The 107,270-nt window shown below is 68.1% G+C and carries 96 protein-coding genes, 1 tRNA gene, 1 pseudogene and 1 riboswitch (1 of these 99 cut by a window edge); of the genes and pseudogenes, 53 read left to right on the top strand and 45 right to left on the bottom strand.

Translation table 11 applies throughout. The features are described 5' to 3' along the window. On the top strand, positions 1 to 301 hold a 301-nt coding region (locus BMW75_RS13760), incomplete at its 5' end, for an integrase core domain-containing protein (protein WP_139208531.1). Positions 302 to 370: 69 nt separating this feature from the next. Here BMW75_RS13760 and BMW75_RS13755 read toward each other — a convergent pair. Next, positions 371 to 1,285 (bottom strand): c-type cytochrome, encoded by a 915-nt coding sequence (locus BMW75_RS13755; RefSeq protein WP_092580006.1) that lies wholly within the window; start codon positions 1,283 to 1,285, stop codon positions 371 to 373. A 227-nt stretch (positions 1,286 to 1,512) separates the two neighbouring features. On the opposite strand from BMW75_RS13755, the gene BMW75_RS13750 reads away from it, so the two are divergent. After that, positions 1,513 to 1,587, top strand: a tRNA-Arg gene (locus tag BMW75_RS13750). Between the two features lie 152 nt (positions 1,588 to 1,739). On the opposite strand, the gene BMW75_RS13745 is transcribed toward BMW75_RS13750, so the two are convergent. Beyond that, entirely contained in the window at positions 1,740 to 3,029 is a 1,290-nt protein-coding gene (locus BMW75_RS13745) for a DUF2254 domain-containing protein (protein WP_092580004.1), read from the bottom strand. Positions 3,030 to 3,144: 115 nt separating this feature from the next. Further along, positions 3,145 to 3,390, bottom strand: coding sequence for a hypothetical protein (locus BMW75_RS13740; RefSeq protein WP_056327580.1), 246 nt, complete (start codon positions 3,388 to 3,390; stop codon positions 3,145 to 3,147). A gap of 213 nt (positions 3,391 to 3,603) precedes the next feature. Between BMW75_RS13740 and BMW75_RS13735 the strand changes: the two genes are divergently transcribed. The 6 genes from BMW75_RS13735 (at position 3,604) to BMW75_RS13710 (ending at position 9,569) form a co-directional block, all read left to right on the top strand. After that, positions 3,604 to 4,728, top strand: a complete 1,125-nt coding sequence (locus BMW75_RS13735) for a cupin domain-containing protein (protein ID WP_092580002.1) — start codon at positions 3,604 to 3,606, stop codon at positions 4,726 to 4,728. 73 nt (positions 4,729 to 4,801) lie between these two features. Further along, a complete protein-coding gene (locus tag BMW75_RS13730; RefSeq protein ID WP_092580000.1) occupies positions 4,802 to 5,713 on the top strand; it encodes a fumarylacetoacetate hydrolase family protein in 912 nt (303 codons plus the stop codon). A 9-nt stretch (positions 5,714 to 5,722) separates the two neighbouring features. Further along, a complete protein-coding gene (locus BMW75_RS13725) occupies positions 5,723 to 6,484 on the top strand; it encodes a GntR family transcriptional regulator (protein ID WP_092579998.1) in 762 nt (253 codons plus the stop codon). Between the two features lie 38 nt (positions 6,485 to 6,522). After that, positions 6,523 to 7,437, top strand: a complete 915-nt coding sequence (locus tag BMW75_RS13720; RefSeq protein WP_092579996.1) for a LysR family transcriptional regulator — start codon at positions 6,523 to 6,525, stop codon at positions 7,435 to 7,437. Positions 7,438 to 7,577: 140 nt separating this feature from the next. Beyond that, positions 7,578 to 8,570 (top strand): Bug family tripartite tricarboxylate transporter substrate binding protein, encoded by a 993-nt coding sequence (locus BMW75_RS13715; RefSeq protein ID WP_092579994.1) that lies wholly within the window; start codon positions 7,578 to 7,580, stop codon positions 8,568 to 8,570. A gap of 54 nt (positions 8,571 to 8,624) precedes the next feature. Further along, positions 8,625 to 9,569 carry a M14 family metallopeptidase gene (locus tag BMW75_RS13710; protein ID WP_092579992.1) on the top strand — a complete coding sequence of 315 codons (945 nt, stop codon included), beginning with the start codon at positions 8,625 to 8,627 and terminating at the stop codon, positions 9,567 to 9,569. A gap of 9 nt (positions 9,570 to 9,578) precedes the next feature. On the opposite strand, the gene BMW75_RS13705 is transcribed toward BMW75_RS13710, so the two are convergent. From BMW75_RS13705 to BMW75_RS13695, 3 genes are all read right to left on the bottom strand, one after another. Beyond that, positions 9,579 to 10,100 (bottom strand): lipocalin family protein, encoded by a 522-nt coding sequence (locus BMW75_RS13705; protein WP_076518617.1) that lies wholly within the window; start codon positions 10,098 to 10,100, stop codon positions 9,579 to 9,581. 96 nt (positions 10,101 to 10,196) lie between these two features. Continuing rightward, positions 10,197 to 11,768 carry a glutamate--cysteine ligase gene (gshA, locus tag BMW75_RS13700; RefSeq protein WP_076518618.1) on the bottom strand — a complete coding sequence of 524 codons (1,572 nt, stop codon included), beginning with the start codon at positions 11,766 to 11,768 and terminating at the stop codon, positions 10,197 to 10,199. 32 nt (positions 11,769 to 11,800) lie between these two features. Beyond that, on the bottom strand, positions 11,801 to 12,799 hold the full coding sequence (locus BMW75_RS13695; protein WP_092579990.1) for an alpha/beta hydrolase: 999 nt from the start codon (positions 12,797 to 12,799) through the stop codon (positions 11,801 to 11,803). 45 nt (positions 12,800 to 12,844) lie between these two features. On the opposite strand from BMW75_RS13695, the gene BMW75_RS13690 reads away from it, so the two are divergent. Next, positions 12,845 to 13,384, top strand: a complete 540-nt coding sequence (locus BMW75_RS13690) for a hypothetical protein (protein WP_076518620.1) — start codon at positions 12,845 to 12,847, stop codon at positions 13,382 to 13,384. Here BMW75_RS13690 and BMW75_RS13685 read toward each other — a convergent pair. Continuing rightward, positions 13,374 to 13,640 (bottom strand): helix-turn-helix domain-containing protein, encoded by a 267-nt coding sequence (locus tag BMW75_RS13685; protein ID WP_371467083.1) that lies wholly within the window; start codon positions 13,638 to 13,640, stop codon positions 13,374 to 13,376. The two genes, BMW75_RS13690 and BMW75_RS13685, sit on opposite strands and share 11 nt — an antisense overlap. A gap of 134 nt (positions 13,641 to 13,774) precedes the next feature. On the opposite strand from BMW75_RS13685, the gene BMW75_RS13680 reads away from it, so the two are divergent. Beyond that, the gene (locus BMW75_RS13680; RefSeq protein ID WP_092579988.1) at positions 13,775 to 14,671 is read left to right on the top strand and encodes an AEC family transporter; all 897 of its coding nucleotides are present in this window, start codon (positions 13,775 to 13,777) and stop codon (positions 14,669 to 14,671) included. A gap of 16 nt (positions 14,672 to 14,687) precedes the next feature. Here BMW75_RS13680 and BMW75_RS13675 read toward each other — a convergent pair whose 3' ends face one another. The 5 genes from BMW75_RS13675 to BMW75_RS13655 form a co-directional block, all read right to left on the bottom strand. Further along, positions 14,688 to 15,695, bottom strand: coding sequence for an Ldh family oxidoreductase (locus BMW75_RS13675; RefSeq protein ID WP_092579986.1), 1,008 nt, complete (start codon positions 15,693 to 15,695; stop codon positions 14,688 to 14,690). A gap of 34 nt (positions 15,696 to 15,729) precedes the next feature. Beyond that, the gene (locus tag BMW75_RS13670) at positions 15,730 to 16,665 is read right to left on the bottom strand and encodes a hydroxyacid dehydrogenase (RefSeq protein WP_092579984.1); all 936 of its coding nucleotides are present in this window, start codon (positions 16,663 to 16,665) and stop codon (positions 15,730 to 15,732) included. A gap of 37 nt (positions 16,666 to 16,702) precedes the next feature. Continuing rightward, entirely contained in the window at positions 16,703 to 17,716 is a 1,014-nt protein-coding gene (locus BMW75_RS13665; protein WP_076518625.1) for a Bug family tripartite tricarboxylate transporter substrate binding protein, read from the bottom strand. Between the two features lie 156 nt (positions 17,717 to 17,872). Next, complete coding sequence (locus BMW75_RS13660) at positions 17,873 to 19,048, bottom strand: UxaA family hydrolase (RefSeq protein WP_092579982.1); 1,176 nt, start codon at positions 19,046 to 19,048, stop codon at positions 17,873 to 17,875. A gap of 28 nt (positions 19,049 to 19,076) precedes the next feature. After that, positions 19,077 to 19,358, bottom strand: a complete 282-nt coding sequence (locus BMW75_RS13655; RefSeq protein ID WP_076518627.1) for a UxaA family hydrolase — start codon at positions 19,356 to 19,358, stop codon at positions 19,077 to 19,079. Positions 19,359 to 19,541: 183 nt separating this feature from the next. Here BMW75_RS13655 and BMW75_RS13650 point away from each other — a divergent pair, with 183 nt between their 5' ends. The 4 genes from BMW75_RS13650 to BMW75_RS13635 all read left to right on the top strand — a co-directional run bounded on the left by BMW75_RS13650 (position 19,542) and on the right by BMW75_RS13635 (position 23,703). Next, entirely contained in the window at positions 19,542 to 20,303 is a 762-nt protein-coding gene (locus tag BMW75_RS13650) for a GntR family transcriptional regulator (protein ID WP_092579980.1), read from the top strand. Positions 20,304 to 20,407: 104 nt separating this feature from the next. After that, positions 20,408 to 20,489, top strand: a riboswitch (SAM riboswitch). Continuing rightward, entirely contained in the window at positions 20,479 to 21,738 is a 1,260-nt protein-coding gene (locus BMW75_RS13645) for a homoserine O-succinyltransferase MetX (RefSeq protein WP_172805872.1), read from the top strand. (Overlaps the previous riboswitch by 11 nt.) Beyond that, positions 21,735 to 22,349, top strand: coding sequence for a methionine biosynthesis protein MetW (gene metW / locus BMW75_RS13640; protein WP_092579978.1), 615 nt, complete (start codon positions 21,735 to 21,737; stop codon positions 22,347 to 22,349). Before BMW75_RS13645 ends, metW begins: the two co-directional genes overlap by 4 nt. A 106-nt stretch (positions 22,350 to 22,455) precedes the next feature. Next, positions 22,456 to 23,703 carry a muropeptide transporter gene (locus tag BMW75_RS13635; RefSeq protein WP_092579976.1) on the top strand — a complete coding sequence of 416 codons (1,248 nt, stop codon included), beginning with the start codon at positions 22,456 to 22,458 and terminating at the stop codon, positions 23,701 to 23,703. Positions 23,704 to 23,777: 74 nt separating this feature from the next. On the opposite strand, the gene BMW75_RS13630 is transcribed toward BMW75_RS13635, so the two are convergent. Next, positions 23,778 to 24,647: a universal stress protein gene (locus tag BMW75_RS13630; RefSeq protein WP_092579974.1), complete on the bottom strand. Its 870-nt coding sequence runs from the start codon at positions 24,645 to 24,647 to the stop codon at positions 23,778 to 23,780. A 222-nt stretch (positions 24,648 to 24,869) separates the two neighbouring features. Here BMW75_RS13630 and BMW75_RS13625 point away from each other — a divergent pair, with 222 nt between their 5' ends. Then, on the top strand, positions 24,870 to 25,508 hold the full coding sequence (locus BMW75_RS13625; protein ID WP_056564767.1) for a trimeric intracellular cation channel family protein: 639 nt from the start codon (positions 24,870 to 24,872) through the stop codon (positions 25,506 to 25,508). Positions 25,509 to 25,817: 309 nt separating this feature from the next. Further along, a complete protein-coding gene (locus BMW75_RS13620) occupies positions 25,818 to 26,489 on the top strand; it encodes a GntR family transcriptional regulator (protein ID WP_092579972.1) in 672 nt (223 codons plus the stop codon). Between the two features lie 6 nt (positions 26,490 to 26,495). Here the strand turns inward: BMW75_RS13620 and BMW75_RS13615 are convergent, their stop codons facing one another. Genes BMW75_RS13615 through BMW75_RS13600 form a run of 4 tightly spaced genes read right to left on the bottom strand, consistent with a single transcriptional unit; the run spans position 26,496 to position 29,456 of the window. Then, on the bottom strand, positions 26,496 to 27,263 hold the full coding sequence (locus BMW75_RS13615; RefSeq protein ID WP_092579970.1) for a LamB/YcsF family protein: 768 nt from the start codon (positions 27,261 to 27,263) through the stop codon (positions 26,496 to 26,498). A gap of 13 nt (positions 27,264 to 27,276) precedes the next feature. Then, positions 27,277 to 28,269, bottom strand: coding sequence for a 5-oxoprolinase subunit C family protein (locus tag BMW75_RS13610; RefSeq protein WP_076518634.1), 993 nt, complete (start codon positions 28,267 to 28,269; stop codon positions 27,277 to 27,279). Further along, a complete protein-coding gene (gene pxpB, locus BMW75_RS13605) occupies positions 28,266 to 29,006 on the bottom strand; it encodes a 5-oxoprolinase subunit PxpB (RefSeq protein ID WP_092579968.1) in 741 nt (246 codons plus the stop codon). The genes BMW75_RS13610 and pxpB overlap by 4 nt, the downstream gene beginning before the upstream one ends. 18 nt (positions 29,007 to 29,024) lie before the next feature. Then, entirely contained in the window at positions 29,025 to 29,456 is a 432-nt protein-coding gene (locus BMW75_RS13600) for a VOC family protein (RefSeq protein ID WP_076518636.1), read from the bottom strand. A 150-nt stretch (positions 29,457 to 29,606) separates the two neighbouring features. Between BMW75_RS13600 and BMW75_RS13595 the strand changes: the two genes are divergently transcribed. Continuing rightward, positions 29,607 to 30,473: a LysR family transcriptional regulator gene (locus tag BMW75_RS13595; RefSeq protein ID WP_092580038.1), complete on the top strand. Its 867-nt coding sequence runs from the start codon at positions 29,607 to 29,609 to the stop codon at positions 30,471 to 30,473. 81 nt (positions 30,474 to 30,554) lie between these two features. Here BMW75_RS13595 and serA read toward each other — a convergent pair whose 3' ends face one another. From serA to phoB, 9 genes are all read right to left on the bottom strand, one after another. After that, entirely contained in the window at positions 30,555 to 31,754 is a 1,200-nt protein-coding gene (serA, locus tag BMW75_RS13590; protein WP_092579966.1) for a phosphoglycerate dehydrogenase, read from the bottom strand. Positions 31,755 to 31,886: 132 nt separating this feature from the next. After that, complete coding sequence (locus tag BMW75_RS13585) at positions 31,887 to 32,345, bottom strand: DUF411 domain-containing protein (RefSeq protein ID WP_092579964.1); 459 nt, start codon at positions 32,343 to 32,345, stop codon at positions 31,887 to 31,889. A gap of 44 nt (positions 32,346 to 32,389) precedes the next feature. Next, positions 32,390 to 33,319 carry a copper resistance protein B gene (locus BMW75_RS13580; protein ID WP_092579962.1) on the bottom strand — a complete coding sequence of 310 codons (930 nt, stop codon included), beginning with the start codon at positions 33,317 to 33,319 and terminating at the stop codon, positions 32,390 to 32,392. A 3-nt stretch (positions 33,320 to 33,322) separates the two neighbouring features. After that, on the bottom strand, positions 33,323 to 35,101 hold the full coding sequence (locus tag BMW75_RS13575; protein ID WP_092579960.1) for a copper resistance system multicopper oxidase: 1,779 nt from the start codon (positions 35,099 to 35,101) through the stop codon (positions 33,323 to 33,325). A gap of 1 nt (position 35,102) precedes the next feature. Continuing rightward, positions 35,103 to 35,594, bottom strand: coding sequence for a cupredoxin domain-containing protein (locus BMW75_RS13570; protein ID WP_092579958.1), 492 nt, complete (start codon positions 35,592 to 35,594; stop codon positions 35,103 to 35,105). A 69-nt stretch (positions 35,595 to 35,663) separates the two neighbouring features. Then, entirely contained in the window at positions 35,664 to 37,040 is a 1,377-nt protein-coding gene (locus BMW75_RS13565) for a heavy metal sensor histidine kinase (protein WP_371467081.1), read from the bottom strand. A 20-nt stretch (positions 37,041 to 37,060) separates the two neighbouring features. Next, complete coding sequence (locus tag BMW75_RS13560) at positions 37,061 to 37,765, bottom strand: heavy metal response regulator transcription factor (protein WP_092579955.1); 705 nt, start codon at positions 37,763 to 37,765, stop codon at positions 37,061 to 37,063. A 36-nt stretch (positions 37,766 to 37,801) separates the two neighbouring features. Beyond that, a complete protein-coding gene (gene phoR, locus BMW75_RS13555; protein WP_076518644.1) occupies positions 37,802 to 39,109 on the bottom strand; it encodes a phosphate regulon sensor histidine kinase PhoR in 1,308 nt (435 codons plus the stop codon). Positions 39,110 to 39,121: 12 nt separating this feature from the next. Beyond that, entirely contained in the window at positions 39,122 to 39,820 is a 699-nt protein-coding gene (phoB, locus tag BMW75_RS13550; protein WP_076518645.1) for a phosphate regulon transcriptional regulator PhoB, read from the bottom strand. Between the two features lie 161 nt (positions 39,821 to 39,981). On the opposite strand from phoB, the gene ubiE reads away from it, so the two are divergent. From ubiE to BMW75_RS13520, 6 genes are all read left to right on the top strand, one after another. Continuing rightward, positions 39,982 to 40,758 (top strand): bifunctional demethylmenaquinone methyltransferase/2-methoxy-6-polyprenyl-1,4-benzoquinol methylase UbiE, encoded by a 777-nt coding sequence (gene ubiE / locus BMW75_RS13545; RefSeq protein ID WP_092579953.1) that lies wholly within the window; start codon positions 39,982 to 39,984, stop codon positions 40,756 to 40,758. Between the two features lie 175 nt (positions 40,759 to 40,933). Then, positions 40,934 to 41,941 (top strand): Tim44 domain-containing protein, encoded by a 1,008-nt coding sequence (locus tag BMW75_RS13540; protein WP_092579951.1) that lies wholly within the window; start codon positions 40,934 to 40,936, stop codon positions 41,939 to 41,941. A gap of 179 nt (positions 41,942 to 42,120) precedes the next feature. Next, positions 42,121 to 42,759, top strand: coding sequence for a ubiquinone biosynthesis accessory factor UbiJ (locus BMW75_RS13535; RefSeq protein ID WP_092579949.1), 639 nt, complete (start codon positions 42,121 to 42,123; stop codon positions 42,757 to 42,759). Between the two features lie 3 nt (positions 42,760 to 42,762). Beyond that, positions 42,763 to 44,316, top strand: a complete 1,554-nt coding sequence (gene ubiB / locus BMW75_RS13530; RefSeq protein WP_092579947.1) for a ubiquinone biosynthesis regulatory protein kinase UbiB — start codon at positions 42,763 to 42,765, stop codon at positions 44,314 to 44,316. A gap of 181 nt (positions 44,317 to 44,497) precedes the next feature. Beyond that, positions 44,498 to 45,376, top strand: coding sequence for a ferritin-like domain-containing protein (locus BMW75_RS13525; RefSeq protein ID WP_092579945.1), 879 nt, complete (start codon positions 44,498 to 44,500; stop codon positions 45,374 to 45,376). A gap of 19 nt (positions 45,377 to 45,395) precedes the next feature. Further along, the gene (locus BMW75_RS13520; RefSeq protein WP_092579943.1) at positions 45,396 to 45,884 is read left to right on the top strand and encodes an adenylyltransferase/cytidyltransferase family protein; all 489 of its coding nucleotides are present in this window, start codon (positions 45,396 to 45,398) and stop codon (positions 45,882 to 45,884) included. 18 nt (positions 45,885 to 45,902) lie between these two features. Here the strand turns inward: BMW75_RS13520 and BMW75_RS13515 are convergent, their stop codons facing one another. The 6 genes from BMW75_RS13515 to BMW75_RS13490 all read right to left on the bottom strand — a co-directional run bounded on the left by BMW75_RS13515 (position 45,903) and on the right by BMW75_RS13490 (position 52,912). Beyond that, positions 45,903 to 47,234 carry a TolC family outer membrane protein gene (locus tag BMW75_RS13515; RefSeq protein ID WP_092580036.1) on the bottom strand — a complete coding sequence of 444 codons (1,332 nt, stop codon included), beginning with the start codon at positions 47,232 to 47,234 and terminating at the stop codon, positions 45,903 to 45,905. A gap of 80 nt (positions 47,235 to 47,314) precedes the next feature. Further along, the gene (locus BMW75_RS13510) at positions 47,315 to 47,995 is read right to left on the bottom strand and encodes a protein-L-isoaspartate O-methyltransferase family protein (protein WP_076521917.1); all 681 of its coding nucleotides are present in this window, start codon (positions 47,993 to 47,995) and stop codon (positions 47,315 to 47,317) included. Between the two features lie 158 nt (positions 47,996 to 48,153). Beyond that, complete coding sequence (thiD, locus tag BMW75_RS13505) at positions 48,154 to 48,996, bottom strand: bifunctional hydroxymethylpyrimidine kinase/phosphomethylpyrimidine kinase (RefSeq protein ID WP_092579941.1); 843 nt, start codon at positions 48,994 to 48,996, stop codon at positions 48,154 to 48,156. Then, on the bottom strand, positions 48,993 to 49,796 hold the full coding sequence (locus tag BMW75_RS13500; RefSeq protein WP_076518653.1) for a thiazole synthase: 804 nt from the start codon (positions 49,794 to 49,796) through the stop codon (positions 48,993 to 48,995). The genes thiD and BMW75_RS13500 overlap by 4 nt, the downstream gene beginning before the upstream one ends. Before the next feature lie 139 nt (positions 49,797 to 49,935). Then, on the bottom strand, positions 49,936 to 50,826 hold the full coding sequence (locus tag BMW75_RS13495; protein WP_092579939.1) for a cobalamin-binding protein: 891 nt from the start codon (positions 50,824 to 50,826) through the stop codon (positions 49,936 to 49,938). Positions 50,827 to 50,866: 40 nt separating this feature from the next. Continuing rightward, positions 50,867 to 52,912, bottom strand: a complete 2,046-nt coding sequence (locus BMW75_RS13490; RefSeq protein ID WP_092579937.1) for a TonB-dependent receptor — start codon at positions 52,910 to 52,912, stop codon at positions 50,867 to 50,869. Between the two features lie 451 nt (positions 52,913 to 53,363). On the opposite strand from BMW75_RS13490, the gene metH reads away from it, so the two are divergent. Continuing rightward, a complete protein-coding gene (metH, locus tag BMW75_RS13485) occupies positions 53,364 to 57,137 on the top strand; it encodes a methionine synthase (RefSeq protein ID WP_092580034.1) in 3,774 nt (1,257 codons plus the stop codon). On the opposite strand, the gene iaaH is transcribed toward metH, so the two are convergent. Further along, positions 57,138 to 58,595, bottom strand: a complete 1,458-nt coding sequence (gene iaaH / locus BMW75_RS13480) for an indoleacetamide hydrolase (protein WP_092579935.1) — start codon at positions 58,593 to 58,595, stop codon at positions 57,138 to 57,140. A 147-nt stretch (positions 58,596 to 58,742) separates the two neighbouring features. Here iaaH and BMW75_RS13475 point away from each other — a divergent pair, with 147 nt between their 5' ends. From BMW75_RS13475 to BMW75_RS13460, 4 genes are read left to right on the top strand one after another with little or no spacing between them, the layout of a single operon-like run. Further along, a complete protein-coding gene (locus tag BMW75_RS13475) occupies positions 58,743 to 59,465 on the top strand; it encodes a FadR/GntR family transcriptional regulator (RefSeq protein ID WP_092579933.1) in 723 nt (240 codons plus the stop codon). Beyond that, positions 59,465 to 60,502, top strand: a complete 1,038-nt coding sequence (locus tag BMW75_RS13470; RefSeq protein ID WP_092580032.1) for an L-idonate 5-dehydrogenase — start codon at positions 59,465 to 59,467, stop codon at positions 60,500 to 60,502. Before BMW75_RS13475 ends, BMW75_RS13470 begins: the two co-directional genes overlap by 1 nt. Positions 60,503 to 60,553: 51 nt before the next feature. Then, a complete protein-coding gene (gene manD / locus BMW75_RS13465) occupies positions 60,554 to 61,765 on the top strand; it encodes a D-mannonate dehydratase ManD (RefSeq protein ID WP_092579931.1) in 1,212 nt (403 codons plus the stop codon). Further along, positions 61,753 to 63,303, top strand: coding sequence for a mannitol dehydrogenase family protein (locus BMW75_RS13460; RefSeq protein ID WP_092579929.1), 1,551 nt, complete (start codon positions 61,753 to 61,755; stop codon positions 63,301 to 63,303). Before manD ends, BMW75_RS13460 begins: the two co-directional genes overlap by 13 nt. A 1-nt stretch (position 63,304) precedes the next feature. On the opposite strand, the gene BMW75_RS13455 is transcribed toward BMW75_RS13460, so the two are convergent. Beyond that, entirely contained in the window at positions 63,305 to 64,075 is a 771-nt protein-coding gene (locus BMW75_RS13455; protein ID WP_092579927.1) for a class I SAM-dependent methyltransferase, read from the bottom strand. A 90-nt stretch (positions 64,076 to 64,165) separates the two neighbouring features. Between BMW75_RS13455 and BMW75_RS13450 the strand changes: the two genes are divergently transcribed. Beyond that, positions 64,166 to 64,990 (top strand): helix-turn-helix transcriptional regulator, encoded by an 825-nt coding sequence (locus BMW75_RS13450; RefSeq protein WP_092579925.1) that lies wholly within the window; start codon positions 64,166 to 64,168, stop codon positions 64,988 to 64,990. A 21-nt stretch (positions 64,991 to 65,011) separates the two neighbouring features. Here the strand turns inward: BMW75_RS13450 and mutY are convergent, their stop codons facing one another. Then, on the bottom strand, positions 65,012 to 66,094 hold the full coding sequence (gene mutY, locus BMW75_RS13445; protein ID WP_175493163.1) for an A/G-specific adenine glycosylase: 1,083 nt from the start codon (positions 66,092 to 66,094) through the stop codon (positions 65,012 to 65,014). A 227-nt stretch (positions 66,095 to 66,321) separates the two neighbouring features. Here mutY and BMW75_RS13440 point away from each other — a divergent pair, with 227 nt between their 5' ends. Then, complete coding sequence (locus BMW75_RS13440; protein WP_092579921.1) at positions 66,322 to 69,936, top strand: indolepyruvate ferredoxin oxidoreductase family protein; 3,615 nt, start codon at positions 66,322 to 66,324, stop codon at positions 69,934 to 69,936. 31 nt (positions 69,937 to 69,967) lie between these two features. Here the strand turns inward: BMW75_RS13440 and glpK are convergent, their stop codons facing one another. Both glpK and BMW75_RS13430 read right to left on the bottom strand, forming a co-directional pair. Next, a complete protein-coding gene (glpK, locus tag BMW75_RS13435; protein ID WP_092579919.1) occupies positions 69,968 to 71,494 on the bottom strand; it encodes a glycerol kinase GlpK in 1,527 nt (508 codons plus the stop codon). Then, the gene (locus tag BMW75_RS13430) at positions 71,481 to 72,935 is read right to left on the bottom strand and encodes a DHA2 family efflux MFS transporter permease subunit (RefSeq protein WP_092579917.1); all 1,455 of its coding nucleotides are present in this window, start codon (positions 72,933 to 72,935) and stop codon (positions 71,481 to 71,483) included. The genes glpK and BMW75_RS13430 overlap by 14 nt, the downstream gene beginning before the upstream one ends. 98 nt (positions 72,936 to 73,033) lie before the next feature. On the opposite strand from BMW75_RS13430, the gene BMW75_RS13425 reads away from it, so the two are divergent. From BMW75_RS13425 to BMW75_RS29865, 4 genes are all read left to right on the top strand, one after another. Next, the gene (locus BMW75_RS13425) at positions 73,034 to 73,222 is read left to right on the top strand and encodes a DUF3460 family protein (RefSeq protein ID WP_092579915.1); all 189 of its coding nucleotides are present in this window, start codon (positions 73,034 to 73,036) and stop codon (positions 73,220 to 73,222) included. Positions 73,223 to 73,238: 16 nt separating this feature from the next. Then, entirely contained in the window at positions 73,239 to 74,129 is an 891-nt protein-coding gene (locus tag BMW75_RS13420) for a segregation and condensation protein A (RefSeq protein ID WP_076518667.1), read from the top strand. Positions 74,130 to 74,163: 34 nt separating this feature from the next. Further along, positions 74,164 to 75,018 carry a pantoate--beta-alanine ligase gene (panC, locus tag BMW75_RS13415; RefSeq protein ID WP_092579913.1) on the top strand — a complete coding sequence of 285 codons (855 nt, stop codon included), beginning with the start codon at positions 74,164 to 74,166 and terminating at the stop codon, positions 75,016 to 75,018. 117 nt (positions 75,019 to 75,135) lie between these two features. Then, the gene (locus BMW75_RS29865; RefSeq protein WP_092579911.1) at positions 75,136 to 75,594 is read left to right on the top strand and encodes a response regulator transcription factor; all 459 of its coding nucleotides are present in this window, start codon (positions 75,136 to 75,138) and stop codon (positions 75,592 to 75,594) included. An 83-nt stretch (positions 75,595 to 75,677) separates the two neighbouring features. Here BMW75_RS29865 and BMW75_RS13405 read toward each other — a convergent pair whose 3' ends face one another. Further along, positions 75,678 to 76,460 carry a copper resistance protein NlpE N-terminal domain-containing protein gene (locus BMW75_RS13405; protein ID WP_092579909.1) on the bottom strand — a complete coding sequence of 261 codons (783 nt, stop codon included), beginning with the start codon at positions 76,458 to 76,460 and terminating at the stop codon, positions 75,678 to 75,680. A 202-nt stretch (positions 76,461 to 76,662) separates the two neighbouring features. Between BMW75_RS13405 and BMW75_RS13400 the strand changes: the two genes are divergently transcribed. The 7 genes and pseudogenes from BMW75_RS13400 (at position 76,663) to BMW75_RS13370 (ending at position 88,269) form a co-directional block, all read left to right on the top strand. Beyond that, positions 76,663 to 77,562 carry a prepilin peptidase gene (locus BMW75_RS13400; RefSeq protein WP_092579907.1) on the top strand — a complete coding sequence of 300 codons (900 nt, stop codon included), beginning with the start codon at positions 76,663 to 76,665 and terminating at the stop codon, positions 77,560 to 77,562. Between the two features lie 82 nt (positions 77,563 to 77,644). Beyond that, positions 77,645 to 78,338, top strand: a pseudogene (gene coaE / locus BMW75_RS13395) (dephospho-CoA kinase). Beyond that, positions 78,335 to 79,087, top strand: coding sequence for a cell division protein ZapD (zapD, locus tag BMW75_RS13390; protein ID WP_092579905.1), 753 nt, complete (start codon positions 78,335 to 78,337; stop codon positions 79,085 to 79,087). The pseudogene coaE and the gene zapD overlap by 4 nt, the downstream one beginning before the upstream one ends. A 133-nt stretch (positions 79,088 to 79,220) precedes the next feature. Next, a complete protein-coding gene (locus BMW75_RS13385; protein ID WP_092579903.1) occupies positions 79,221 to 80,486 on the top strand; it encodes an MdtA/MuxA family multidrug efflux RND transporter periplasmic adaptor subunit in 1,266 nt (421 codons plus the stop codon). Between the two features lie 12 nt (positions 80,487 to 80,498). Next, entirely contained in the window at positions 80,499 to 83,597 is a 3,099-nt protein-coding gene (locus tag BMW75_RS13380; protein ID WP_076518674.1) for an MdtB/MuxB family multidrug efflux RND transporter permease subunit, read from the top strand. Beyond that, on the top strand, positions 83,594 to 86,707 hold the full coding sequence (locus BMW75_RS13375) for a multidrug efflux RND transporter permease subunit (RefSeq protein WP_076518675.1): 3,114 nt from the start codon (positions 83,594 to 83,596) through the stop codon (positions 86,705 to 86,707). Before BMW75_RS13380 ends, BMW75_RS13375 begins: the two co-directional genes overlap by 4 nt. After that, on the top strand, positions 86,704 to 88,269 hold the full coding sequence (locus BMW75_RS13370; RefSeq protein ID WP_092579901.1) for an efflux transporter outer membrane subunit: 1,566 nt from the start codon (positions 86,704 to 86,706) through the stop codon (positions 88,267 to 88,269). The genes BMW75_RS13375 and BMW75_RS13370 overlap by 4 nt, the downstream gene beginning before the upstream one ends. A 75-nt stretch (positions 88,270 to 88,344) precedes the next feature. On the opposite strand, the gene BMW75_RS13365 is transcribed toward BMW75_RS13370, so the two are convergent. The 5 genes from BMW75_RS13365 to BMW75_RS13345 form a co-directional block, all read right to left on the bottom strand. Then, complete coding sequence (locus BMW75_RS13365) at positions 88,345 to 89,763, bottom strand: amidase (RefSeq protein WP_092579899.1); 1,419 nt, start codon at positions 89,761 to 89,763, stop codon at positions 88,345 to 88,347. 201 nt (positions 89,764 to 89,964) lie between these two features. Next, positions 89,965 to 90,927, bottom strand: coding sequence for a Nudix family hydrolase (locus tag BMW75_RS13360; protein WP_092579897.1), 963 nt, complete (start codon positions 90,925 to 90,927; stop codon positions 89,965 to 89,967). Further along, positions 90,920 to 91,786: an ATP-binding protein gene (locus tag BMW75_RS13355; protein ID WP_076518679.1), complete on the bottom strand. Its 867-nt coding sequence runs from the start codon at positions 91,784 to 91,786 to the stop codon at positions 90,920 to 90,922. Before BMW75_RS13355 ends, BMW75_RS13360 begins: the two co-directional genes overlap by 8 nt. A gap of 5 nt (positions 91,787 to 91,791) precedes the next feature. After that, entirely contained in the window at positions 91,792 to 93,018 is a 1,227-nt protein-coding gene (gene argJ / locus BMW75_RS13350; protein ID WP_092579895.1) for a bifunctional glutamate N-acetyltransferase/amino-acid acetyltransferase ArgJ, read from the bottom strand. A gap of 157 nt (positions 93,019 to 93,175) precedes the next feature. Beyond that, entirely contained in the window at positions 93,176 to 94,216 is a 1,041-nt protein-coding gene (locus BMW75_RS13345) for a hypothetical protein (protein ID WP_092579893.1), read from the bottom strand. Positions 94,217 to 94,294: 78 nt separating this feature from the next. Here BMW75_RS13345 and BMW75_RS29110 point away from each other — a divergent pair, with 78 nt between their 5' ends. Then, positions 94,295 to 94,528: a hypothetical protein gene (locus BMW75_RS29110; protein ID WP_139208529.1), complete on the top strand. Its 234-nt coding sequence runs from the start codon at positions 94,295 to 94,297 to the stop codon at positions 94,526 to 94,528. Continuing rightward, positions 94,500 to 96,047, top strand: a complete 1,548-nt coding sequence (locus BMW75_RS13340; RefSeq protein WP_092579891.1) for a cytochrome P450 family protein — start codon at positions 94,500 to 94,502, stop codon at positions 96,045 to 96,047. Before BMW75_RS29110 ends, BMW75_RS13340 begins: the two co-directional genes overlap by 29 nt. 89 nt (positions 96,048 to 96,136) lie before the next feature. Here BMW75_RS13340 and BMW75_RS13335 read toward each other — a convergent pair whose 3' ends face one another. Both BMW75_RS13335 and BMW75_RS13330 read right to left on the bottom strand, forming a co-directional pair. Continuing rightward, entirely contained in the window at positions 96,137 to 96,631 is a 495-nt protein-coding gene (locus BMW75_RS13335; RefSeq protein ID WP_092579889.1) for a MarR family winged helix-turn-helix transcriptional regulator, read from the bottom strand. Next, the gene (locus BMW75_RS13330) at positions 96,624 to 97,544 is read right to left on the bottom strand and encodes an alpha/beta hydrolase (protein WP_092579887.1); all 921 of its coding nucleotides are present in this window, start codon (positions 97,542 to 97,544) and stop codon (positions 96,624 to 96,626) included. Before BMW75_RS13330 ends, BMW75_RS13335 begins: the two co-directional genes overlap by 8 nt. A gap of 338 nt (positions 97,545 to 97,882) precedes the next feature. Here BMW75_RS13330 and BMW75_RS13325 point away from each other — a divergent pair, with 338 nt between their 5' ends. The 10 genes from BMW75_RS13325 to BMW75_RS13280 all read left to right on the top strand — a co-directional run. Next, positions 97,883 to 99,046, top strand: a complete 1,164-nt coding sequence (locus BMW75_RS13325; RefSeq protein ID WP_092579885.1) for an ABC transporter substrate-binding protein — start codon at positions 97,883 to 97,885, stop codon at positions 99,044 to 99,046. A 184-nt stretch (positions 99,047 to 99,230) separates the two neighbouring features. Continuing rightward, complete coding sequence (locus BMW75_RS13320) at positions 99,231 to 100,151, top strand: branched-chain amino acid ABC transporter permease (RefSeq protein ID WP_076518685.1); 921 nt, start codon at positions 99,231 to 99,233, stop codon at positions 100,149 to 100,151. Between the two features lie 2 nt (positions 100,152 to 100,153). Further along, positions 100,154 to 101,116 carry a branched-chain amino acid ABC transporter permease gene (locus BMW75_RS13315; protein WP_092579883.1) on the top strand — a complete coding sequence of 321 codons (963 nt, stop codon included), beginning with the start codon at positions 100,154 to 100,156 and terminating at the stop codon, positions 101,114 to 101,116. Next, the gene (locus BMW75_RS13310; protein ID WP_254792006.1) at positions 101,113 to 101,910 is read left to right on the top strand and encodes an ABC transporter ATP-binding protein; all 798 of its coding nucleotides are present in this window, start codon (positions 101,113 to 101,115) and stop codon (positions 101,908 to 101,910) included. The genes BMW75_RS13315 and BMW75_RS13310 overlap by 4 nt, the downstream gene beginning before the upstream one ends. Next, the gene (locus BMW75_RS13305) at positions 101,910 to 102,614 is read left to right on the top strand and encodes an ABC transporter ATP-binding protein (protein WP_092579881.1); all 705 of its coding nucleotides are present in this window, start codon (positions 101,910 to 101,912) and stop codon (positions 102,612 to 102,614) included. The genes BMW75_RS13310 and BMW75_RS13305 overlap by 1 nt, the downstream gene beginning before the upstream one ends. Before the next feature lie 327 nt (positions 102,615 to 102,941). Beyond that, complete coding sequence (gene siaA, locus BMW75_RS13300) at positions 102,942 to 104,927, top strand: biofilm regulation protein phosphatase SiaA (RefSeq protein ID WP_217646946.1); 1,986 nt, start codon at positions 102,942 to 102,944, stop codon at positions 104,925 to 104,927. A 23-nt stretch (positions 104,928 to 104,950) separates the two neighbouring features. Then, complete coding sequence (gene siaB / locus BMW75_RS13295) at positions 104,951 to 105,490, top strand: biofilm regulation protein kinase SiaB (protein ID WP_076518690.1); 540 nt, start codon at positions 104,951 to 104,953, stop codon at positions 105,488 to 105,490. A gap of 36 nt (positions 105,491 to 105,526) precedes the next feature. After that, the gene (gene siaC / locus BMW75_RS13290) at positions 105,527 to 105,901 is read left to right on the top strand and encodes a biofilm regulation phosphoprotein SiaC (RefSeq protein ID WP_092579876.1); all 375 of its coding nucleotides are present in this window, start codon (positions 105,527 to 105,529) and stop codon (positions 105,899 to 105,901) included. Next, positions 105,901 to 106,698: a biofilm regulation diguanylate cyclase SiaD gene (siaD, locus tag BMW75_RS13285; protein ID WP_092579874.1), complete on the top strand. Its 798-nt coding sequence runs from the start codon at positions 105,901 to 105,903 to the stop codon at positions 106,696 to 106,698. The genes siaC and siaD overlap by 1 nt, the downstream gene beginning before the upstream one ends. A gap of 38 nt (positions 106,699 to 106,736) precedes the next feature. Further along, positions 106,737 to 107,270, top strand: partial view of a sensor domain-containing protein gene (locus tag BMW75_RS13280; protein ID WP_254792005.1) — the 5' end (the start) only. Its footprint extends 2,043 nt past the window's final position; only the first 534 of its 2,577 coding nucleotides appear in the window; it begins with the start codon at positions 106,737 to 106,739; the stop codon falls past the right edge of the window.

The raw sequence follows: 107,270 nt of genomic DNA, 5'->3' as shown, positions 1-107,270 counted from the left end.
CCAATCGCTGGTGCACCACTCGGATCGAGGAATCCAGTATTGCTCAACGTACTACCAGCGCCTGCACGCGCGGCACGGCATCCGTTGCTCAATGACTGACGGCTACGACTGCTACCAGAATGCCTTGGCAGAACGGGTCAACGGCATCCTGAAGGGAGAGTTGTTGCTCCACAGGCCCGCTGATCTGGCCCAAGCCCGGCTCATGGTCAAGCAGTCCGTCGATATCTACAACACCGAGCGACCGCACCTGTCCCTACAATGCAAAACACCCGATGAAGTTCATCGGGTGTTCAGTCCGTAGCCTGCTACGGATACCGTGCCGTAGGTGTCAACCTATGGCAGGACGGGTCACTGTCTTGCCGGCGGGGTATTACTGCGCGGCATTCACCATGAACTGCACGGCCGCACGGATGTCGTCTTCCGAGGCGTTGGCCGCGCCGCCCTTGGGAGGCATCGCGCCCTTGCCCGTCATGGCGACTTTCACCATGGCGTCCATGCCGGTGCTGATGTAGGGGGCCCAGGCGGCCTTGTCGCCGAACTTGGGCGCATTGGCCACGCCCGTCGCGTGGCACGCGAAACAGACCGTCTTGTAGAGCTGTTCGCCGGCCGGGTTGACGGCGGCGGTTTTCTGCTCGGGGGCGGGGGCCTGCGCGGCGGCAGCGGGTGCGGGTGCTGCGGCAGCCGGTGCTGCGGCGGCTGGTGCCGCAGCCGGTGCGGCAGCCTGTGCGGCGGGGGCGGCGCCGGCGTCGGCTTCCTTCTTGGCGCCGTCTTCAGCAGGCGCAGCGGGTTCGGGCAGCGAGGCGCCGGACTTGTTGGCCATGTACACCACGGCGCGCGCGACTTCGTAGTCGGACAGGGCCGGGTTGCCGCCCTTGGCGGGCATGCCGCCCTTGCCGTGCAGGGCGACCTTCAACATTTCGTCGTAGCCGGCCTTGATGAAAGGCGCCCAAGCGGCGTTGTCGCCCAGCTTGGGTGCGCCCGCCACGCCGGCGGTATGACAGGCCGTACAGACGGTGGCGAAAACCTGTTCGCCGGTCTTGAAAACTTTGGGGGCGTTGGCGTCAACGAGCTCGAATCCGGCAACCGGCGCGATCCGCCGGGCAATGGCTTCACCGGACAGGGCATCCGAACCGGCGTTGGTCTTGGTGCCGGTGACGACCATGTTCACCAGTAGGATGATGATGGCGATGGGCACCACGAAAGCGAGGACGATCGTGACGATCAGTTGCTTCGGGGTCTTGATGGGGGAGGAGTGCTCTTCTATGTGTTCCTGCTCGTTGCTCATGACCAAATCCTGCTAACGGGTGGGGCGCCTGGCGGCGGCAACAGAAAATCAGTACTGCACAAGTCGGCGGCAAACCATGCCCGCCTGCAAGCAAACGCTGGATTATATAACGGTGTCAGGGACGCCGGTCCAATGACACTGAGCGGGTTTTCGCGGAGATTGACGGAAGATTTGATCCACTTCATGCAGATCCCGCAAAAGTGGGTACAATACCGCCTCCTTGCGCTGCGCCCGTAGTTCAATGGATAGAATGAGAGTTTCCGAAGCTCTTGATACAGGTTCGATTCCTGTCGGGCGCGCCACCAGATCAATGGGTTGCGTGGATCTTCGGTCCACCTTGCATCCATCTCTTGCCCCCACGTCGCCAGATCCTTGCTCCCTCCGAGCGCAGCCTGGCGGCGCATAGCGAGCCGCAGGCTTCGCGTTCCATCCTTCCCCCCGGTTTGCCGTGCCTTCAATGCGCTTCGCGTCGCAGCAGCGGTTGCGCCAGCTCGCGGATCCGGCGCTTGTCTTCGTCCAGCACCAGCGCGTGCTCGGCGTGTTGGAGCAAGCGTGCGGCATGGCGCGACGCGGCCGCTTTGAACAGGGGCGGATTGATCTGCGCAAGGCTCAGGAGCGCCTTCGTCATGCGCGTGTCGACTTCCAGCAGACCCGCGCCGTCACGCGCGATGGGGCCGAAAAAATCGTCGAACAGATCGTCCACATCCAGCGGGTGCACGTAGATGCGCTGGCAGTCGGGGTCGGCCTCCGGTGGCGAGTCGGGCGGCTGCCCCCAGCAGGTCAGGCTTCTTACGCCCCGGCCAATGACGTCTATCGCCGTGCCGGGGTCATTCACGGCCGGCGACAAGGCGCGGGACGCGATTTCGGACAGCACCGACAAGCCGAAGCGCGGGTCGTGCTCGAACGTGCGATGCGTTCCCAGGGTGATGGCGCCGAGAATGGCTTCGTGCAGGGCCTCGCGCGCGGCGGGCTCCTCGCCGGGTTGGGGAACGATCCACGCCAGCGCCATGCCGGCATGGGCGAATCCGCCCGGCAGGACGTCAAGGTAGATCGAGGCCTGATGTTCACGCGCGATCCGGCCCAGCGCCTGCACGTCGACGTGCTGCACATAGCCCGTCCGGTCGCATGACACGGCCTGCGCCGACGCGGGGGGCAAGCCTGACGCCGGATAGGGGGTGCCGCCCAGGTAAGGCCATTGAACGCGGTGGCGGAGGGCGTCGATGGTTGCGCTTTCGACGCGGTCGATGGTTTCGCCGACCCGTCCCAGCTTGGACAGATGGTCGATCCAGCGCAGTAGCGTGTAGACGATCAGGATCACCACCGCAATCGTCACCGTGAACAGCAAGACCCGCCCTTGCGCGCCATAGGCCCCCGTGCTCAGCGCAATGAGGCCCACCAGGCTGAACAGGAACGAACCGATGAACGTCGCCAGCGCGTTCTGCGTGGTGGTGTCCTGCATGACAAGGGTGGTTGCGCGAGGCGTCACGCCGGTGCTTGCCGCGCCGTAGGCCGCCACCATGGTGCTGAGCGAAAAGGTGGTCACCGCCAGCATGCTGGACGCAATGATGCCCAGGATCTTGTCGACCGCGTCGGCACCGATGCGGGCGGGCAAGGTTTCAGGAATGGCGCCCTTGAAAATGATGGCAAGCAGCGCGGTGGCGACGCCCAGCAATGAGAAAAGACTGGCCCTGAACCAAAGGCGCCTGGTCAATTGCCTGAGCGCCCAGCGCCAACGAGCAATCATCTTTTCTCCTTTGCGTGACAGGTCGCGGGGCCGTGCGCCGCGCCCGGTGGAACGATTCCGTGCTGCGAGCGTACCACCCGCTGCGCGCTCGTCCCTCGGGGCGGCGGCCCGGGGACTAATCGTCCAGCGACGGCACCGTGCCGATCTGCATCAGGATGCGCGGCGATTCCATGTCGCCGGTTTCCTTGTCGATCATGACTTCATAGGCGGCGACGCCCGCGAACTTGGAGGCCATGGAGTTTGCGATCCGGATGGCTCCGAATTCGCTGCTGGCCGGACGGATTTCCCCGGGGGCGACGCCATTGGCGGCGGCGCGGTAGGGAACGACAATGTACTGAACGAGATGAGCAGCTTCTGACACAGGAATTCTCCCCTGGACGACAGTTGGTCGGGCGAGCGAAATGTATCACGTCGCACTGTGTTTTTGTACAGTATTCTCAGTGTTGCGGCCAACTATTTTTCCCGCGCAGGCCTGCTACAGGAAAACCCCTAGCAACTTGGGATTGCCCGCCGACCAGACCGCCTCTTAATATTTTCGAAAATCCTCAGTGTTTTATAAAACCAGGGGCAAGCGATGGAAGCGAACCGCTACGACGCCTACCGCGAGCACACGGCGGGCCGAGCCAATGTGGCCGACTCGCCGGAGCGGGTGGCTTACTACCAGGACCTTGCGCGGCTGGAAACGGGCGCGCTCTGGACGGTGGCGAACAAGATCGAGCCCTGGGCGCCGCGGTCGGCATCCGTGCCCGTGGTCTGGCGTTACCAGGACCTGCGCGGCCATGTGCTGCGCTCGGCCGAGCTGGTGTCTCCCGAAGAGGCGGGCCGGCGCGTCATCTACCTGAACAATCCGGGCCGGCGGGACGTGGCGGCGGCGGTGGGCTGGCTGTATTCCGGCCTGCAGGTCATGCAGCCGGGCGAGCTGGCGTCCGCGCACGCGCATTCGCATTCCGCGCTGCGGTTCATCATGGAAGGCCAGGGCGCGTACACCGTGGTGGACGGCCACAAGATGACGCTGGGCGCGAACGACTTCGTGCTGACGCCGAACGGCACCTGGCACGAGCACGGCGTGGCCGAGGACGGCACAACCTGCATTTGGCAGGACGGGCTGGACATTCCGCTGGTCAATGCGCTGGAAGCGGGCTTTTATGCCGTGCATCCCGACCTGAACCAGACCGTGACGCACCCGGTCGACGACACCAGCGGCGCGTGGGGCGGGGTGGCGCTGCGGCCGCAGGTGTCCGGCTGGACGAAGCCCTATTCCCCGCTCTTCAAATACGAATGGGAGCCCACCTACGAGGCCCTGCGCCGCTACGCGCGCACGACCGCGGGCAGTCCCTACGACGGCATCCTGCTCGAATACGTCAACCCGGCCACGGGCGGCGCCGTCATGCCGACCATCGGCGCCAGCATGCAGTTGCTGCGTCCCGGCGAACACACCCAGGCGCACCGGCACACCGGCAGCTTCATCTACCAGGTGGCCAAGGGCAGCGGCTTTTCCGTGATCGACGGCAAGCGCTACGACTGGACCGAGCGCGACATCTTCTGCGTGCCGTCCTGGGCCATCCACGAGCACGCCAACCTGTCGTCCAACGATGATGCCTGCCTGTTCTGTTTCAACGACCTGCCCGTCATGCGCTCGCTCGCCCTGTACCGCGAGGAAGCGGTACAGGACAACGGCGGCCATCAACGACTGATTTAGATGCTTCCGATGCCTGCGCGCCGCCGCGACGCGGCGGACGTTCCCCCCACACTTTGACTTTCTGGAGTTCTCGATGCGCCTGGTGACCTTTCGCGCTCATCCCACCGCCGCCGCCCGCCTGGGCGCGCTGGTCGACGGCTATGTGGTCGACCTTTTCCTGCTGGGGCAGGAGGGCGGGGTGGACCTGCCCGACGACATGCTGGACTTCATCGACCTGGGTCCGGTCGCGGTGGCGCAGGCGACGCGGCTGCTCGATACGTTCCGCGGCAACTGGCCGGTGGGCACGGCCTTGCCGCAGGACAACGTGAAGCTGCTGGCGCCCATCCCGCGCCCGCGCAAGAACATCTTCGGCATCGGCCTGAACTATGTCGAGCACGTCGCCGAATCCAGCCGCACGCTGGACACGTCGGCCGACCTGCCCAAGCAGCCGGTGATCTTTTCCAAGCCGCCCACCACGGTGATCGGGCCGGGCGACGCCATCGAGCACAACGCCAGGATCACGCAGCAGCTGGACTGGGAAGTGGAACTGGCGGTGATCATCGGGCGTCGCGCCTCGCGCGTGGCCGAGGCCGATGCGCTGTCCCATGTGTTCGGCTATAGCGTGATGCTGGACATGAGCGCGCGCGACTGCCGGCGCGCCGGCCAGTGGATCTATTCCAAGGGCCAGGACACCTACGCGCCGTTCGGCCCCTGCATCGTGACGGCCGACGAAATCCCGGACCCGCAGGTGCTGGACTTGTGGCTCACGGTCAACGGCGAGAAGAAGCAGGGCTCCAATACCCGCCACATGCTGTTCAAGGTGCCGTTCCTGATCTCCGACATCAGCGCGGGCATCACGCTGGAGCCGGGCGACATCATCGCCACCGGCACGCCGGAGGGCGTGGGCGCGGGGCGCAAGCCGCAGGAATTCCTGTGGCCGGGCGACGTGGTCGTCGCCTGCGTGGAAGGGATCGGCACGCTGCGCCATCCGGTGGTGGCCGTCTAGGAGCGCAGCGTGAAGCCCCGAATCAAGGCGCCGCGCGCGGACGCGGTCGCGGCCGCGCATGGCGACGCGCAGGTCGAAGACATCACACTGTCCGAACAGATCTACCGGCAGCTGCGCCGCGACATCATGCGCGGCGCGTTCGCGCCGGGCCAGTCGCTGCGGCTGGAGCTGCTGCGCCAGCGCTATGGCGGCAGCTTTTCGCCCATCCGCGAGGCGCTGAACCGGCTGCGCAGCGAACGCATGGTGCTGACCACCACGTCGCGCGGCTTCCGGATCGCGCCGCTGTCCGTGGAGGAAATGCGCGATGCCTGCGAAACCCGCATCCTGATCGACTGCGACGCGTTGCGGCGTTCGCTCGCCAACGCGGACGACGCCTGGGAGGCGTGGCTGGTGGGCGCGTTCCACGCGCTGGCGCTGGCCGCGCGGCGCGCGGACGACGCGCCCGTCCTGGACCAGGAGCGCGAGGACGCGCTGGAGGCCCGCCACCAGGATTTCCACCAGGCGCTGATCGGCGCCTGCCGGTCGCCCTGGCTGCTGGACCTGTCCGCCCAGCTTTACGCGCAGACCGAACGCTACCGCCGGCCCGCGCGCGCCCAGGCCATGGCCTATGGGTCCGAACGCGACGTCGATGACGAACACCGCGCGCTGCTGGATGCCGCGGTCTCGCGCGATGCCGACCGCGCGGTGGCGCTGTTGGCCGCGCACTACCGCAAGACGGCGCAGGTCATCGAGCGCATCCTGACCCTGCCCGCGGGTCAGCAAGCGGCCTAGTTCCGCACCGATCGCGCGATGCCGTAAGCTTTCGGTCCATGGCAGACCTCAAACTCCTGGAAGACCTGATCGCGCTGGCGCAGACCGGCAGCTTCGTGCGCGCGGCCGAATTGCGCCACGTGACGCATCCCGCCTTCGGCCGCCGCATCCGCGCGCTGGAAGCGTGGGCCGGCACGGCGCTGGTGGAGCGCCAGCGCCTGCCGGTGACGCTGACGCCGGAAGGCGAGACGCTGCTCAAGACCGCGACGCAGGTGATCGAGCAGATGGGACTGGTCCGCCATCGCATCCGCAGCTCGGGCGCGGGCGGCGAGGCCGTGCTGCGCATCGCCACGGGGCGCAGCCTGGCGCGCACGCTGGTGGCCGACTGGATCGCGCGGCTGCGGCACCGCGCGCCCAAGGTGCTGACCGACGGCACGCAGGTGGAACTGTCCACCGGCAAGGCGCAGGACCTTGTGATCCGTCTGGAACAGGGCAAGGTAGACCTGCTGTGCTGCTACGAGCATCCGGCGTTGTCCGTGCCCCTCAGCCCGTCGCGCTATCGCTACATGACGCTGGCGACCGACAAGCTGGTGCCGGTCAGCCAGATGGACACGCGCGGACGGCCGCGTTATCTGCTGCATGAGGGCGGCGCGCCCGTGCCGCTCATTACGTACACGGGCGGCCTGGCGATGGAGCGCATCGTGGGCGACAGGCTGGAGGCCACGCCTTACGCCCTGACGCCCTTCGTGCGCAGCGATTCGCTGGACGCCGCGCATGGCGCGGTCGCCAAGGGCGTGGGCGTGGCCTGGCTGCCCTGGTCCATGGTCGCGGCCGATTGCCGGCGCGGCGCGCTGGCCGCGCTGGGCGGGCGCAGCGATGAGATCGCCTTCGAGGTCCGCCTGTATCGCCCGCGCGCCCGGCTGACGGACCTGGCCGAAGCCGCCTGGGAAGCGACCGCCAACCGCAAGGCCTGACTTGCCCGACCCAAAACCGGATTAGCACAAAGATGTGCCGTCTTGGCACGGACGGGGCCGGGGGCGCGCTCGAAAATACCCTCCGAAACTCAAACGAGACGGCTACGCCGTCCACCCACAGCACCCCAAGGAAGAAAACCATGAAGTCCATCCTGCACCCGATGCGCGCAGCGCTCGTTTCGCTCTGTGCCGCCTCGGCCCTTGCCGCCGTGCCCGCCGCCAGCGCGGCCGACTATCCCTCCCGCAGCATTTCGCTGGTCGTCGGCTACCCCGCAGGCGGCAGCCTGGACCTGACCGCGCGCCTCTTGGGCGAAGAACTGGGCAAGCGCCTGGGCCAGACGGTCGTGGTCGAAAACGTCGGCGGCGCAGGCGGCACGATCGGCGCGCAGCGCGTGGCGCGCGCCGCGCCGGACGGCTACACCATCTTCCTGGGCTCCACCAACGAGATGGTGATCGCCCGCATGATCAACACCGCCGTGAAGTACGACAGCGCCAAGGATTTCACGGCGCTGGGCATCGTGGCGTCGCAGCCGATGCTGCTGGCGGCCAGCAAGAATTCGGGCGTGAAGACCGCTGCCGAGTATCTCGAAAAGCTCAAGGGCGCGGCGCCGGGCACGTTCAACTACGGTTCGTCGGGCGTGGGCACGACCTTGCACCTGGCCGGCGAAATGATCAATGAGGCGACGGGCACGCGCGCCGAGCACGTGCCTTACCGCGGCGTGTCGCCGCTGGTGACCGACCTGATGAGCGGCCAGCTCGATTTCGGCATGCTGGTGCTGTCCTCGGGCCTGCCGCAGGTGCGCAGCGGCAACATCGTTGCGCTGGGCCTGACCGAGAACAAGCGTTCGCCCGCCGCACCCGAGATCGCGCCGCTGGCCGCAACCAAGGGCTTCGAGTCGGTCGACATCAACCTGTGGTTCGCGCTGTATGGCCCCGCGGGCCTGCCCGAGCCGGTCGTGGCCAAGCTGCGCGCCGCGCTGGATGAATCCCTGAAGTCCGACCAGTTCCGCTCCAAGCTGCAGGACGCCGGCGGCGAAGTGGCCAAGCCCGGCATCGATCCGGTGGCCTTCCAGGCTGAAGAAACCAAGAAGTACGGCGCGCTGGTCAAGGCCGCCAAGATCGAGGCGCAGTAAGGCCGCGCCGCAAAATCACGACATCGCAACACCAGGCATCAAGCGGATATCACCATGGAATTCAAGCTTCCCGTTCCCGACCTCGCCGCCGAGCGCGCCGGCAATACCGACACGCCCGGCGTGTGGCATTTCGATTCGGGCGTGCCGGGACGGGCGCTCATGGTGACCGCGCTGGTGCACGGCAACGAGCTGTGCGGCGCGTGGGCGCTGAAGGACCTGCTGGCCTCGGGCCTGCGCCCGCGGCGCGGCAGCCTGACGCTGGCGTTCTGCAACCTGGATGCGTTCGACCGTTTCGACCACGCGAACCACGATGCGTCGCGCTTCGTGCAGGAAGACATGAACCGTGTCTGGAGCGCCGAGCGCCTGGACAACCCCACCACGCCGGACCGCCAGCGCGGCGCCGCGCTGCGCCCCTGGGTGCGGCGCGCCGACTGGCTGCTGGACCTGCATTCCATGCACGAACCCGGCGCGCCGCTGCTGCTGACGGGCGTGCTGCCGCGCAATATCGCCCTGGCCCGCCGCCTGAAGGCGCCGCAGCACGTGATCGTCGACGCCGGCCACAAGGACGGCGTGCGCATGCGCGACTTCGAGCACTTCGGCGATCCGGCGCGGGAAGACGCCTGCGCGCTGCTGATCGAATGCGGGTTCCATGGCGACCTGTCGTCGCGGGACGTCGCGCGCGACATGGTGGCGCGGATGCTGGTGGAGTCGGGCGTGGCCGATGCGTCGGACCTGCCCGAAGGCTGGCTGCTGGCCGACCCGGCGAGCCAGCGTGTCCTGGAAGTGACGGACGCCGTGGTGGCGCCCTCGATGAACGTGCGCTTTGCCGGCCCGTGGTCGGGACTGGAAACGTTTGAAAAGGCCGGGACGACCATCGGCTGGGCCGACGATCAGCCGGTGGTCACGCCCTACGACCATTGCACGCTGATCATGCCGTCGCTGCGCCAGCTCAAGCCGGGTGTGACGGTGGTCAGGCTGGCCCGCGATTACGCGGGCTGAGGGCGGCGCTTACTTCTGCGGCGTGTAGCGCAGCTCGTCGAGCTGGTAGCCCTGCGCCGTGGCGGCGGCCAGCGCCTTGTCCAGTTCTTCCTTGGGCAGTTGCGGCGAGCGCGACAGGATCCACAGGTACTTGCGGTCGGGCGTGCCGACGACCGCCCAGCGGTAGTCCGGGTCCAGGCCGATCACCCAGTAATCGCCCTTGAACGGCTTGAAGAACGACACTTCGAGCTTGGCGTTGTTGCTGCCTTCGACCACCGTGGCGGTGCCCGAGGCCGAATCGATATCCCCGTCCTTGGTGCGGCAGCGGTTGTTCACGCCGATCGTGCCGTCGGGGTTGGCGGTGTACTCGGCGGTCGTGTCTCCCACGCAGTTGCGCTGGAAGAACATGGGGAAGTTGGCGATTTCGTACCACATCCCGACGTAGCGTTTCAGATCCACGGATTCCACGGTCTGCATGGGCGGCGGCGCGGCATGGGCGATGCCCGCCACACTGGCCGCCAGGGCCAGCAGGAATGTTGCGGTGCGGCGCATGGATAAAACCTCCTGATATGACTGGTAAGGGTTCGCGCCGCCTGCCCGGCAGGCGGCGCGGACCGAGCCCTAACGATACGCCTTATTTGATACGCCTTACTTGCGCGGCGCTTTCAGCGCGGCGTGATAGCGGCTCACGTAGGTGTCGAAATCCTCGGTGTCCGACTGCTCCAGGCGCAGCTGTTCGGCGGCGGACTGCACCGCCGCCTGCTGATAGGCCGCCGCCACATCGGCCGGCAGCGGTTGCGCGCGCAGTGTATCCGCATGCTTGCGGCTGAGCGCCAGCGAGTAGTCGTGGAACGACAGGCCGCTGTCCTTCAATTCGGCCAGCAGGCGCGCCGACGGCGTGGTGTCGGGACGGTCGAGCTTGTCGCGCTGCGCGGCGAGGGCGTCGGCATACGCGCTGCCGCCCATCACGCTGTCGTACAGCGCGGCGTAGGGCGCGATCTGATCCAGCAGTTCATGGCCCCATTGCGACAGGCCGATGGCCTGGCCTTCGCGGTCCAGCATGAGGCCGGGCTTGCGGCCTTCCTTGACCACGATCGAGAAATTGTCGGCGCTGCGCTGACAGTAGCCGTTGGCCGGGAAAAAGGGGCTGTCGGAGGCCGTGCAGAACAGCAGGAAAGCGTCGACGAAGCGGGCGGTGGCCGGCTCGATGCCGACGGGCGAATACGGATCGATGTCCAGGCAACGCACTTCCACGTACTGCACGCCGCGCTCGGCCAGCGCCGTGATGGGGCGTTCGCAGCGGCCAGTGGCGCGCTTGGGGCGGATACTGGAGTAGTACTCGTTTTCGATCTGCAGCACGTTGGTGTTGAGCTGGATCCATTCGCCGTTGCGATGCGTGCCGATCTTCTGGTAATCAGGCCAGGGCTGCGTCACGGCGCCGTACAGGCGGCCGAGGAAGGTGTCCAGGTCGTTGTAGCAGAGCTTGAGCTGCGACTGCGCCTTGTTCTGGTAGCCCAGGTCGCTCATGCGCAGGCTGGTGGCGTACGGCAGGTACAGCGTGTGGTCGCCCAGCTTTTCCAGCGCATGGTCCTGGCCTTGCAGGAAATCGCTGGCCAGCGCGGGCGCCGAGCCGAACAGATACATCAGCAGCCACGAATAGCGCGTGAAGTTGCGGATCAGGCCGATGTAGCCGCGCGAGCGGCGGTCCTGGTCCGAGCCCGGCTGCGTATCGAGCACCGACCACAGGGCTTCGGGCAGGGAGAAGTTGTAATGCACGCCGGCGATGCACTGCATCGTCTTGCCGTAGCGCTCGGCCAGGCCGCGGCGGTAGACGTGCTTGAGCATGCCGGTGTTGGACGTGCCGTACCAGGCGATGGGGATTTCCGGTTCGGGCGGCAGCGTGGCCGGCATGGACTGGTTCCAGATCAGTTCATGGTCCAGCACGCCGTAGACATGGCGGTGGGTATCGGCAAGCTCGGACAGCAGCGCGTCCACGTCCTGGTGCGTGCCCGTGATCAGTTCGAGCAGCGATTCGGAATAATCGGTGGTGACGTGTTCGTTCGTCAGCGCCGAGCCCAGGCCGGCGGGGTGCGGCGTGCGGGCCAGGATGCCCTGTTCGTCCACGCGCAGGCCTTCTTTCTCGATGCCCCGCAGGGTCTGGGTCAGCAGCGAGCGGTTGGCCTCTAGGCGGGCGAGGCGGTTGGCGGCAGTATCGGTCACGGAGTGTTCTCGTTGGGGGCTGTCGCCGGATTTTACGGGGTGCTGGCCTCCTGTGCAGAGGGAACCAGTACTGGGGACAGGGACAATGCCTGGGCGGTGCGCGCCAGCCATTCGTCCAGGTCAGCATAGACCGGATCGGCGATGGGGGCGGTCTCGTTGAAGATCTCGTGCCAGGCGGTGTCGTACCAGCGCAGGGTCAGCAGTTCGGCCGGCGCCCGCTGGGCGAACTGGCGGCTGCCTTCGGCGGCCACGATGGAATCGTCGCCGGCCACCATCAGCAGGGTGCGGCAGGGCAGCAGGGTGGCTTCGTGCAGGGCCTGCCGTCCGGCTTCGTCCACGAAGCGGGCCAGCCGACCGGTCATCCGGCGCCGCACCAGGGGGTCGGCGCGGTAAGCCTTCACGACGGCACGGTCATGGGAGATGCGGGCCGGGGCCAGGCCGTGCGGCACGCGCAGGTCGGGCGCGTGCAGGGACATCCATGTCAGGGTGCGGCGCACCCAGAGCGGGACATTGACGGCAAAGGGCGGCGAGCTGAGCACCAGCCCGTCCAGGGGCGCCAGGCGATGCTGGGCGATGCGCACGGCGACCAGCGCGCCCAGGCTGTGGCCCAACAGGATGGGCGGCCGCCCGCAAGCCCGCGTCCAGGCCTGCAGCCTGTCCACGGCGTCGGTGACCAGGTCTTCCTGGTGCCGCAGCGTGGCCGGGTGACCGCCCGAGCGGCCATGGCCGCGGTGATCGTGCGCGCCCACCGTCCAGCCGCGGGCGGTCAGCCAGCGCGCCAGCCGGTCATAGCGGCCGGCATGTTCGCTCAGGCCATGCAGGAGGTAGATGCTGGGGCGGCCCATGCCGGGGCGGCCCATGCTGGGGCGGCCCGGGTCCGGGTGGCTGGCATCGGGATGGCTGGCGTCAGCGCGCCCCGCGTCGGGATCATCCCCGCCCGCGATGGGCAGCGGCACGTTGGGCGCCGCCGGCCAGGAATAATTGGCGAGCGGCGTGCCGTCGGGCGCGGGGGCCATGGAAATCGGCGACAATTTCTGGATTCCTCGAAATGACTGGACCTTGCGGGTTCTCGGGTAATGACGATTTCATCGCTGTTTCGTTTCATGTTCAAGAAAGCGGGCGTTTTTTTGGCGCTGGCGCTGGTCTTGGCCGCTTGCTCGCCCAGTTACAACTGGCGCGAGATGGACGTGGCCGACGGCCATGTGCGCGCCGCGTTCCCCGCCCGGGTGTCGACCGAAACCCGGGAACTGAGGCTGGACACGCACACGCTGCCCTTCACCCTGGCCAGCGCCACCGTCGGCGAAGCGGTGTTCGCCGTGGGGTCGGCGCCCCTGCCGCCCGAGATCGCGGCCAGTCCCGCGGCGCGGCAGGCGCTGGGCGTGGCGCTGATGCGATCGCTCTACGCCAACATGCAGGCGCCGCCGCCCAAGGAATGGCCGGCCTTCGGACAGGATATCGAGGTGCACGGCAAGGCGGTCGGCAAGCCGGGCTGGCTGCATGCCAAGGTCTGGGTCACCGACACCATGCTGATCGAGGCGGTGGCCGCCGGCACCGAGGAAAGCCTGCCCGCCGAGCGCGCGCGCGAATTCCTGCGGTCGGTCGTCCTCAAGCCTTGAGCGGTTCAAGCAGGCCCAGCCGCAGGGCCGCGACCACCGCCGCGCGCCGGCCGCGCACGCCCAGCCGGGCGCAGGCGTTGCGCAGGTGGAAATTCACGGTGCTTTCGCTGACGCCCAATATGCGGGACGTTTCCCAACTGGTCTTGCCCGCGGCCGACCATCGCAGGCACGCGGCCTGGCGGTCGGACAGGCCCACGCCTGAGGGCGGGACGGCGCTGCGGATGGCGCAACGCGATGGGTGGGCAAGAAGGCGCATCGGTGTGGCGGACATGGCGGCGGGGGCGGGGCGCCCGGTTGTGGACAAGGCCCCATGCTGCGGCGTCGGCCTCTGCCCGCGCAAGCAACGATGCCGTGACGCATCGGTCTTTTTATCTTTGACGGAATAGTTGCATGTTGGCCATCGCGCAGTTCTATTTGTCAGCCATCGTGCTGATGTTGCCGCTGCTTTGCTGCGTGGGCATCGGGCTTTTCTGGGGCAAGCGCGATCTGCCCTTCGGCGGCAGCTTCATCACCACGCTGGTGACCTCCGTGACCACGCCCGCGCTGGTGTTCCACACCTTCGTCACCACCCGCCTGGACGACCGCGCGCTGGCCGATGTGGCCGCCGCGACGCTGATCGCCCTGCTGCTGTGCGCGCTGGTCAGCGCGGCGTTGCTCAAGGCCTGGAAACTGCCGGTGCTGAGCCTCTTGCCCACGGCCTTCCTGCCGAACGCCGGCAACCTGGGGCTGCCGATTTCGCAGCTGGCATTCGGCGACGCCGGCCTGTCCGTCGCCGTGGCATTTTTCGCCGTGAACTCGTTCGTGATGCACACCATCGCGGTGCGCCTGCTGCCGGGCGTGAACACGAAGGGAAGTTGGAAGAGTCCGATTCTGCTGGCGTCGGTGGTGGCCGTGGCGATGCGCCTGCTGCACATCCCGGTGCCGGCGTGGGTCATCGAGACGGCGCGCATGCTGGGCGCGGTCACCGTCCCGCTGATGCTGCTGAGCCTGGGCCACGCGCTTGCGCTCATTCCCTCCAATGGCATGCGCGACGGCGCCAAGGTCGGGGCGATCCGCCTGGTGGTGGGGCTGGCGGCGGGGCTGGTGGTGGCGTGGGCGCTGGACCTGGAGCCGGTGCTGGCCGGCGCGCTGACGCTGCAGATGGCCATGCCCTGCGCGGTGGTCAGCTACATGTACACCCGGCGCTACACGCCGCTGGGCGATACCGCGGCGGGCGCCGTGCTGGTGTCCACCGTGGTGTTCCTGCTGCTGGCGCCGCTGATGCTGTGGTTCACCCACGGGCATTAGGGCGCCCGGTGGCCGGTCAGCCGGCGCCGGCCAGCGTGCGCAGTTGCGCCATCAGCGCATCGGGCAGGTCCAGGCCGTGCTTGACGGCCTCGTCGCGCAGCTTGCGTCGGCGGTCGCCCGGCAGGCGCACGCCCTCGTCCTCGAGCATCGCGTCGACCAGCGTTTCCACGCGTTCCAGATACACGTCGTTGCCCGCCAACGCATTGGGGTCGATCGCCATGAACGCCTGCCCCAGGCGCGCCGGGCCGCCTTCGTCCACGAAGAACGACTCGTTTTCGTTGCCAAAGCGCGCGCCGGTCAGGGCGCAGGCCATGAGTTCAACGATGAGGGCAAGCATGGCGCCCTTGACGCCGCCTGCGGGCAGCATGCTGCCGGCAAGACCCGCCTTCGGATCGGTGGTCGGCTGGCCCTGCGCATCCAGCGCCCAGCCCAGCGGGATCGGCTGGTTGTCGCGCGCCGCGATCATGAGCTTGCCGCGCGCCACCTGCGACAGCGACAGGTCGATGACCAGCCGTGCGCCGCCGCGGCGCGGGAAGATCGCCGCGATGGGGTTGGTGCCGAACAGCGGGCGCTTGCCGCCCCAGGCCGGCATGGCGGCGGGCGAGTTGCTGAGCGCCAGCCCGACCATGCCGGCATCGGCCAGGGCTTCGAGGTGGTAGGCGGCCTCGCCGAAATGATGGCTGTTGGCCACGCCGACGAACGCCACGCCATGTTCGCGGGCGCGCACGGTGGCCTGTTCGACCGCCAGGGAGCAGGCCGGAAAGGCCAGGCCCGAGCCGGCGTCGATCAGGGCCGCGCCGCCGCGCTCGTTCACGATGCGGGGCACGGCCGAGCCGATGGCGCGGCCCGTGCGCAGGTGCCCCGCGTAGAACGGCACGCGCGACAGCCCATGGGAGCTGAGTCCCTGGCTTTCCGCAAAGACCAGGGCGCGCGCGGTGCTGTCGGCCATGGCCGGATTGGCGCCGGCGGCGGCGAGGCCGGCCGCGGCCAGGTGTTGGAGTTCGTCCAGATAGATGTGAGCCATATCCTTCCTGTCGTGGGAGGCGCGCCGCGCCTCGTCAGCGTGCGCGGGCGTCAAGCGCCATTGTCACACCGGCGGCCACCATGTCGGAAACGCGGGTGTTGGCCTCTTGCGTGAGTCCGGCGATGTGCGGGGTGAGAATCAGGTTCGGCGCCTGCGCCAGCGGGCTGCCCGCGGGCAGTGGTTCCTGTTCGAACACGTCCAGCGCGGCGCCGCGCAGCCGCCCGGCGCGCAGCGCGTTGGCGAGCGCGGCTTCGTCCACGATGCCGCCGCGCGAGGTATTGATGAGGACGGCCCCTGCGCGCATGCGGTCGATGCGCGCGGCGTCCAGCAGGTGCCGGGTTTCGGGCGTGAGGGGCACGTGCAGCGTCACCACGTCCGCCTGCGCGAGCAGGTCGTCCAGCGGCAGCGGCTCGGCGCCGGCCTCTCCCCAGGCGGGATGGCCGGGCGGCAGGGCGGCGTCGCTGCCCACGACGCGCATGCCCAGTCCGCGCGCGAGCTGTGCGGCCAGGCGGCCGATGCCGCCGAATCCCACCACGCCCAGCGTGCGGCCGTGCGCCTCCAGGCCCTGGGAAAGCGCGTTGCGGGGCCACTTGCCCGCCGCGACGTCCGCCGTGGACGCGTAGGCGCCGCGCAACAGCGACAGCATCGTGCCGATGACGTACTCGGCCACGGCGCGGGCATTGGCGCCCGTCGCGGGAATGACCGTGATGCCGCGCGCCTCGCAGCCGGGCAGGTCGATGTTGTCCAGCCCGACCCCCAGCCTGCCCACCGCGAGCAGGCGCGGCGCGGCCGCCAGCAGCTCGGCGTTCACCTGGCTGCGGTTGCGCACGATGAGGGCATCCGCGTGCGCGGCGGCGTCGAGCAGCGCGCCGCGCCGCTCGACCAGGTCAGGCTCGTAGCGCACGTCGAACCGTTGCCGCAAGGCATCGACCGCGGGCGCGTCCATGAACTCCGATATCAGTACTTGCATCTGCCGGGCTCCTCTTCGTGGTGGGCAGTGTGGCCGCTCAGGCGACCTGGATGTTGGCGTCGCGGATGATCTTGGCCCAGCGGTCGACCTCGGACTTCAGGTAGGCGCCGAACTCCTGCGGACCGCGCGGCTGGGGCACGAAGCCCAATTGCTGCAGGGCCTGCTGCATGGCGGGCTGCGAGACCTGCTTGACGATCGCGCTGCCGATGCGCTGGACCAGTTCGGGCGGCGTGCCGGCGGGCGCGAGCACACCGGTGAAGTTTTCGACGATCAGGTCCGGCAGGCCGACTTCGGCCGTGGTCGGCAGATCCGGCAAGTCATTGCTGCGTTTGCGCGTGGTGATCGCCAGCGCGCGCAGCGACCCGTTCTTCACGTGCGCCAGCGATTCGGGATAGTTGGAGAACACCACGTCCAGGTGGCCGCCGATCAGGTCGGTGAGCGAAGGCGCGCCGCCCTTGTACGGGACATGCATCAGCGGGACGCCGGTCAGCTTCTGGTAGAGCGCCAGCGTCAGGTGCGGCGGCGTGCCGTTGCCGCTGGAGCCTGCCGACAGCGGCTTGGCCTTGGCCGCGCGCGCCAGGTCGTCCATGCTCTTGATGGGGCTTTTGGCGTTGACCACCACCATGATGGGCGAAGAGGCCAGGCCGGCCAGCGGCGTCAGGTCGCGGGTCAGGTCGTAGCCCGCCTTGCCCGCGAACAGCGTGGCGTTGGCCGCATGCGACAGGGTGATGGCCAGCCAGGTGTAGCCGTCGGGCGCGGAATGCGAGACGTGCGCGGCGCCGATGTTGGCGCTGCCGCCCGGCTTGTTCTCGACTACGACGTTCCAGCGTTCGGCGTCCGCCAGCGCCTTGCCGACCTGCCGTGCGGCCACGTCGGTCAGCCCGCCGGGCGGGAAGGGCACCACGTAGTTGATGGGGCGTTCGGGCCAGGCGCCTTTCTGCGCCAGGGCCCGCTCCCACGGGGCCAACGCACAGAGACCGGCGGCGCCCAGGGCGCCCAGCAGGCGACGGCGCTGCGCATCTTGCAGGGGGTAATGCGGTTCGCTACTCATCTGTCTTCCTCCTTGGGGATAACGCCCGGGTAGGAATGCATACGCCTATGCTGCCGCGGTCTGCGCCCGGGTCTGCTGGTTCTTGTAGGTGATGCCGCGATGATGCCGCGAGGGGAGGCCGGCGCGTCCTCCTTGACGCGCCGGCCGGGCCGGGCGCTAGGCGCTTTCGAAGATCCGCGTAAGGACGAACTCGCGGTGGCCCAGGGCCTCGGCGGCGGTCCAGCGGCCGTTGGCGGTGGCCAGCATGCATTCGAGCAGCTTGTCGCCGGCCTGATTCAGGTCGATCTCACGCTGCAGGAGGCCGCTGGTGTCCACGTCGATGTGTTCGGACATGGTGCGCACGGTGCGCGGATTGGCGCAGATCTTGATGACCGGCAGGATCGGATTGCCGATGACGTTGCCCTGGCCGGTGGGGAAGAAGTGCACGGCATAGCCCGACGCGGCGCACAGGGTCACCATCTCGGCCGCCGCCGAGGACGAGTCCATGAACCACAAGCCGGGGCCGTCCGGCATTTCGGCCTTGTCGATGACGCCGTCCACGCGGCATTTCTTGCCGATCTTCTGGATGTTGCCCAGCGCCTTTTCCTCGATGGTCGTCAGCCCGCCGGCGATGTTGCCCTTGGTGGGCTGGGACTCGGACAGGTCGCTGGTCTTCCAGCGGTCGATCATGGCCTGGTAGCGGTCGAACATGAACATGAATTTTTCGCGCACGGCATCGTTGGCGCAGCGCTCGGCCACGATGTGTTCGCCGCCGGTGAGTTCGGACGTCTCGCCGAACACCAGGGTGGACCCCAGCGCATAGAGCTTGTCGAAGGCATTGCCGACCGTGGGGTTGGCGCCGCAGCCGGACGTGGTGTCGGATTCGCCGCACTTGGTCGAGACCCACAGGTCCGAGATCGGGCATTCGCTGCGCGTGAGCGCTGTGGCGTAGTGCACGTAATCCTTGGCGCAGCGCGAGGCGCGCATGATGGTGTCGTGGTCGCCGTGCAGTTCGATGGAAAAGCCCATGACGGGCTTGCCCGTGGCGGCGATGCCGTCCACGACGCGCTTGGTCCAGCCTTCCTCGATGCCGATCACGACCACGGCCGCGACGTTGGGGTTACAGCCGGTGCCGATCAGGGTGCGGAAATGCAGCTCCAGATCTTCGCCGAACTGGAGCCGGCCGTAGGGATGAGGCAGGGCCAGGGTGCCCTTGATGTTGTTGGCGACGGCTTCGGCGGCGGCATTGGAGATGTCGTCCACGGGCAGGACGATGACGTGGTTGCGCACGCCGACCCGGCCGTTGTCGCGGCGATAGCCTTGGAAGGTGGTCTGGGCATTGATGATGGACATGGTGGATTCCTGTGCGATGGGGGGACGCTTACCAGCGCTTGGTCTTGATGTTGTGCACATGGGCGTGCTGGCCGGCCTTGATGGGCGCCACCACGCGGCCGATGTCGACGCCATACTTGAAGACCGTGTCGCCGACGTCCATGTCCTTCATCGCCACCTTGTGGCCGATGGGAATGTCCTGCGACGCGCGCACATGGATGATCTTGTCTTCATCCATGATCCAGGCGTTCAGTTCCGTTCCGGCGGTCAGGCCCTCCACCACGGCGACCGCCACCGTGTCCTTCGCATCGTGCAATACGGCGTGAATCATTGTCTTCCTCTCTGGGGTCAGGAGCGCCGCCGGGCTGTTGCTCGCGGCGCGGATCACAACGGCCAGGAAATCTTAGGCCGGTGTTTTTTCAAAGTCAACTAAATCATATATATGAATTACATGACTTGAGCGGATCCGGCCCGCGCCGCTACACTGGGGGTCCGTGAATATTGCGATGCACCCATGAACACCAGCCTGTCACCGACTGTGCCTTTGGGCAGTCCCTTGTACGAACAGGTCAAGCAGGCCGTGCTTGCCGCGCTGGCGCAGGGCGAGTGGAAGCAGGGCGAGGCGATCCCGCCCGAGAAACACCTGGCCGAGCGGTTCGGCGTATCGATCGGCACCCTGCGCAAGGCCATCGACGAACTGGCGGCCGAGAACATCCTGGTGCGCCATCAGGGGCGCGGCACCTACGTGGCGGTGCACACGCGCAACCACCACTTCTTCAAGTTTTTCCGCATCGTCGGGCAGGATGGCAACAAGTCCTATCCGACCACCCAACTGGTGCGCTTTCGCCGCGTGAAGGCGTCGGCGGTGGCGCGCGAAAAGCTGGCGCTGCCGGCGGGCGCCCTGGTGTACGAGTTCCTGAACGTGCTGTCGCTCAACGGCGACGTGGTCATGGCCGACGACGTCTGCCTGCCGGAATCGCGCTTTCCGGGGCTGACCGAAGCGCACCTGCGCGAACGCACCAGCACGCTGTACGCGCTGTACCAGGACCTCTTCGGCGTGAACGTCATTGCCACCGACGAGCGCCTGCGGACCTGCCTGGCCGAGCGCACGCAGGCGCGCTGCCTGGGCGTTCCCGAGGGCAGCGCACTGCTGGAGATCCGCCGCATCGCGTTTTCGTACAACCGCCAGCCGGTGGAGTGGCGGGTGTCGCGCGTGAATACCGAACGCTACGAATACCTGGGCCAGGAGCCCTGGGAGGCCGGCGCCGCGTCCTGAAGCAGGGATTCAGGCATCCGCCGCGCGGGGGCGCGAGGCCCCGATCGCGTGGCGGGCGGCGGATTGCCCCGCCTGCAAGCAGTGCTAGAATTCCTGCCGCACTACCCATTTTCGGCGCCGATTTGCCTGATCCGCTTGCGGGCGCCTTCCAATAAATCCAGCTAAAGAGGTCCGTATGACCACTCCTGCCCAGAATTTGGCCGGTGATTCGGCCAGCGGGTTCGTACCCGCAACCGTCACGACAGCCGATACCGTTGATCCCGGTTCGGTCGGCCTCGTTTCCCCCACCTTCATTCGTTTCGACGAGCCGCTGCCTTTGCTGAGCGGCCAATCGCTGGCGTCGTACGAGCTGGCCGTCGAGACCTACGGCACGCTCAATGCGCAGCGCACCAATGCCGTCCTCATCTGCCACGCGCTCAATGCCTCGCACCACGTCGCGGGGCAGGCCGCGGACAACCCCGCCGACCTCGGCTGGTGGGACAACATGGTGGGCCCCGGCAAGCCGGTGGACACCAACCGCTTCTTCGTGATCGGCGTGAACAACCTGGGCTCCTGCTTCGGCTCGACAGGGCCGGCCAGCATCAACCCCGAGACCGGCAAGCCCTGGGGCGCCGCGTTCCCGGTGCTGACGGTGGAAGACTGGGTGCGGGCGCAGGCGCGGGTGGCGGACCACTTCGGCATCGAACGCTTTGCCGCCGTGATGGGCGGATCGCTGGGCGGCATGCAGGCCCTGAGCTGGTCCATCACCTTGCCCGAGCGCGTGGCCAACTGCATCGTCATCGCCAGCACGCCGCGCCTGTCCGCGCAGAACATCGGCTTTAACGAAGTGGCGCGCCGCGCCATCATCACCGACCCGGATTTCCACGGCGGCGACTACTACGCGCAGGACACCGTGCCGCGCCGCGGCCTGTCGGTGGCGCGCATGATCGGCCACATCACGTATCTGTCCGATGACGACATGGCCGAAAAATTCGGCCGCGCGCAGCGCGCGCCCGCCGAGAACGGCGCCTACCGCTACGGCTACGACGTGGAGTTCGAGGTGGAGTCGTACCTGCGCTACCAGGGCGAAAAGTTCACCCGCTATTTCGACGCCAACACCTATCTGCTGATCACCCGCGCGCTCGACTACTTCGATCCGGCCCGCACCACGGGCGGCGACCTGGCGCGGGCGCTGGCGCCCGCCAAGTCCAATTTCCTGCTGGTGTCGTTTTCGACCGATTGGCGCTTTCCGCCCGAGCGCTCGCGCGAGATCGTGCGCGCGCTGCTCAAGAACGGCAGCCCCGTCACCTATGCCGAGATCGACGCGCCGCACGGGCACGATGCTTTCCTGCTGGAAGACGCCCGCTACCATGCCGTGGTCCGGGGCTACTACGAACGCATCGCGCGCGAGCTGGGCCTGGATGCGGCCGACCTGACCGAAGGACAACCCCAATGACGTCCGTGACACCCCGTTATGCGCACGGCGCGCTGCGGCCCGACCTTGCGCGCATCGCCGGATGGATCGAACCGGGCAGCCGCGTCCTGGACCTGGGCTGCGGCGACGGCGCCTTGCTGGCGCATCTGCGCGACCATCGCCAGGTGAAGGGGGCAGGCGTCGAACTGGACGATACCTGCGTGATCGCCTGCGTGCGGCGCGGTGTCGAAGTCATCCAGCAGAACCTGGAAGACGGCCTGGCGCTCTTTGACGACAAGCAGTTCGATACGGTCGTGCTGTCGCAGACGCTGCAGTCGATGCACCGGACCGAGCACATCCTGCGCGAAATGGCCCGCGTCGCGCGCCACGGCGTGGTGTCGTTCCCCAACTTCGGCTACTGGCCGCATGGCTGGGCCATCCTGCGCGGCCGCATGCCCGTGACGGGCCAGATGCCCTACCAGTGGTACAACACGCCCAACATCCACCTGTGCACGCTGCGCGACTTTGAACAGCTTGCCGGCGAGCTGGACCTGCGCATCCTGGAGCGCGCCACGTTCAACGAAGGCAAGGAAGTCCAGCTCTTCCCGAGCTGGCGCAGCACGCTGGCGGTGTACCGCTTCGCGTCGCCCTGACATTCCGACACGCCTCCTCCTGACGGCGCGGACGAACAGGCCCTAAAATGCCGCAAGCCCGCGGCCAGCGCCTGCGACGCCGCCGGCCACGTTTCAGGAGACCGTCATCACCGCTGTATCCAACGTCTACACCAGCCCCCGCGTCGCCCCGCTGCTGGTCCTGGGTTTTGCCAGCGGCCTGCCGCTCGCCCTGACCAGCGGCACATTGCAGGCGTGGGCCACCGTCGAAGGCGTTCCGCTGCAGGAAATCGGTTTCCTCACCCTCGTGGGCACGGCCTACACCATCAAGTTTCTCTGGGCCCCGCTGGTCGACCGCTTTGTACCGCCCCTGCTGGGCCGCCGACGCGGCTGGATGCTGGTCACGCAATTGCTGCTGGCCGTGGCGATCGTGGCGATGGGCGCGCTGTCTCCCTCATCCGCCCTGATGCCGCTGGCGCTGCTGGCGGTGTTGGTCGCCTTTTTGTCGGCCACGCAGGACATCGCCTTCGACGCCTATTGCACCGACGTGCTGCGCAAGGATGAACGGGGCGCGGGCGCGGCCATCAAGGTCATGGGCTACCGGCTGGCGATGATCGTGTCGGGCGGGCTTGCGCTCATCATGGCGGACCAATGGATAGGGTGGGGCCAGACCTACATGGTGATGGGCGGGCTGATGCTGCTGTGCGCACTGGCCACCCTGTGGGCGCCCGAGCCCGAGCATGTCGCGCGCGCGCCGCGCAGCCTGCGCGAGGCCGTGGCCGAACCCCTGCACGAATTTTTCACCCGGCGCGGCGCGCTGGCGGTGCTGCTGCTGATCGTGCTGTACAAGCTGGGCGATGCGTTCGCCGGCGCCCTGTCCACCACCTTTCTCATCCGCGGCGCGGGCTTCACGCCGACCGAGGTGGGCACCGTGAACAAGGTGCTGGGGCTGGCCGCGACCATCATCGGCGCGCTGGCGGGGGGCTCGGTCATGGCGCGCTGGGGGCTGTACCGCTCATTGATGGCATTCGGTCTGCTGCAGGCGGTGTCGAACCTGGCGTACTGGCTGATCGCGGTCAGCCCGAAGAACATCTGGCTGATGGCGACCGGCGTGGGCATCGAGAACCTGTGCGGCGGCCTGGGCACGGCGTCTTTCGTGGGCCTGTTGATGGCGCTGTGCCGGCAGCGGTTCTCGGCCACGCAGTTTGCGCTGCTGTCGGCCCTGTCGGCCGTGGGCCGCACGTACCTGGCCGGGCCGCTCACGCCGCCGCTGGTCCTGCACCTGGGCTGGCCCGGGTTTTTCCTGCTGACGGTGGCCATCGCCGTGCCCGGCCTGGTGCTGCTGAAGGTCTTGCGCGGCACCATCGACGCCATGGAGAAACAGGGCGAGGCGTAGTCCGCGCCACGCCGCGGCCAACAAAAAGGCGGCGTTCGCGCGCCGCCTTCGTACAGGGCACTGCGTGGCGCGGACTACGCGTCGCCCGACAGCCTGACGATCAGCACGTCGCTGGGCAGGGATTCCAGCAGCCGCTCGGCCACGCTGCCGATGGCGGTGCGCAGGATGCCCGTGCGGCCATGGGTGCCCGTGACGACCAGGTCGGACCGGTGGATGAACGAATACTCGGCCAGCACGGTTTCGGGCTGGCCGGCCTCCAGCACGACCTTGGTCGGCATGCCCTTGGGCAGTTCGGGCGTTTCCGCGATGAAACGCTGGGCGCATTGTTCCGCGGTCTTGTAGAAGCTGCTGACGACGGCGTCATCGGGCACGTTCAGGTTCTGGAACGGCACTTCGTAGGCGTTGAACAGCGTCAGTTCGGCATTGGGGACCAGTTGCAGGGCCGCGCGCAACGCCTGGCGCGAGCCGTCCGAGAAGTCGGTGGCGACCAGCACGTCGCGGTAGGGCCTGCGCGGACGGTTCTTGACGACCAGCACCGGCTGGCGCGCCTGGCGGGCCAGTTTTTCGACGGTGGTGCCCAGCAGCAGGCGGCCCAGCGTTTCCTGGCGGGCGATGCCGGCCACGATCAGCGAGCAGCCGAAGGTGTCGGCGGTTTCGAGGATGCTGGCGACGGGATCGCCCTTGGCGACCACGACTTCGGCAGGGACGTCGGCCGCGGCCACGTCTTCGGCAAGCTCGCGTTCGACGAGGGCCTTGTGGTCAGGCGACATGCGACGCCAGACCGGCGTGGTCAGCCGCGCCGGCGTGGCATGGGATTCCATGACATGCAGCACGATCAGCCTGGTGTTCAGTTCCTTGGTCAACTGCAGGGCGCGATCCAGGGCTCTGTCGCCGCGCGCACTCAGGTCCGTGGCCAGAAGGATGGGGCCAATTTGCTGTGTCATACCTAATCTCCCGGTGATGGCCAGAGAGGCGGCTCCCGCGTCCGCGCTGCCTGGCCCATTAGCGCCCGGTTGGGCTCGTCTCCATTGTCTCGCTGCGACACGAGGCTGGGCTTGATCGATATCAACGCACATCCGAGCGTACGGGATGCGGCGCGCGCAGGCAATGGCGCGGCCCCGGGAAAGGCTCAATACAATGGGGCCTGCCTCAGTCCCTGCCCACCTATGTTTACCGATCTTTCGCCCGCTCTCCTGCATACGCTGTACCTGGTCGCCATCGTCGCCGAGGCCATGACGGCCGCGCTTTCCGCGGGACGCCGCGATATGGACTGGATGGGTGTCTGCATCATCGCCTGCGTGACCGCGCTGGGCGGCGGGTCGCTGCGCGACGTGCTGCTGGGGCACTATCCGCTGACCTGGGTGGTCCATCCCGAATACCTGTGGATGACGGGCGGCGCGGCGATCCTCACCGCGCTGATCGCGCCGGTCATGCGGCGGCTGCGCAGCGTGTTCCTGCTGGCCGACGCGCTGGGGCTGGTGGCGTTCACCGTCATCGGCTGCCAGGTGGCGCAGATGATGCAGTTGCCGATCACGGTGGTGCTCATCAGCGGCATGATCACCGGGTGCGCCGGCGGGGTGCTGCGGGACGTGCTCTGCAACGAGGTGCCGCTGCTGTTCCGCAAGGAACTCTACGCCAGCGTGTCCCTCGTGACCGGCGCCCTGTATCTGGGGTCCATGTCGCTGGGGTTGTCCGCCAACGCCTCGGTGCCGATTGCGCTGGCGGCGGGCCTGACGATGCGCCTGATGGCGTTGCGCTTCAATTGGCAGATGCCGAAGTTCGTGTATCGGGACGACTGGGACTGACGCGCCGGGCCTGCCTGCGGGGAGCAACCCGCCAGTGATGGGGCCGAACCTGGGCTCAACCCGGAGACAACCCGGGCACAACCCTGAATCCCCCGGGGACAACCCGGGAATGTCCCGGAAACAACCGGGAAGCGGCCTGGACGCAACCCTGAGACGGCGCGGAAACAACCCGGAAACGCGGCGAAAACAACTCGCAACCGCGATCCAAACTTTTCCCGGATGAAACAGTGTTTCTGCTTGTGTTTCAATAGATTTCTAGTATCTTGTCACGGTCTCATACCATGCATTGCGCAGTAGAAGGGGAGCCGATTGGACGTCAAAGCGCCCGCCACGATTCCATATTTCCTGCAGGAACAGATTCGTGAATTGATAGTGAGCGGCACCATCCGGCCCGGGCAGCCGTTGCGGGAACAGGAACTGGAGCAACGCTTCGGCACCAGCCGCAGCCCCATCCGGGAGGCGCTGCGCCTGCTGGAGTTGAGTGGCCTGGTGACGCACATCCAGCGCAAGGGCTTCCGGGTCACGCTCTACACCGAAACCCAGATCCGCCATCTGTACATGTTGCGCGCGGAACTGGAGGCCTACGGCATCCGCCAGGTCGCCGAAATGCCCGACGTGGGGCCGCTGGTGGCCGAACTGGGCGCCTGTCACGAGACGATCGTGGCGGCAATGGACCGCCGCGATGTGCGCGGATTCATCGCGGCCTCGCGCGAGTTCTACCTGGCGGCGGCGCGCTATACGGGCAACACGCCGCTCACCAGCATGCTCAGCAAGCTGTACGAACAGATCGAGCCGCTGGGCTATCTGTTGGCCCGGCAGTCGCTGGAGACCATCAAGATTCCTGCCTACACCGCAGCCATCATCCAGGCGCTGGCCAGCCGGGATTTCGACCGCGCGGCCGACCTGACCCGCGGTTATCTGGTGGAAGTGCTGCCGGCCATCCTGCAGGCCTATCGCGAAGCGTCGCTGGACGCCGCCTGACGCGCGTCAGCGGCGCGGCGGCGTGCGTACTTCGATGCCCGCCTGCTCCAGGGCCCGGCGGATGCCATCGGCAAAGACCAGCGCATTGGGCTGGTCGCCATGGATGCAGAGCGTGTCGGCCCGCACCGGCACGTCCTTGCCGTCCACCGACCGCACCAAGCCTTCCCGCACCATGCGCACGACCTGCGCCACCGCAACATCCACGTCTTCGATCATGGCGCCGGCGCGTGTGCGCGGCGTGAGCGAGCCGTCGTCCTGGTAGGAGCGGTCTGCAAAGACTTCGTTGGCGGCCGCCAGGCCGATCGCGTCCGCGGCGTCGATCAGCTTGCTGCCGGCCAGTCCGTACAGGATCAGCGAGGCATCCACGTCCTTCACCGCCTGGCAGATGGCCTGCGCCAGCTTCTCGTCCTTGGCCGCCATGTTGTAGAGCGCGCCGTGGGCCTTCACGTGATGCAGGCGCGCGCCCTGGGACGCCGCCACGCCGGCCAGGGCGCCGATCTGATACACGACGATGTCATAGGCCTCGTCGGGGCTGATCTGCATGACGCGGCGGCCAAAGCCGGCCAGGTCCTGCAGGCTGGGGTGGGCGCCCAGCGCCACGCCCTGCGCCAGCGCCGCCGCCACGGTCTTGCGCATGGTGGCGGGGTCGCCGCCGTGAAAGCCGCAGGCGATATTGGCGGAACTGACGTATTGCAGCACCGCCGCGTCGTTGCCCATGGTCCAGGCGCCATAGCTTTCGCCCATGTCGCAGTTCAAGTCGATGCGGGTGGTCATGGCGGTTTCCTTTCTAGGCCAGAAGCGCGCGCAGCGGCGCCAGCGCCTCATGTAGTTGCACGAAGGCGCGCTCGCGCTCGCCGTCCAGGCGCTGCGCTTCGTCGAGTTCGATCCGCTGGAAGCGCAGCGCGTGGCCGGGCGCGTATTGCGCCAGGGCGGGCAGGTCCACCGTGGCGATCTGCGCGATCTTGGGATAGCCGCCGGTGGTCTGCCGGTCGGCCATGAGAATGATGGCTTCGCCGCCCGAGGGCACCTGCACGGTGCCAAAGCACGCCGCCTCGGACAGCATCTGCCGCGGCTGGTTCATCGAGAGCGCAGGGCCGATCAGGCGATAGCCCATGCGGTCGGACTGCGGGCTGATGCGGAATTCGGATTCGGAGAAGGCCTGGCGGCTGGCTTGCGAGAATTCCGGCCAGTGCACCCCGGGCAGAAAGCGGATGGCGTCGCGCGGCTTGTTGCCCAGCGTCGCGGGCAGGTAGACGCGCACGTTCCAGAGCGCCTGCTGCAACGCCGCCAGGTCGCGATCTTGCGCGAGCGGGCGGCGCAGGGGGATCACATCGCCCTTGGCGAGCGCGCGTCCCTGGAAGCCGCCGAAGCCGCTGCGCAGATAGGTGGTCTCGCTGCCCATGACCGGCGTCAGCGCAAAGCCGCCGTGCACGGCCAGATAGGCCCGCACGCCGACGGCAGGGCGGGCGCCGAAGGCCAGCACGTCGCCCGCGCGCGCGACCAGCGGACGCAGCAGCGGGATGTCCTTGCCGTTCAGGGTGGCGCCCAGATCGGCGCCGGCAAGCGCGAAGCAGGCCGGCGCGTCAAAGCGCAGCGTGGGCCCCGCCAGGGTGATCTCGAGCGTGGCGGGATCGCCGTCGTTGCCCGCCAGCGCATTGGCCAGGCGGTGGGCGCGTTCGTCCATGGCGCCCGCGGCCGGGATGCCCTGGTGCTGGTAGCCTTCGCGCCCACGGTCCTGGAAGCTGGACAGCATGCCCGGCTTGATCACGGTCACGCTCATGGCCGGCCTCCCCGGATGCGGTCGAACTCGTCAGGCGTGATTGGCACGAACCGCACCGTGTCGCCGGGTTGCAGCAGGGCGGCGGGTTCGCGCGCCGGATCAAACATGACGAGCGGCGTGGCGCCGATGATGTTCCAGCCGCCGGGCAGCCGGTTGGGGTAGATGACGGTCTGCCGGTTGGCGATCGCCACCGCGCCGGGCGGCACGGCCGTGCGCGGCGAGGGCCGGCGGGGGATGTTCAGTTTTTCGTCGTGCACACCCAGATAGGCATGGCCGGGCGCGAATCCCAGCATGAACACCATGCTGCGGGGCTCGCTGTGCAGCCGGATCACGGCCTCGGGGGTCAGGTGGGCCGCGCGGGCCACGTCTTCCAGGTCCGGGCCGTGCTCGCCGCCGTAGCAGACGGGGATGTCGACCTCGCGCCCGCCGGCGTCGCCGGTGGGAATGCCCGCGGCCAGCAGTGCCTGGATCTGCTCGGAAAGCGCGGCGTAGGTGGGGCCTTCGCCGTGTCCGCCCGGCCGGTAATGCACCGCGACGGCAACGAAGGACGGCACCACGTCGGTCACGCCCGGCAGCCGCGCATCGCGCAGTTTGCGGGCGGCGGCCAGACAGGTGCGGCCGACGGCCGCGTCGATCTGGTCGCCGAAGGAGACGATCAGGCAGCGGTCACCCTGGGGCAGGATGCGCCAGCGGGTTTCGGCCGGAGAAGGGGGGACGGGATTGACGTTCAACGGCACGAAACCTGTAGTGACGGGTTACTTGGCGAACAACGAATCCATGTTCTTGAACGCCTTGAATTCCAGCGCATTGCCCGACGGATCCAGGAAGAACATGGTGGCCTGTTCGCCCACTTCGCCCTTGAAACGGATGTAGGGCTCAATGACGAACTCGGTACCGGCGTCGGTCAGGCGCTTGGCCATGGCTTCCCATTGTTCCATGGAAAGCACGGCGCCGAAATGGCGCACGGGCACATTATGCGAATCCACGGCGCTGGTGGCCTTGTGGCCGCATTCGCTGGGCGCCAGGTGAGCCACGATCTGGTGGCCGTAGAAATTGAAGTCGATCCATTCGGGCGAGCTGCGGCCCTCGGGACAGCCCAGCTTTTCGCCGTAGAAGGCGCGGGCTTCGGCCAGGTCGCGGACGGGGAAGGCCAGGTGGAACGGCGGCAGGTTGGTTTGAGCGGACATGCAAGGCTCCGGGTCAGGCAAAAGAAAAATGATCGTTCGGACGGCGCGCCGCCGCAAGCGCGGCGGCGGTAGCACCAGGGCATAGTTTAGGTATTGTTTTTTTTATAGCAAAACGATATTTTTCGAGTCTTAGCATCGAAAATTTTGATCGTGATCAAGGAATTCAAGACCTTTCTCGCCGTCGCCCGGGACGGCACCTTTACGGGTGCCGGGGCGCAGCTCGGGTTGACGCAGTCGGCAGTCAGCGCCCAGATCAAGCGCCTGGAGGAATACCTGGGGGTGGAACTCTTCGACCGCGGGCCGCGCGCCGCGGTGTTGAACGCCCAGGGCCGTGAAATGCTGCCGCAGGCCGAAGAGCTGGTCGCCATGGCCGAGCGCATGGCGGCGTCGGCGGGCGGGGGGCATGTCAGCGGGTTGCTGCGGATCGGGGCCATCGCCTCCGTGCAGCAGGATCTGCTGGTTCACGCGGTGGGTGAATTCCGGGCCGTCTATCCCGACGTGCGCGTGCGGATCGTGCCCGGGGTCTCGCTATCGCTGCTGGGCCAGGTGGACGCCGGCGAGGTGGATCTTGCCGTGCTGATCCGCCCGCCTTTCGCCTTGCCGCCGGAACTGGGCTGGCAGCCGCTGATGAGCGAGCCGGTGATGCTGGCGATGCCGGAATCCATGCCCGTCGCACCCTGGCGGGAATTGCTGGCGACCCAGCCCTTCATCCGCTACGACCGCGCGTCATTCGGCGGCCGCGTCGTCGACATATTCCTGAAAAAGCACCGCATCAATGTGCACGAGGCCGTGGAACTCGACGAGATCGAGGCCATCGCGGGCATGGTGCGTCATGGGCTGGGGGTCGCGCTGCTGCCCCGGTTGCGGCGGCTGGACATGACGGGGTTGCGGCTCCTGCCGCTGGGTGACCAGGCCTTTCATCGCGAAATTGGCATCATCGGCCGCATGCCCTTCGATCCGGGCAGCGTGCGCGACAAGATCGCGGAATGCCTGCTGCGCGCGGCTTCCGAGCCTTGATCCGTCGCGCCGCAAGCCCGCCTGGGGCGTCAAAAGAAAAGAGCCCCGATTGGGGCTCTCGCGCCGAAGGGGCTCCTGCCGTTACAGCCGGTCGCAGCGCACCGTGATCGGGTGATCGCGCAGGGCGGTCATGACGATGTCGTCCACCTGGCCTTCCACGTCGGTGATCACGTAGCCGATCTGGCCGCGCGTCTGCAGCGTCTGGCTGACGATGTTCAGGCCGTGCTGGGCCATCAGGTTGTCCAGCGCGCCCAGCGCGCCCGGCGCGTTGCGGTGCACATGCAGGATGCGCGTGCCGCCGGCCTGCTCCAGGAACGGCAGTTCGGGGAAGTTGACGGCGCCCTTGGTGGTGCCGGCCTGCAGGAAGCGCACGAGTTTCTCGGCCACTTCGCGGCCGATGTTCTCTTGCGATTCCTGCGTGCTGCCGCCGATGTGCGGGGTCAGGATGACGTTGGGCATCCCGATGAGCGGGCTGGCCAGCGGCTCGTCCGGACCCTTGGGTTCGGTGGGGAACACGTCCAGCGCGGCGCCGGCCAGGTGCCCGGACTTCAGCGCCGCGTGCAGCGCGGCGATGTCCACGACCGTGCCGCGCGAAGCGTTGATCAGGATGGCGCCGCGACGCATGCGTGCGATGGTCTCGGCGTTCATGATGTTTTCGGTGGACTTGCCGCCGGGCACATGCAGCGTGACGACGTCGGCCTGCTCCAGCAAGTCGTTCAGCGTGCCGGCGGGACGGGCATTGCCCAGCGGCAGCTTGGCTTCCACGTCGTGATAGATGACGCGCATGCCCAGGCTTTCGGCCAGGGTGCTGATCTGCGAGCCGATGTTGCCGTAGCCCACGATGCCCAGCGTCTTGCCGCGCGTTTCAAACGCGCCCGCGGCGCTCTTGTCCCAGTGGCCCAGGTGCACGCGCGCGTTCTTTTCCGGAATGCGGCGCAGCAGCAGGATGGCCTCGCCCAGCACCAGCTCGGCCACCGAGCGCGTGTTCGAGAACGGCGCGTTGAAAACCGGAATGCCGCGCTGCATGGCCGTGTCCAGGTCCACCTGGTTCGTGCCGATGCAGAAGCACCCCACGACGCGCAGGTCGGGGTTGCCGGACAGCAGGGCGGCATCCAGGTGGGTGCGAGAGCGGATCCCCGCCACCTGCACGCCGCGCAGGGCGTCGTGCAGTTGCGACGGCGGCAGGGCCGCGGCGTGCGTGACGATGTCGGTGTAGCCGGCGGCCTCGAAGACGGCGCGGGCGCTGGGATGGATGTTCTCGAACAGGACGATTTGTGCCATGACTGCCAGGGGGTGGGTGAGAAACGGTTTTATTTATTGTGGACCATTTCTGCTGCAGTGCGGCGAGTAGCCATTGAGGCGGTGTGGGTGAATTGTTTCATTGCAAGGGGGCGCCCGGCCCGCGCACGCTGCCTAGCGGTACGCCTGGAACACCTTGGCCCCGCCGCGCTTGTCCACCAGCACGACATCGTGCGGCGTCTTGCGGCCGCCGTATTCCGGGCCGTCCATGCCCGGGGATCCCAGCGGCATGCCGGGCGCGGCAAGGCCCGCGGCGTCCGGCTTTTCCCGCAGCAGCCGGCGCACGTCGCTGGCCGGCACGTGGCCTTCGACGGCGTAGCCGTCCACCATCGCGGTGTGGCACGACCCATAGTCCGCCATGCCCGCATTGCGGCGGATGGGGCCGGTGTCGTCGACGTCGTGCGTGGTCACGGCAAAGCCGTTGTCGCGCATGTGCTGGACCCAGTCCTCGCAGCAGCCGCAGGTGGGCGTTTTCCAGACCTCCACCTTGACCGGCGTTTGCGCGGCCAGGATGGCGGGGGCGCACAGGGCCGCGGCGATGACGAGGCGGCGTGTAAGACGGGAAACGTTCATGATGCTCCGTGCAATGCGTGAGGTTGTCCGTGGGGCCGCGCCGGTCAGAACCAGAAGCGCACGCCCGCCATGACGGCGGCCTGGGACCGGCTTTCGCCCGCGTCCGCCGCGTAGCCTGCAGTCTGGCCGAACTTGCGTTCAAAGGATACGCCAACATATGGCGCGAATTCCCGGGTGACCTCGTAGCGCAGGCGCAGCGAGAACGAGCCGGCCGAAAGACCGGCGCCGACGCCACGGTCCGGATCGTCCTTGCCGTAGAGGCTGGCCTCCAGTTCGGGGGTGAGGATCAGCCGCTGGGTCAGCAGCAGGTCGTATTCGGCTTTCAGCGCCAGCGCGCTGCGGCCCGACGGACCCGCGTAGGCGGTGGCCTGCAGCTCGATGTCGTAGGGCAGCACGCCTTCGATGCCGATGGCGGCCCAGTTGCGCTTGGGGCCCGCGCCGATGTCGCGGCGCGCACCCAGCTGCAGGTCCCAGAACGGCGACACGGCATGGCTCCAGAACGCCTCGACCTTGCCGTCCGAGCCGCCGCCGCTTTCGCGTTCGCCCTCGCTCTTGAGCAGCAGGCGGTCCGTGGCGGTGCCGAACCAGAAGCGGCCATCCCACTCGAGGGCGTTGTGTCCGTCGCGATTGTGCGATGCGCCGAACTTGTCGAACAGGACCTGCCACGTCGGCGCGTTGTCCATCATGTGCGGATGGATGCCATAGCTGTCGTAGCCGCGCTCGCCCGCGCCGTCGCTGGCGGGCAGGCTGCCGATGGGCGGGGCGGCGGACGACCCGTCCGGGTCCGCCGGGCCATGGTCCATGCCGGCGTGTTCAGGTGGCGCGGGGGCGGGCGGCGCGGCGTGGTTCATCGCGCCGTGATCCATGCCGGCGTGGTCGGCCGCGCTCGGCTGCGCCCAGGAGGCGGGACCGGTCAGCGCGATGGCGATGGCGCACGCGGCCAGCGGGATATGCCTGGATTCGAGGGGTTTCATCGATTACTCCACCACGACCGCCCTGAACATGCCGGCCTCCATGTGGTACAGCAGGTGGCAGTGGTAGGCCCAGTTGCCGCGCGCATCGGCGCTCACGCGATAGCTGATGCGCTGCGCCGGATTGAGCGAGATCGTGTGCTTGCGCACCTGGAAGGCGCCGTCGGGCGATTCCAGGTCGCTCCACAGCCCGTGCAGGTGGATGGGGTGCGTCATCATCGTGTCGTTGACCAGCACGAAGCGCACGCGCTCGCCGTAGCGCAGCACGATGGGCCGGGCGTCCGAGAACTTCACGCCATTGAACGACCACATGTAGCGTTCCATGTTGCCCGTCAGGTGCAGCTCGATCTCGCGCGACGGCGGGCGATTGTCGTCCGGCTCGCGCACCGAGCGCAGGTCCGCATAGGTCAGCACGCGGCGGCCGTTGTCGCGCAGGCCGACGCCGGGATCGTCCAGCCGGGTCGAGACCACGTCGGGCAGCATGGCATTGCCTACGCCGCGCTCGGCGGGGTAGGGGTGCCGGACCTCGACCATGCCACCCTGGTCCGCGCCGGCGCCATGGACGTCCGCGTGTTCCATGCCGGGCATCGCGCCGTGGCTCGTGGCCTCGCCGGCGGCGCCGTGCGCGGCGTCCTTGCCCGGCGCGCCGTGTTCCGCGCCCGTGCCATGCGCCATGCCCATGTCCATCATGCCCAGGCGCTGGACCGGATCCAGCGCCGGGACGTCGGCCTGCATGCCAGTCCGGGGCGCCAGCGTGGCGCGTGCGTAGCCGGAGCGGTCCATGGCCTGCGAAAAGATCGTATAGGCGCGGTCTTCCCGGGGTTCGACGATCACGTCATAGGTTTCCGCGACGCCGATGCGGAATTCCTCGATCTCCACCGGCCGCACGTCCTGCCCGTCGGCGGCCACGACCGTCATCTTCAGGCCGGGGATGCGCACGTCGAAGTACGTCATTGCCGAACCATTGATGAATCGCAGCCGCACGCGTTCGCCCGGCTTGAAGAGGCCCGTCCAGTTGCCCGCCGGCGTGGCGCCATTGGTGAGGTAGGTGTAGGTCGCGCCGGACACGTCCGCCAGGTCCGTCGGGTCCATGCGCATCTGTTCCCACATGAGGCGTTCAGCCAGCGCGCCGCGCCAGCCCTGTTCGCGCGCGTCGGCGGCCAGGCTCTGCACGGTGGGCTGGATGCGGTTGTAGTAGGCCGGCATGACCTTCAGCTTGTTGAACACGCGCATCGGGTCTTCGTCCGTCCAGTCCGACAGCAGCACCGTGTAGTCGCGGTCAGCGGCGATCGGATCGCGGCGGCGCGGGTCGATGACGATGGCGCCGTACAGGCCGGTCTGCTCCTGGAATCCCGAGTGGCTGTGATACCAGTAGGTGCCGCTCTGGCGCACGTCGAAGCGGTAGGTGAAGGTCTGGCCGGGATCGATGCCGGGAAAGCTCATGCCTGGCACGCCGTCCATGCCCGTGGGCAGGAGGATGCCGTGCCAGTGGATCGACGTCTGTTCGCGCAGCCGGTTGGTGACATGCAGGGTCACCGTGTCGCCTTCGCGCCAGCGCAGCAGCGGCGCGGGAAGCTGCCCATTGACCGTGGTGGCGATGCGCGCGGCGCCCGTGAAATTCACCGGGGTCTCGCCGATGTCCAGGTGGAATTCGGTGCCGCGCAGTTCCTGGGGCGGCGGGGGCGAGGCCAGGGCCGACCGCCAGCCGCCCAGCGCGGCCAGCGCGCCGCCAGCGGCCAGCCCATGCACGAAGCGCCGGCGCGAGGGAAGAGAGAGCGCCGTCATGTCACAGCACCGAGACCGAACCCTTCATGCCCGCGGCGTAGTGGCCGGGCTCCAGGCAGCCGAACGACACCGTGCCGGCCTTGTCGAAGCGCCACACGATCTGGCCGCTTTTGCCGGCGTCCAGCGAGATGGCGTTGGCCTCCTCGTGCCGCATGCCGGGATCCTTCATCATCATGGCGTAGTGCGCCTTCAGGTCGGCGTCGGTGCCCAGCACCAGTTCATGTCGGATCTTGCCGCTGTTGCGCACGTTCAGGCGCACGGTCTCGCCGGCCTTGACGTCGATGTTGGCGGGCGAAAAGCGCATGGCGTCGGACATGTCGATGTCGATGGTGCGCGTGACGCGGGCGGGGTCGCCCGGCTTGCCGATGGAGCCGGCGGCGGCCGGCATGGCGTGGCCCTCATGGCCAGGGCCGTGACCGCCGGCGGCGAGGGCGGCGCCGGACAGGGCCAGCGCCAGGGCGGCGAGCGTGGTGCGTAGCAGAGTGCCTTTCACGAGAATCCTTTCGGTGTGACCGTGATGGCACTCTACGCGGGCGCGGGTGACCCGATCCTGTCCCGCAGATTACGTTTTTGTCATGTTCGCGCAAGCGGCGGGCAGGTCGGCGCTTCGGAGCGTGATGCCGACCACGGTGCCGGACGCGTCGGACCTCGCATCGGCCTCGCCGCCGTGCATGCGCGCGATCGCACGCACGATGGCCAGACCCAGCCCATGGCCTTCGCTGCGAGGCGCGCGCGCCTGGCCGGTCCGGAAGAAGCGGTCGAAAATGCGCGGCAGGTCCGCGGCCGGGATGGGCGGGCCGGGATTGCGCACCTCCACGCGCGCGCCCGCGTCCAAGGGCGAGCACGCCAGCACGATTTCGCCGCCCCGTGGCGTGGCCTTGATCGCGTTCGAGATCAGGTTGGCGAGCGCGCGGCGCACCAGCCCGCGATTGGCGGCCACGGTGGCATCGCCCTCGCAGCGCAGCCGCACGCCGTGTTCCTCCAGCGTGGCGTCGTAGTATTCCGCCACGCGCCGCGCTTCGGCGGCCAGCGACACGGACGCCAGGTCGGCGGCGCGTTCGCCGCGGTCGGCGCGGGCCAGGAACAGCATGTCGTTGACCAGGGTTTTCAGGTCTTCCAGTTCTTCCAGATTGGATTCCAGCGCGTCGCGCAGCGCCGCGGCATCGCGCGGCGAGGACAGCATGACCTGCGTGCCGTTGATGAGCGTGGCCAGCGGCGTGCGCAGTTCGTGCGCCACGTCCGCGTTGAAGCCCTCCATCTGCTGATACGCCGCTTGCAGCCGGTCCAGCGTCCGGTTGAAGGAGCGCACCAGTTCATGCAGCTCGCGGTCGGTGTCTGCCAGCGGCAGGCGGCGGGCCAGGTTGTCCGGCTGGATGCCGGCCGCCTGCTCGGACAGCCTGCGCGCCGGGGACATGCTGCGCCGCACGGCCCAGGCGGCCAGCACGACGGTGGCGCCGACCCACAGTGCGCAGATCAGGACCAGCGCGGTGCCGTAGGCGTAGAGAAACTGCGCACTGGTGCGCGTGCTGACCGCCACGGTCAGTTGCCCGCCGGGCAGGATGCGGTCGTTCATGGCGACGCGCAACCCGCGCATGCGGCCGCCGTCGGGCGCCTGCAGCAGGACCTGGCGGCCATCGGCTGACTCCAGCGTTTCGGGGGCGGCGCCGCCGTACACCACCTTGCCCTGGGCGTCCTCGATCCAGATGCCCAGTTGCGCCTGTCCCGCGCGCATCTGGTCGAAAGTGGCGGCCAGGTCGTTCAGGCCGCTGGCGCTGTTCTGCATGTCGATCAGGTGGTCGATCAGCTCGAGCTTGCCGCTGACCTCGGTGATCTCCTGGCGTTCGACTTCGCGCTTGAGCGCCCAGAACAGCGTCGCGCCGGCCAGGCTGGACACGAGCAGGGCGATGGCGCCCAGCAGCACGGTCAGCCGCGCCTGCATCGAGCGCATGCGTGGCCGCGTCACGTGGCGGAACCGCCCGCCGTGCTGTCCGCCGGGCGACGCGATTCCAGCACGTATCCCATCCCGCGCACGGTGTGCAGCAATTTCGTGTCGTAAGGGTCGTCCAGCTTGCCGCGCAGCCGGCGCACGGCTACGTCGATGACATTGGTGTCGCTGTCGAAGTGCATGTCCCAGACTTGTTCGGCCAAGGTGGTGCGCGACAGCACCTGGCCCTGCCGGCGCAGCAGCAGGGCGAGCAGGCTGAATTCCTTGGCCGTCAGGTCCAGTCGCTGACCGCCGCGCTGGGCGCGGCGGCGCGCCAGGTCCAGCTCCAGGTCGGCCAGGCGCAGCAGCGTGGGCTCCTGGGAGCGGCCGCGCCGCAGCAGCGCCTGCACGCGGGCCGCCAGCTCCGAGAACGCAAAGGGCTTGACCAGGTAATCGTCGGCGCCGCCTTCCAGGCCGCGGACCCGGTCTTCCACCGCGTCGCGCGCCGTCAGCATCAGGATCGGGGTGTCCTTGCGCGCGCGGACCGACGCCAGGATCTCGAAGCCGTCCACGCCGGGCAGCATGACGTCCAGCACGATCAGATCGTAGGCGCCCTCCAGGGCGAGATGGCGGCCGTCCACGCCGTCGCGGGCCACGTCGACCACATGGCTTTGCTCCGACAGGCCCTTTTTCAGGTAGTCGGCCAGTTTGGGTTCGTCTTCGATGACCAGGATGCGCATGGCAAAAATTTACCACCCGCGCCGCGTGCACACCGGTCAGGCGGTTTCGTCGATGGCCACGCGGTCGGGCGGAAAGCGCAGCGTGAAGACGCTGCCCTTGCCCGGTTCGCTGGTGATGAGCAGTTCCGCGTCGTGGCGCATGGCGATGTGCTTGGTGATCGCCAGCCCCAGGCCGGTGCCGCCCACCGCCCGCGACCGGCCCCGGTCCACGCGGTAGAAGCGTTCGGTCAGGCGCGGCAGGTGGCGCGCCGGAATGCCGATGCCGGTGTCCTGGACGCTGTAGCGTGCGCCGCCCTCGGGCTCGCGTTCCCAGCGCACGGTGATGGTGCCCCCGTCCGGCGTATAGCGCACGGCATTGGTCAGCAGGTTGGAGAAGGCCGAGGTCAGTTCGTTCTCGGCGCCCAGCACGTCCAGCGTTTCATCGATGTGCCAGACCAGTTCGTGCCGGCCACCCGACAGCGCCTCGATCTGCTGACGCGCCTTCTGCAGCAGCGCGCCCATGTTGACGGCGCGCGGATCGCTGCCCGGAGACGATTCCAGCGTGGACAGCGTCAGCAGGTCTTCCACGATGGCCTGCATGCGCTGGGCCTGCTCGTGCATCATGTCGATGTACTGTTCGCGCTGTTCCTGGGGCAGCGCGTCGTCGGGCAGGTCGCGCAGCGTTTCCAGAAAGCCCGCCAGCACCGTCAGCGGCGTGCGCAGTTCGTGCGACACGTTGGCGACGAAGTCGCGCCGCGTGGTTTCCAGCCGTTCGATCTGCGTCACGTCGCGGGTGATGAGCAGGCGCTGGTTGCTGGCGTAGGCCGTCAGCTGCATCATCATCAGCCGTTCCTGGCCCTGCTGGCCCAGCCGCACCAGGATCGGCTCGGGCCAGGACGGGCGATGCGCGTACTCCACGAACTCGGGCGCGCGCAGCAGGTTCAGCAGGTTGTGGCCGCGGTCGGCGGGCAGGCGCAGGCCCAGGTGCTGGCGCGCCATGCGGTTGCACCAGTCGATCTGGAAGTCTTCGTTCAGGGTCACCGCGCCATCGGGCAGGGCCTGGGCGGCCGCCAGCATGCCCTGCATGGTGTCGCGGGTTTCAGCCAGTTCGCGCGCGCGGGCGCGGGTGTAGCGATAGAGGGGGGCGAGGATGTCGTCCCAGGGTCCCACCGAGGCGGGCGGCGCGGTGTCCGGCTGGTTGGCCCAGCGCGACACCAGCGTCAGGCGCCAGCTGCGCCACAGCAGCATGGCGGTCAGCGCCGCCGAGAACACGATCCAGCCCGCCGGGTCTCCAATGAGCCATTGCGCCAGTAAGGCAACCACCGCCCACAGGGCGACCAGAAATAGAGTGCGCAGCCAGATCATCGTGCGCAAGTTTTACCGCGTGGGGAGCTGTGCCGTAAACCGATAGCCGCTGCCGCGGACCGTTTCCACGTGCGCGTCATGGCCGCTGGGTTCCAGGGCCTTGCGCAGGCGGCGGATGTGCACGTCGACCGTGCGCTCTTCCACGAACACGTGGTCGCCCCAGACCTGGTCCAGGAGCTGCGAACGGGAGAACACACGTTCGGGGTGCGTCATGAAGAAATGAAGCAGGCGGAATTCGGTGGGGCCGATCTGCAGCGCCTGGCTGTTGCCCGACAGGCGATGCGTCACCGGATCCAGCTTCAGGCCGCCCACGTCGATGACGTCATCGGTGAGCTGGGGCGCGCGGCGGCGCAGCACGGCCTTGATGCGGGCCATCAGCTCTTTGGGGGAGAACGGCTTGGTGATGTAGTCGTCGGCGCCGGCTTCCAGGCCGTCCACCTTGTCCTGCTCGGAGCCCTTGGCGGTCAGCATGATGACCGGGACGGCGCGGGTGCGCTCATCGTTGCGCAGCTTGCGCGCCATCGCCAGGCCGGACGTGCCGGGCAGCATCCAGTCCAGCAGGATCAGGTCGGGAAGCTCGGCGCGGATCAGCGTCTGAGCCTGGTCGGCGTCGAAGGCGCGCAGCACTTTGTGCCCGGCGAAGGACAGGTTGACGGCGATCAATTCCTGGATTGCGGGTTCGTCTTCGACGACGAGGATGGTGCTGGACATATTGAATTTGGCACACTTCGGAGCGCCGGCGCGGCGCGAACATTGCGATAGTATGGCCGCAATATTTCAGGTATGTGACCGCGGCGCGCCTTCTGGCAGGTCCGTCCGCCGCCGGCGCGCGCCCGATAGGCTACCATTGAACGATATATCGGGAATCCACCATGCAAAACCCCTCCGAATCGCAACAATCCTCCGGCGCCGGCTCGGCATCCACGCACTTCGGCTTCCAGTCGGTCCCCGAAAGCGAAAAGGCCCGCAAGGTCGCCGAAGTGTTCCATTCGGTCGCCCAGCGCTACGACGTCATGAACGATTTCATGTCGGCCGGCCTGCACCGTGTCTGGAAGGCCTTCACCATCGGCCGCGCCGCCATCCGCCCCGGCATGAAGGTGCTCGACATCGCCGGCGGCACGGGCGATCTGGCCAAAGCCTTCGCCAAGCGCGCCGGTCCCACGGGCGAGGTCTGGCTGACCGACATCAATGATTCCATGCTGCGCGTGGGCCGCGACCGCCTGACCGACGCCGGGCTGCTGGTGCCCACCGCCGTGTGCGACGCCGAGCGCCTGCCGTTTCCTTCCGGCTATTTCGACCGCGTCAGCGTGGCCTTCGGCCTGCGCAACATGACCCACAAGGACCGCGCGCTGGCCGAGATGACCCGGGTGCTCAAGCCGGGCGGCAAGCTGCTCGTGCTGGAGTTCTCGCGCATCGCCAAGCCGCTGTCGCCGGCCTACGACTGGTATTCGTTCAATGTCCTGCCGTGGCTGGGCAAGAAGGTCGCCAAGGACGAGGCCAGCTACCGCTACCTGGCCGAATCCATCCGCATGCACCCCGATCAGGAGACCCTGGCCGACATGCTGCGCACCGCCGGACTGGAACGGGTGCAGTACTTCAACCTGACGGCCGGCATCGCCGCCCTGCACGAAGGGGTGCGCCTGGGCTGACGCCCGGGGTCGACGGCCATTGCGCCCGCCCGCGGGGAACTTGTGGGGCGCAGGCTTGTCCGTTATTCTTACACCATTCAGATAACTGTAAGGAAGTCGCGCAGATGGTCCCGCGTATTGCGGGGCCCTCCCGTTGCTCGGGGCAACGGGGGCGCGAGTACGAGGGAGCAAACCTATGTCCAAGTTCTGTCTTTCGCGGTTTGTCGCCGCGGCGCTCATCGCCGTTTCCGGCGCGGCGCTGGTGACGGCGTCGTTCGACGCTGAAGCCCGCCGTGCGGGTGGCGGCGCCAGCGTCGGCCGGCAATCCTCCAATGTGACGACGCAGCGCCAGGCCACCACGCCGCCGGCTGCCACCAACAATACGGCGGGCGCCACCGCCGCTCCGGCAGCCGCCGGCGCGGCCACGGCCGGCGCCGCAGGCGCTGCCGCCAAGAGCGGCGCGTCGCGCTGGCTGGGCCCCATCGCCGGCATCGCCGCTGGCCTGGGTATCGCGGCGCTGCTCTCCAGCATGGGCCTGTCGGGCGCCTTCCTGGAGTTCCTGTCGTCCGCGCTGCTGATCGCCGCCGTCGTCTTCGCCGTCATGTTCATCATTCGCCGCCTGCGCGGCGCCGGTCCTCGCACCGCGACGCAAGGCGCGTTCGGTGGGGCCAACAACGCCTCGGGCCAGCAACAGCAGCCGATGTGGCGTGAATCGCTGAAGCCGGGCGCCGCCGCGCCCGCGGCCGCCGCGCCGGTGGCTGCAGCGCCTGTTGCGCCGCCGGCCGTCCTGCCTGCGGCGGGCGATGACAACAACTGGTTCGTGCCGGGCGATTTCGACACGGTGAACTTCCTGAAGCAAGCCAAGGAACAGTTCATCCGCATCCAGGCCGTCTGGGACAGCGGCAGCACCGATGGCCTGCGCGAGTTCCTGACCGATGACCTCATCACCGAGCTCAAGCCCCAACTGGCCGAGCGCGGCGCGGCGCCCAACAAGACCGAAGTGGTCCTGCTGAACGCCGAGATGCTGGGCATCGAGACCGTCTCCGACGGCCACCTGGCCAGCGTGCGCTTCTCGGGCATGCTGCGCGAGGCCCCGGGCGCCGAGGCTTTCCGCTTCGAAGAAGTCTGGAACCTGTTCAAGCCGGCCAACGGCGGCTGGTTGCTGGCCGGCATCCAGCAGATCCCGGTCGAGCACGCCAGCTGAGCCTGACGCACCGGATCGACCGATCCTCTGCCGCGGGCGCCGCAAGGCGTCCGCTCGAACCGGCCCCCAAAGGGCCGGTTTTTCCATGCGCCTGGGCAAAACAGGCTCCCATCTAACCCGTTACACTCCCGATTTACCCATCAACTTCGGCAAGCCCTCCCGGGGTCCTTGCAACCGCCATGCTGCCTTTCCCGTTCCTGCCAACTCCCACGCGCCTGGCCATCAGCGCCCTCAACGCCCTGTTGCGGCGCGAGGACTGGGCGCGCGAGCGCCTGGCCCGGCATGCCGGCAAGACGGTGCGCTTTGCGGTGGGCGGCTTCACGCTGGGCTTGTCGATCGACAGCGAGGGCCTGGCTGACCAGGCCGACCCGGCCGTGGTGCCCGATGTCACGTTGACCGTGGCCCCCGAAAAGCTGCCGCTGCCGCGCCTGGGCGCCGGGCACGAGAAGCCCGATTTCGCCGAGGCGACACACATCTCCGGCGACGCGGCGCTCGCGCAGGTGGTGGCGGACCTGTCCAAGCAGTTGCGCTGGGACCCGGAAGACGCGCTGGCGCGCGTGGTGGGCGACATCGCCGCGTTGCGCATCGTGGGCGGCGCGCGCGCCGTGGCGGGCGGCGCCCGCACGGCTGGCCAGCGCCTGGCCCAGAACGTCTCGGAATACCTGGCTGAAGAAAGCGGCGTGCTGGCGGGCCGCCCGGCGCTGGAACAATGGCGCCTGGACCTGGCCGAACTGAACGCCCGCGCCGATGCGCTGGCGCGTTCGGCGGCCGCCCTGCAAACCCGCCTGGCCTCGGCCGGCGCGAAACGGGGCGCCTGATCCATGTTCCCCTTGCTGCGCCTCTTTCGCATCATCGTCGTCTCGCTGCGCTATGGCCTGGACGAGCTGGTGCTGTCCAGCCTGAATCACCCGCTGGCCACCTGCCTGCTGCGCGTCATACGCCTGGGCACGCGCCCGCGCCTGCCGCGCGGGCAGCGCCTGCGCCTGGCGCTGGAATCGCTGGGCCCCATCTTTGTGAAGTTCGGGCAGGTGCTGTCCACCCGCCGCGACCTGATTCCCGCCGACATCGCCAACGAACTGGCGCTGCTGCAGGACCGCGTGCCGCCGTTCCCGTCGGCGCAGGCGGCCGCCTGCATCGAGGCGGCGCTGGGCGCGCCGCCGGAAAAGCTGTTCGCACAGTTCGACGTGGACCCGGTGGCCTCGGCCTCCATCGCGCAGGTTCACTTCGCGGTGCTGCACGATGGCCGCGAAGTGGCCGTGAAGGTGCTGCGCCCGGGGATGCTCAGCATCATCGAAAAGGACCTGTCGCTGCTGAAAGTGGTGGCGCGCATCATCGAGCGCCTGGGCGCCGACGGCCGCCGCCTGAAGCCGCGCGAGGTCGTGGCGGAATTCGACAAGTACCTGCACGACGAGCTGGACCTGGTGCGCGAGGCCTCCAACTGCAGCCAGCTGCGCCGCAACTTCGGCCCCGAGTCCGGCCGCGGCGACATGCTGATCGTGCCGGAGGTCATCTGGGAATACACGGCGACCACCGTCTTCACCATGCAGCGCATGTACGGCATGCCGGTGGGCCAGGTGGAGCGCATGCGCCAGGCCGGCATCGACATCCCGACGCTGGCGCGCACCGGCGTGGAGATCTTCTTCACGCAGGTCTTCACGGACGGCTTCTTTCACGCCGACATGCACCCGGGCAACATCTACGTGTCGGACCGCCCGGACACGCTGGGCAGCTATATCGCGCTGGACTTCGGCATCGTGGGCTCGCTGTCCGAGTTCGACAAGAATTACCTGGCGCAGAACTTCCTGGCCTTCTTCCACCGCGACTACCGCCGCGTGGCGCAATTGCACATCGAGTCGGGCTGGGTGCCGGCCGACACGCGCGAAGAAGAACTGGAGGGCGCGGTGCGCGCCGTCTGCGAACCCTACTTTGACCGGCCGCTGTCGGAGATCTCGCTGGGGCAGGTGCTGCTGCGGCTCTTCCAGACCTCGCGCCGGTTCAACGTCGAGATCCAGCCGCAGCTCGTGCTGCTGCAAAAGACCTTGCTGAACGTCGAGGGACTGGGCCGCCAGCTCGATCCCAACCTGGATCTCTGGAAGACCGCCAAGCCCTACCTGGAACGCTGGATGCGCCAGCGCGTCGGGCTCAAGGGCCTGCGGCAAAGCCTGGAAAAAGAAGCCGCGCAGTGGTCGCAGATGCTGCCCGCGCTGCCCAGGCTGGTCCATGACCACCTGAGCCGGCCCAACGTCTCGCCAGCCCTGCTGACCGAGATGATCCAGCTGCGCCGCGCACAAGAGCAGAACAACCGGCTGGTTGCAGCGCTGGTTGGTGTGCTGGCGCTGGCCGTCGGGGTCGCCTTATGGGCCCTGACCCGATAGGCGGCGCGATGATCTAGACCTCTACTGTCATGTTTCATTCATGAAACGGTCATCATAGCTTCGCGGGAGACGGCGAAAAATAGCGCTGCGGTGGATGGAATGCAGCGCCACGCCTACAAGACGCGCGCGCCATTCACTCATTCTCATAGCCCCACTAGGGGGACGAATACAAGGGCAGAACATGCTTTATCCTGAACTCTTCAAGACCATGGAAGCCGTGCGCTGGAACATGGCGCACGACATTCCCTGGGGCGATTTCGACCGTAGCAAGCTCTCGGACGAGCAGGCCCACACGATCAAGATGAACGCCATCACCGAGTGGGCGGCGCTGCCGGCCACCGAGATGTTCCTGCGCGACAACCGCGGCGACAGCGATTTCTGCGCGTTCATGTCGGTCTGGTTCTTTGAGGAACAGAAGCACTCCCTGGTGCTGATCGAGTATCTGCGGCGCTTCCGCCCGGACCTCGTGCCCACCGAGGAAGAGCTGCACAACGTGCGCTTCGAGTTCGACGCCGCGCCGGAACTCGAAACCCTGATGCTGCATTTCTGCGGCGAGATCCGCCTGAACCACTGGTACCGCCGCGCGGCCGAATGGCACACCGAGCCGGTCATCAAGGCCATCTACAAGACCGTGGCCCAGGACGAGGCGCGCCATGCCGGCGCCTATCTGCAGTACATGCGCCGCGCCCTGCATGACCGCGGGCAGGACACGAGCGAACAGGCCCGCCTGGCGTTCTCCAAGATCGGCGTGTTGATGGCGTCGGCCGGGCGCACGCAGCAGGCGCTGCATCCGACCAACCTGCACGTCAACAAGGACCTGTTCCCCAACGACACGGTGCAGTCGCGCCTGCCCGAGCCGGGCTGGCTGGAGCACTGGCTGGACGCGCAGATCCGCTTTGACGGCGTCTGGGAGCAGAAGGTCGCCTCGCGCATCCTGCACATCCTGTCCAAGCTGATGGATCGCAGCTTCGAGACGGTCAAGGACCTGAACCGCTATCGCAAGGAAATGACCGCGCTGATCGTGCCCAAGGAAAAAGAGATCATCCTGGCGGGCGCCTGATCCCTCCTATAATCGCCGCATGCCTGCCGCCCGTTTCGAATCCAAGGTCCTGTCCCGCGACGACTGCGTCGCCGCCGTCGCCGCCGGCCGCTTTGCGCGGCCGCTGGTGTTCACCAATGGCGTGTTCGACATCCTGCATCGCGGGCACGCGACCTACCTGGACCAGGCGGCCCAACTGGGCGCCACCCTGGTGGTGGCGGTCAACACCGACGAATCGGTGCGCCGCCTGGGCAAGGGCGCCGAGCGTCCGCTGAACCGCATGGAAGACCGCGCGGCGCTGCTGGCCGCGCTGGGCTTCGTCACCGTGGTCACGTCCTTCCATGAAGACACGCCCGAGGCCCTGATCGGCCAGCTCAAGCCTGACCTGATCGTCAAGGGCGGCGACTACGACATGGAAAAGCTGCCCGAGACCGCGCTGGTCAAGACCTGGGGCGGCCGTGCGGTGGCGATTCCCTTTGAATTCGAGCGCTCGACGACGGCGCTGGTGAAGAAGATCCAGGCGGGTTGATCCCTGCCGGAACCGCGTTCAGCGCGGCATGTGCAGCAGCCGGTTGATCGCTTCCAGGTCGGTCTCGGCCAGGATGCCGCTGGTGGCCTTCAGGCGCAGGCCGGATAGCACGGTGCTGTATCGCGCCAGCGCCAGGTCACGCTGCGTGGCGTAGAGTTGCTGCTGGGCGTTGAGCACGTCCAGGTTGATGCGCACGCCGACCTCGTATCCCGTACGGTTGGCTTCGACGGCGGCGCGGCTGGACTTTTCGCCGGCCTCCAGCGCCTGGATGCGCGCCAGCCCGCTGGTGACGCCGGTGTAGTACTGGCGCGCGGCCTGCACGGCCTGGCGGCGCGCGGTTTCGAAGTCGTAGCGCGCCTTCTGTTCCAGCTCGACCTTTTCCGTGACCTGCGATGAGACGCCGCCGCCCGAGTACAGCGGTATGGACAGCACCACGCCGATCGTGTTGTCGATCGGCTTGCCGGGCGCCGCATTGCGCATGACGGCGTCGCTGGCGCTGCCGCTGGTGGCGCGCAGGTTCAGGGTGGGATAGTGGCCGCTCTTGGCGATCTGGATCTCGCGGCCGGCGATGCGGGTGAGCAGTTGCGCGCGCAGCACCTCCAGGCTGGAGGATTCGGCCTGGTTGCTCCAGTCGGCGATGCGGGCAGGCTGGGGCGCGGGAAGCTTCACGCCGTAGGGCAGCTCGGCCAGGGCGCCAGGCGGCGTCCCAATGATCTTGGCGAGCTCGTCGCGGCGCACTTCCAGGTCGTTCTGCAGCCGCAGTTCCTGCGCGACGACGAGGTCATAGCGCGACTGCGCCTCGTACGTGTCGGTGATGGTGGCGTTGCCGAGCTCGAAGTTGCGCTTGGCCGATTCGAGCTGCCCGGCGACGGCGGCCTTTTCGGCCTCGGTGGCGGTCAGCGTGTCCTGGGCATACAGAACGTTGAAATAGGCGTCAGCGACCCGCAGCAGCAGGTCCTGGTAGGCCTGCTGGAGCTGCACTTCCACGTCGGCGACGATGAGCTTGGACTGCTCGAAATTCTGCCAGCGGCCCCAGTCGAAGAGCGGCTGGGTCAGCGCCAGGTCCCACACGCCGCGCCCGCCGCTGTAGGCATAGGACAGCCCGCGGGTGCTGCGGGTCTCCTGATAGGCGCCGCCGGCCTCGGCGGTGATCAGCGGCAGCAGCAGCGCGCGCGCCTGCGGTTCTTTTTCAAGGCCCGCGCGGTAGTTGGCCCGCGCGGCGGCATAGGTGGGGTCGTTGCCCAGCGCGGCCTGCCAGACCTGGATCAGGTTCTGGGCGGACGCCGTCAGCGGGCCGACGCTTGCGGCGCAGGTGAAAACCAGTAAAGCCGTAAGCGATCGGACGCGCATGATCATTCAACGATACGCCGGGCCGCCGGACGCGACGCCGGCCCCATGGGGGCCGGGCGGGTGGCGGCGGGTTTGCGGGGTCAGAACTTGAACTGGGACACCGCGACGCCGCGCAACGGCTTGATGACCGTTTCGAAGAGGTTCACGGTTTCGAAGCTGGCGGCGGTGGTGCGGGTGATGCGACAGGCCGTCATGACGGGCGCCTGGCCAACCACCACGACAAGGCGGCCGCCCACGCGCAGCTGGTACTTCAGCGCATCCGGCACGACCGGCACGGAACCGGTGACCAGGATGGCGTCGTATTCGGTGGAGCCCCAGCCATTGCGGGCGTCGCCGGTTTCGACCTTGACGTTGGTGACGTTGTTCATCTGCAGGTTCTGCTGCGCGAAGGTCACCAGGCGGCTGTCGATTTCAACCGAGGTGACCTGCTGCGCCAGGTAGGCCAGCAGGGCGGCCTGGTAGCCCGAGCCCGTGCCGATCTCCAGCACGCAGTCGGACTTGGTCAGCAGCAGTTCCTGGGCGAGGCGCGCTTCGACCTTGGGGGCCAGCATGGTCTGGCGCGTGTTGACCGCATTGATCTCCAGCGGCAGCTCCAGGTCGGAAAACGCCAGCGCGCGCAGGGCCGGCGGAACGAATTGTTCGCGGCGCACATCGAACAGCGCTTGCAGCACGTTGGCGTCCAGGACATCCCACGGGCGGATCTGCTGTTCCACCATGTTGAAGCGGGCTTGTTCTACGTCGGGCAGGGTCGAAGCGTTCATGACGGTCAGAAAAAACAGAGGAATCAACAGGCCATTGTACCGATTCGTAGCGTCCTGTGACGACACGCCGGCGCGGCAGACGTTTCAGGCGCGGCGCACGGTCCCGGCCACGCGGACGGCGCCCCGCGGGGCGCCGCCCTGCGTGGGGCCGCAGGCCCCTACCACCAGGCGTGGAAGTGGTGGACCGGACCGTGGCCGGAGCCCACCGACAGGCGCTCCGCGTGGCGGATGGCCTCGGTGAGGTAGGCCTTGGCGCGCTTGGCCGATTCCGGTGCGTCCCCGATTTGGGGCAGCAGCGCGGCCAGCGCGGCCGACAGCGTGCAGCCGGTGCCGTGCGTATTGGCGGTGTCGATGCGGTGGCCGGGCAGTTCGATCATGCGGTCGCCGTCGTGCAGCAGGTCGATGGTTTCGCTGCCGGGCAGGTGGCCGCCCTTGACCAGCACCCAGCGCTCGCCCGAATGCGCCAGCTTGTTGCGCAGGCGTTCGGCCACGCGGCGCATTTCCTTGACGGTTTCCACGGGCCGCTCTTCCAGCAGCACGCCGGCCTCGGGCAGGTTGGGCGTCAGCAGGGTGGTCAGGGGCAGCATGGCTTCGCGCATGGCGCCCACGGCGTCGTTTTCCAGCAGCAGGTCGCCGCTCTTGGCGACCATGACCGGATCCAGCACCACGTGGGCGGGCGTCCATTTGGCGAGCTTTTCGGCCACCACCTCGATGACCGGGCGCTGGCCCAGCATGCCGATCTTGACGGCGTCGATGCGCACGTCGGTGAACAGCGTGTCGATCTGCAGGCCGACGAAGGCGGGCGGCACGGGCGAAATGCCGGTCACGCCCTGCGTGTTCTGCGCCGTGAGCGCGGCGATGATGGCGCAGCCATAGGCGCCCAGCGCGCTCATGGCCTTGACGTCGGCCAGGATGCCGGCGCCGCCGGACGGGTCGACGCCCGCGATGGTCAGCGCGTTGGGGATGGGGCGGCCGCTGGCGGCCGGCTGGCGGGAGTTCATTTGGCGGGACCGGCGGTGATCAGCCCTTCGGTGGGCGAGCTGGGCGCGCCGCTGTACAGCTTCTTGGGCATGCGGCCGGCCAGGAAGGCCTCGCGGCCGCCTTCCACGCCCTTCTTCATGGCGCTGGCCATGAGGACGGGATCGCGCGCGGCGGCGATGGCGGTGTTCATCAGCACGGCGTCGCAGCCCAGCTCCATGGCGATGGCGGCGTCGGACGCCGTGCCCACGCCGGCGTCCACCACGACCGGCACGCGGGCCTGGTCGATGATGAGGCGCAGGTTCCAGGGATTCAGGATGCCCATGCCCGAGCCGATCAGGGACGCGAGCGGCATGACGGCCACGGCGCCCATGTCTTCCAGCATGCGGCACTGGATGGGATCGTCGGTGCAATAGACCATGACCTTGAAGCCTTCGTCGACCAGCGTCTTGGTGGCCTTGAGGGTTTCGGGCATGTTGGGAAAGAGCGTGTGCGGGTCGCCCAGCACTTCCAGCTTGACCAGATCATGGCCGTCCAGCAGCTCGCGCGCCAGGCGCAGCGTGCGCACGGCGTCGTCGGCGGTGTAGCAGCCGGCCGTGTTCGGCAGCAGGGTGAATTTCGAGGTGGGGACGTAATCCAGCAGGTTCGGTTCGCCGGCGTTCTGGCCGATGTTGGTGCGGCGGATGGCGACCGTGACGATTTCCGTGCCGCTGGCGTCCAGCGCCGCGCGGGTCTGTTCGAAGTCCTTGTACTTGCCGGTTCCGACGAGCAGGCGCGACGAATAGGCGCGGCCGGCGATGGTGAGGGTGTCTTGTGTGGTCATGGCGGTGCTTCAAAGGGCGGGCGCGCACGATGCGAGGCCCGCGGGGGACTGGCTGTTGGTGCACGAATGATAAAGCAGGACGCGCAAGGGCAGGACAGGCCCCCGCCCGGCGCGTTCCACTATTTGCGGATCGCGCGCGTCAGCGCACGCGGTCCAGGTCGGCGCAGAGGGACTCGGCCGCGTCGATCAGCCGCGGCCCGGGCCGGTACAGCGCGTCGGCGTCGATGCCGTAGACGTGGCCCTGGCGCGCCGCCGGCAGGCCCATCGCCTGCCATGCGGCCAGGTTCGCCCGCGTGTCTTCAGGCCCGGCAACGCCGGCCAGCACGACCTCTGGTCGCGCCGCAAGCACGCCTTCCAGGTTGACCTGCGGCGCCACGATGGACGCCTGGCCAAAGACGTTGACGCCGCCGCACAGGCGCAGCGCGTCGCTGACGATGCTGGCGTCGTTCAGGGTGTAGATGGGATTCAGGCCCGCCTGCACGAAGACGCGCACCGGCCGGCGGCCGGCATAGCGCGTCTTCAGGGCGTCCAGCCGGGCGCGCAGGTCGCGCGCGGCCGCGTTGGCCACGGTTTCGGTGCCGAACAGTACGCCCATGCGCTCCACCGCGCCGGGTATGGCAGCCAGCGTCAAGGGATCGCTGTAGAAGACCGGCACGCCCAGCTTGTCCATCACGCGCGCCAGCGGTTCGGCGGCGCCCGGCTGCCAGGCGATCAGCAGGTCGGGGCGGGCGGCCGCCACGCGTTCGGCGTCGGGCTGCGTGCCGTCGCCAAGCACGGGCAGCACGCGGGCGGCGGGCGGATAGTCGCTGCCGCGCACGGTGCCCACGAGGAAGTCGCCCGCGCCGGCGGCGTAGGCCAGTTCGGTGGCGTGGGGGGCGAGCGTGACGGCGCGGCGCGCGGGCGCCTCCAGCGCGACGTTGCGGCCGCGGTCATCCTGGACCTGGATGGCCGGCGCGCCGCGCGCGAGCGCCGGGCCGAGCGCCAGCATCAGCGCCAATCCGGCGGTCGTCAGGACGCGGTAGGAGGTCATGCGGCGGCTCCGTCGGGTTGGCGCAAGCGCCGGGCAGCAATCAATAGCGTAGCGTGAGCGACGCGTAGAAGTTGCGGCCGGGGGCGGGGTACAGGCTGTAGTTGGCGACCGGACCCAGCATTTCGAACGAGGCGTTGCCGCCGCGGATGCCGTACGTGGCGTACTGGCGGTCGAAGATGTTGTTCACGCCCACCGCGGCTTCGATGTTGCGGGTGAACTTGTACGCCAGCTTGGTGTTGAACAGCACGTACGCGTCCAATTGCTTGTCGAACTGGTTGGCCTGGTCGTTGTCCATGCGCGACTTGCCCACGTATTGCGCCGACACGTTCCACAGGAAGGCGTCAGTGGGGCGCCAGGTCACGCCGGCGTTGGCCAGCCACTTGGGCGCCAGCGGCACGGTCTTGCCCGCGAGGTCCACGCCGGCGTAGGTGCCGGAACGGAACTGCGCTTCCATCCAGGTCAGGTTGGCGTCCAGGGTAAGGCTGCTGGAGATGGCGGTGTGGCCTTCGAGCTCGATGCCCTGGCGGCGCGTCGGATCCAGGTTGGTGTTGGCGCCGGTGCCCGGTCCCCACAGGCCGTCGGCCAGCGGGTTGTACTGGATCTCGTTGGTCAGGTCATAGTGGAAGTACGACAGGCGCGCGCTGCTGGTGGCCGACTGCCAGGTGACGCCCAGTTCCTTGTCGATGGAGGTCTGGGGCGCCAGCGGCGACTGGACCGACAGCAGTTCGTCGGCGTTGGGCAGGCGGAAGCTGCGGCCGACCTTGCCGTAGACGCCGAAGCCGCCGGACAGGTCCTGGCGCACGCCCAATTGCCAGGCGGTCAGGTGGTTGCTGCGATTGGACGGCGTGCCGGACCCCGAGATCACGTCCAGGTCGTCGGACGCATACTGGCGGCGCACGCCCATTGTCACGTAGGTGCTGTCCGTGGCGCGGATCTGGCCTTCGGCAAACAGGCCGTACTGGTGCTGGCGCGACTGCCATTGCGACGGCTCGAAGTCGTAGTACGCGTTCTGGTCGGCCGTGGTCTTGGCTTCCTGCGCGTCGGCGCCGAAGACGATGCTGTGGCCGCCGTTGATCGGCAGGCGGTAGCGCACGCTGGCGATGTTCTCTTCCAGCTTCTGGTCGCGCAGCGTGTCGCCGAAACCGTCGTAGGTCAGGCCGCTGAGCTTCTTTTCGCGGGTCGACAGGTCCGAGTACAGCACGCCGGCGCCGATGGCCTGTTCGAGCTGCAGGCCGAAGGTGGTGGTCGTGGTCTTGACGTAGTCGACGTCGTTCTTCGAGCCGCGCGGATCGTCCTGGTATTCGTTGACGCCCGTGAAGGGGTTGATCGTGCGCGGGCCGGGCAGTTCCAGCTTCTGCGTGGTGGTGCGGCCGTACAGGCGGATCGAGCCGTCGTCGTGGCGGAACGTGATGCCGCCGCCGCCGCCTTCGCGGCGCTCGCCGCTGTTGTCGCGGTAGCCGTCGCTGTGCAGCGACTGCATGTAGGCGTCCACGCCTACCTTTTCATTGTTCATGGAGACGGCGGCGTCGTACTGGCGCAGGCCGTAGCTGCCGAAGGTGGCGGTGGCGCGGGCGGCCACCGGCTCCTTCGTGAAATCGGACTTGGTGATGATGTTGATCACGCCGCCGGTGGTGCCGCCGCCGTACTGCACGGAGCCGCTGCCGCGCACGATTTCGATGCGTTCGACCTGGTCCAGGGGCACCACGCCCAGGCTGGGCGCCGACAGGTCGTTGGTGTTCTGCTTGACGCCGTCGATGAGGATCAGCGTGTTGCTCGCGCCGGTGATGCCGAAGCCGCGCAGGTCCACGATGGCGTTGTCGCTGGAACTGGTGGTGTTGATCAGGTTGATGCCGGCCTGCGTGGACAGCAGGTCCTGCATGGTGCGGGCGCTGCTGGCCGCGATGTCCCGGGCGGTGATGACCGAAATCGACACCGGCAGCGTGCGGCCGTCGGTGGGCACGCGCTGGGCGGTGACGGTGATGCTGTCGAGCTCTTGCGGGGTGGGAGCGGTTTGCTGGGCGGCGGCGATGGCCGGAGCGGTACAGAGCAGGGCGCCGGCATAGCGCCGGATGGAGCGGACTTTCATCTACTTGACCTCGAAGCGACCCGCGACCCCGCAGGCCATTCACGATGGGGAGGATGCCCAGGCGCCGGGCGGGCCGTGAGGCCGCGTGGCGTGGGAGAGGCATCCTGACGAGCGAACAGGCCGGTATCGGGCTGCCATGGGCGCATCTGCGCGCATGGGGACCGTTGCGGGGGCAGCACAGGCTGGACTTGGGGAGCTGCCGGGCGCCTTCTGGGCGGCGCGGCGGCCCCGGGGGGCGTCTTCCTGTTTCCCGTTTACCTTTCGCGCGCGGCGGGCAAGTGTTGCGTCCTTGCCCGGCCTGGTGCGCCGAAAGCACCGGTTCGGGGCCGAAACTGTATCACCGTGAGGCGCGCGAAGGCCCATTTTGTTACGATCAGGGCTTGTTTTTCCGGCGTTTTTCGCGTTTTAGCCACATCTGCGCTGCCGTGGCCAACCCCCTTTGGACCTGATCGTGTCGTATCCCCGCCTGCCGTACCCTCCCGAAGCCTATACCCGCGGCGGCGACTTTGCCCGCCTGCTGGGCAAGCGCATCCTGATCCTGGACGGCGCCATGGGCACCATGATCCAGCGCTACAAGCTGGGCGAAGCGGACTTCCGCGGCGAGCGCTTCGCCGACCACGGCAAGGACGTGAAGGGCAACAACGAGCTGCTGTCGCTGGTGCGCCCTGACGTCATCTCGGAAATCCACCGCCAGTACCTGGAAGCCGGCGCCGACGTCATCGAGACCAACACCTTCGGCGCCACCACCATCGCCCAGGGCGATTACGACCTGCCGGAACTGGCCTACGAACTGAACCTGGAGTCGGCCAAGCTGGCGCGCCAGGCCCGTGACGCCTACAGCACGCCCGACAAGCCGCGTTTCGTGGCCGGCGCGCTGGGCCCGCAACCCAAGACGGCGTCGATTTCGCCCGACGTGAACGACCCGGGCGCGCGCAACGTCACCTTCGACGAGCTGCGCGTCGCTTACATCGAACAGCTCAACGGCCTGCTGGACGGCGGCATCGACATCGTCCTGATCGAAACCATCTTCGACACGCTGAACGCCAAGGCCGCCATCTTCGCCACCGAGGAAGTCTTCGAGCAGCGCGGCATCCGCCTGCCGGTGATGATCTCGGGCACCGTGACCGACGCGTCCGGCCGCATCCTATCCGGCCAGACGGTCGAGGCGTTCTGGAACTCGGTGCGCCATGCGCGCCCGGTCACCATCGGCCTGAATTGCGCGCTGGGCGCCGCGCTGATGCGCCCTTACGTGGCCGAGCTGTCCAAGATCTGCGACACCTACGTCTGTGTGTATCCCAACGCCGGCCTGCCCAATCCGATGGCCGAGACGGGGTTTGACGAGACGCCGGCCGATACCTCGGCCCTGCTCGAGGAATTCGCGCGCGCCGGGCTGGTGAACATGTCGGGCGGCTGCTGCGGCACCACGCCGGACCACATCCGTGCGATTGCCGAGAAGGTCACGGCGCTGACGCCGCGCGTCGTGCCCGAGATCCCGGTCAAGACCCGGCTGTCGGGCCTGGAAGCCCTGAACATCGACGAGGACACGCTGTACGTCAACGTGGGCGAACGCACCAACGTGACGGGCAGCAAGATGTTCGCCCGCCTGATCCGCGAAGAGAAATACGACGAGGCGCTGGCCGTGGCCCGCCAGCAGGTCGAGAACGGCGCGCAGATCATCGACATCAACATGGACGAGGCCATGCTGGATTCGGTGGCCTGCATGCATCGCTTCCTGAACCTGATCGCCTCCGAGCCCGACATCGCGCGCGTGCCGGTCATGATCGACAGCTCCAAGTGGGAAGTCATCGAGACCGGCCTGAAGTGCGTGCAGGGCAAGGCCGTGGTGAACTCCATTTCCATGAAGGAAGGGCTGGAGCCCTTCCGCCATCATGCGCGCCTGTGCCGCCGCTACGGCGCCGCCGTGGTGGTGATGGCGTTCGACGAACAAGGCCAGGCCGACACGCTGGAGCGCCGCAAGGAAATCTGCGGCCGCGCCTACCAGATCCTGGTCGAGGAAGAGGGCTTCCCGCCCGAAGACATCATCTTCGACCCGAACGTCTTTGCGGTCGCCACCGGCATCGACGAGCACAACCACTACGCCGTGGACTTCATCGAAGGCACGCGCTGGATTCGCGAAAACCTGCCCTACGCCCGCATTTCGGGCGGCGTGTCCAACGTCAGCTTCTCGTTCCGCGGCAACGAGCCGATGCGCGAGGCCATCCACACTGTGTTCCTGTACTACGCGGTCAAGGAAGGCATGACGATGGGCATCGTCAACGCCGGCCAGCTGGGCGTGTACGCCGACCTGGATCCCAAGCTGCGCGACCTGGTGGAAGACGTGGTGCTGGACCGCGCCGAGCCGGTCGGCAAGACCGATCCCGACGACGAGCGCACGCCCACCGAACGCCTGGTGCAGTTTGCCGACACCGTGAAGGGCTCGGGCGCGAAGAAGGAAGAAGACCTGGCGTGGCGCAATGCCGACGTCGAGCAGCGCCTGTCCCACGCGCTGGTGCACGGCATCACCGCCTTCATCGTGGAAGACACCGAAGAAGTCCGCCAGAAGATCGCGGCGCGCGGCGGACGGCCGATCGAGGTGATCGAAGGCCCGCTGATGGACGGCATGAACGTCGTGGGTGACCTCTTCGGCGAGGGCAAGATGTTCCTGCCGCAGGTGGTGAAATCCGCGCGCGTGATGAAGCAGGCGGTGGCGCACCTGATCCCCTTCATCGAAGAAGAAAAGCGCCAGATCGCGGCCGCTGGCGGCGACGTGCGCGCCAAGGGCAAGATCGTCATCGCCACCGTCAAGGGCGACGTGCACGACATTGGCAAGAACATCGTGTCGGTGGTCCTGCAGTGCAACAACTTTGAAGTCGTGAACATGGGCGTGATGGTGCCCTGCGCGCAGATCCTGGAAAAGGCCAAGGAAGAGAACGCCGACATCGTCGGCCTGTCCGGCCTGATCACGCCCAGCCTGGAAGAGATGGCGTACGTGGCGTCCGAGATGCAGCGCGACGAGTATTTCCGCAGCCGCAAGGTCCCCCTGATGATCGGCGGCGCGACCACCAGCCGCGTGCACACCGCCGTGAAGATCGCGCCCAACTATGAAGGCCCGGTCATCTACGTGCCGGACGCCAGCCGTTCGGTGGGCGTGGCCACCAACCTGATGTCGGACCAGTCGGAAGCCTACCTGGCCGAACTGGCCACGGAATACGAAGACGTGCGCCGCCGCCACGCCAACCGCAAGGCCACGCCCATCCTGCCGCTGGCCGAGGCGCGCGCCTCGCGTCCGGCGATCGATTGGGACAACTACACGCCGCCGCGCCCCAAGTTCATCGGCCGCCGCACCTTCAAGAGCTACGACCTGGCCGAGATCGCGAAGTACGTGGACTGGGGCCCGTTCTTCCAGACCTGGAGCCTGTTCGGCCCGTTCCCGGCCATCCTGGACGACAAGGTGGTGGGCGAGCAGGCGCGCAAGGTCTTTGCCGACGGCCAGGCCATGATGAAACGCATCGTCGAAGGCCGCTGGCTCACCGCCAACGGCGTCGTCGGCTTCTATCCGGCCAACAGCGTCAACGACGAAGACATCGAGGTCTACAAGGACGAAACCCGCAGCGAAGTGCTGTTCACGTACCGCAACCTGCGCCAGCAGGGCGCCAAGCGCGAAGGCGTCAGCAACAAGTCGCTGTCGGACTTCATCGCGCCCAAGTCCAGCGGCAAGCTCGATTACATCGGCATGTTCGCGGTCACGGCCGGCCTGGGCATCGAGAAGAAGGAAGCGGAATTCGAGAAGGCGCTGGACGACTATTCCAGCATCATGCTCAAGTCGCTGGCCGACCGGCTGGCCGAAGCCTTCGCGGAATGCCTGCACGCGCGCGTGCGGCAGGACCTGTGGGGCTACGCGCCCGACGAGGCCCTGTCCAACGAGGACATGATTGCCGAGAAGTACGTGGGCATCCGTCCGGCGCCCGGCTACCCGGCCTGCCCGGAACACGTGGTCAAGACCGACATGTTCCGCGTGCTGGACGGCGAGGACATCGGCATGATGCTGACCGACAGCTACGCCATGTACCCGGCGTCCAGCGTGTCGGGCTTTTACTTCAGCCACCCGCAGTCGCAGTACTTCAACGTCGGCATCATCGGCGAAGACCAGCTCGAAGACTACGCCCGCCGCAGCGGACGCAGCATCGAGGACCTGAAGCGCACGCTGGCGCCGAACCTGGGCTAGTCAGCGATCCGGCGCGGGGGGCGCGGCGATGCGCCCCAATATCGATTCGATGGCCACGCCGATCGCCAGCACCTTGCGGTCCTCGCCCGGCAGGCCGTCGATCTCCAGCCCCACGGGCAGGCCCTGCGCGGACAGCCCGGCGGGCACGCTCAGGCCGGGCAGGCCCGCGTTGCTGCCGGGGTCCACGTTGCGCGCCAGTCGGGCGAAGGTTTCGAAACTGCTGGCCTCGGGCGTCGCGGCGGGCGGCGGGACCGGCACGGTCGGAAACAGCAGGCCGTCCAGCGCATGTTCCTTGAAGGCGCGGCGGTAGACGTCGATCAGTTCGCGGCGGCCGGTCGCGATGGCGCTCTGGTACAGCGGTTGCAGCGCCAGAATCTGCCCGTCGGGCGTGGGCAGCACGCCCGGCACGATCAGGTTGTCGAAGATGCCCTTCACGTCGGGGCTGGAAATCTGCGCCACCACCGCCTCAAAGCTCACCCCCACGTGGTAGCGCGCCAGATAGGCCGTCAGGTCGGGCTTCTGCTCGTACAGGCACAGCGGCATGCCCACGGCCGCGTTGGCGGCGGGCAGGTCGGGCATGTCCAGCTCCACCAGCGTCACGCCCGCCGCGCGCAGCCGATTCAGTGCGTCCTGCGCGACCGCCTGCACCGCCGGGTCCAGATCGGCCCAGAAATAGCGGGCCAGGCCCAACCGGATGTTCGCGGGCGGCAGGGGCGCCAGCGGCTGCGTCTGGCCGGTGAGCACCGCGTCCAGCAGCACGATGTCCGCCATGCCGTTGGCGATGGGGCCCGGCGTGTCGCGGGTATGCGAGATCGGGGTGATGCCCGCGCCGTCATAGCGGCCCACGGTCGGGCGAAAACCGGCCGCGCCGTTCACCGAGGCCGGCAGGCGCACCGAGGCGCCGGTGTCCGTGCCCATCGCGGCGGGCGCCAGTCGCGCGCCTACCGCGGCGCCGCTGCCGGATGACGACCCCCCGGCGATCAGGCGGGCATCGTAGGCGTTGCGCGTGCCGTCGCCCTGCGGGCCGGGGAAGGCCGTGTTGTAGCCGGACACGCCGAACGCCAGTTCATGCATGTTGGTCTTGCCCAGGATGACGGCGCCGGCTTCGCGCAGGCGCTGCACGACGGGCGCGTCCTCGGCGGGAACGAAGTGGCGCAGCGCGGGCGTGCCGGCCGTGTTCGGCAGGCCCGCGACGTGGATGTTGTCCTTGATCGCGATGGGCACGCCGCCCAGCGGACCCTTGCCGGGCGCCGCGTCGTAGGCGCGCGCCTGCGCCAGCGCGCCCTCGCGGTCGACGGTGATGAAGGCGTTCAGATCCTGGCGGGCGTCGATGCGGTCCAGGCACGCCTGCGTGAGCGCAAGGCTGGTGAGGCGACCCTCGCGGATCAGCGCCGCCGCTTCGGCGACGGTCAGGTCCGCCAGGGCGGACGGCAAGGGCAGGTCGGTCGTGCTGGGCATGGGGTTTCCTGGGGCTGTCGGTCGACCCGTATCTATACAAGGTCGATGCCGTCGCTGTCGAGGGCGCACGCCGGGCCCATAGTGGTAAACCATGATGGTGGAAATTGGTGGACCAAATACGATTTGGTCTAACCAATTTGAGGCACCATGACGCTGCAACCGCTCACCAAGCCCGACGTCCCGGCCGCCCGGTCCGCGCCAGATCGCGGCTATGTCCGCCTGGCCGCCCAGATCCATGCGCTCGTGGCCCAGGGCGAATTCGCAGCGGGCCAGCGCCTGCCGGCCGAGCGCGCGCTGGCCGAACGCTTCGACGTCAGCCGCACGTCCGTGCGCGAGGCCATCATCGCGCTGGAGCTGCAGGGCGTGGTGGAAGTGCGCGGGGGCTCGGGCATCTATGTCTGCGAGCCCGGCGCCAACCGCCCGCCCGTCTTGCAGGAGCCGGGCGCCGGCCCCTTCGAACTGCTGCGCGCCCGCTGCCTGATCGAATCCGAGATCGCCGGGCTGGCGGCGTCCACGCGCAGCGACGCGGACCTGGACCGCATCTTCGAGGCGCTGACGGCCATGCGCGACCGCATGACGGACAAGGCCGCCAACGCCGAGGCCGACCGCCGGTTCCACCTGGGCATTGCGCAATCCACCGGCAACAGCGTGCTGCTGGCGACGGTGACGTCGATGTGGGACCAGGCCCAGGGACCGGTCTGGGAAAAGATCGAACAGCATTTCCATACACAGGCCTTGCGCCAGGCATCGCAGGCGGATCACCAGCGCATCTTCGGCGCGCTGGTGGCCCGCGACGCGCCCGGCGCCCGGCAGGCCATGCGCGATCACCTGGAACGGGTGATCGGCGAATTCGCGCAGGGGTGGCGCTGATGCTCAATTGCATGATCCACGGGGCGCAGGACCTGCGCCTGGACGAACAGGACCCGCAGCCGCTGGAGCCGTCGCAGGTGCGCGTCGGCATCAAGGCGGTCGGCATCTGCGGGTCGGACCTGCATTATTTCCGGCACGGCCGGGTGGGCGACTTCGTCATCCGCGAGCCGCTCACGCCGGGCCACGAAGCGTCCGGCCAGGTGCTGGAGGTGGGCACGGCGGTCACGGCGGTCAAGCCGGGGGACCGCGTGGCGCTGGATCCGGCGCGCACCTGCGGCGTGTGCCGCTACTGCCGCCAGGGCGACTCCAATCACTGCGAATCCGTGCATTTCTTCGGCAGCGCCAGCCGCTATCCGCACATGCAGGGCGCGATGCGCGAAGAGGTCATCGTGCAGGAACGGCAGTGCCTGCCGGTGCCGGATTCCCTGTCTTTCGAGCTGGCCGCCTTTGCCGAGCCGCTGGCGGTCGCCCTGCACGCGGTGCGCAGCGCCGGGTCGCTGCTGGGCAGGACGGCCATGGTGGTCGGCGCCGGCCCCATCGGCGCGCTGATCGTGATGGCCGCGCGCCTGGCGGGCGCCAGCCACGTCATCGCCGTGGACATCGTGGACCAGACGCTCGCGGCCTGCGCCCGCGTGGGCGCGACGCGCACCATCAATGCGGCCGCGGACCCGGGCGCGCTGGACGAACTGGCCGCGGGCAAGGGCTCGGTGGACGCGTGCTTCGAGGCTTCCGGCAGCTACGCGGGCCTGGCGAGCTGCCTGCGCGCGGCGCGCCCGCGCGGCGTGGTCGTCACCGTCGGCACGCTGAGCGGCAGCAGCGAGGGCTGCCCGTTCAACCAGATCATGGTCAAGAGCCTGTCCTGCATTGGCAGCTTCCGCTTCGTGGACGAATACGCGATGGCCGTGGATTGCCTGGGCCGCGGCCTGCTCGACGTGTCGCCGCTGCTCACGGCGGCGATGCCGGTGGCGCGCGTGCATGACGCCTTTGCGCTGGCGGGCGACCGCCAGCAGGCGATGAAAGTGATGGTGACGTTCTGACCCGCCGGCCGCCGCGCGCGGCCATTCCCTCCCTGTAGCCGGAAGTCCACGATGAAGATTACGAATGCACGCGTGATTGTCTGTTCTCCGGGCCGCAACTTCGTGACCCTGAAGATCGAAACCGACCAGGGCCTGACCGGCATCGGCGATGCGACGCTGAACGGACGCGAACTGGCGGTGGCCGCCTACCTGACCGAACATGTGATTCCCTGCCTGATCGGGCGCGATGCGCATCAGATCGAGGACATCTGGCAGTACCTGTACAAGGGCGCCTACTGGCGGCGCGGGCCGGTCACCATGACCGCCATCGGGGGCGTGGACACGGCGCTGTGGGACCTGAAGGCCAAGGCCGCCGGCCTGCCGCTGTACCAGTTGCTGGGCGGCAAGAGCCGCAGCGGCGTGATGGTCTATGGCCACGCCAACGGCTCGGACATCGAGCACACCGTCGACGAGGTGCTGCGCTACGCCGACATGGGCTACCGCGCCATTCGCGCGCAAAGCGGCGTGCCCGGGCTGGAAAAGGTGTATGGCGTCGGCCGCGGCGCCCTGTTCTACGAGCCCGCCGACGCCGACCTGCCCAGCGAGCACGACTGGTCCACCGAAAAATACCTGCGCCATGCGCCCCAGCTGTTCGAGCGCATCCGCGAGAAACTGGGCTTTGAACACCACCTGCTGCACGACGTGCATCACCGCCTGACGCCTATCGAGGCGGGCAGGCTGGGCAAGTCGCTCGAGCCCTACAGCCTCTTCTGGATGGAAGACGCGACGCCTGCCGAGAACCAGGAGGCGTTCCGGCTGATCCGCCAGCACACCACCACGCCGCTGGCCGTGGGCGAGATCTTCAACACCATCTGGGACTGCAAGGATCTGGTGCAGAACCAGCTCATCGACTACATCCGCACCACCGTGGTCCACGCCGGAGGCATCACGCACCTGCGGCGCATCGCCGACCTGGCTTCGCTCTACCAGGTGCGCACCGGCTGCCATGGCGCCACCGACCTGTCGCCCGTCTGCATGGGCGCGGCGCTGCATTTCGACCTGTGGGTGCCGAACTTCGGCATCCAGGAATACATGCGCCATACCGAGGAGACGGACGCGGTGTTCCCGCACGCGTACACGTTCGACCAGGGAATGCTGTATCCGGGCGACGTGCCGGGGCATGGGGTGGAGATCGACGAGGCGCTGGCCGCCAAATATCCCTACCGGCGCGCCTATCTGCCGGTGAACCGGCTGCAGCACGACGGCACGCTATGGAACTGGTAGGCCAAGGCAGCCGCCTCGACGCAGCCGCGCTGCCCGGCCTGCCGGCGCACGTGGCGCGTCCGGGGTATGACCGGTCGGCGCTCCGTACCGGCATCGTGCATCTGGGCCTGGGCGCGTTCGCGCGCGCGCATCTGGCGGCGGTGAACGATGCCGCCCTGCGCGCCGGGGCCGGTCCGGACTGGGGCGTCTGCGGCGTGTCCCTGCGCCACGCCGATACGCGCGACGCGCTGGCGCCGCAGGACGGCCTGTACACGCTGGCCTTGCGCGACGCCGACGGCGGCGGCGCGCCCCGGCAACACCTGGCCGTGATCGGCTGCCTGCGGGAGACGCTGGTGGCGCCCGAGCAGCCTGGCGCCGTGCTGGAACGGATTGCCGCGCCGGACACGCGCATCGTCAGCCTCACGGTCACCGAGAAAGGCTATTGCCACGATCCGGCCAGCGGACGGCTGGACCTGGCCCATCCCGACATTGCGCACGACCTTGCGCATCCGGCGTCGCCGCGCAGCGTGATCGGCTTCCTGGCATACGGCCTGCAGCGCCGCCGCGCGGCGGGCCGCGCGCCGCTGACGGTGATGTCGCTGGACAACCTGCCGGCCAACGGCCGCCTGCTGCGCGCGCTGGTGCTCGCGTTCGCGGCGCGGGTCGACGCGGCGCTGGCCGACTGGATCGCGTCGGCGTGCGCGTTTCCCTGCTCGATGGTCGACCGCATCGTGCCCCGCACGACCGACGCGGACCGGCACGACGTGGCGGCAACGCTGGGCGTGCGCGACGCCTGGCCGGTGATGGCGGAGCCCTATCTGGAATGGGTGGTCGAAGACGACTTCGTGGCGGGCCGGCCGGACTGGGCCGCGGGCGGGGCGCGCTTCGTGGCCGACGCCGCGCCCTTCGAAACGCTGAAGCTGCGCATGGTCAACGGCGCGCACTCCGCGCTGGCCTACCTGTCGGTGATGGCGGGCTGGGCTACCGTCGATGAGGCGATGGCCCAGCCCGGCATGCGGCGTTTCCTGAGCGAATTGATGCGGCAGGAGATCGAGCCGACGCTGCCGCCGCTGCCCGGGCTGGATCTGGCGCAGTATCGCCACGGGCTGTTGCAGCGGTTCGCCAACTCGGCGCTTCGCCACCAGACGCGGCAGATCGCGATGGACGGCTCGCAGAAGCTGCCGCAGCGCCTGCTGGGCACCGTGCGGGACCGGCTGGCGGCGCAGGCGCCGATCCCGGGGCTGGCGCTGGCGGTGGCGGGGTGGCTGTATTTCCTGCGCGGATCGGACCAGGCCGGACGGGCATACGAGATCCAGGATCCGATGGCCGAGGCGCTGGCGGATCGGCGCGCGCGGGCGGACGAGGCGGCGCGTCGGGCGGGCGAGGGGCCGGCGGCGATGCTGGCGTGGGCGGGCGCGATGACGGGCCTGGAACCGGTGTTCGGCGACCTCGGCCAGGCGCCGCGCTTTGTGCAGGCGCTGGCGCAGGCCGCGCAGTCCCTGCGCAGCCTGGGCGTGGCGGGGACCCTGTCCGCCGGGTATCCGCCGCCGCCGGGTTGAATCAGGCCGGTTTTTTCACCACGATCGTCGCCGTGTCGCTGGTGAAGGAAGCGTCGTCGCGCACCTCGAAATGCGCGCGCACCACGTCCGGCGCAATCTCGAACATGTGGCGCAGGGCGGCTACCAGCGTGTCGGGCGTGCGCATGCGCGTGACCCAGGACTGGAATTCCAGCGGCAGGCGGCGCGGCGCCAGTTCGTGCAGCGTGAAGCCGGCTTCGGTGAGCATGCGCGTCCACTCGGCCACCGAGTAGTCGCGCACGTGCGAGGTATCGCGCAGCACTTCGATGGTCTGCAGCCAGGTGTCCAGCAGCGGCTCGCCCGGCGACACCACGTCGGCAAACACCGCGGTGCCGCCCGGCTTGAGCACGCGGAAGGCTTCGCGCAGGCCGCGCCCGGCGTCCTGCCAGTGATGCGTGGAATAGCGCGACATCACCAGGTCGAACTCGCCGTCGCCGAACGGCAGGTACTCGGCCTTGCCCTGACAGGTGACCAGATTGCCGAACCCGCGCTTGGCGGCTTCGGCCGCGACCACGTCCAGCATCTGTTGCGACAGGTCGTAGGCGGTCACGTGCGCGACCTGCGGCGCGACGTGAAAGCTCACGTGGCCGCCGCCACAGCCCAGGTCCAGCACGCGCGCGCCGGGGTGCCGGCCGGCGATGGCGGCCATCTGCAGCAGGTCCTCGCCCTGCGCGTGGACGGCGCTGGTCAGGTAGGCGGCGGCGCGGGGGCTGAATTGGCGATCGACGGCGGCGTCGTGGGAACTGGCGGTCATGAGAAATCCTTGTTTCTGGCGTGCGGAAGGGGTGCAGGCGCTAAGATAGGCGGGCCCGTATACACGTACAAGCCCATTGCTTATCCTGGTATGACTACTTCCCCCCAGCCCGCCATTCCCGGCCAAGATGGCGCTCACCTGCGCCGGCACGCGCTGGGCGAGTTCGTGCGCAGCGCGCGCTCGCGCATCACGCCGCAGATGGCCGGCCTGCCCGAAGGCTCGCGCCGCCGCACGCCGGGGCTGCGGCGCGAAGAGGTGGCGCAGCTCTGCGGCATCAGCGTCACCTGGTACACCTGGATCGAGCAGGGCCGTGAGGTATCGGTGTCGCCGTCGGTGTGGTCGCGCATCGCGGGCGTGCTGCAACTGGCGCGCGCAGAGCGCGCCTACCTCTTCGACCTGGCCGACTGCGCGGATCCCCAGCATGCCCGCGACGACGCGGGCGGCGCGCCGGGGCCGCTGCAGGAATGCGTCAACGCGATCGACGCGCCGGCCTATGTGCTGGACCGCGCCTGGAACGTGCTGGCCTGCAACGCGCCGCTCATCGACCTGTTCGACAACTGGCCCGAACGCGACCCCGAGCCCAACTTGCTGCGCTACATCTTCCTGGATCCCGCCGCGCGCGAATTGGTGGTGGACTGGGACCAGCGCGCCCGCCGCGTGGTGGCGGAGTTCCGCGCCGACGCGGGCGCGCACCTGGACGAGCCGGCGGTGCTGTCGCTGCTGGACAGCCTGAGCCGCCAGAGCGTGGTGTTTTCACACTGGTGGACGCGCCATGCGGTGGTCGAGCGCGAAGGCGGCCTGCGCGAATTCCAGCATCCGCGGCGCGGCCGACTGGCGTATCAACAGATCACGTTCCGGCTGGCGACGCATCCGGACTTGAAGCTGGTGATGCTGTTGAGCGGGGCGGGCGGGTGACTGTCGGCCGGTGTCAGACACCTAGGCCGCATCTTCCTCGCCGAACAAGCTGTCCTGCATCCCGGCGTCCACCAGCCCCCGCAACAGTTTCTTGACCGGCGCGGGCAGCGCCATGGTTCCCAGCTTGTCGGCCGGCACCCAGCGCTGCGGCAGCGCCGATTCACGCACGCCGACCGCCCGCACGGGCACGAGCCACGGGCGGATGTGCAGCCGGTAATGCGTGAACGTGTGCGCGAAGGCGGCCAGTTCGAAGCGCTGTTCGGGCTCCAGCCCCAGCGCGCGCGATGCGCTGTCGGGATCGCCCGCCACGTCGAATTCGGGCAGGCTCCACAGTCCGCCCCAGATGCCGGGCTCGGGCCGCTGCTGCAGCAGGAAGGCGCCCCGGTGCCGCAGCACCAACATACAGGTCTCGCGTTCGGGAATGGCCTTGCGCGCCTTGGGCGTGGGCAGCTCGGCCTGGCGGCCCTCGCGCCGCGCGACGCAGGTGTCGGCCACCGGGCAGCGGTCGCACGCGGGCTTGCCGCGCGTGCAAAGCGTGGCGCCCAGGTCCATCAGCCCTTGCGTGTACGCCGCCATGTCGAGCCCCGGCGCGGCGTCGACCTGCGCGTGCGCCAGCGTCCACAGGCGTTGCTCGACCTCGCGCCTGGCCGGATCGCCCGCGATGCCGAAGTGCCGGGTGAAGACGCGCTTGACGTTGCCGTCCAGGATGGGCGAGCGCTCGCCATTCGAGAACGCCGCAATGGCCGCGGCGGTGGACCGGCCGATGCCGGGCAGGGTGGCGATGGCCTCGGCCGTGGGCGGAAAGCGTCCGTCCCAGTCGCGCACGATCTCCTGCGCGCAGCGATGCAGGTTGCGGGCGCGTGCGTAGTAGCCCAGCCCGGCCCAGTACGGCATCACGTCTTCCTGCGAGGCGGCGGCCAGCGCCGCGACGTCCGGGAAGCGTTGCAGGAATCGTTCGTAATAGGGGATGACGGTGGCGACCTGCGTCTGCTGCAGCATGATCTCGGATAGCCAGATCCGGTAGGGATCCCGGGTGTTTTGCCAGGGGAGATCGTGGCGGCCGTGCTGGCGCTGCCAGGCGACGATGCGAAGGGCGAAGTCCATGCGGGCAATTATCGCATCGCCCTATTGCCCGGCCGGGGGCCAGCGGTTACAACCGAAAGGACCCGCGCCTGCCGGCCCCGTTTTCGGAGCGCCAGGCGCGGCCAGCGCGATTCGGCCCGAAGAAGCGCGAACGCATCAGGACTTCACTTTCACGGCCCTTGTTGGCCCGCGCGCGTTCTTTGGGGCGCCGCGAGAAGCTGGTGGGGGCATCAGAGCTTGGAGTAGACATGAATGCCCCCCTTACGCCCGCCGTCCGCGCGGCGCTCGAATCCGTTCAGCTCGACGACAAATACACCCTGGAATCCGGCCGCGCCTGGATGAGCGGCATCCATGCCCTGGTGCGCCTGCCCATGATGCAGCGGGTGCGCGACCTGCGGGCGGGCTTGAACACGGCCGGCTTCGTGTCGGGCTACCGGGGCTCGCCGCTGGGCGGCGTCGACCAGAACATGTGGAAGGCGGCCGCGCACCTGAAGGCGCACCACGTCGAATTCCAGCCCGGCATCAACGAAGACCTGGCCGCCACCGCCGTCTGGGGTACGCAGCAGGTCAATCTGTTTCCCGGCGCGAAGTACGACGGGGTCTACGGCATGTGGTACGGCAAGGGCCCGGGCGTGGACCGCTGCGGCGACGTCTTCAAGCACGCCAACGCGGCCGGCACCTCGCGCCACGGCGGCGTGCTGGTGGTGGCGGGCGACGATCACCCGGCCAAGTCCTCCACGCTGCCGCACCAGAGCGATCACATCCTCAAGGCCTGCATGATCCCGGTGCTGTTTCCGTCCAGCGTCCAGGAAGTGCTGGATTACGGCCTGCATGGCTGGGCGATGAGCCGCTATGCGGGCGTATGGGTGGGCATGAAGTGCATCACCGACATCGTCGAGGTGTCGGCATCGGTCGATGTGGATCCGCATCGCGTGCGCATCGCGCTGCCCGAGGATTTCCTGCTTCCGCCCGACGGCCTGAATATCCGGTTGCCCGATACGCCGCTGCAGCAGGAAGCGCGGCTGCTGGACTACAAGCTGTATGCCGCGCTGGCCTATGCCCGCGCCAACGGGCTGAACCGCGAACCCTGGCACGTGCCGCAGGCCGATGCGCGCTTCGGCATCATGACCTCGGGCAAGGCCTACCTGGATACGCGCCAGGCGCTGGCGGACCTGGGCCTGTCCGAAGACGTGTGCCGGCGCATCGGCCTGCGGCTGTTCAAGGTGGGCATGGTGTGGCCGCTGGAATCCGCGGGCACGCAGCAATTCGCCGAGGGGCTGGACGAGATCCTGGTGGTCGAGGAAAAGCGCCAGGTGCTGGAATACCAGTTGAAGGAAGAACTGTTCAGCTGGATCGGCAGCGGCAAGAAGATTCCCCGCGTGGTGGGCAAGTTCGACGACAAGGACGGCGGCGAATGGTCGGTGCCGCAGGGCAACTGGCTGCTGCCCGCGCATTACGAGTTCTCGCCCGCCATGGTCGCCAAGGCGATCGCGGCGCGCCTGCTGCGCTTTGACCTGCCGGATGACGTGCGCGCGGGCATCGAGGCGCGGCTGGCATTCATCCGCGCGCGCGAGGAGGCCTTGGCGCGCCCGCGCGTCGTCGAAGAGCGCAAGCCCTGGTTCTGTTCGGGCTGTCCGCACAACACGTCGACGCGACTGCCGGAGGGCTCGCGCGGCATGGCCGGCATCGGCTGCCACTACATGGTGAGGTGGATGGACCGCAACACCGACGTCTACACGCAGATGGGCGGCGAGGGCGTGCCGTGGCTGGGCCAGGCGCCGTTCACCACGGAAAAACACGTCTTCGCGAACCTGGGCGACGGCACGTATTTCCATTCCGGACTGCTGGCGATACGCGCGGCCGTGGCGGCCAAGGCGCCCATCACGTACAAGATCCTCTTCAACGACGCGGTGGCCATGACGGGCGGGCAGCCCGTGGACGGCCCGATCAGCGTGCCGATGATCACGCGCCAGGTGGCGGCCGAGGGCATCGAGAAGATCGTGGTCGTGACCGACGATCCTGGCAAGTACCTGGACGTGTCCGACCTGGCGCCGGGCGTGGCGGTGCGCCACCGCGACGAACTGGACGCGGTGATGCGCGAACTGCGCGAACATCCCGGCGTGTCGGTGCTGGTCTACGACCAGACCTGCGCGACCGAAAAGCGCCGCCGCCGCAAGCGCGGCGCATATCCCGATCCGGCGCGGCGCGTGGTCATCAACGAACGGGTGTGCGAGGGCTGCGGAGACTGCTCCACGAAATCGAACTGCCTGTCCGTGGAGCCGCTGGAAACGGAGTTCGGGCGCAAGCGCAAGATCAACCAGTCCAGCTGCAACAAGGATTTCTCCTGTCTGAAGGGCTTTTGCCCGAGCCTGGTCACCGTTGAAGGCGGCAAGCTCAGAAAGCCGGCCGCGCTGGCGCAGGCGGGCGGCGCGCCCGACGAGGACGTGCCCCTGCCGCGTCTGCAGAACCTGGCGCAGCCCTATGGCGTTTTTATCGCGGGGGTGGGCGGCACGGGGGTGGTGACCATCGGCCAGCTACTGGGCATGGCCGCGCACCTGGAGGGCAAGGGCTGTTCGGTGCTGGACATGGCGGGGCTGGCGCAGAAGGGCGGCGCGGTGTTTTCGCACGTCGTGCTGGCCGGCACGCCCGATCACCTGCTGAACACGCGGGTGGCGATGGGCGAGGCCGATCTGCTGCTGGCTGGCGACCTGGTGGTGGCGACGAGTGCCGACGCGATGGCCCGGGTGAGTCCCGGCCGCACGCGCGTCCTGCTGAACAGCGAGACCGCGCCGACAGCGGCGTTCGTGTCCAACCCGTCCTGGACGCTGCCGGGGACCTCGCTGACGGCGGATCTGCGGGACGCCTGCGGCAAGGACAATCTGGACGCGGTGGATGCGGCGGCGATGGCGGTGGTGCTGCTGGGCGACGCCATCTATTCGAATCCGCTCATGATGGGCTATGCCTTCCAGAAGGGCTGGATTCCGCTGTCGCGCGAGGCGCTGGTGCGCGCGATCGAGCTGAACGGCCAGCAGGTGGCGGCCAATCTTGCCGCGTTTGCGTGGGGGCGGCGCGCGGCGCACGAGCCGGCGGCGGTGGCGCGCCTGATGGCCACGGGCGGGGTGCCGCCCGCGCCGCCGGAGGACATCATCGAGATCACGCGGCCGCGCGCGCCGGGTCCGGTGGTCGACCTGAAACAGCCCGCCGGGGAACTGGCGCAGGTGGTGGCGGTGCGCAAGGCGTTCCTGGCGCAGTATCAAAACGACGCCTACGCGAAGCAGTACACGGATCTGGTGGACAAGGTGGCGCATGCCGAGCGCGAGGCCACCGGCACCAGCCGGCTGGCGCTGGCGGTGGCGCGCTATTACTTCAAGCTGATGGCGTACAAGGACGAGTACGAGGTGGCCCGGCTGTATTCGGACGGCGAGTTCCTGAAGCGGGTGGGCGAGCAGTTCGAAGGGGACTGGAAGCTGCGCTTTCACCTGGCGCCGCCCGTGTTGGCGCGGCGCGACAAGGACGGGCATCTGGTGAAGCGGGCGTATGGGCCCGGGATGCTGAAGGTGTTCCGGGCGCTGGCCCGGATGCGGTTCCTGCGGGGGTCCCGGTTCGATCCGTTCGGTTATACGCAGGAGCGGCGGGCCGAGCGCGAACTGATCCGCGAGTACCGCGAGACGATGACGGCGATCCTGTCGAAGCTGAACCGGGGGAATCTGGATCGGGCGGTGGCGTTGGCCAGCGTGCCCGAGGAGATCCGGGGATACGGGCACGTCAAGGAGGCGTCGATGGCGCGGGCGGAGGCGATGCGGGAGGAGTTGTTGAAGGACTTCAGCGCAAGGGTGGTGGCGATCGGGGTGCGGGCGGCTTAAAGGCCGCCGCCGCCCCGGCTTCCCCCCGCCCCTACTTTCCCGCCCCTGCGGACCAGCCTTTCGACAGTTCCACCGCCTGGCGCCAGCGTTTCATGCGGGCGTCCCTGACGGATTGGGGCCAGGTGGGTTCGAAGGTGCGTTCGGCGTGCCATTTGGACGCGAATTCGTCCTGGCCGGACCAGAAGCCAACGGCCAGGCCCGCCAGGCCCGCCGCGCCCAGGGCGGTGGATTCGGGGACGCGGGGGCGCACGACCGGCACGCCCAGGATGTCGGCCTGCATCTGCATCAGGAGGTCGTTGCGGGCGGCGCCGCCGTCCACGCGCAGCTCGGTCAGCGCGATGCCGCTGTCGGCGTCCATGCAGGTCAGCAGTTCGGCGCTTTGCAGGGCGATGGATTCCAGCGTGGCGCGGGCGATGTGGGCGCGGGTCGTGCCGCGCGTCAGGCCCACCAGGGTGCCGCGGGCGTAGGGGTCCCAGTGCGGGGCGCCCAGGCCGGCGAAGGCGGGGACCATGAAGACGTCGTCGGTGTCCGAGACGCTGGCGGCCAGGGATTCGATGTCTTCGGAGCGCTGGATGATGCCCAGGCCGTCGCGCAGCCATTGGACCGCGGCGCCGGCCACGAAGACGCCGCCTTCCAGCATGTAGGCGGGCTTCCATTTTTCCTGGCCGGGTTGGGGCAGGCCCCAGCCGACGGTGGACAGCAGGTTGTTCCTGGACTGGACGGGCTTGTCGCCGACGTTCATCAGCATGAAGCAGCCGGTGCCGTAGGTGTTCTTGGCCATGCCCGGCGTGAAGCAGGCCTGGCCGAACGTGGCGGCCTGCTGGTCGCCCGCGACGCCGGCGATGGGCACGGAGCCGCCCAGCCATTCGGGCAGGGCGTCGCCGACGATGGCGCTGCTGGGCGCGATCTGGGGCAGGACGCTGCGCGGGATGTCCAGCAGCGCCAGGATGTCGTCGTTCCAGTCCTGCGTGTGCAGGTCAAAGAGCATGGTGCGCGAGGCGTTGCTGGGGTCGGTGCTGTGGACGGCGCCGCCGGTCAGTTGCCAGATGAGCCAGGTGTCGACCGTGCCGAAGGCCAGCTCGCCGCGTTCGGCCATGCGGCGCGCGCCGGGCACGTGCTCCAGCAGCCATGCCAGTTTGGTGCCCGAGAAATAGGCGTCGACGACCAGGCCGGTGCGCGCCTGCAGGAAGTCGCCGTGGCCGTCCTGGCGCAGCTTGTCGCACAGGGGCGCGGTGCGGCGGTCCTGCCAGACGATGGCGCGGGCCAGCGGGCGGCCGGTGGCGCGTTCCCAGATGAGGGTGGTTTCGCGCTGGTTGGTGATGCCGATGGCGGCGATGTCGGCCGCCGTGGCCCCGGCATTGCGCAGGGCCTCGCGGGCGACGTCGAGCTGGCTGTGCCAGATCTCGTTGGCATCGTGTTCGACCCAGCCCGGACGCGGGTAGTGCTGGCGGAATTCGCGTTGGCCGACGCCGCGGACCACGCAGTCGCGGTCGAACACGATGGCCCGGGAGCTGGTCGTGCCCTGGTCCAGGGCTAGGACAAATTCATTCGTCGTCACTGTTTTTCGCGCCGTTCAGGTGTGCCCCGGCCAGCGGGTCGAGGCGTCTAAAGGAGAAGGTCGATGCCATGCACAGCAGGCCGATGACGACAAAGCCCGCGACCACGTCGCTGACGGCCAGCGTTTCGGCGCCGCGCAATGACATGCTGATGTTCAGCGTGACCGCGGCCACCCCGACGCCCAAGGTGATGCCCAGTTGCTGCGCCATCGCCGAGAAGCTGCTGGCGCGGCTCATTTTGGAAGCGGGGATGTCGGCATAGGTTAGCGTATTTACCCCCGTGAACTGCAACGACCGGAAGAAGCCGCCCACCAGCAGGATGGCGATCATCAGCCACACCGGGGTGGCCGCATTGAAGGCGCCGCAGACGATGATGAAGGCGCCCGTCAGCAGCGCGTTCAGGGTCAGCACGCGCCGAAAGCCGAAGCGCTGCACGATGGGGGTGGCGACGAATTTCATCAGCAGCGCGCCGGCGGCGCTGGCGAAGGTGATGAGGCCGGCTGAAAACGGCGTGAGGCCGAAGCCCACCTGCAGCAGCATGGCCAAGAGGAACGGCGTGGCGCCCACGGCGAAGCGGCACAGGTTGCCGCCCAGGGTGGAGATGGCGAAAGTGGGGATCCGCATCAGGGACAGGTCGATGATGGGATGCTCGACGCGGCGGGCGTGCACGCCATAGAGCAGGCCGCAGACGATGCCCACGGCGATCAGGCCCAGCAGCACGGGCAGCGGCATCACGTCGCGGCCGATGGCCTCGAAGCCGCTGACCAGCGTGGCCAGGCAGGTGGCGCTGAGCAGGAACCCGATCCAGTCCAGCCGGGGCGTCCCTGTTTCGCGGATCTCCGAGACAAAGCGCAGCACGAGGCAGATGCCCAGAATGCCGATCGGGATGTTGATCAGGAAAATCCAGTGCCACGACATATACGTGACCATGAAGCCGCCCAGCGGCGGGCCGATCACGGGCCCCAGCAGCGCCGGAATCGACAGGAAGGACATGGCCTTGAGCAGATCGTGCTTGGGAACGGTGCGCAGCAGGATGATCCGCCCGACCGGCACCATCATGGCGCCCGCCATGCCCTGGACGATGCGCGCCAGCACGAGCTGCGGCAGGTCCTGCGACAGGGCGCAGGCGACGGAACTGAGGGTGAACAGGCCGATCGCGGCGATGAACACGCGCCGGGCGCCGTAGCGGTCGGCCGCCCAGCCGCTGATGGGCACGAAGACGGCGACGGCCAGCAGGTACGAGGTGATGGCCACGTTGAGCCGCACCGGGGTGGATCCCAGCGCCCGGGCCATGGCGGGCAGGGCGGTCGCCACCACCGTGGCGTCCAGCATCTGCATGAAGAGGGCGCACCCGACAATGAAGGGGATCATGCGCGCCGCGCGTACCGCGTCCGGGGATGAAGGCGGGACGGGGCGGGCTGCGGCGGCGGATTCTGCGGGCATGTCGGAAGGCGGCGATGGGAGCCTGACGATTGTAACGCCGGGGATCGGGCCGCCGTGAAGTAAACTCCGGACATCTGCAACCTAATGAAATTGGTGCCATGGCAACCAACTACGAATCCGAGATCACCCAGTTCCTGAAGGACTACAAGAAATCCCACCCTGGCACCGAAGAGCGCCAGCGCGAGGGACGCGCCCGCCTCTGGGACAAGCCGCAGGACCAGGAACTGCTCGAAGGCTTCCGCGCGGCCCGCGTGCCGCAAAGGCCGTACGTGTATCAGGCAGACTGATACCCTTGCGGCAAACATGGTCCAGACCCCCTCGGTGCCGGGCGATGCCCTGGCCAAGCTAGTGGAACCGTCCGTCGACAGCACGCCCGACACCATCGACAGCGTGGCGTTCGCGCGCCTGTATGGCGAGCCGCTGTTCCAGATGCCGACGGACCTGTACATCCCGCCCGATGCGCTGGAAGTCTTCCTCGAAGCCTTCGAAGGGCCGCTGGACCTGTTGCTCTACCTGATCCGCAAGCAGAACTTCAACGTTCTGGACATTCCCATGGCGGATGTCACGCGGCAGTATCTGTCGTATGTGGACCAGATCCGCATCACCAACCTCGAACTGGCCGCCGAATACCTGCTGATGGCGGCCATGCTCATCGAAATCAAGTCGCGCATGCTGCTGCCGGTCAAGAAGACCGACACCGGCGAAGAGCCCGAGGATCCCCGCGCCGAACTGGTCCGCCGCCTGCTCGAATATGAGCAGATGAAGCTGGCCGCCCAGAAGCTCGACAAGCTGCCGCAGCTGGGCCGCGATTTCGTCAGCAGCCAGGCCGTGGCCGACCTGAGCGTCGAGCGCGCGCTGCCCGATGTCAGCGTGGACGACCTGCGCGCGGCCTGGGCCGACATCATGAAGCGCGCCAAGCTGAACCAGCACCATCACATCACGCGCGAGCAGCTCTCGGTGCGCGATCACATGACGCACATCCTGCGCCGGCTGAACGACGTGCGTTTCATGGAGTTCGGCGACCTGTTCATGGAGCGCATCCGCGAGGGCGCGCCCGCGGCGGTCGTCGTCGTGCATTTCATCGCCATGCTGGAGCTGGCGCGCGAATCGTTGCTGGAGATCACGCAGGCGGAGCCGTATGCGCCGATCTACGTGCGCCTGGCCTACACCAGCGTGGCGGCGGTCGCGGCCTGATCCTATCGGGCTGCCACCCACCCCGGAGAGTCCCTTGAAAGTCGTACACACCATCCAGGAATTGCGGGATCACCTGCGCGGCCAGAACCGCGTGTCGTTCGTGCCCACCATGGGCAACCTGCACGAAGGCCACCTTGCGCTGATGAAGCTGGCGCGCCAGCACGGCGATCCCGTCGTGGCCAGCATTTTCGTGAACCGCCTGCAGTTCGGGCCGAACGAGGATTTCGACCAATATCCCCGCACGCTGGCCGCCGACATCGAAAAGCTCGAAGCGGCCCGCGACGTCTATGTGCTGTTCGCGCCCAACGAGCGCGAAATGTATCCCGAGCCGCAGAGCTACCGCGTGCAGCCCCCGGACGACCTGGGCGACATCCTGGAAGGCGAGTTTCGCCCCGGCTTTTTTGAGGGCGTCAGCACGGTCGTGCTCAAGCTGTTTTCCTGCGTGCAGCCGCGCGTGGCGGTCTTCGGCAAGAAGGACTACCAGCAGCTCATGGTGGTGCGCAACATGTGCCGCCAGTTCCAGTTGCCGGTCGAGGTGCTGGCCCACGAGACCGTGCGCGCGGCCGATGGCCTGGCGCTGTCGTCCCGCAACCGCTACCTGACCGACGCCGAGCGCGCCGAGGCGCCGGCCCTGTACGCCGAGCTGCAGGAGATCGGCCGCCGGCTGGCCGCGGGCGAACGCGACGCCGCCGCGCTGGAGCGCGAGGCCGCCGACCGTCTGACGCAGCGCGGCTGGAAGGTGGATTACGTGGCCCTGCGCCGCCAGCGCGACCTCAAGCGCCCCGAGGCGGCCGACCTGCAGGCCGGCGAACCCGTCGTGGCGCTGGCCGCCGCCAAGCTGGGTTCCACGCGCCTGATCGACAATCTGGAACTGGCCTACACGGCCTGATTACCCGGCCCGCCGGGGACGGGCGTTTTCATCCGCCCCTGTCAGAATTGCCAGCTTACGCATAGCGCGCTGGCGGCGCAGACTGCTTGCAATCCTCCGTTGCAAGCGAGTCGCCCCATGCTCTCTCCCCATCCAGATCTTCACACCGTCCTGTCCTCCCTGACCGCCCGCGAACGCCAGATCGTGGAGTACGTGGCGGCGGGCCGCGCCAACAAGGTCATCGCCATCGACCTGGGCATTTCCCTGCGCACGGTAGAGGCCCATCGGGCCCGCATCTTCGCCAAGCTCGACGCCCGCAACGCCATGCAGCTTGCCTGCCGCCTGTGCGCGCATGCCCGATCGGGCGCCTCGCCAGTGCCGGGGGCGCAACGCGCAGCCCACCACCCGCTGCCGCCGCCGGATCGACCGGCCCTGGATACCCGGGTCCTGCACGAGCCCGTCCGCGCCTACGACCCCTGTCCACCTGCGCCGCCCGGTTCGCTTGCACCGCCCGGTTCGCTTGCACCGCCCGATTCGCCTGCACCGTCCGGCCCGCAACGCGCAGGCGCGCATCCGCCCGAATGGAGCCCGAAATGAATCCGGGCCTGGCGAACATGGCGTCCGTCAGGCCCGGGCTATCTTGTGCCGGCAATGCGGCGGTCAGTTGCCGCGACGAGGCATCAAGGGCACTTGGGCGCCGGGGCGCTGGCCAATTCGTCGATCGGGTCCAGATCCGGCTGGCGGGTCAGGTTGTAGTTCAGGTTGGGAGTCTGGCCGCCGATGGACCGCACGCGCAGCACGTTGTTGGCCGCGACCACGAATTCCACGCGGACGTTGCCCTGGCCGTCCATCAGGATGACGCGGGGCGGGCGTTCGTCGGTGGCGTCCCAGCAGCCCTGCTCGGATACCGGCGGCCCCTTCTTGGGGTCGTTGTCCAGGTAGGCCGTGCGGCCGCGCCAACGGCCGTTGGGCGCCAGGGTCAGCGTCACGCGCTGCGCCGTGCATTGCATGGCCGGCGAAAAACACGGCAGGGTGCCCATATAGGTCTGGGGCTGCGGCACCAGGCTGTGCGTGATGCCGCTTTGCGCCGGGGCGGGGGCCGCGGCCGCCGGGGCCGATGCGCCGCCGGAGCCGCCCGCGCCGGTGTCGGCGCCTTCGGGCATGGCCTGGCCGTCTTCGGTGGTCTGGCCGGCCGGGACGGCCTGCTGATTCTGGTTCTGTTGACGGCGCGCGTCGGGCTTGAGCTCGATTTGCACCTGCGACGGGGCGCGGATGACGCTGCGGTAACCCGCGCCAGAGCCCTGATACTGCGCGTCGGTGACGGTGCTTTCGGGGGGCAGGTCGTAATAGCCTTCGGCTTTCTGCTTGGCGCAGCCCGATACGCCTACCACGGTGCCCGCTAGCAGCAGCCCCATGACGCTGAGTTTGCGGGAGCGGGAAACGATGTCGACGCGCGCGGCCATGGCAGCTTATCCGTGAATTGAGTCTGTCTCCGATTTTACGCACTTATGCGAAGATTCGATACGTTCCCCTAAGCCGTTCCAGGATATCGCCGGCGCTTATGCACAAATTACGACATGGCCGCGGGCGGCCACTCATCCCTTGCGCCATCGCCGGCAAGGCGGATGGGCAGGCGCGTCCAAACCTGCAAACGGCGTGACCGCGATGTGGCAAGTCTTCGACATGCCTGCGGGCGTCTTCATCGGCGTGGCCGCGCTGGCCGGCCTGTTCGTCGGCAACTGGCTGACGGTGCTGACCCACCGGCTGCCGCGCATGATGGAACGCGAATGGCAGGCGCAGTGCCTGGATGCCATGGGCAAGCCGCGGCCCGCGGACCGCTATGGCCTGCTGTCGCCGGCCTCGCATTGTCCTGCCTGCAAGGCGCCGGTCACCGGCGTGCGAGGGCTCCCCGTGCTGGGCTGGCTGCTGCTGCGCGGGCGGTGCGCCGCCTGCCACGCGCCCATCGGGTGGCGCTATCCCGCCATCGAACTCCTGAGCTGCGCGCTGTTCGCGGCCTGCGCGGTGCGCTTTGGCGCCACGCCGATCGCCCTGGCGGCCATGGGCCTGTCGGCGGCCTTGGTGGCGTTGGCGTGGATCGACCTGGAATCGACGCTGCTGCCCGACGTCCTGACCCAGCCGCTGCTGTGGGCGGGCCTGCTGGTCAATCTGTTCGGGGCGTTCACCAGCCTGCAGACCGCGGTGATCGGCGCGGTGGCCGGCTATCTGTTCCTGTGGGTTATCTTTCATGTGTTCCGTCTGCTGACCGGGCGCGAAGGCATGGGCCAGGGCGACTTCAAGCTGCTGGCGGCGCTGGGCGCGTGGTTCGGCATCGAAGCCTTGCCCATGCTGCTGCTCAGCGCGTCGCTGGTGGGCGTGCTGATCGGCGGCGCGCTGACCCTGACCGGCCGCGCCAGCCGCGGCCAGCCCTTGCCCTTCGGACCGTATCTGGCGTTGGCGGGCCTGGTCATGCTGCTGCTGGGCGGCGACCAGGGCGTGCTGGGCATCCAGTGGACGACGACCCCGGCAGACGTGAACCCCGGCAGACGTGAACCCCGGCAGACGTGAACCCCGGCAGACGTGAACCGAATGGCCTGCGCGCCGGACTCGGCAAGGCAGCCGCCATCAACGCAAACTGAGGAAAGGCAGCATGTTCAAGATCGGTCTTACGGGCGGCATCGGATCGGGTAAATCCCGCGTGGCGGACCTGCTGGCGCAGTGGGGCGCGGCCCTGGTCGATACCGACGCGATCGCGCATGCGCTCACCGCCGCGGGGGGCGCCGCCATGCCGGCCATCGAACGCGAATTCGGTCCGCAGGCGCTGACGCCCGAGGGCGCGCTCGACCGCGCCTGGATGCGCGCGCAGGCGTTCGCCGACCCGCAGGTGCGACGGCGCCTGGAGGCCGTGCTGCATCCAGCCATCGGCCGCGAGACCGAGCGCCAGGCCGCCGCCGCGCGCGGATCGTATCTCGTCTTCGTGGTGCCGCTGCTGGTCGAGTCCCTGGACCGTTGGCGCTCGCGCGTGGATCGTATCTGCGTGGTCGATTGCGATCCCGATACGCAGGTGGCCCGGGTGCGTCAGCGCAGCGGGCTGACGGAGCCTGACATCCGGCGTATCATGGCGGCACAGGCTGCGCGGGCACGCCGGCTGGAGGTCGCCGATGACGTCATACTCAATGACGCCACGACAACGCCGGACCAGTTGCGCGCGCGGGCGTTGATCCTGCATGACCGCTGGCTGGCGCTGGCGGCCACGACGGGCCGGTAAGCCAGCGGCGGCCGGCACCCCTGAAAATTCTTGGCCCCGCCGGCCAACCACTGATAGGGCCTGTAAAACAGCGTGATCGTCTACGAATATCCCTTCAATGAGCGCATCCGTGCTTATCTGCGGCTGGAATACCTGTTCGACAGGCTGTTCTTCTTTGCTCGCGAGGGTGACTCACGCCAGCATCAGGTTGCCGTCACGTCACTGTTCGATCTGCTCGATGCGTGCGAACGCACCGACGTGAAGGGATCGGTGTTGCAAGACCTCGAACGCCAGCGCCTTGCGCTGGTCGGCCTGCGCGATCATCCCGGCGTGGCGCAGGACGCGCTCGAAAGCATGCTGCGCGATCTGGAAAGGGTGGCCGGCGCGCTGGCCGCGCCCGGCAAGACCGGCCAGTCGCTGCGCGAAAATGAATGGCTCACCAGCCTGCGCGGCCGGCTGTCGGTGCCGGGCAGCGCCACGCAGGTGGACATGCCTTCCTACTATGCCTGGCAGAACAAGTCCGAGGCCGCCCGGTGCGCGGACCTGCAGGCCTGGGTGTCGCCCTTCGTCCCGCTGTATGACGGCCTGACGCTGGCGCTGCGCCTGTTGCGCGAGTCCGGGCGCAAGACCGACATCGTCGCCGAGCAGGGCGCCTACCAGCAGATGCTGGGCGGCAAGCAGTTCCAGCTCCTGCGCGTCTGGGTGGATCCCACGCAAGGGGTCTTTCCCGAGATCAGCGCCAATAAGTACATGATCTGGATACGTTTTTCCACCCAGGACGGGGAGTTCAAGCCCCAGCAGGTGGCGCGCGACGTGCCTTTCGCGATGACCCTGTGCAGTTCGTAGGCGCAAGTTACGCACGGTTTCGCTGCCCGGATAGCTGTTGCGGGTAGTTTCAGCCTGAGGGCCCCGGGCGTCGAAACCGGGACGGTCTAGTAGACAATACGGCTTTCCTTCCGAGTGTGCCGGAACCGTTTCCATGTCCGATAGCCGTCCTGTATCCCCATCCGCCCGCTGGAGCCGCCGCCGCATCGTCGGCCTGGTCCTGCTGCTGCTCGTTGTTGCGGCAATCGCCTGGATGGTGCTGCGGCCTTCGGCCAAGCAGGGCGGACCCGGCGGACGCCCCGGCGGCAGGCCGCCCATGGCGGCCATGGCCAACATGCCTGTCCCGGTTCGTATCGCCACCGCCACCCAGCAGGACATCGACATCTTCCTGCGCTCGCTGGGCACCGTCACCGCCTACAACACCGTCACCGTCAGAAGCCGCGTCAGCGGCGAACTGGTGGACGTTGCCTTCCAGGAGGGCCAGCAGGTCAAGGCCGGCGACCTGCTTGCGCAGGTCGATCCGCGCGCGTTCCAGGTCGCCCTGGACCAGGCCCGCGGCACGCAGATGCAGAACCTCGCGCAGCTTGAAAACGCCAAGCGCGACCTGCAGCGCTACCAGGCCCTGTACAAGCAGGACTCCATCGCCCGCCAGCAGGTCGATACCCAGGCCGCGCTGGTGCGCCAGTACGAGGGCGCGGTCAAGAGCGACCAGGCCAACGTCGACAACGCCAAGCTGCAGCTCGACTACGCGCGCATCACCGCGCCCATCAGCGGGCGGCTCGGCCTGCGCCAGGTCGACCGCGGCAACCTCGTGTCCAGCTCGGACACCAACGGCCTGGTGGTGATCACCCAGACCCAGCCGATTTCCGTGGTGTTCACGCTGCCTGAAACCCAGTTGCCCGACGTGCGCGCCGAACTGGCCGCCGGCAAGACGCTGACGGTGGATGCCTATGACCGGGCCGACACCCGCCGCATTGCCACGGGCACCCTGGAAACGCTGGACAACCAGATCGACGTCGCGACCGGGACGCTCAAGCTCAAGGCCCGGTTCGACAATACCGACGACGCGCTTTTTCCGAACCAGTTCGTCAACGTGCGGCTGCACGTCCTGACCCGCAAGAACGTGACCGCCATCCCGACGGCGGCCGTCCAGCAGGGCTCGGCCGGCGCGTTCGTGTTCCTGGTGCAGCCCGACGACACGATCGCGGTGCGCCAGGTGAAGCTGGGCGCCATCAACAGCGGCATGGTCGCCGTCAATGAAGGTCTGCAGCCGGGCGACCGCGTCGTCACCGAAGGCACCGACCGCCTGCGCGCGGGCGCCAAGGTGGAAATCGTGGGCGGCGCCCAGGTCATCCCCGCCACCCGCGACAAGACGCTGGGCGCGGGCGCGCCGGCCGGCACCACGCCCGCCTCCAAATAAGCCGAGAACGCCGTGAGCCCGTCGCGCCTTTTCATCCTGCGCCCCGTGGCCACCACGCTGTCGATGGTGGCCATCCTGATCGCGGGTCTGATCGCCTACCGGTTCCTGCCCGTTTCCGCGTTGCCGGAAGTGGACTACCCGACGATCCAGGTCGTGACGCTGTACCCCGGGGCCAGTCCCGACGTGATGACCTCCCTGGTCACCTCGCCCCTGGAGCGGCAGTTCGGCCAGATGCCCGGCCTGAACCAGATGTCGTCCACCAGTTCGGGCGGCGCGTCGGTCATCACGCTGCAGTTCAACCTGACCCTGCCGCTGGACGTGGCCGAGCAGCAGGTGCAGGCGGCGATCAACGCCGCCTCGAACCTGCTGCCGTCGGACCTGCCGGTGCCGCCCACCTACAACAAGGTCAACCCGGCGGACGCGGCCGTGCTGACGCTGGCGATCACCTCGCCCACCATGCCGCTGCCGCAGGTGCGCGATCTGGTCGACACGCGCGTCGCGCAGAAGCTGTCGCAGATTCCCGGCGTGGGCCTGGTCAGCGTGGCGGGCGGCCAGCGGCCGGCCGTGCGGGTCCAGGTGAACCCGCAGGCGCTGGCGGCCAATGGCCTGTCGCTGTCGGACCTGCGCACCGCCATCGTCGGCGCCAACGTCAACCAGCCCAAGGGCAACCTGGACGGGCCGCAGCGCTCCACCACCATCAATGCCAATGACCAGCTCAAGTCGCCCACCGACTACAACAGCCTGATCATCGCGTACAAGAACGGCGCGCCGCTGCGCCTGGCCGACGTGGCGCGCGCCGTCGAAGGCGCGGAAGACACCCGGCAGGCCGCGTGGGCTGGCGACAAGCCCGCCATTCTGCTGAACATCCAGCGCCAGCCGGGGGCCAACGTGATCGACGTGGTCGACCGCATCCAGGCGCTGATGCCGCAACTGCGCGCCGCGCTGCCCGCCACGCTGGACGTGGCCGTGGTGTCCGACCGCACCCAGACCATCCGCGACTCCGTCGCCGACGTGCAGTTCGAGATGCTGCTGGCGGTGGGGCTGGTGGTCATGGTGACCTTCATCTTCCTGCGCAGCCTGACGGCCACGCTGATCCCCAGCGTCGTCGTGCCGCTGTCTTTGGTGGGCACGTTCGGGATCATGTATCTGGCGGGCTTTTCCATCAACAACCTGACGCTGATGGCGCTGACGATCGCCACGGGCTTCGTGGTGGACGACGCCATCGTCATGATCGAAAACATTGCGCGCCACATCGAGGAAGGCGAGAAGCCGATGCAGGCCGCGCTCAAGGGCGCCTCGCAGATCGGCTTCACGCTGATCTCGCTGACCCTGTCGCTGATCGCCGTGCTGATCCCGCTGCTCTTCATGACGGAGGTCGTGGGCCGCCTGTTCCGCGAATTCGCGATCACGCTGGCGGTGGCCATCCTGATTTCCCTGGTGGTGTCGCTGACCCTCACCCCCATGATGTGCGCGCGCCTGCTGCGCCCGGAATCCGAGACCCGGCACGGACGCTTTCACCAGGCCACGGGCGCCTTCATCGACCGCGTCATCGCCGCCTACGACCGCATGCTGCAGGTCGTGCTGCGCCACCAGACGCTGACCCTGGTGGTGGCGGTGGCCACGTTCGCGTTGACCGTGCTGCTGTACCTCGTGGTGCCCAAGGGCTTTTTCCCGCAACAGGACACCGGTCTCATCCAGGCCATCACGCAGGCGCCGCAGTCCATCTCCTTTGCCGCCATGTCCGAGCGCCAGCAGGCCGCCGCCCGGCTGGTGCTGGAAGATCCCGACGTGCAGGCCGTGTCGTCGTTCATTGGCGTGGACGGCAGCAACGCCACGCTCAGCGCCGGCCGCATGCAGATCGCGCTGAAACCCCAGGCCGAGCGCAGCAGCGACCTGCGCGCCGTGATGGCCCGGCTGCAGGAGACCCTGAACCGCCAGGACGGCCTGACCGTCTACATGCAGCCGGTGCAGGACCTGACCATCGAAGACCGGGTTAGCCGCACGCAGTATCAGATGACCTTGTCCAATCCGGACCTCAAGGTCCTGAGCGAATGGACGCCCAAGCTGGTCGACCGCCTGCGCAGCGTGCCCGGGCTGATGGACGTCACCGACGACCTGCAGGACGACGGCCTGCAGACCTGGGTCGAGATCGACCGCGACGCGGCCTCGCGCCTGGGCATCACGGCCGCCGTCATCGACGAGGCGCTCTACAACGCCTTCGGGCAGCGGCTGATTTCCACGATCTTCACGCAGTCCAACCAGTACCGGGTGGTGCTGGAGGTGCAGCCGCAGTTCCAGATGTCGCCCAGCGCGCTGGGCCAGATCCACGTGCCCACGTCCTCGGGGGCGCAGGTGCCGCTGTCCTCCGTGGCGCACATCAGCGAAGGCAGGACGGTGCTGGCCGTCAACCGGCTCGACCAGTTCCCCATGGTGACGGTGTCGTTCAACCTGGCGCCGGGCGCGTCGCTGTCCGATGCCGTGCAGAACATCGCGGCGGCCGAGGCCGAGATCGGCATGCCGGCCGGGGTGGAAACGCGCTTCCAGGGCGCGGCGCTGGCGTTCCAGAATTCGCTGTCCAGCACACTTTGGCTGATCCTGGCCGCCGTGGTCACGATGTACATCGTGCTGGGCGTGCTGTACGAAAGCTACATCCATCCCATCACCATCCTGTCCACGCTGCCGTCCGCGGGCGTGGGGGCGCTGCTGGCGCTGCTGATCAGCGGCACCGAGCTCGACATGATCGGCATTATCGGGATCATCCTGCTGATCGGCATCGTCAAGAAAAACGCCATCATGATGATCGACTTTGCGCTGGACGCCGAGCGCAAGCGCGGCCTGTCGCCCCGCGAGGCCATCCATGAGGCCGCGCTGCTGCGCTTTCGGCCTATCCTGATGACCACGCTGGCCGCGCTGTTCGGCGCATTGCCGCTGATGCTGTCCACCGGCACGGGCGCTGAATTGCGCCAGCCGCTGGGCCTGGTCATGGTGGGCGGCCTGCTGCTGTCGCAAGTGCTGACGCTGTTCACCACGCCGGTCATCTACCTGATGTTCGACCGCATGTCCCGCCGCTGGCGCGGCGCCGCGTCGGCGCCGGCCGGAGACGCCCGATGATCCTGTCGGCCCCGTTCATCGTCCGGCCGGTGGCGACCACGCTGCTGAGCCTGGCGGTCGTGATGGCCGGCATGCTGGCGTTTTTCCTGTTGCCGGTGGCCCCGTTGCCGCAGGTCGATATCCCCACCATTTCCGTGTCGGCCAGCCTGCCCGGCGCCAGCCCCGAGACCATGGCGTCCAGCGTCGCCACGCCGCTGGAGCGGTCGCTGGGCAGCATCGCGGGCGTCACGGAAATGACGTCGCGCAGCTCGCAGGGCTCCACCCGCATCACGCTGCAGTTCGACCTGTCGCGCGACATCAACGGCGCCGCGCGCGACGTGCAGGCGGCCATCAACGCGGCGCGCTCGCTGCTGCCCACCGGCCTGCGCAGCAATCCCACGTATCACAAGTCCAATCCGTCCGACGCGCCGATCATGACGCTGGCGCTGACGTCCGGCACGCTCAGCCAGGGCCAGCTCTACGATCTGGCCTCCACCATCGTGGCGCAGAAGCTCTCGCAGGTGGACGGCGTGGGCGAAGTCACGGTCGGCGGCAGTTCGCTGCCCGCCGTGCGTGTCACGGTGCTGCCCGGGGCGCTGGCCAACCAGGGCGTGTCGCTGGACGAGCTGCGCGCCACGCTGGCCAACGCCAATGCCAACCGGCCCAAGGGCGTGCTCGAGAACGACCGTTACCACTGGCAGATCATGGTCAGCGACCAGCTCAGCCGGGCCGAACAATACCGGCCGCTGATCGTGGCCTGGCGCGACGGCAGGCCGGTGCGCGTATCCGACGTGGCCCGGGTCGAGGACTCGGTCGAAGACCTCTACCAGACCGGCTTCTACAACGACCGCAACGCCATCCTGATGGTCGTGCGGCGGCAGGCGGACGCCAACATCATCGAAGCCGTGGATGCCGTGCGCGCGCAGCTTCCGGTGCTGCAGGCGCTGATGCCGGCCGACGTCAGCATGACGGTCGCGCAGGACCGCACCCCCAGCATTCGCGCGTCGCTGCACGAGGCCGAGCTGACGCTCGTCATCGCCGTGGGACTGGTGGTGCTGGTGGTGCTGCTGTTCCTGCGCCGCTGGCGGGCGGCCATCATCCCCAGCGTGGCGGTGCCGGTGTCGCTGATCGGCACGTTCTGCATCATGTACCTGTGCGGCTACACGCTGAACACCATCTCGCTCATGGCCCTGATCGTGGCCACGGGGTTCGTGGTGGACGACGCCATCGTGGTGCTCGAAAACATCATGCGGCACGTCGAGCGCGGCATGTCGCCGATGCGCGCCGCGCTGCGCGGCTCGCGCGAGGTGGGCTTCACGGTGCTGTCGATGAGCCTGTCGCTGGTGGCGGTGTTCATCCCCATCCTGCTGATGGGCGGCGTGGTCGGACGCCTGTTCCGCGAGTTCGCCGTGACCCTGTCGGCCGCCATCCTGGTGTCGCTGGTGGTGTCGCTGACGCTCACGCCCATGATGTGCGCGCGCCTGCTGCGCCCGGAGCCCAAGGATGAGAAGCCGCAGGGCCGCCTGGCGCGCTGGTCCGAGCGCGCCTTCGAGTCCATGCAGGACGGCTACCGCGTGTCGCTGGGATGGGCGCTGGCGCACGGCCGCCTGATGATGCTGACGCTGGCGGTCGCCGTGGGCCTGAACATCTACCTGTACACCGTGGTGCCCAAGGGATTTTTCCCGCAGCAGGACACCGGCCAGCTCCTGGGATTTTTCCGCGTGGACCAGGGCACGTCGTTCCAGGCCACGGTGCCCAAGCTGGAGGCGCTTCGCAAGGTGGTGCTGGCCGACCCGGCCGTGCAGAGCATGACGGGCTATGCGGGCGGACGCGGCGGCAGCAACAGCAGCTTCATGCAGATCCAGCTCAAGCCCCTGGAAGAACGCAAGGTGTCGGCCGACGTGGTCATCAACCGCCTGCGCGCCAAGCTGCAGAACATGCCGGGCGCGCGCATGTTCCTGGTGTCGCAGCAGGACATCCGCATCGGCGGACGCCAGAGCCAGGGCTCGTACGACTACACCCTGATGTCCGGCGACCTGCAACTGCTGCGCACCTGGATGCCCAAGGTGCAGCAGGCCATGGCCAAGATCCCGGAGATCACCGACGTCGACGCCGACGTCGAGGACCGGGGCCGCGAGATCAACCTGGTCATCGACCGGGAAGCCGCGACGCGGCTGGGCATCAGCATGGCCACCATCTCCACGGTGTTGAACAATTCATTCAGCCAGCGCCAGGTGTCGGTCATGTATGGGCCGCTCAACCAGTACCACGTGGTGCTGGGCGTGGACCCGAAGTTCGCGCAGGACATCGAATCGCTGCGCCAGGTCGAGGTCATCACGGCGGACGGCGCGCGCGTGCCGCTGTCGGCGTTCACCAAGCTCGAAAACGCCAACGCGCCGCTCAGCGTCAGTCACCAGGGCCTGTTCGTGGCCGACACCATCTCGTTCAGCCTCGCGCCCGGCGTGTCGCTGGGGCAGGCGACGGCCGCAATCGACAACGCCGTGGCCCGCATCGGCCTGCCGTCCGACCAGATCCAGGCGGGCTTCCAGGGCACCGCCGCCGCGCTGCAGGAAACGCTGGCGCAGCAGCCCTGGCTGATCCTGGCCGCGCTGGTCACCATGTACATCGTGCTGGGCATCCTGTACGAGAGCTTTGTCCATCCGCTCACCATCCTGTCCACCCTGCCGTCGGCGGGCCTGGGCGCGCTGCTCGCGCTGCTGCTGGTGCGCTACGACTTCACGCTGATCGCGCTGATCGGGGTGTTCCTCCTGATCGGCATCGTCAAGAAGAACGCCATCATGATGGTGGACTTTGCGCTGGACGCCGAGCGCCACCACGGCATGACGCCGCGCGACGCCATCTTCCAGGCGTGCCTGACGCGCTTTCGCCCCATCATGATGACGACCATGGCGGCCATCTTCGGCGCGCTGCCGCTGGTGCTGGCCACTGGCGCGGGCGTCGAGATGCGCCAGCCGCTAGGCATTACCATCGTGGGCGGTCTGGTGCTGAGCCAGATCCTGACGCTGTACACCACGCCCGTGGTCTATCTTTACCTGGACCGCTTCCGCCTGTGGGCCGCGCGCCGGCGCGCCTCGCGGGGCGGGAAATCCGCTTCCATCGAACACACATGATCCGTACCAAGCCGCTTCACCACGCCTGCCTTCCCCGCGCCGCGGCCACGATTGCGCTGTGCGCGCTGCTGGGCGCCTGCGCGGTCGGGCCCGACTACCAGCGCCCGGCGCTGGACGTGGGCGCCGCCTACAAGGAAGGCCAGGTCGAAGTGCCCGGCTGGAAACCGGCGCAGCCGCGCGACCAGGCCGAGCGCGGCGAGTGGTGGAAAGTCTATGACGACCCCGTCCTGAACGGGCTGATGGACCGGCTGAACGCGTCCAACCAGACCATCGCCCAGGCCGAGGCCAACTACCGCCAGGCGCTGGGACTGGTGCGCGGCGCGCGCTCGGGCTTTTATCCCACCGTCGGCGCCGGGGCGGGCATGACGCGCGCGGGCAGCGGCGGCCAGAGCGGCTCGTCGTCCGGATCGGGCAGCAGCGTGTACAACCAGTATTCGGTCACGGGCAGCGTGAGCTGGGAGCTGGACCTCTGGGGACGCGTGCGCCGCAGCGTCGAATCCTCGGAAGCCAGCGCGGCCGCCAGTCTGGCCGATCTGGGCGCGACCCGCTTGAGCGCGCAGGCGGCGCTGGCCCAGACCTATCTGCAATTGCGCGTGCTGGACGAGCAGAAGCGCCTGCTGGACGCGACCGTGGCCGCCTATGAAAAGTCCTTGCAGCTCACGCAGAACCGCTACGAGGTCGGCGTCGCGGGCCAGGCCGACGTGGCCGTGGCGCGCACGCAGCTCGAAAGCACGCGCGCGCAATCCATCGACCTGGACTGGCAGCGCGGGCAATACGAGCATGCGATCGCCGTGTTGATGGGCCAGGCGCCGTCGCAGTTCAGCCTGCCGCCGGCGGTTTTCGCGCTGAAGCTGCCGCAGATACCGGTCGGCCTGCCGTCCGAGCTGCTGGAGCGGCGTCCCGACGTGGCGGCCGCCGAACGCCGCGCCGCCGCCGCCAATGCGCAGATCGGCGTGGCGCAGTCCGCCTGGTTCCCGAGCCTGATCCTGTCGGCCGACGGCGGCTTTCGCAATGGCGAGTTCGCCGAGCTGCTGACCGCGCCCGCGCGCTTCTGGTCCCTGGGCCCGGCGCTGGCCTTGACGATCTTCGACGGCGGCGCGCGCGAGGCCCAGGTCGAACAGGCCCGCGCGTCGTACGACGCGCAGGCGGCGGCCTACCGCCAGGCGGCCCTGACCGGCCTGCGCGAGGTCGAGGACTACCTGATCCAGCTACGCGTGATGGAACAGGAGCAGATCGTGCAGCGCCGCGCGCTGGAATCGGCGCGCGAATCGCTGCGCCTGATCCAGAACCAGTACAAGGCCGGCCTGGTCGACTACCTGAGCGTGGCCGTGGTGGACGCCACGGCGCTCAACAGCGAACGCAACGCCCTGAGCCTGCTGGGCGACCGGCTGCTGGCCAGCGTCAACCTGATCGTCGCGCTGGGCGGCGGGTGGGAAGGCCTGCCGGCGGAGCAGACCGCGCGCGCGGACGCGGCGCAGACCCCGGGGCCGCAGGCTTCCGGGTCGCAGCGTCTCCCGGCCCAGTCCCCCGCGCCCCAGTCCGCCGCGCCCCGGTCTCCCTAGTTGCGGCGGTCAAGGCTCCGCACGGGCATCCCGATGCGCTGACGCCAGGCCGCCGGCCGTGCGATCCGCGCCGTCCTACAGTCCGACCGCCTTCAAGTCCGGCCGCTGGCGGTGCCAGTCGGTCACGGCCTGGAAGGCCATGCCGATCTTGCCGAGCACGCCTTCGTCATTGGGCTTGCCCAGCAATTGCACGCCCAGCGGCAGGCCGTCGGCGGTGAAGCCCGCGGGCAGGGCCAGGCCGGATGCATTGACGTAGTTGCCGGCGCGCGTGAAGGCGGCCAGCGGCGTGGCCGCCTCGTCGACCTCTTCCAGCCTGCGCGCGCCGAAGGGCGCGCTGGGGGTGAGCACCGCGTCGAAATCACTCATCCAGTCCAGCCAGTCCCGGCGCGCCTGCGCGTGCGCCTGCAGCGCGGCGATGTAGTCCGCGGCCGACAGGCCCTTGCCCGACAGCACGCGGGCGCGTACGTACTGGCCGATGGGCTGGGCGGAATCTTCGATGTAGCCGCGGTGGACGGCATAGGCCTCGGCGGCGATGATCTGGCCGTTGCGTTGCATCATCTCGCGGAAATCGAAGGGCAGGGGCGTCTCCGTCACTTCCGCGCCCAGTGCGGCGAGCACCCGCCGCGCGTCGTCCAGCGCGGACAGCGCGTCGGCGTCCACGGCGATGGGGTGCTGGGAAAGCGGCATCAGGGCGATGCGCACGCCGCGCAGCGGCTGCGCGCCGTGGGCGGGCTCGCGGTATTGGAAGGCCGGGATGCCCAGCGTCAGCGGATCCTGCGCATCGGGGCCCGCCATCAGGGCGGTCAGCAGCATCGCGTCGCGGGCGTCGCGCGTCAGCGGACCCAGGGTGTCCAGGGTGGTCGACAGCGCCACGGCGCCATGCAGGCTGATCCGTCCGCGCGAGGTCTTCAGGCCGGTCACGCCGTTGAGCGCCGCCGGTATCCGCACCGAGCCGCCGGTGTCCGACCCCAGCGCCGCGGGCGTCAGGCCGGCGGCGACGGCCACGCCGGACCCGCTGGACGAACCGCCGGGCACGCGCGGCTGCTGCAGGTCCCAGGGATTGCGCGGCGTGCCCATGACCGGGTTGGTGCCCCAGCCGCCGAAGGCGAACTCCACCATGTGGGTCTTGCCCAGCATCACCATGCCCGCGTTCAGCAGGCGCGCGACGGCGGTGGCGGTGACGCCGCTGCGCCGTTCGCGCCAGGCCTCGGAACCCGCCGTGGTGATCTGCCCCTGGATGTCGCACAAGTCCTTGACCGCCACCGGCACCCCGTCCAGGGGGCCGAGCAGCCCGTAGCCCGCGCGCCGGCGCGCGTCGGCGGCTTCGGCAAGCCGCAGGGCGCCCGCGCTGTCCACGCTGACGAAGGCGCCCAGCGCCGGATTGGCCTGGGCGATGCGGTCCAGAAAGTGGCGTGTCAGTTCCACCGAGCTGTAGCGGCCCTGGGCCAGGCCCTCCGCCAGTTCGGCCAGGGTGGCAAATGCGATTTCAGACATGGTTTCCTCGGTTCGATGCCATGAGTCTTTCTGCCAGACTCAACAGGCCCGTCCGCCCGCGGCGGTCGGCGTCGGCAAACAGGGTGCCTGGGCGCGTCGATCCGGTCTATGCGCACTTTCCCGCCCGGACGCAAACGAAACGGCCCATGCGCATGGCATGGGCCGTTCTGGTGCACAAAGCGCGAAATGCGCGAAATGTGGTCAGAGGATGGCGCGTATCCCGGCGATGCCGTGCGCGCCGTGCCGCAGCGCCTGCGAAACCGTCTGCGTGGATTGCCCGCCCAGCGCGAACACCGGAATGCCGGCGTCGCGGTTGCCTTCGACGAAACCGTCCCAGCCCAGGGTCGGCGCGCCGGGATGGCTGGGCGTATCCAGCACGGGGCCGAGCACGGCGAAGTCCGCGCCCAGCTCGCGTGCATGGACCACCTGCGCGTTGTCGTGCGCGGACACGCCGACCAGGGCGGCCTTGGGCAGTTCGGGGCGCGCGGACAGGCGCAGGGCGTCCGCCGTGCGCAGGTGCACGCCGTCGGCCTCTTTCCACCAGGCGACGGGATGGATGCTGTTGACCAGCACGCGCGCGCCGGCGGCGCGGCAGCGTTTCAGCACCTGTTGCAGCACTTCGTGCAGCGAGCTGGCGCCCACGCCGTCCGGCCATTGCGGCTCGCGGAACTGCACCAGCCGCACGCCGCGAGCCAGCGCCGCGTCAAGCCGGCCCAGGAACGGCGCGATGCCCGCGCGCGAGCCGATGGCGCTGATGCCGTAGGTGGTGGGCAACTGCAGCCAGCGTAGCGGAGGAAGGGTGGCGGGCAACAGATCCCCCACCGATGCCGCGTTGGCCGGGTCCACCCACTCCAGGCGCTGGTTCTCCAGGCTTTGCGGGTCGCCTTCCCAGCCGGTCACGTGGCAGAACGCCAGCCGCACGGTGGTGTGCGGGTAGGCGTGGACATAGGTGACCCAGGGGCGCGATTGCGTGACGCGGATGCCGATTTCTTCCTGCAGTTCACGCGCCAGCGCCTGCAGCACCGTTTCGCCGGGTTCGAGCTTGCCGCCGGGCAGCTCCCACCAGCCCGACCAGGGCTTGCCTTCGGGACGCTGGCCCAGCAGCAGCTTGCCGTCGGGGCGCAGGATCAGGCCGGCGGCGACGTCGACGATCTTCTCAGACATGGCGGGCCGCCCAGTCGCGCGCGAATTGATAGGCCACGCGGCCCGAGCGCGAACCGCGCTCGATCGTCCATTGCAGCGCCTCGGTGCGCGACGGCTCGATGTGCGCCTCGGGGCAGCCCAGCTCGCGCAGCCAGTGGTACACGATGTCCAGGTAGTCGTCCTGCTTGAACGGATAGAACGACAGCCACAGGCCGAAGCGCTCGGACAGCGAGATTTTTTCCTCGACGGTTTCGCCGGGGTGGATCTCGCCGTCGGGCTGGTGCTTGGCCTGCAGGTTTTCGCTCATGTATTCCGGCATCAGGTGGCGCCGGTTGGACGTGGCGTAGATCAGCACGTTGTCGCCCGAGGCTGACACCGAGCCGTCCAGCACCGACTTGAGCGCCTTGTAGCCGGCCTCGCCTTCCTCGAACGACAGGTCGTCGCAGAACACGATGAAGCGCTCGGGCCGCGCGGCGACCAGTTCGACGATGTCGGCCAGGTCGCCGAGGTCGGACTTGTCGACTTCGATCAGGCGCAAGCCGCGGTCGCCGTAGGCGGCCAGCATGGCCTTGACCAGCGAACTCTTGCCCGTGCCGCGCGCGCCGGTCATGAGCACGTTGTTGGCGGGCTTCTTTTCAAGGAACTGCAGCGTGTTGCGGTCGATGGTGGCCTTCTGGCGCTCGATGTGCTGCAGGTCCTGCATGTCGATGCGCGCCACGTGGCGCACGGCGTCCAGCCAGCCGCGCGCGCCGCGCTTGCGCCAGCGGAACGCATGGGCCGTCCAGTCGATCTCGGGCGGGGCCGGCGGCAGGAAGGCTTCCAGTTGCGCCAGCACGCGCTCGGCGCGCTGGATGAGGGTGGTGAACTCGGTGGCCGTCATGTCGATCAGGAGCGGTAGTCGGCGTTGATCGACACGTATTCGTGCGAGAAGTCGCAGGTGTAGACGGTGTCGCTCACCTGGCCGCGGCCCAGCGCGATGCGCACTGAGATCTCGGCCTGCTTCATGACGCGCTGGCCGTCGGCTTCCTGGTAGTCGGGGTTGCGGCCGCCGTTCTTGGCCACCAGCACGTCGTCCAGCCACAGGCGGATGTTGGACACGTCCAGGTCGTCGATGCCGGCGTAGCCGACGGCGGCCAGGATGCGGCCCAGGTTGGGGTCCGAGGCAAAGAAGGCGGTCTTGACCAGCGGCGAGTGCGCCACGGCGTACGCGACCTTCAGGGCCTCTTCGGTGGTGCCGGCTTCTTCGACGCGGATGGTCATGAACTTGGTGGCGCCTTCGGCGTCGCGCACGATCTTGGTGGCCAGGTCCAGCGCGGCGGCCGTCAGGGCCTCGCGCACCGCGGCGTAGGCGGCATCCGATTCGCTGTCGACGTTGACGCCCGACTTGCCGGTGGCGGCGATGATGAAGGAGTCATTGGTGGAGGTGTCGCCGTCGACCGTGATGCGGTTGAACGAGGCGTCGGCGATTTCCACGGCCAGCTTGCGCAGCAGGGGCTGGGCGATGCCGGCGTCGGTGGCCAGGAAGCTCAGCATGGTGGCCATGTTGGGCCGGATCATGCCGGCGCCCTTGCTGATGCCGGTGAAGGTGACCGTCTTGCCGCCGATCTGCACCTGGGCCGAGGAGATCTTGGGCAGCGTGTCGGTGGTCATGATGCCGTGGGCGGCGCTGGACCAGTGGTCGGCGGCCAGGTCGGCGATGGCGGCGGGCAGGCCGGCGACCAGGCGGTCCAGGGGCAGCGGTTCCAGGATGACGCCGGTGGAGAACGGCAGGATCTGCGCGGCCGGCACGCCCAGCAGCTTGCCCAGCGCGTCGCAAGTGTCCTTGGCCTTTTGCAGGCCCTCTTCGCCGGTGCCGGCGTTGGCGTTGCCCGTGTTGATGACCAGCGCGCTGATCGGGCCGCCGGCGGCCAGGTGGGCCTGGCAGACCTGCACGGGGGCGGCGCAGAAGCGGTTGCGCGTGAAAACGCCCGCCACGCTGGTGCCTTCGGCCAGGCGGAACACCGTCAGGTCGCGCCGGTTGGCTTTGCGGATGCCGGCCTCGGTGACGCCGATTTCTACGCCGGCAACAGGAAAAATTTCGGACTCGGAGGGGATCTGCAGATTAACGGCCATGACTTCGTCTCTTGGAGTGAGCGGGACGGAACCGCCGCCAGGCACGGCGGCGTGCGGGAAAGCTTCGTATTATCCCACCGGATCCGGGGGCGGGGGCCGGCCCCCTCGGCAACCCGAGGGGAGCCGCGTCCGGCCCGCGCGCGGGCCGATGGCCGCGTCAGGGGCCGATGCGCATCGCGGCCACGTCCAGCACCCCGGCTTCCCGGTTGCTCAGCACGCTGCGCACCGTGCCGTCGGGCGCCTGGAGCACGGACTTGCCCGCCGGAACGTCTTCGCCGCCGGCACGGCGCGCCGAGCGCCCGCGCGAGGGCGAGAACAGCAGGTCGCCCGGCTGCGCGCCCTGCAGGCGGGGGCTGGCCGCCAGCACGCGCGTGCCGGGCGGATAGGTCATCTCGCCCAGCACGGTGTCGCGCGCCGCGAGTCCTTCGAATCCCAGCATCCGGCGCTGGCCGTCCAGTTGCAGGTCGACCTTCAGCAGCGGAATCTGCGCCACCGTCATGGAATCGCTGCCCTCGGTGCGCAGCAGCCAGCGCGGGGCCGTGCCGGCCTTGTCTATCGGGGTGCCGCGGGCGGCCGCCTCGACTTTCAGCCAGGCGCCGGCGGGCACCGGCTGCTGGTCCAGCGTATTGCCGACAGCGAGGTGGCAACTGGAGAACTGGGGATGGCCGTCATGCAGCACGAATTCGATGCGATGGCCGTGTGCGCACAGCCAGCCCTCCAGCGCCTGGTCGCGGGCGATCTCGGCCGACAGGGTTTCGGGCTGCTTGGCGGTGGCGGGGTAGCGGAATAGCCGCGTGGCCGCGACGCCCTGGATCAGCGCGGGATGGGCGTCGGGAAAGACCGCCCGGTCGAACGAGGCCAGGTCGCCCGGCGCGCCCAGGCGCAGCGTGGTGCCGGCGGGCATTTCCACCCCCGCCAGTTGCGTGGGCTGGGCCAGCACCGTCTTGCGGGCGTCGTCGGCCTGCGCGTCTTGCCGGGCCGCGAACCACTGGCTGAATTGCTGATAGGGAAAGAGGGCGCCGACGACGGCCAGCAGGGCCATCAGCAGGGTGCCCGCGCGCCGGTGGTCGGCCAGCCATTCGCGCGCGCCGCGCGAGGTGGCCAACACGGCCAGCCAGGTCAGCAGCGTGGAGAGGCAGGCCAGCGAGACCGCCATCAGCACGTAGAAATTACCGCCAGGTAAAGAAACCGGAATCATGGCGGCAATTATGCGGCATTACCGGCCCATCCGCCGCACGCCTGCGCGCGCGCCGCGCCGGCTTTGCGCAGGCCATCCGTGGCCCTGCCGGAACCGGATTCGGCGCGCCTGATGCTGCACCGCGTCGTGCCGCGGCACGGCGCGAAGAAGGCTTGTCCGGTGTGCGGGAAAGATCTACAACAAAAATCGCCACGGCCTGCGCACGTGCAGGAGCTGTTCTCGCTATTTCGTCAACGCCGCGGTGGCCACGGCATGGCGCCTGCCTCCTACAAGGAGAATGTCGATGAAGCGCAGAACTTTCCTGACCGGTAGTGCCACATCCGTTGCAGCGCTGTCCGCGCGGCCGGTCCTGGCGCACTACGAAACCCCCGTCAATGCACCGCCTGCCCCCGGAGAACTGGCGGCCACCGCAGCCCGCCTGCGTGCGCAATTCATGAAGGACTTCGAACCCGCCTACGTGGAAAACGTCATCATCCCGCATTTCCTGGTCAGCGTTTTCGAGGGCGAGCGGTCGTTTCTTCCCATGATCGATCTTGCGCTTTCCAAGGAGAACGCGCTGCCGAACGATCTGTGGGGGCTCTTGAGCCAGACCTGGCGGCCGGCGCCCGCCGATGGCGTGACGGTATTTCTGCAGGGACTGGAGAAGCGAGGCCCTGACAATCGTCGCAAGCGCATCTACATGTCGGCGGTGACCCCCGATCTCTACCGCGAAAAATACGGCGACAAGGTCACGGGCTTTTTCGACGGCTTCCTGTCCGACTCCAATGCGGGGCGGCCCTTGATGCGCAAATACCTGGACTCGTTCTGGGACCTGTATTGGGACCTGCACCTTGGCGTCTCGCACGACCAGATCCCCCAGCGCGTTCGCCAGATAGGCGAAAGCTTCAATACGGTCCTGGCCTATCGCGATCCCACGCAGCGCATCGTCTACGAGAATTACATGACGGTGCGTTCGCACCTGGACTTCCTGAAGGCGTGGATCGACGAACGACTTGCCGATATCGCGTCAGGCAAGACGAAAGCGCCGGAAAAGACATTCGCCTGGTACTGGATGAAGAACGGCGAGGACAGTCCCTACTTCAATCGCAAAGACGTGGTTTTCGAGTGCTTCCACAATTTCGTCGCGTTCAGCCAGTGGGGCAATACCCTTTACAACATCATGCTCCGGCTCGCCGCCGATGTCGGAGACCCGACCGTCAAGACCGCCTTCGGCAACGTGATGCAGGGCGAGCCCGACAATGCGCGGGGCGCGCCGTTCACCCCGCTCGAGGCATTCGTGATGGAGCTTTTCAGGCTGATTTCCCCGAATGGCGGCAGCATTTCCGCGCTGGGTGAAACGCGGACGCCGCAGTTCGATCGGCACGGTTACATCGTCAGTCCGCATACGTCGACAAGCCTCGACCCGGTGCATTGGACGAACCCCGACAAATTCGATCCCTCGCGGTATGCGACCGCGCCCACCAGTTCGGACATCGACGAGGCGCGGGCCAAGCAGATCGGCTTTGCCAAGTGTCCCTTCGATCTGACGTCGTTCAAGGTCAAGGACGGCCGCGAAGTGTCGCTGGACAACAGCGGGTTTGGGACGGTTTTCGGGGTTGCGGATGGCAAGCCGATGCCGGTCTGTGATTACGCGGGCTTCGCGCCCTTTGGCTTTGGATACCGCCGTTGCCCCGGCGAGCAGCTGACGATCCAGGCCTTCGAGGACTTTCTGCGCAAGGTCTGGAAGGACAAGATCGAGTTCAAGAAGCTCAACATCGCCAATCCGGAGCCGCTTCCCATCGGCCCCACCACCGTCATTGGCGACGATATCGGCTTTCAGCGGGCGGCATGATCGACGCGCCGGGCCGGCCGCGGGGCGCAAGCCGCCGGCGGCCCGGCGCATCCCGCATCAGGCATCCAGCATCCGGCCCCGCGCCGCGATCACTCCTTGTCGGATTTCGACCGGGTGGCGACCACCTGCAGCTTCAGTTCGCCCAGCGCCTGGAACAAGGCGTTGCGGCTGCCCTCGGGCAGGTCGGCGAACATGGATTTGACCCAGTTTTCATGGGCCCGCGCCATGCGCGCGAAGCTCTTCTTGCCTTGCGGCGTCAACTTGATCAGCGAGCTGCGGCGGTCGGACTCCACCTTGGTCCGCACCACCAGGCCTTCCTTTTCCAGCTGGTCGGTAATGCCGGTGATATTGCCGTTGGTCACCATCATGTGGCGCGACAGCTCGCCCATCTTCATGCCTTTGGGTGCGCGCTGCAATTGCGCCATCAGGTCGAAGCGGGGAAGGGTGGTGTCGAATTCGTTGCGCAGGCGGCTGCGGATCTCGCCTTCGATGAGATTGGCGCAGGTCAGCATGCGCAGCCACAGGCGCAGCGCGTGGTGGTCGTCGGGCGCGGCGCGCGATTCCAGGTCGGGAGTGTCAGTCATGGCTCGGAAGATTACCGGGAATGCGTGGGCTGGAGGGCGCCAGACCCATCTGTTCGAAGATGGCCAGGGTCAGCGGGCTGGTCGGATCGTTGAGCGTCAGGACGATATCAAAATGGTTGGTGCCCGGCATCGGGACATACCTGCCGGGAAAGCCGCGCTCGCGCCATGCGGCGAGATAATCGTCGCTCTGGCGCTTGAATTCGTCGGTTTCGGATTCGCCGTAGCTGACGATCAGCGGGCAGCCATTTGGGGGCAAGTGCAGCGCCGGGCTGTTGCGGATGGCGTCCGCCTCGCTCATGCGCATCCATTCGTTGATGTGGGTATGCACCAGCGGGCGCAGGTCGAACAGGCCAGACAGGGGCGCTGCGCCGCGGACCACGCCGGGGGGGACGTCGTAGCTGGCATGCCAGCCGCCGGCCAGCAGCGCGCCGACCAGGTGGCCGCCCGCCGAGCTGCCGCAAACGTGGATGCGCGCCGGGTCGCCGCCGTATTCGGCGATGTGGCGGTACACCCAGGCCAGCGCGCGCCGGTTCTGGTCCACGATGCGGTCCAGGGTGACGGCCGGCGCCAGCGAATAATTCACCGACACGACCACGGCGCCCGCCTGCGTGAATGCCGGCGCCATGCCGCTGGATTCGTTTTTGGAGAGAAGCCGCCAGTAGCCGCCGTGGATGAACACGAAGACGGGCGCGCCGGGCTTGCCGGGCGCGGCGCCCGCGGCTGGAAATATGTCCAGCAGCTCGTCGGGATGATCGCCGAACGGCACGTCCAGCGCGCAGTCCAGCGTGCGGCGCGCGGTGGCGCTGTCGTCGGCGTATTTCTTGAGTATCGGCTGGATGTCGGGTACTGTCGCGCGAGCGTTGTACTGGACGTCCAGTTCGGCGCGGTCGTAGTTGCGGTAGAGAGTGACCATGGCGGTAGGTTCGTGGTTCGGGCTCGCGGGCTGGGGTTGCCGGGGAAGGCTTGCACATTAACGCGTTTGGACCAGAAATCTCGGACCAAAGACCGTTAGTAAAAACCCTTCGGTAAAAACCCTAGACTTGTTTTGCCGAATACTTTAAACCTAAACTATGAACCACGCCAGCGTTCCCCCTGCTGCATGACGGGACCGCGGCGTTGCAGGCAAAGTACCTTGCCCGCACCGGCCTGACGGCGGCGCAAAGGCGCCGGCCGGCCGGGCATAGAAGTCGTTCGCATCGCACCTTCAAAAAGAACACCCTCTGCGCGGGCTCGCGCACGGAGCACACCACCATGCGTTTGATCACTTCCTTCCTGGCTGCCGCCGCCCTGGTTCCGGCAATGGCCTGCGCCGATACCATCAAGGTCGGCATCGCCAACGACATTTCGGGCCCGTTCTCGGCGCTGGGCGCCGAGGCCCGCGACGGCTTCAACCTGGCCATCAAGCAACTGGGCGGCAAGCTGGGCGGACAGCCTGCGGAATTCCTCCAGACCGACATGGGCGGCAATCCGGATCAGGCCCGCCAACTGGTCACGCGCTACATCCAGCGCGAGAAGGTCGATTTCTTCACGGGCCCCATCGGCTCGAACGTGGCCCTGGCCGTCGGCCCGGCGCTGTTCGCCGCCAAGGTGCCCTACCTGTCCAACAACCCCGGCCCCAGCCAGTTCGCTGGCGCGCAGTGCAACAACTACTGGTTCGGCACGTCGTACCAGAACGATGCCTTCCACGAAGCGGCGGGCAAGGTCGCGGCCGACCGCGGCTTCAAGAAGCTGTTCATCATGGCCCCGGACTATCCGGCCGGCAAGGATGCGCTGACCGGCTTCAAGCGCGGCTACAAGACCGCGCCGGGCGACGAGGTCTACACCAAGCTCGGCCAGATCGACTACGCCGCCGAAATCGCGCAGATCCGCGCGGCCAAGCCGGACGCCGTCTATATCTTCCTGCCGGGCGGCATGGGCATCAACTTCGTCAAGCAGTTCGTGTCCGCCGGCCTGTCGCAAAGCGTCAAGCTGATCGGCCCGGGCTTTTCGGCCGACGAAGACGTGATCCAGGCCGTGGGCGACCCCATGCTGGGCATGTACAACACGGCGCAATGGGCGCATGACCTGGACGTGCCGCAGAACAAGGTCTTCGTCGACGCCTTCCGCAAGGAATACAACGGACGCTACCCGTCGGTCTACGCCGCCCAGGCGTACGACGTGATCATGGCCATGGATGCGGCCGTCAAGCAGGCCGGCGGCAAGGCCTCGGACCGCGACGCCATCGTGAAGGCCCTCGAAAAGGCCGATTACCCGTCGGTGCGCGGCAGCTTCACCTACGGCAAGAACCACTACCCCATCCAGGCCTACTACCTGCGCGTCGTCGAAAAGGACGGCAGCGGCCGCATCACCAACAAGCTGGTGGGCAAGGTCTTCGACAAGTACCAGGACGTTTACGTCGGCGACTGCAAGATGTGACCCCCCCGAAGCGCTGCGCGCTTCCCCCCAGGGGGTGTCGCAGCGGACCGGCAAAGCCGGATCCGCGCGACCCCGCTTGGGGGCGGCGGCTCGTGCGCGGGGGTGATGTGCCGCTGATGCAGATTCAGATGGCTTTGGTGACCGGCGCTCGTCTTCGGCGACGCGCGGCAAGGGGGATGTTTTCATGACGTTTACGCTGATCGTCGAGCAATTGCTGAACGGTCTGCAGTTTGGGTTGATGTTGTTTCTGATCGCGGCCGGGCTGACCCTGGTGTTCGGCATCATGGACATCATGAATCTGGCTCACGGCTCGCTCTACATGGCAGGCGCCTATGTCGCCGCCGAAACGATGCAACGCACGGGTTCGTTCACCGCCGCCGTTCTGGTGGCCGCGGTCGCCACCGGACTGGTGGGCGTCGTGCTGGAACTCTCCCTGATACGCCGCCTGGCGCTGCGCGACCACCTGGCCCAGGTGCTGGGCACCTATGCCGTCATCCTCATCGCCAATGACCTGGTCAAGATGATCTGGGGCCCGGCGCCGGTCATGCTGAACATGCCCGCGATGCTGTCCGGCCCCGTGCGCCTGCTGCCCGACCTGATGTACCCCGCCTACCGCCTGATGATCATCGTCTTCGGCGTGGCCGCGGCCGTGGGCCTGTACTGGTTCGTGACGCGGACCCGCGCCGGCGTGCTGGTGCGCGCGGGCGCCTCCAACCGCCAGATGGCCACCCTGATGGGCGTGCGCGTGCCGCTGCTGTTCCTGGGCGTGTTCGTGCTGGGCGCCATGCTGGCGGCGGTGGCTGGCGCGCTGCTGGGGCCGATCACCTCGGTGCAGGTGGGCATGGGCGAGGAAATCCTGATCCTGGTGCTGGTGTGCATCGTCATCGGCGGCATCGGGTCGATCCGCGGCGCCTTCGTCGGCGCCCTGCTGGTGGGCATGGTCGACACCGCGGGACGGGCCTTCCTGCCGATGCTGCTGCGCCAGGTGTTTTCTCCGGCCGTGGCCTCCAGCGTCGGTCCGACGCTCGCGGCCATCGCCATTTACGTATTGATGGCGGCAGTGCTGGTGTTCCGGCCCTCTGGCCTCTTTCCGGCGCGGGGCTGACCATGAGAACCAAACTCTGGACCGTGGTCCTGCTGGCGGCGTTGGCGGTGTTTCCGCTGGTGGCGCCGATGCTGGGCCTGGACTTCTACATTTCCTTCGTGCGGCGCGTGCTGATCTACGCGCTGGCCGCGACCAGCCTGAACCTGATCCTGGGCTACGGCGGCATGGTGGCGCTGGGCCACGCGGCGTTCTTTGGCGCGGGCGCCTATGCGGTGGGCATCCTGGCCATGTCGGGCGTCACGTCGGCGCTCGTCTCCTGGCCCGTGGCGATGCTGCTGGCGGGCGTGCTGGCCTGCATCACGGGGGCGATCTCGCTGCGCACCCGCGGCGTGTACTTCATCATGATCACGCTGGCGTTCGCGCAGATGCTGTTCTACATCTTCATCTCGCTGCGCCAGTACGGGGGCGAAGACGGGCTGAACCTGCCCGGCTATTCCAGCCTGCCCGGCATCGACCTGGCCAACGACGTCAGCTTCTATTACCTGGTGCTGGTGCTCTTCGCGTTGCTGATGTGGGTCTTTGGCCGCGTCGTCGCGTCGCGCTTCGGCATGGCGCTGCAGGGTATCCGCGAGAACGAATCGCGCATGGAATCCATGGGATATCCGGTCTACCGCATCAAGCTCATGGCCTTCACGCTGAGCGGCGCGGCGGCCGGGCTGGCGGGCGCGCTGCTGGCCAACCACAACCTCTTCATCTCTCCCAGCCTGATGCACTGGACCCAGTCGGCCAACCTGCTGATCATGGTGCTGGTGGGCGGCATCGGCCTGCGCTATGGCGGCGTGGCCGGCGCGGTCGTGATGCTGACGCTGGAAGAAGTGCTGCGCCTGTGGACCGAGTACTGGCACCTGCCCCTGGGCGTGCTGCTGCTGTGCGTGGTGTTCGGCGCGCCGCGCGGCCTGGTCGGCCTTTTCGGGCCGCTGTTCAGCGGGCGCGCTGCCCCGCAATCCGGCAAGGTGGGCTCATGAGCAATCCGATGAATGCCACGACCCGCGCCGCGGGCGGCGGAAAGCACGCCCTGCAGGCGCGCGGACTGGTGCGCCGCTTTGGCGCGCTGGTGGCGACCGACAATGTATCGCTGTCGCTGGAGCCAGGCGAGATCCATGCCCTGATCGGCCCCAACGGCGCGGGCAAGTCGACCCTGATCCACCTGCTGTCGGGCACGCTGGCCGCCGATTCGGGGACGCTGGAGGTCGACGGCCGCGACGTCACCGCCATGAATGCCCACGAGCGCGTGGCGGCGGGCATGTCGCGGTCCTACCAGATCACCAATATCTTCAAGCAGTCCAGCGTGCTGGATAACCTGGTGCTGGCCGTCCAGGCCCATGCCGGCAGCAGCTTCCGCTTCTGGAAGCCCCGCGCGGCGGAATCCGCGCTGTATGAACAGGCGCGCGAGCTCGCCCGGGAATGCGCCATCGACGCCAGCCTGCTCGGCCGCGCGGCGGGCACCCTGCCGCACGGCGAGCAGCGCAAGGTGGAATTCGCGCTGGCGCTGGCCGCGCGGCCCAAGGTGCTGCTGCTGGACGAGCCCATGGCCGGCATGGGGCCGGACGAGACCGTCCGTCTGACCGAACTGATCGAATCCATGCGGGGACGCGCCGCGATGCTGCTGGTTGAACATGACATGCAGGCGGTGTTCCGCCTTGCTGACCGCCTGTCGGTGCTGGTGTACGGCCGGGTGATCGCCTCGGGCACCCCGGACGAGATCCGGGCCAATCCGGAAGTGCGCCAGGCCTACCTGGGCGACGAGGAGACCGCGTGATGCTGACCATCGAATCGGCCAAGAGCGGCTACGGCGCCAGCCAGGTGCTGTTCGGCGTGGACCTGGAAATCGGCGCGGGGCAGGTGGTGACCCTGCTGGGCCGCAACGGCATGGGCAAGACCACGCTGCTGCGCACCCTGTTCGGCCAGTTGCCGCTGCGCGGCGGCAAGATCCACTTCGCGGGCCAGGACATCAGCGGCTGGAGTTCCGACCGCATCGCGCGGGCCGGCGTGGCCATCGTGCCCGAAGGACGCCAGTGCTTTCCCAACCTGACGGTGCGCGAGCACCTGACGGCCTTCGTGGCGGCGCGCAATCCGGATATCGGCGAACCCTGGACGCCCGATCGGGTGTTCGAACTCTTTCCCCGGCTGGCCGAGCGGGCCCGCAACATGGGCAACCAGTTGTCGGGCGGCGAACAGCAGATGCTGGCCATCGGCCGCGCGCTGGTTACCAACCCCCGCCTGCTGATCCTGGACGAGGCCACCGAGGGGCTGGCGCCGAAGATCCGGGAAGAAATCTGGAACTGCCTGGCGCGCCTGCGGCAGGCTGGGCAGACCATCCTGGTCATCGACAAATATGTCGAAAGGTTGCTCAGCCTGGCGGACCGCCACGTCATCCTGGAACGGGGCAAGGTGGTCTGGACCGGCGATTCGGCGTCGCTCGACGCCGACCGCGGCCTCTGGGAACGCTACCTGGGCGTGTAGCGGGGGTGTTATGAGGTGTAGTAATTAAGCCGCAACCCGGCCCCGAAGTCGTAACAGGCCATGACATAAAACGCAATAAATCAAGATATATATTGCTTGCGTGCAACTTAAGGTGTCTCGAACGCATCCAGACGTTTGCACCTGTATCAATAAACCCCACTGCCATCTACACTAGCCGCGCCGGTATGCCATGGGTGCGCCGGCCATCAGGCTCATGGCTCATAAGGCGGGGCACAAGCACGGGCAGCGCGCCTTTACGGCCAGCGCGGCAGCCTGTGTCCCCTTTTTCGCGCGTGACAACGCATCAGGCTGTCAGGAAGACTTTGCATGGCGAAATGGGGTTTGCGCAGGAAATCATTAATGGCGCTGCTGTTGGCGTGCCTGGTCGCCCTGGCGCCGGCCGCGCTGATCGGCTGGCAGGTGCTCGATGGCGTGCGCGAGCACTTCGGCCGCGCCTTTGCCGACAATTTCACGCAGCTCAACCGCCAGCGCGTGCTGGCGCCGGTGTCGCGCGAACTGGCGCTGTCGCAGCGCCTGGCCGACAGCGAGGTCACGCGCCGCTGGCTGCGCAATGAAAACGATCCTGCCGCGCGCGAGCTGTTCTTCCGCGAGGCCGACGGTTACCGCCGCGATCTGCTGGGCGGCGCCTACTTCATTGCCAGCGCGACCTCCGGCAATTACTACTTCAACGACGACAAGCCCCTGTCCGAGGCGCCGCGCTATACGCTGAGCCCCAGCGCCGCCGACGACGGCTGGTTCTACGCCACGCTCAAGTCGCCCGCGCGCTACAACATCAACGTCAATCCCGACCTCAAGCTCCAGACCACCAAGGTCTGGATCAACGTGCAGATCCGCGATGGCGACAAGGTCATGGGCCTGACCGGCGCCGGCCTGGACGTGGGCGGCTTCCTGAAGGAATTCGTCAACAGCGGACAGCCCGGCGTCACGCCCATCATCGTGGACGAAGCGGGCGCGATCCAGGCGCACATGAACCCCGCGCTGATCGCCTACAACTCCGGCGCGTCCGGGGCCGGCGGCAAGGGCACGGTGTTCAACCTGCTGGACGAAGGCGAGGGGCGCGCCGAACTGCTGTCCGCCATGCATGCCGCCCAGGCGGACCCCCAGTCCGTGCAGTCGGCCTGGGTAAAGATGGACGGCGTGCGCCAGCTCGCGGCCGTGGCGTACATGCCGGAACTGCACTGGCATGTGATGACCGTGGTCGACCTGGGCGCGGCCCGCGTGCTGGACACCGGCTGGCTGTGGCCGGCCGCGATCGGCCTGGTGGTGCTGTTCGCCGCCATGCTGCTGTGCTTTGGCTTTGCCATCGAACGCCTGATGCTGCGCCCCTTGCGGCGCCTGCAGCAGTCGGCCCGCGCCATTGCCAACGGCAGCTACGACGTGCGCCTGCCGCCGGGCGGCCAGGACGAGATCGGCGACCTGAGCCGCGCGTTTGGCGTCATGGCCGACAAGGTGCGCAAGCACACGGCCGAACTGGAGACCAAGGTGCGCGAGCGCACCTCGGAACTGGAAGACGCCAACCGGGCGATGGCCGCGGCGCACAAGAAAATCGACGATTCCATCGACTACGCCAGCCTGATCCAGCGCGCGATCCTGCCGGACCGCCAGCTCACCCAATCGCTGGGCGCCCACCATTTCGTGCTGTGGAAGCCGCGCGACGTGGTCGGCGGCGATTTCTACGTGTTCCGCTCGGATGGCGCCAATTGCCTGCTGGGCATCATGGATTGCGCGGGCCACGGCGTGCCCGGCGCGTTGATGACGATGCTGGCGCGCGCCGCGATCGACCTGGCGATCACGGAAGTCGGACCGGGCGATCCCGCCGGCATTCTGACGCGCACCGACAACGCCATCCGCGCCATGCTTGCGGACGCGCAATTGCCCCGGGCCCTGGCCACCAACACCGATGCGGGGCTGGTATATATTGACCGCCAAGCCGGAAGCTTGCTGTACGCAGGCGCCAAGATCAGCCTGTACGCAAGCGACGGCGAAAGCCTGCGCGAAGTGCCCGGCGGCAAGCGCGCACTGGGCGACAAGCGTATGGGGGTTTACGAGAACATTGCTTTGCAGATGGAGCCGGGCTGGACGTATTACCTGGCCACCGACGGTTTCCTCGACCAGGCGGGCGGCGAGCATGGGTTCGGCTTTGGCAACACGCGCTTTGCCGAAATGCTCAAGACGCACGCGCGCCGGCCGTTAACCGAACAGGCGGCGGCGTTCAGCCAGGCGCTCGCCGAGTACCAAGGTGGCCGGCCCCAGCGCGACGACATCACCTTGCTGTCTTTCCGTTTCGAATAATCGTTATCAAGGCGGTACCCTCCATGAATGCCTCCGATCTCTACGCGTTGGGCGCGCGATTCGACCAGAACCGGACCCTGCTGTGTTTCAACGGGCCGATCTCCCGCAGCCTGATCGAGGAAATTGGCAATGCGCTGAAGAACTACCTGAACGCAGAGCATGTCCGGCCCGCCGAAGCGATGGACGTGTTCTCGGTCTACATCGAGATGATCCAGAACATCCGCCAGTACGCCGCGCTGAACGGCGACGTGGATGCCTCGGCCACGGTGGTGATCGGCCGCCGCGACGAGAGCCGCTACGTGGTGTCGGCGGGGAATCTGGTCGATGCGCAGGACGGCCACAGCCTGGTCGCCCGCATCCAGGAACTGGCCGCGCTGGACAAGGCGGCCCTGAAGGCCGAATACAAGGCACAGCTCCACAAGCCGCGCACGCAAGGCGTGGCGTCGGGCGCGGGGCTGGGTCTCATCGACATTGCGCGCCGCGCCGGCGCTCCGCTGGAAGCCAGCCTGACCCCCGCCGCGCAGCCGGGCAAGGCCTTCTTCAGCCTGAGCGTCGTGGTCTGAGGGCGTGCGCTCAAAGGATTATTTTCGGAGTATTTGATGAAAGACCTGAACATTCCCGGGACCCAGTCCACGCCCGCCATCGCCGCCGACGCTGCCGCCGGCGTGCTGGCGATGCGCGGCGACTCCTACCCCGAGAATTCCTTCGAACTGTTCGGCCCGGTCATTGAATGGGTCGAGGCCTATGTGCAGGCCAGCGACGCGCCGCTGAAGCTGGAGCTGGAACTGCTGTACCTGAACACCAGCAGCATCAAGTCCGTCATGGACATCTTCGACGTGCTGGAGGCCGCGCACCGCAAGGGCCGCGAGGTCGGCGTGACCTGGTTCTACGATATGCGCAATGAGCGCGTCGGCGAACTGGCCGAAGAATTCAAGGAAGACTGCACCTTCCCGTTTTCGGTGGTTGGCCGATAATGAAGCCGGGCGCCGCCGAACTCGATCAGCGTATCACCGCATTGCTGGCGGACCCGGCCCATGCCGGCCATCCGCTGCGCGAAGCGCTGGAAGCGCTCTGGCGGCACACCGAAGAGCAGATGGCGCGCATCCAGCGCGTGACCCAGCTTTCGGACGCCTATCAGAGCATGGCGCACGAGCGCGAACTGGGCCTGTGCGACCAGTTCGACCGCCAGCTGCGCCGCCTGACCCGTATCGCGCGGATCTCGGATCACTACCAGAATATGATGCGCGACCTGAATCGCGCCCTCGAGGAAACCTCCAGTCGCGACCCCCTGACCGGCCTCTTGAACCGGCGCGCGCTGATGGAGATGATCAAGCAGGAAGTCCAGCGCGCCGCGCGCAGCGGCGACAGCTTCGTCGTCGCCATGCTGGACGTGGATCACTTCAAGGCGGTCAATGACCGGTTCGGCCACGAAACCGGCGACCGCGCGCTGGTCGAGCTGGCCGGCGTGCTGGGCGAGAGCCTGCGCGAATACGACTTGTGCGGCCGTTGGGGCGGCGAGGAGTTCCTCGTGCTGCTGCCCCAGACACAGCCGGAAGCGGCCCAGGCGGTCATGGACCGGCTGGTCAGCGACGTGCGCGGGCTGGCGGTCACGGCCGGGGACGACGTCCTGCGGCTGACGGTCAGCATCGGCATGGCATATCACCAGTTGGGCGAAACTTTCTCAGAGACGCTCAGCCGGGCGGATCAGGCGTTGTATCTGGCCAAGCAGGACGGACGCGATCGCGTCGCGCTTGGTTTTCCGAGGCGCTAATGAAACCGGAACAGCTGTTATCCGGGTTGGAGCCCCTTATGCTTGATTCTCATCTTGGCGGTTCGGACACGAACCCCCAGGGCACTGCTTGGCATGTGGGCAATTATCTGACGTCGATGGATCGGGCGCTGCTGCTGTTCGACTTCGACGCGACCGGCTCCTTGTTGAACGGCAATACCAATTTCCTGGCCGCGGTGGGCTACACCCGCGAAGAGGCCCAGGCGCTGCGCCACGACATGCTGTGCGACAGCATGGACGAAGGCAAGGGCACGGGCAGCGGCGAACAGGTCTGGGCCCGGCTGCGCCGCGGCCAGCATTTCTCCGGCACCTGCCGATACCGCAAGAAGGACGGCAGCTTTCTTTGGATCGAGGCCACCTATCTGCCGCTGACGGACGACGCCGGCGATATCGCCCGCGTGTCGGTGATTTCGCGCAAGTCGATCGCGGATGCCGAGCGGCAGGAGGAGATCCGTCTGCTGATGCTGGGCATCAACGAGACAGGCAACGCGGTGGCCGTTTCCGGCTGCGACGGGCGGATCGTCTACGTTAACGATGGCTTCCAGCGCATGCTG

This window comes from Achromobacter sp. NFACC18-2, from assembly GCF_900108985.1.
In the GTDB taxonomy this organism is placed as follows: Bacteria; Pseudomonadota; Gammaproteobacteria; order Burkholderiales; family Burkholderiaceae_B; genus Achromobacter.
The sequence above is the reverse complement of the archived record's forward strand: the minus strand, read 5'-3'. Positions and strand labels throughout refer to the sequence as shown.

Bases quoted from the DNA above. Each gene is read 5' to 3' on its own strand.
- serA (WP_092579966.1), bottom strand. From the start codon at position 31,754: ATGGCACAAATCGTCCTGTTCGAGAACATCCATCCCAGCGCCCGCGCC.
- BMW75_RS13560 (WP_092579955.1), bottom strand. From the start codon at position 37,765: ATGCGCATCCTGGTCATCGAAGACGAACCCAAACTGGCCGACTACCTG.
- siaC (WP_092579876.1), top strand. From the start codon at position 105,527: ATGAAAGACCTGAACATTCCCGGGACCCAGTCCACGCCCGCCATCGCC.
- BMW75_RS13525 (WP_092579945.1), top strand. From the start codon at position 44,498: ATGCTTTATCCTGAACTCTTCAAGACCATGGAAGCCGTGCGCTGGAAC.
- phoB (WP_076518645.1), bottom strand. From the start codon at position 39,820: ATGTCCAGCACCATCCTCGTCGTCGAAGACGAACCCGCAATCCAGGAA.
- BMW75_RS13320 (WP_076518685.1), top strand. From the start codon at position 99,231: ATGACGTTTACGCTGATCGTCGAGCAATTGCTGAACGGTCTGCAGTTT.
- BMW75_RS13660 (WP_092579982.1), bottom strand. From the start codon at position 19,048: ATGTCCATCATCAATGCCCAGACCACCTTCCAAGGCTATCGCCGCGAC.
- BMW75_RS13475 (WP_092579933.1), top strand. From the start codon at position 58,743: ATGACGCTGCAACCGCTCACCAAGCCCGACGTCCCGGCCGCCCGGTCC.
- mutY (WP_175493163.1), bottom strand. From the start codon at position 66,094: ATGGACTTCGCCCTTCGCATCGTCGCCTGGCAGCGCCAGCACGGCCGC.
- BMW75_RS13510 (WP_076521917.1), bottom strand. From the start codon at position 47,995: ATGAACGCTTCGACCCTGCCCGACGTAGAACAAGCCCGCTTCAACATG.
- BMW75_RS13565 (WP_371467081.1), bottom strand. From the start codon at position 37,040: ATGCAGGCGCGGCTGACCGTGCTGCTGGGCGCCATCGCCCTGCTCGTG.
- BMW75_RS13575 (WP_092579960.1), bottom strand. From the start codon at position 35,101: ATGACGGCGCTCTCTCTTCCCTCGCGCCGGCGCTTCGTGCATGGGCTG.
- BMW75_RS13405 (WP_092579909.1), bottom strand. From the start codon at position 76,460: ATGGCCGCGCGCGTCGACATCGTTTCCCGCTCCCGCAAACTCAGCGTC.
- BMW75_RS13500 (WP_076518653.1), bottom strand. From the start codon at position 49,796: ATGACCACACAAGACACCCTCACCATCGCCGGCCGCGCCTATTCGTCG.
- BMW75_RS13680 (WP_092579988.1), top strand. From the start codon at position 13,775: ATGTTGGCCATCGCGCAGTTCTATTTGTCAGCCATCGTGCTGATGTTG.
- BMW75_RS13490 (WP_092579937.1), bottom strand. From the start codon at position 52,912: ATGAAAGTCCGCTCCATCCGGCGCTATGCCGGCGCCCTGCTCTGTACC.
- ubiB (WP_092579947.1), top strand. From the start codon at position 42,763: ATGTTCCCCTTGCTGCGCCTCTTTCGCATCATCGTCGTCTCGCTGCGC.
- BMW75_RS13665 (WP_076518625.1), bottom strand. From the start codon at position 17,716: ATGAGTAGCGAACCGCATTACCCCCTGCAAGATGCGCAGCGCCGTCGC.
- BMW75_RS13455 (WP_092579927.1), bottom strand. From the start codon at position 64,075: ATGACCGCCAGTTCCCACGACGCCGCCGTCGATCGCCAATTCAGCCCC.
- metW (WP_092579978.1), top strand. From the start codon at position 21,735: ATGACGTCCGTGACACCCCGTTATGCGCACGGCGCGCTGCGGCCCGAC.
- BMW75_RS13540 (WP_092579951.1), top strand. From the start codon at position 40,934: ATGTCCAAGTTCTGTCTTTCGCGGTTTGTCGCCGCGGCGCTCATCGCC.
- BMW75_RS13515 (WP_092580036.1), bottom strand. From the start codon at position 47,234: ATGCGCGTCCGATCGCTTACGGCTTTACTGGTTTTCACCTGCGCCGCA.
- BMW75_RS13365 (WP_092579899.1), bottom strand. From the start codon at position 89,763: ATGTCTGAAATCGCATTTGCCACCCTGGCCGAACTGGCGGAGGGCCTG.
- BMW75_RS13720 (WP_092579996.1), top strand. From the start codon at position 6,523: ATGGCAGACCTCAAACTCCTGGAAGACCTGATCGCGCTGGCGCAGACC.
- BMW75_RS13610 (WP_076518634.1), bottom strand. From the start codon at position 28,269: ATGAGCGTGACCGTGATCAAGCCGGGCATGCTGTCCAGCTTCCAGGAC.
- BMW75_RS13470 (WP_092580032.1), top strand. From the start codon at position 59,465: ATGCTCAATTGCATGATCCACGGGGCGCAGGACCTGCGCCTGGACGAA.
- manD (WP_092579931.1), top strand. From the start codon at position 60,554: ATGAAGATTACGAATGCACGCGTGATTGTCTGTTCTCCGGGCCGCAAC.
- BMW75_RS13670 (WP_092579984.1), bottom strand. From the start codon at position 16,665: ATGCAAGTACTGATATCGGAGTTCATGGACGCGCCCGCGGTCGATGCC.
- BMW75_RS13325 (WP_092579885.1), top strand. From the start codon at position 97,883: ATGCGTTTGATCACTTCCTTCCTGGCTGCCGCCGCCCTGGTTCCGGCA.
- BMW75_RS13425 (WP_092579915.1), top strand. From the start codon at position 73,034: ATGGCAACCAACTACGAATCCGAGATCACCCAGTTCCTGAAGGACTAC.
- BMW75_RS13360 (WP_092579897.1), bottom strand. From the start codon at position 90,927: ATGTCTGAGAAGATCGTCGACGTCGCCGCCGGCCTGATCCTGCGCCCC.
- BMW75_RS13310 (WP_254792006.1), top strand. From the start codon at position 101,113: ATGAGCAATCCGATGAATGCCACGACCCGCGCCGCGGGCGGCGGAAAG.
- BMW75_RS29865 (WP_092579911.1), top strand. From the start codon at position 75,136: ATGCTCTCTCCCCATCCAGATCTTCACACCGTCCTGTCCTCCCTGACC.
- thiD (WP_092579941.1), bottom strand. From the start codon at position 48,996: ATGAACTCCCGCCAGCCGGCCGCCAGCGGCCGCCCCATCCCCAACGCG.
- siaA (WP_217646946.1), top strand. From the start codon at position 102,942: ATGGCGAAATGGGGTTTGCGCAGGAAATCATTAATGGCGCTGCTGTTG.
- BMW75_RS13745 (WP_092580004.1), bottom strand. From the start codon at position 3,029: ATGATTGCTCGTTGGCGCTGGGCGCTCAGGCAATTGACCAGGCGCCTT.
- BMW75_RS13430 (WP_092579917.1), bottom strand. From the start codon at position 72,935: ATGCCCGCAGAATCCGCCGCCGCAGCCCGCCCCGTCCCGCCTTCATCC.
- BMW75_RS13600 (WP_076518636.1), bottom strand. From the start codon at position 29,456: ATGTCCGCTCAAACCAACCTGCCGCCGTTCCACCTGGCCTTCCCCGTC.
- BMW75_RS13520 (WP_092579943.1), top strand. From the start codon at position 45,396: ATGCCTGCCGCCCGTTTCGAATCCAAGGTCCTGTCCCGCGACGACTGC.
- BMW75_RS13585 (WP_092579964.1), bottom strand. From the start codon at position 32,345: ATGAACGTTTCCCGTCTTACACGCCGCCTCGTCATCGCCGCGGCCCTG.
- phoR (WP_076518644.1), bottom strand. From the start codon at position 39,109: ATGATCTGGCTGCGCACTCTATTTCTGGTCGCCCTGTGGGCGGTGGTT.
- BMW75_RS13345 (WP_092579893.1), bottom strand. From the start codon at position 94,216: ATGATTCCGGTTTCTTTACCTGGCGGTAATTTCTACGTGCTGATGGCG.
- iaaH (WP_092579935.1), bottom strand. From the start codon at position 58,595: ATGCCCAGCACGACCGACCTGCCCTTGCCGTCCGCCCTGGCGGACCTG.
- BMW75_RS13580 (WP_092579962.1), bottom strand. From the start codon at position 33,319: ATGAAACCCCTCGAATCCAGGCATATCCCGCTGGCCGCGTGCGCCATC.
- BMW75_RS13645 (WP_172805872.1), top strand. From the start codon at position 20,479: ATGACCACTCCTGCCCAGAATTTGGCCGGTGATTCGGCCAGCGGGTTC.
- siaD (WP_092579874.1), top strand. From the start codon at position 105,901: ATGAAGCCGGGCGCCGCCGAACTCGATCAGCGTATCACCGCATTGCTG.
- BMW75_RS13710 (WP_092579992.1), top strand. From the start codon at position 8,625: ATGGAATTCAAGCTTCCCGTTCCCGACCTCGCCGCCGAGCGCGCCGGC.
- BMW75_RS13495 (WP_092579939.1), bottom strand. From the start codon at position 50,826: ATGACCTCCTACCGCGTCCTGACGACCGCCGGATTGGCGCTGATGCTG.
- BMW75_RS13375 (WP_076518675.1), top strand. From the start codon at position 83,594: ATGATCCTGTCGGCCCCGTTCATCGTCCGGCCGGTGGCGACCACGCTG.
- BMW75_RS13355 (WP_076518679.1), bottom strand. From the start codon at position 91,786: ATGACGGCCACCGAGTTCACCACCCTCATCCAGCGCGCCGAGCGCGTG.
- BMW75_RS13705 (WP_076518617.1), bottom strand. From the start codon at position 10,100: ATGCGCCGCACCGCAACATTCCTGCTGGCCCTGGCGGCCAGTGTGGCG.
- BMW75_RS13460 (WP_092579929.1), top strand. From the start codon at position 61,753: ATGGAACTGGTAGGCCAAGGCAGCCGCCTCGACGCAGCCGCGCTGCCC.
- BMW75_RS13340 (WP_092579891.1), top strand. From the start codon at position 94,500: ATGAAGCGCAGAACTTTCCTGACCGGTAGTGCCACATCCGTTGCAGCG.
- BMW75_RS13400 (WP_092579907.1), top strand. From the start codon at position 76,663: ATGTGGCAAGTCTTCGACATGCCTGCGGGCGTCTTCATCGGCGTGGCC.
- BMW75_RS13650 (WP_092579980.1), top strand. From the start codon at position 19,542: ATGAACACCAGCCTGTCACCGACTGTGCCTTTGGGCAGTCCCTTGTAC.
- BMW75_RS13675 (WP_092579986.1), bottom strand. From the start codon at position 15,695: ATGGCTCACATCTATCTGGACGAACTCCAACACCTGGCCGCGGCCGGC.
- ubiE (WP_092579953.1), top strand. From the start codon at position 39,982: ATGCAAAACCCCTCCGAATCGCAACAATCCTCCGGCGCCGGCTCGGCA.
- BMW75_RS13420 (WP_076518667.1), top strand. From the start codon at position 73,239: ATGGTCCAGACCCCCTCGGTGCCGGGCGATGCCCTGGCCAAGCTAGTG.
- BMW75_RS13535 (WP_092579949.1), top strand. From the start codon at position 42,121: ATGCTGCCTTTCCCGTTCCTGCCAACTCCCACGCGCCTGGCCATCAGC.
- BMW75_RS13315 (WP_092579883.1), top strand. From the start codon at position 100,154: ATGAGAACCAAACTCTGGACCGTGGTCCTGCTGGCGGCGTTGGCGGTG.
- BMW75_RS13335 (WP_092579889.1), bottom strand. From the start codon at position 96,631: ATGACTGACACTCCCGACCTGGAATCGCGCGCCGCGCCCGACGACCAC.
- BMW75_RS13715 (WP_092579994.1), top strand. From the start codon at position 7,578: ATGAAGTCCATCCTGCACCCGATGCGCGCAGCGCTCGTTTCGCTCTGT.
- BMW75_RS13440 (WP_092579921.1), top strand. From the start codon at position 66,322: ATGAATGCCCCCCTTACGCCCGCCGTCCGCGCGGCGCTCGAATCCGTT.
- BMW75_RS13685 (WP_371467083.1), bottom strand. From the start codon at position 13,640: ATGCGCCTTCTTGCCCACCCATCGCGTTGCGCCATCCGCAGCGCCGTC.
- BMW75_RS13615 (WP_092579970.1), bottom strand. From the start codon at position 27,263: ATGACCACCCGCATCGACTTGAACTGCGACATGGGCGAAAGCTATGGC.
- BMW75_RS13630 (WP_092579974.1), bottom strand. From the start codon at position 24,647: ATGACACAGCAAATTGGCCCCATCCTTCTGGCCACGGACCTGAGTGCG.
- BMW75_RS13735 (WP_092580002.1), top strand. From the start codon at position 3,604: ATGGAAGCGAACCGCTACGACGCCTACCGCGAGCACACGGCGGGCCGA.
- argJ (WP_092579895.1), bottom strand. From the start codon at position 93,018: ATGGCCGTTAATCTGCAGATCCCCTCCGAGTCCGAAATTTTTCCTGTT.
- BMW75_RS13730 (WP_092580000.1), top strand. From the start codon at position 4,802: ATGCGCCTGGTGACCTTTCGCGCTCATCCCACCGCCGCCGCCCGCCTG.
- BMW75_RS13305 (WP_092579881.1), top strand. From the start codon at position 101,910: ATGCTGACCATCGAATCGGCCAAGAGCGGCTACGGCGCCAGCCAGGTG.
- BMW75_RS13385 (WP_092579903.1), top strand. From the start codon at position 79,221: ATGTCCGATAGCCGTCCTGTATCCCCATCCGCCCGCTGGAGCCGCCGC.
- BMW75_RS13370 (WP_092579901.1), top strand. From the start codon at position 86,704: ATGATCCGTACCAAGCCGCTTCACCACGCCTGCCTTCCCCGCGCCGCG.
- siaB (WP_076518690.1), top strand. From the start codon at position 104,951: ATGAATGCCTCCGATCTCTACGCGTTGGGCGCGCGATTCGACCAGAAC.
- BMW75_RS13655 (WP_076518627.1), bottom strand. From the start codon at position 19,358: ATGATTCACGCCGTATTGCACGATGCGAAGGACACGGTGGCGGTCGCC.
- BMW75_RS13450 (WP_092579925.1), top strand. From the start codon at position 64,166: ATGACTACTTCCCCCCAGCCCGCCATTCCCGGCCAAGATGGCGCTCAC.
- BMW75_RS13625 (WP_056564767.1), top strand. From the start codon at position 24,870: ATGTTTACCGATCTTTCGCCCGCTCTCCTGCATACGCTGTACCTGGTC.
- BMW75_RS13755 (WP_092580006.1), bottom strand. From the start codon at position 1,285: ATGAGCAACGAGCAGGAACACATAGAAGAGCACTCCTCCCCCATCAAG.
- BMW75_RS13690 (WP_076518620.1), top strand. From the start codon at position 12,845: ATGACGATTTCATCGCTGTTTCGTTTCATGTTCAAGAAAGCGGGCGTT.
- BMW75_RS13330 (WP_092579887.1), bottom strand. From the start codon at position 97,544: ATGGTCACTCTCTACCGCAACTACGACCGCGCCGAACTGGACGTCCAG.